The organism is Rhizobacter sp. Root1238 (assembly GCF_001425825.1).
Taxonomy (GTDB): domain Bacteria; phylum Pseudomonadota; class Gammaproteobacteria; order Burkholderiales; family Burkholderiaceae_C; genus Rhizobacter.
On sequence record NZ_LMDM01000002.1, the window covers coordinates 54471 to 164320 of the forward strand.

The following is a 109850-nucleotide window of genomic DNA, read 5'->3' on the forward strand; positions in this document are numbered from 1 at the left end:
CCAATCGCGCAATGCCTGCGCGAGCCGCGATGCCGTCTGCGGCGAGCCGAGGAGGAATACATGGCGAGGCCGCGGCACGCCGTCGGGCAGTGCGGCCAACGCATCGCGCAGCAGCACGCCACCCAGCGAATGGCCGATCACCACATAGCCTGGCGCCGCCCCCGACGACTGCGCCATCCCAACCAGCCGGCGCGTCAGCCTTGCGCTGATGGCATCTGCGTCCGCCCAAGTCGCCGAGTAGCCGAAGGCTTGGGCATGAACACCCGCACGCCGCAGGCGCGCCATCAGGGGGAGCCCCGACAAGGGCGTGCGTCCCAGGCCATGGACGAACAATGCTTGCATGGTGGATCCGGGCTTTCTCATCGTCGACGACCGCGAGCCTATCCGAAGCGGCCGGTCGCCTTTGGTGGATCATGGCTCGAGAGCGAGGGAAAAGAGGGCGACGAGAAGCGCCGCGGCAGCGTAGCCTTCCGGGGACTTGAGCATTGAATGAGTGACTCTTTCATCCGAGGATTGCAAACAGGATGCGGGGAACTACCGCATGGCGGACCATGGTAGCTGCGCCCGCCATGAACCCATCGAGCATGCCGAGCCAGAAGCGGACTCTCACGAACGCCCGCTCATGGCCGACAGTGCATCGTTCGCGAGCGACGGCTTTCGGGTAGGCTATGAGTCGCTGACAAAACGGTGCGAGGCTACGCGGGCAGATGTGGCCATGCACATCGAAATGATTTCACTCAAAACAAATCAGCTTATTCTTCGAACTCCGTCGTTGCAGGACTTGAGCGACTACCTAGCCTTCAGGAATGAAACAGCTCCAAATGAAGGTGAGCCGCAAACCGCTTCGGTACGGGAGTCCGACGCGAGGACTCTGCTGTCGGCTCAGCAGGACCGAAGTCTCACCGAGCCGGGCTGGCTCATGATGGTGCTGGAGCACCCGCAAACCGGTCGCGTGATCGGTGAGGTCGGAGGGTTCCGGTCGCCCCATGAAATGAGCCGAGCCAACATTGGATGGTGGTTGCACCACGCATACCGAGGCCAAGGGCTCGCCACGGAGGCTGTGGCAGCGTTCATTCAATGGGGGTTTGAAAACCTCGGGCTCGAGTTGGTAGATGCAAGCTGCCACGCCGACAATCACCGATCGCAAGCACTGATGGAGCGGCTCGGCATGCACCGCGAACCAGACACGAAGCGTGAGCTGAATGGCAGGTCCTTCGACGAGCGCACGTACAGCTTGCATCGCTTGGACTGGCTCACTCGCCCCAAGAGCGGCTGACAAAACGGTATCAACGCCTGGGATGCACCGCCTGCACAAGTTGCTGCTGGGCAAACTTCGCAGCGTGGGGTGTCTGGACTTCAGCCGTGTCAGCGTCGATGGGGCCAGTGTTCCCAGCCCCGGGGGGCTCGCACGCGGGGCCCCATCCCACCGACCACGGCAAGCTCGGCAGCAAACCCCACCTCGCCACAGATCGCACGGGGATCCCGCTGATGCATTCGGAGTCCCCGGCCGACCGGCAGCAACCGCTGCCTAGCGGTCGTCCGGGAGTCACCGACTGCGTCAGGCTGAACTGAGACGGTCGCGGTCGGCTCACGAACGACCGTTGACCTGCAGAGCAGTCATCGGCCTCATGGCGCATTTCGGGGCTCAACGGGGCTCCCTGAGCCGGCTGATGAAACGTCAGACCACAGCTCCCTCGGCGTAACGCTCGGCGATCGCCCGAAGGTCGTCCTGGCGCTGTTCGAATGCCGCCACGACATCGGGATCGAACTGCGTTCCGCTGGCGGCAAAGACGGAGGCAACCGCCTCTTCGTGCGTCAGGCTGGCCTTGTAGACCCTTGGCGTCACCATCGCGTCATACGCATCCGCCACTGCCATCAGCCGAGCCGCCAACGGGATTTCGACTCCGCGCAGTCCTTGCGGATACCCGTTGCCATCCCAGCGCTCATGGTGCGACAGGACGATCTCCTTCGCGCAACTGAGGAACTTCGCGTCGACACCCAGCCGCTGCTGCGAACGCACGATGGCCTCGCATCCAAGGATGGTGTGCTTCTTGACCTGCTCGTACTCGTCGGGGCTCAGCGGGCCGGGCTTCAGCCGGAGCGCCTCGGACACGGTCGTCATGCCGATGTCGTGCAAGGGGGTGGAGCGGACGATGACGCTGACGGTCGCGTCATCCAGGACCTTCTCCAGCCGCGGGTTGGCGCGCAACGCGATGCACAGCGACCGCACGTAGTGTTGGGTGCGCAGGATGTGTCCGCTGGTCTCGCCGTCCCGCGACTCGGCGAGCGATGCCAATGCGACCACCGTCACGTCCTGGATCGCGCGCAGGTCGCTCGTGCGGCGGACGATCTCCGATTCCAGGAATGCCGCCTTGTCGCGCAGCACGTCCGCGACGACCTTCAGGTGCAGATGGGTGGCAACGCGCGCCAGGGCAATGGCGGGGCTGATCGGCTTGGTGATGTAGTCGACCGCGCCGAGCAGCAGCCCGCGCTCTTCGTCCTCGGGCGCCGACAGCGCCGTCAGGAAGATCACCGGGATGGTCTGCGTGCGCGGGTCCGACTTCAGGCGCTCCAGCACTTCGTAGCCATCCATGCCCGGCATCATGATGTCGAGCAGCACCAGGTCGGGTGGCGCATCGAGCGCCAGCTGCAGCGCCTTGGTACCGCTGTTGGCCAGGCGCACGCGGTAGCTTTCGCGCAGCAGGTTGGCCAGCAGGTCGAGGTTCTCTGGCGTGTCGTCCACCACCAGCACGGTGGGCTTGGAGTTGACGGAATCCTGCATGGTGAGGCTCCTTGGTCGGTTGGGTCAGCTGTCCTGGAATTGTCCCGCGATGGCGCGGAACTGCGTCTCGATCGACAGGAACGCATCGAGCACGTCCGGGTCGAAATGGCTGCCTCTTCCCTTGCGCATGATGTCCATGGCCTCCTCGTGCGAAAACGCCGGCTTGTACACGCGCTTGGTGATCAACGCGTCGTAGACGTCGGCGACGGCCATCAGCCGCGCCGACACGGGGATCTCGTCGCCCGCCAGTCCTTCGGGGTAGCCGGAGCCGTCCCACTTCTCCTGGTGCGAGTAGGCGATCTCGCGTGCGAAGACCAGGAAGCTGTCGCTGCGCCCCAGATAGCGTTCCACCTCGCGGATCGCGTCGCGGCCGTAGACGGTGTGAAGCCGCATGATGTCCCACTCGTCCGGATCCAGCTTGCCCGGCTTGAGCAGGATCCGGTCCGGAACCCCGATCTTCCCGATGTCGTGCAGCGGCGCCGACTTGTAGAGCAACTCGATGTTGGCGTCGGTCAGCACATCGCTGAAACGAGCATGCGTCTTCAGCGCCTGCGCCAGCGCGGCCACGTAGCTCTGCGTGCGGCGGATGTGATTGCCGGTCTCGTTGTCGCGCGTCTCGGCCAGGCTCGCCATCGCGTGGATGGTGGCGTCGCGCATCTGCTCGAGCTCGAGCGTTCTTTCCTTCACCAGTGTTTCGAGGACGGCGTTGTGGTCGCTCAACAGGCGACGCGCCCGGCTGACGGTGAGCTGGGTCTTGACGCGCACCAGCACGATGGGCGGCGAGACGGGCTTGTGGATGTAGTCGACCGCGCCGAGCGAAAGGCCCTTCTGCTCGTCCTCGACCTCGGCCTTGGCGGTCAGGAAGATGACCGGGATGTCCGCGGTGAGCGGATCCGATTTCAGCCGCGTGATGACTTCGTAGCCATCCATCTCCGGCATCATCAGGTCCAGTAGGATCAGGTCGGGTCGAGGTTGTGCCGCAGCCAGCTTCAGCGCCTTGGCGCCACCGTTGGCCAGCTTGACCTTGTAGTCGTCCTTGAGCAGGTCGGACAGCACCGTCAGGTTGTCGGGCGTGTCGTCGACGACCAGGACGATGTGCCGGGATGGTCCGTTCGGACTCGTCATCTCCCTCTCCTTCAGTTCAACTGCACGGAGCGACTGTCGGCAGCCGCGCGCAAGGCCTGCAGCGCGAGGTCGAAGTCGTAGTCGTTCAGCGCCCGCTGCACGGCAGTGGCTGCACCGTCTCCGAACTCGCCCGCGAAATCGTATGCGAGTCCTTCGAACTTGGGGGCGGCATCGGCGCTGCAATCTTCCATCAGGCCGGCCAGCAGCCGCAGCTCGTCGAGCCAGGCCTGAAGCGGACGCAGCGGTTGATGTGCGGCCGTACCTTCCTGGGCAGGCAGGCGTTGGTCCAGCACCTTGGCCGCCGCGTCGAGCGCCAACTGCAGGCCTTGCAGCGCAGGTTCCAGATCGGTGATCGCCGAGCCGTGTCGAATGGCCGCTTCGAGCTCGGCCGCCAATTCCTGAACGCCGCGCAGTCCCAGGTTTCCCGCCAGGCTCTTGAGCGTGTGGGCCTGTCGCTCGGCGGTGGTCCGGTCGTCGGCCCGCAGTGCCAGCCGGATGCCCTGCGGGACCCGCGGCTGCTCTTCCCGAAAACGCCGCAGCAACTTCAACAGAAGCACTTCATTGCCGTTGACGCGGTGCCTCGCCGCATCGAGATCGAATCCGTCCAGCGCCGGCAGGCCGATCGAGGCGCCGGAACGGGTGGCGCCGGGCCGGATCGGCCACGGCTCTTCCGTCGCGAGCTTGTCATGCAGCCAACGGCGGAGCACGCCATACAAGGCCGGCGGCTCGATCGGCTTGGCCACGTGATCGTTCATGCCCGCGTCCATGCAGCGTTGCCGTTCCTCCTTCATCGCGTGCGCCGTCATCGCGATGATGGTCAGCCCGCGGAAGCGTTCGTCGTCGCGCAAGCGCCGGGTGGCTTCGTAGCCGTCCATGACCGGCATCTGCAGGTCCATGAAAACCAGGTCGTAGCGGCCCGGCCCGGCGGCCTGCATCCGTTCGATGGCCTGCTGCCCGTTGGATGCGATGTCTGCCGACACGCCGGCTGCCTCGAGCAATTCGGTCGCGATCTGCTGGTTCGTGTCGTTGTCCTCGACCAGCAGCACGTGTGCATCCTCGAAGCGGGGAACGCTGCCTCGCGCCGGGGCCTGGGCGGCCATGTGTTCAGGCGCGAACACCTCGACCAGGGCGTCGATCAGTGCCGAGCGGTCCAGCGGCTTCAGCAGGAAGGCGTCGATGCCGGCAGCCTCGGCCGCGGCACGCACCTCTTCGCGCCCGAACGCGGTAGCCAGGATGACGCGTGGCGGAGCCGGCAATTCCTCGCGCGCGCGCAGGGCGAGTTCGATGCCGTTCAGCCCAGGCATCTGCCAATCGGTGAGCAGCAACTGGAAGGGCTGCGGGGCCGTCGAGAGCATCTCCAGCGCCTCCTTGCCGCCGGATGCCGCCGTCACGTGCACCGGCAGTCCCTTGAAGGCGTCGACGAGGATGTAGCGGGCGACGGGGTTGTCATCGACCACCAGCACCCGCAGGTCGTTCAGCGCTTCAGGCACCACGCGGAGGGCGCGGGGAGGCGCATCGCTCTCGGCCAGCCAGCAGGTGAAGCTGAAGCGGCTTCCTTCGCCGACCTCGCTCTCGACCCAGATGCGGCCGTCCATCATCTCCACCAGGCGCTTGCAGATGCTCAGGCCCAGCCCGGTGCCGCCGAAGCGGCGCGTCGTGGAGCCGTCGGCCTGCGTGAAGGGCTGGAAGAGGCGTGCGGCCTGCTCCGGCGTCATGCCGATGCCGGTGTCTCGCACGCAAAACTGCAGTTGCACGCGCCCCTGCGACTCCGCGAGGGTGCGGGCCGACAGGTGGATCTCTCCGCGCTCGGTGAACTTGATGGCGTTGTTGACGAGGTTGATCAGGATCTGCCCGAGCCGCAGCGGGTCGCCCCTCAGCCCGCGCGGCACCTCGGCCGGCACGTCGAAGAGGTACTCGAGGTCCTGCTCCTGCGCCTTGGCCACCGTCACCGTCGCGAGATTGGAGAGCACGTCGTCGAGGTTGAAGTCGACCCGCTCGACGTCCAGCTTGCCGGCCTCGATTTTCGAGAAGTCGAGGATGTCGTTGATGATGCCGAGCAGCGCCGTCCCCGCGTTGTAGATCTTCTGCACGTAGTCGCGCTGCTTGGGGGCCAGCTCGGTGCGCAGCGCGAGGTGCGACATCCCGATGATGGCGTTCATCGGCGTGCGGATCTCGTGGCTCATGTTGGCAAGGAACATCGACTTGGCCTGGGTCGCGTCCTCGGCGGCGGCCTTGGCCTGCTCGAGCGCGCGCTCGTCCTCCTTGTGCGCGGTGATGTCGACGAGCCAGCCGAGGATGCCGGCCTTGCCCTCGTAGTCGGTGGGCAGGTAGGTTGCCAGGATGTCGCGCTCCAGCCCGTCGGGGCCGTTCATCCTCAGCTCGTAGTTCCGGACGATGCCGTCCTTTTCCAGCATCGCCATCATGCGGTCGCGGTCGGCCAGGTCGACGTAGGTGTCCGGCCTGTCCGATCCGGTCAGGCGGATGAGCTCGTGGGTGCGCGGGTTGGCAAACCGCACCGTTCCTTCCACGGAAATGGCCACGCCCACCGGGGCGGTCTCCAGGATGCGGCGCAGGCGCTCGCGCTCCTGGTGCAGCTCCGCGAGCGCGAGCTTGCGCGCCGTGACGTCGAGCGCAATCGCGATGATGGATTCAATCCGCCCGTTCTCGCCCCGCAGCGTCGACAGGCTGAGGTCGATCCACCCGATGTGTCCATCCCGATGCTGGTAGCGAAGCGACGACCGCAGATCGGGCTTGCCCGCGAAGGCATCCGCGACCATCGCGCGCAGCTCTTCGCGGTCCTCCGGCACGACGAGATCGCCGACGGGCACGGACGCGAGTTCGCGCTCGTCGTAGCCGAAAATCGCGGCCAGCGCGGCATTGGCCTGTTGCCGCGAGAGATCCGCGGCGATGTTGACGATGCCCACGGGGGCGTGATCGAAGATGGCGTGGAAGAAGCGCTCGCGATGCGCCAGCTCGGCGCGCTTGGCCTCCAGTTCCTCGGTGCGATGCACGACTTCGCTTTCCAGCGTGGCGTTCGCGCGGGCGAGATCGGCCGTGGCCGACTGCAGCCTCTGCCGCATCGACTCCTGCGCCTGGGCCAGCTGAGCGACCTCACGCCATCGCGTGGCAACCTGCACCGGTTGCTCCAGTTGCAGCTGGCCGATCCGGCTGCTCTCTTCCGACAGTTCCTCCAGCGGCCTGGCGAACTGGCGGGCGATGCGCGTGGCGAGTGCGGTTCCGCTGGCGACGGCCAGCGCGCCGAGCAGCAGCAGCATGGCGGCGCTGGCCCATCGGTTGGGGACAAAGTCGGCTTCAGGTGCCGCGACGGCCAGCAGCACCTGGTTCTGGCCGATGGCACTGCGCCGCACGAGCGCGAACCAGTGCGCGCCCTCGCTCTCGTACCGGAGGTCTTGCCGTTCGTTGGTGGTCCGCCACGCCTGGAGCGCGTCGGCGAGCGGGGCCACGCCCAGCTGCGCCACGTCCTGCAGCACGCTCGCCCGGATGCCGTCATCGGATGCGAACCGGCCGTCGCGTGGCAGCCCCATCACCCGGCCGTCGGGATGGAGGATGGCAGCCATGCCATTGCGCCCCGCGGCCACTCGCGTGGTGAAGCGCGACAGGTCGAGCAGCCGCACATCGTGGCTGATGACGAAGCGGTGGCCGTCGGCACCCGTCCAGCGCGCAGCGGCCGTGATGCCGGGCTCGCGGGTGGTGTAGAAAACGTAGGGTGCCGTCCACGCCACCTTGTCGTCACCGGGGAGCGCCATTGCGGCCGTGAACCACGGCCGTTTGCGGGCGTCATAGTCGAGTTCGCGCGCTTCGACCCGGGTCAGGCGCTGCTGCTGGTCCCAATGCAGCCAATAGGCGGTCTTGCCCCATTGGTCCGGATTGGTGAGGCGGTTGACCCAGGTGCCGTCGGCATTGCGCAGCAGCAGGATCTCGCGGCCGGTCTCGCTGGCCAGCAGCACCGAGCTGATCTCGCCATGGTTGTCGATCACCGAAAAGAAGAGTTCGTTGAAACGGAGCAGGTCGTTCAGGCCGGCACTGCCATGGCGCCCCCAGTCCCTGGAGGTGCGCAGGGTGGTCTCGACGGTCCCGAGGAGTTGCTGTGCGCTGCCGTCGAGTTCGGTCGCCGCTTGTTGCAGTTGAGCGTGAGCCAGCTGGCCCACGGCGGGCCTGACGATGACGTAGAAGGCGCTGAGTGCGAAGACGAGCAGGACCGCAACGGCCAATGCCGAAATGCGAAAGACGAGCGCACTTCGGATGGACCTTCTGTCGCGATTGACGGTCGCAGCGGCCATGCCTACTCCCCACTTTTGTGGCGAGTATGCGATACCAAAGTGAACTGCACCAGCTTGCCTTGCGGCAGCGCCAGCCCGCCTTCGACCTCGTGTCAGCCCGCGTGGGTCGGGCGATCCTCTGCCGTGTGGTCGCTACATCGTCGGCCACTGCGAACCGCGCTCACATTGCGCGGTCAGGACAGCAGCGGGCCCGGCCTTGCTCAAGAGTCGATAGCTCTCTATACTTCGCCGAATGGCAAACAATAGTTTGGCTCTGGATTCGGTCTTTCACGCGCTGGCCGATCCCACGCGTCGAGCGGTCCTTCAACGACTCGGCGCGGGGCCGGCGACTGTCAGCGACCTGGCGGAGCCATTCGACATTGGTTTGCCCACCTTCATGAAGCATGTGGGGGTGCTTGAGCGTACGGGACTGATTCGCACCCGAAAGAGCGGTCGAGTTCGGACCTGCGTACTCGAGAGAAGGAAGCTGGCGGCGGCCGAGCGCTGGTTTGACGAGCAGCGCGCGATCTGGGCAAGCAGATTCGAGAACCTGGACAACCTACTTGAACAACTGAGTGGAAATGATCATGAAACCTGACCTTCGATTCGATTTCGCCGTGGACAAGACCAAGCACTGCATCACCGTGAAACGAGAGTTCGCGGCGAAGCGTCAACTCGTTTGGGACTGCTACACGAAGCAGGAATTGCTTGACCAGTGGTTTGCCCCCAAGCCACTGACCACCAAGACCAAGCACATGGAGTTCAAGGAAGGTGGGTATTGGCACTACGCGATGGTCATGCCCGACGGGCAGGAGTTCTGGAGTCGCCAGGACTACCAGTCGATCAATCCGATTGACGGCTACGTGGCGCTTGACGCGTTCAGTGACGAGACCGGCGCTGTGAATCCCGACCTGCCACGCGCACGGTGGGATGTCGGTTTCACCGACCTCCAGACTCGCACGCTCGTGACGACCATCGTCTTCTACGAATCTGCCGAGGACGTCCAGAAGGTGATCGACATGGGACTGAAGGATGGTCTCGCATCGACGCTTGAGCGACTCGACGAACTCCTGCTCACCATGGCCGCGTGACAAGGCCGGAATCGCCCCCGCGCGTGCAGCGAGGCTGGCATCGGCTTTGACGGGGCCTGTTCGTGTGCTTGGCAATTGGGCTGGTGGACTGCAAGGCACCGAGCTAACCGTAAGTGCTCAGGCACAAGGAGTGTTGCAGATGAAGTACCGCAAGCGAACGTACTGCAACGCCACGCAGAAGTTCGTGCCGATGACGTTGAACCGGGTCTCGTTCAAACCTGAACGGTGACTTCGGCTTGCGAGTTGTTGCCGTTCACGTCCGTCACATCGACGATCAGGTGATGCGTGCCCGACGGCAACATGCGAGAGAAGGAGTAGTGCCTCTGGTCATCTGCGCGTCCACCCACGAACTCTCCATCGATGAAGAAGCTGACCAGCTTGATCTGCTTGTCCGATTGGATGTCCACGGTAAACGTGACGTTCCCGCCTTCGCTTGTACCGCTTGCGGTCAACTTGATGGGAGAGACAGGGGCCGTGCCTTGGCTGACTGAGAAGCCGACAGCCGCGGTATCGGTCACATTTCCGGCGGCATCGTGGGCTCGCGCCACCAGGTTGTGGTGGCCCGGGCCGAGTGTGGTGGCGGGGATGCTGGACGAGAACGCGGTGCGGCCTTGCAAGTCTGTGACCGTTGCTGTGGTGACGCCACCGTCGATGATGAACTCGACCTGCGTCACGGCCACGTTGTCGCTGACAGCAGCCGAGAGCACGACGGCTTCGGTTCCTGCCGTCACGCTTGCAGTGATTGTCGGCGCGGAAGTGTCGGGAGGCGATGGCGACGTTCCGCTACTGCCACCACCTCCGCAGGCACCGAGTGCCGATAGAAGGAGCGCGGCAAAGACGACGCGGGAAAATTTGAAATGAAGATGCATGATCGATTCTGAAATTCGATTCCGGAGGGTTGATTCTTCGCCACGGCCGAGAAGACTGGATTGACGCGGCGGTGGGAATCCTCGCGCGCGTTGGCAAAAGTCTGCGGCGCAAGGGCTCGTTGCCCAGCGAGACACCTCGCCTCAAGCTTCGTGAAGCAACTTCTCCATCAACAAGTCTTCCATGACGAAGCCCCCGCCAATGTCAAAGACCTGCTCTCCCTTCGAGGCGAACCCGGCTCGTTCATAAGTGGCAATGGGTACATCGTTTCGCCGATTGACATACAGGAAGATTGATTTGCAGCCGATGTCCTTGGCCAGAGATTCCGCCCTGGCAAGGAGCAGTCCGCCCAAACCGCGGCCCCGCTGGGCACGAGAGACGTAGACCTCCGACAACTTGAGTTGATGCGAACTCGTCTGGATGCAGCGAAGAAATCCGCAAATCGCGTTGTCCACCCGCAAAACATCAAACCATCGATCCGGGGCACCAATGAACGGCTGCAGATCCTCAAGCGTGTATTTGCCGGAGAGCATGTACTCAATTTGAGCGTCAGTAATGAACTTGGTGTGGTGTTCTCGCCAAATCGACTTGGCCAGCGACGCGATATCGTCGATTTCGGCGAGATGCAGGGGTCGAATGGAAGCGCGATTCAGCATGGTCGGATGTTGCACCAATTGTGAGCTCGTTGGGAATGGGGCCCCTGCATCAGGCAGATGAAGGGCTGATCGGCGCTGGGCTCATCGATGTGGTACTTGAACCCAAGACTCTGAAGAATGTCGAAGGTGTGAGGCGAATTGCGAAGGTAGTAGGCGTTCCAGCCGACCGGCGTCTGGCCAGTGGCCTTGTGGATGCTTTCGACGCCGCCCATGATGAAGCGCCGCTCGGCGTCAGCGTCGAGGAAATAGCTGTTCTTCCAAGTTCGCCCATGTCCCGCCGCCTCGTGTCCGCGCTTTACGATCTCGCGCGCGAGGTCAGGCGCCTTGTCGACGGCTTGTCCGATCATGAAGGACGAGGCCTTGACCTGATGCTTGTCCATCAGGATCGAGGATCCGTGGAATGCCTTCGTAGACGCCGTACTGGAATGCGCCATTGGTGGCGAGGTCGGGCAGGCCTTTTTGCGTCGGCTCGTCGAAGAAGCCTGGCGCGCCTGAGATTGGCTGGCCTCCCGCTTCGAACATGAGAGAGAAGCTGATGGCCAGGCGCGCATTGTTGGGCCAGAACTGGTGGCTCGAGGACATGTTGTTTTCATTTGCTTCGTCAACCGACGGGTTGGCGGCGGAGACCAGCGTCGAAGCCGGGCTCGGCGACGACGCGGCCGCTGCCATGTCGGCCGTAAGCAAGGTACGTCGCTTGATCAAAAGATCTTGGTATTCATGGGTTGGAATCGTTCAGTGGAGCGTGTGGCGATTTGCGGAAGATCGAAGATGCACCCTTGGGCTGTTCGGCCAACCCTCGCGACACGGCGAGCTGAGCCGTCTTCGTGACACCGTAGTCGATCATCTCCTTGGGACGGCAATCGCGGATTCGCTGCTGTGCAATGGCTCGGCCAATGCCAGCGGTGGATCCGGTGACGAGGGGCCTAACGCGAGTTGAGTTCGATCTTCATGGGTTGTCCTGAGACGCTGTGGCAACGATGGTCGAGTGTCCTGCGGTCCCGCACCCCTCTGGAAGCTAGGCCAAGGGCATATCGCCCATGCTTAGTTCGCATGTGGTTCGAGTTCCAGGCCACGATGACCTAACCTCATGTTGGTAGCTTGAGGAGCAGCTTGCTGGTGGGACGACAGAGCGGCCTTTCCGAGCGCGCTGTTTTCGCCAGCACCGAGTATCTCGGCCGCCATGGCGAGCCAACCCCGCCGCGAGACCTGTTTCGGCACGATTGCATACTCAACAGCCGATTGCGCCAGTGGCGGTCTCTGGCCCTTCATCGGGCGGAACACCACGGTGCTGGGCCGCTACTTTATGGATGCGCTTGATACGGCCTTCGCAGCCAAGGCCAGCCTGCACGCAGGCTACCTCGCCGGTCTCCGAAAGGCCGTGGCGCTGCACCGGGTCGGGCAGCGGGACATCTGAGCCCCGGAGCGTTCGAGGGCCGCTACCGTTCAGCACGCAGGGCCCTGACGGTCATGAATTGGCCGGTGGCGACCGGAACCGGCGCGGCCTTGCCTCGAGAGAGGCGATGTATCTGAAATGACGGGGCGAGGTGGAAGTCGGACTACGCTGCCCAATACGTCCGCATGTTGCCTTGGCCATCTCGAGCGGTAAGCGGGCCTTGGCAAACGCACTTGGCCGGAGCCGTATCAGGGGCCGGGCCCACGGGCTTGTCAGTTCGCGCCGTCAGCCCAGACGCCGCTTCTCTAGTGAGCTCTACGCGCCCAGCCCCTGATCAAGAAAGGGGGCACGGGTGGTCGCCTCTATCCGCCTCTACCTGCTGAGAGAATTCGACGCCACGCCTCAGACTTTAAGGGCACGGAACAAAGGGACCCGCGAAGCTCGAGAACTCACTCCACCGTCACGCTCTTCGCCAGGTTGCGCGGCTTGTCCACATCCGTCCCGCGCGCACACGCTGTGTGATACGCCAGCAGCTGCAGCGGCACCACGTGAAGAATGGGCGACAGCGCCCCGTAGTGCTCCGGCATCCGGATCACATGCAGCCCTTCGCTCGATTCGATGCGTGTGTCGGCGTCGGCGAACACGAACAGCTCGCCGCCGCGCGCCCGCACTTCCTGCAGGTTGCTCTTCAGCTTCTCGAGCAGCGCGTCGTTCGGCGCCACGGTGACCACCGGCATCTCGGCCGTCACCAGCGCCAGCGGCCCGTGCTTCAGCTCGCCGGCCGGGTAGGCCTCGGCATGGATGTAGCTGATCTCCTTCAGCTTCAGCGCGCCTTCGAGCGCGATCGGGTAGTGCAGCCCGCGGCCCAGGAACAGCGCGTTCTCCTTGCGCGCGAATTCTTCGCTCCAGGCGATCACCTGCGGCTCCAGCGCCAGCACCGCCTGCACCGCCACCGGCAGGTGGCGCAGCGCCTTCAGGTGCTCCTGCTCCTGCGCGTCGCTCAGGTGCCCGCGCACCTGTGCCAGCGCCAGCGTCAACAGGAACAGGCCGACCAGCTGGGTGCTGAACGCCTTCGTCGACGCCACGCCGATCTCGGCGCCGGCGCGCGTGATGTAGGCCAGCTCGCATTCGCGCACCATCGCGCTCGTCGCGACGTTGCACACCGTCAGCGTGTGCTTCATGCCCAGCGAGCGCGCGTGCTTCAGCGCCGCCAGCGTGTCGGCGGTCTCGCCGCTCTGCGTGATCGTCACGACCAGCGTGCGCGGGTTCGGAACGCTGTCGCGGTAGCGGTACTCGCTTGCGATCTCGACGCTGGTCGGGATCTTTGCGATGCTCTCCAGCCAGTACTTCGCGGTCGAGCCGCTGTAGTAGCTGGTGCCGCACGCGAGGATCAGCACCTGGTCCACGTCCTTGAAGATCTTGTACGCGCCGTCGCCGAACAGCTCGGGCGTGATGCTCTCGACCGCATCGAGCGTGTCGGCGATCGCGCGCGGCTGCTCGAAGATCTCCTTCTGCATGTAGTGCCGGTACGGGCCCAGCTCGGCTGCGCCGGTGTGCGCGTGCACGGTGCGCACCTCGCGCTGCACCACCTTGTAGGCAGCTTCGCCGGCGCGGCTGGTGATCCACACCTTGCCGAGCTGCAGGTCGACCACGTCGCCCTCTTCGAGGTAGACGATCTGGTCGGTCACGCCGGCCAGCGCCATCGCGTCCGACGCCAGGAAGTGTTCGCCGCTCTCCTTGCTGCCGATGCCGAGCACCAGCGGCGAGCCCTCGCGCGCACCGATCACGCGGTGCGGCTCGTCGCGGCAGAACACCGCGATCGCGAACGCGCCGCGCAGCTGCAGCGTCGCGCGCTGCACTGCGTCGAGCAGGTCGCCGTCGTACAGGTGGTCGACCAGGTGCGCGATGACCTCGGTGTCGGTCTGGCTGTCGAACACGTAGCCCTTGGCCTTCAGCTCGGCGCGCAATTCATCGTGGTTCTCGATGATGCCGTTGTGCACCAGCGCGATCCGCCCGGCAGACGCCGCCTTCGCGCCGGGGCCGGCCGAGAAGTGCGGGTGCGCGTTGTGCACCGCCGGCGCGCCGTGCGTCGCCCAGCGGGTGTGGGCGATGCCGGTGCCGGACTGGATTTCGTCGCTGCGGACGTTCGCCTCGAGCTCGGCCACGCGCGAGGTGCTGCGCGCCCGGCGCAGCTGGCCGTTCTGGTGAACGGCCACGCCGCAGGAGTCATACCCGCGGTACTCCAGGCGCTTCAGCCCTTCGATCAGGATCGGAACGATGTTGCGGGTGCTGACGGCGCCGACGATGCCACACATGGGGGACTCTCTTTAGTGAACTGGGATGGGCGGATCGTAGGGAGGTTGGCGTGGTGAATGCTTGCTCAAAAAACGCGTAAATGAAATAATCTACCGGCCATTGAAAAAGTGGAGTGAATATTTCAAAAGATGCGCGAATATGGCGGAAGTAGACAAAAAACTGAACCTGGACCCCACCGACTTGAGGGTGCTGGAGCTGCTGCAAAACGACGCTTCGCTGTCCAACCAGGACCTTGCCGCGGCTGCCCACACCTCGCCGGCCACCTGCCTGCGCCGCGTCAAGCGGCTGGTGGAAGCCGGGGTGATCGAGCGGCGCGTGGCCATCCTGTCGCCCGAAAAACTCGGCGCCGGTCTCACGGTGCTGGCCGAGATCACGCTGGATCGCCAGGGCGCCGAGCACCTCGCCGCCTTCGAGGCGCGCGCGGTGGCCGAGCCGGCGGTGCAGCAGTGCTACCGCGTCTCGCCCGGTCCGGATTTCATGCTGGTGATGCAGGCGCCCGACATGGCCGGCTACCACGCGCTGGTGCAGCGCCTGTTCACGCAGGACGCCAACGTGCGCAACGTGAAGGCCTTCTTCAACGTGCACCGCGCGAAGTTCGAACCGCGCATCGCGCTGCCGGTCATCGCGTGAGCGCGCGCGCCCAGTTCTGCGCCCAGCGGTCGAGCGGGCCCAGCTCGTCGAGCAGCCCGAGGCCGCGCGCGGTCAGCGCATAGCCCTCGGGCCGCAGCTCCAGCAACTGCGCCTCGCGCAGCTCTTTCGCACGGCTGTTCAGCAGCGTCGGTGAAGCGCCGCCCATGCTCTGCTGCAACGTGCGGAATTTCTGCGGCTGGCCGTCGCGCAGCTCCCACAGCAGGCGCAGCGTGCCGCGCCGGCCCAGCAGGTCCAGCAAGGCCATGATCGGCCGGCCGCTGGCCGAACCGCGCACGCGCGTGCCGGGCAGCGGGGCTTTCGGTCGGGATGAGGCGGTCGTCGTCACGTCGGCGACTATGCCATGCCGGCTGCGGTGCGAAGATCCATTTGCTACCATTTTTGTAGCAGACCAGGAGATCGCCATGACACCGACCGAAGCCTCTTCGCATGCCGTTCCTCGCATTCCTCCCGTCGCGCCGCCCTGCGAGCCCGAGCTCGATGCCCTGCTGCGCCGGATGACGCCGCCGGAGGCCGTCGACGTGCTGCAGCTGTTCCGCGTGTTCGCCCGCCACCCGCTGCTGGCCGAGCGGCTGCTGCCCTGGGGCGGCTTCATGCTCGGCCGCCACGCGATGCTGTCGCTGCGCGACCGCGAGGTGGTGATCGACCGCGTCTGCGCGCGCTGCGGCGCCGAGTACGAATGGGGCGTGCACGTCGCGGCGTTCGCGAAGGCGGCCGGGTTCACGCCGGCGCAGGTGGCGGCGATCGAGCGTGGCCGCGCCGACGACGCGGCGCTGACCGAGCGCGATGCGCTGCTGGTGCGCCTGGTCGATTCGCTGCACGAGACGGCCGATGTCGACGACGACCTGTGGACGCTGCTGGCCGCCGTGTGGAGCGAGCCGCAGCTGCTGGAGCTGCTGCTGCTCGCCGGCTGGTACCGCGCGATCTCGTACGTCTGCAATGCGGCGCGGGTGCCGTTGGAGAAGTGGCAGGCGCGCTTCGGCGAGCAGGCTTAGCGGGCCGAGCGCCGGGCCGTCATCACCTCTTGATGATCGCCAGCCCCTTCAGGTAGTCGCCCTCGGGGAAGTTGATCGTCATCGGGTGGTCAGGCGCCGCGCCGGTGCGCGCATAGACCAGCCCGTCGACCTGCGCATCGAGCCCCGCGCCGGCGACGATCTTGTGGAACAGGTCGGGGCTGATGCCGCCCGAGCACGAGAAGGTGAACAGCACGCCGCCCGGCTCCAGCAGCATCAGCGCGAGCCGGTTGATGTCCTTGTAGGCGCGCGCGGCGCGTTCGGCATGCGACACCGTCGGCGCGAACTTCGGCGGGTCCAGCACGATCGCGTCGAAGCGCCGGCCTTGCTGCAGCATCGCGCGCAGCGTCTGGTTGACGTCGGCGTCCAGCGTCTCGTGCGCCGCATCGTCGAAGCCGTTGCGCAGCACGTGCGCGCGCGCGCGCTCCAGCGCCGGGCCGGACGAATCGACGCTCGTCACCTGCGTCGCGCCGCCAGCGAACGCGGCCACGCTGAAGCCGCCGGTGTAGCTGTAGCAGTTCAGCACGCGCTGCAGCCCGAAGTGCCGCACGGTGTCGGCAAACAGCTTGCGGCTGTCGCGTTGGTCGAGGTAGTAGCCGGTCTTGTGGCCCTCGGCCACGTCGAGCGACAGCTGCCAGCCGTGCTCGCGGATCGTGATCTCGGTGGGGCCGTCGCCGCGCAGCCAGCCGGTCGCCGGTTGCAGGCCCTCGAGCTCGCGCGAGTTGGCATCGCTGCGCTCGTACAGCCGCGCCAGGCCGGTGGCTTTCAGCAGATGGTCGGCGATCGTCGCCTTCCAGCGCTCGGCGCCGGCCGACAGGAACTGCGCGCTCAGCGTGTCGCCGTAGCGGTCGACGATCAGCCCCGGCAGCCCGTCGGCCTCGCCGTGGACCAGCCGCACGCCGTCGCTCGCGATCGGCAGCCGAGCGCGGATCGCGATCGCCTGCTCGATGCGCCGCAGGAAGAACGCGCTGTCGATGCGCTCGGCCTCGTCGAAGCTCCAGGCGCGCAGCCGGATCTGCGAATGCGGGCTGCAGGCGGCCCAGGCCAGGAACTTGCCGTCGTGCGATTGCACGCGCACCGTCTCGCCGAGGTCGGCGCGGCCGCTGGCCACGCTGCCTTCGAACACCCAGGGATGGCGGCGCTGCAGCGAGCGCTCCTTGCCCTCACGCACTGTGATTGTCTTCATGGGCCCGATTGTCGGCGACGCGGTGACCACCCCCGGGATGAGGGTGGCATCGACAGGCTAGGGATGTCGACGGCCGCAGGCGCCGCCTAACTTGGTTCAGCGCGCCGACCGCGCACCGTTCCACCACCTGGCTGCCAAGGAGACTCCGCCATGCCCATGCTCAAGAACCTGGCCGTGCTCGACTCGTTCATCCTCAAATGGTTTCGCGAATGCACGCCGAAGATCCTGGTCGTCACCGACGGGCTGAACTTCAGCGCCGTCGACGATTTCGGGCTGACCCGCTTCGTGAACGCGCTGCGCACCAGCACGGTCCACGCGATGACGCCGATCGTGCGCACCGCGCTGTACACGCCGGGCTCCGGCACCGCGGCCTCGCTCGACGCCACGGCCCAGCACATCAGCAACTTCCAGTTCACCGACGCATCGCACGGGCTGCTGAAGTCGCGCTACGACGTGGTGTTCCTGCTCGCGATCACACGCGAAGGCGGGGCCGGGCTCGCACAGGAACCGGGCGCGCAGGCGGCGATCGTGAACTTCATGCAGCAGGGCGGCGGGCTGTTCGCCACCGGCGACCATGAGGACCTGGGAGCTGCCATGTGCATGACGATCCCGCGCGTGCAAGGCATGCGGCGCTGGGCGGCGGCCGACACGCCGAGCGGCGGCGGCATCGACCGGTTGACCACCACCGGCCCGGGCACCAACGACGTGTTCGAGTTCGCCGACCAGTCCGATGCGCTGCCGCAGCGGCTGTACGTCAACTTCCGCACCAGCTTCGGCGTCGGCGTCGCGCACCCGGTGCTGCAGGTACCGGGCGCGGCGCCGGCGCGTGCGATCGAGGTGTTTCCCGATCACCCGCACGAAGGCGAGTGCCGCGTGCCGGCGCTGCTCACCGGCAAGCTGCCCGACGGTGTCACCGACGAATGGCCGCTCGCCACCGGCAGCACGCAGCGCGTCGTGCCGGAGGCGATCGCGCTGACGGTATCCGAAGGCAATGCGTTCCCCGGCAAGGCGGCGGTCGCGCCGCGCTCGTTCATCCCGGTCTGCGCCTACGACGGGCAGCAGGCCGAGGTCGGGCGCGTCGTCACCGATTCGACCTGGCACCACTTCGTCAACATCAACCTGGTCGGGCTCGCCGGCCGCAACCTCAGCGACGTGCAGCAGTACTACCGCAACCTCGCGACCTGGCTGATGCCGAAGCACGTGCGGCGCTGCTGGCGCTACCCGGTGCTGATCCGCGAGCTGGTGCGCTACCCGCTGTTCGAGGAGATCCGGCTGGAGCCGGTCGAAAAGTTCGACGGCCCGGCGCTGCATGCGCTGGGCGAGAAGGTCGAAGACGCGCTGCAGCAGCGCTTCACGCGCGGCGAGGTGGCGGCGATGGTCGACGATGCGCTCGACGAGATGCTCGATGCGCGCACGCGCCAGCTGCTCGACGGCTTCCACGGTCGCTACGGCGAGGTGTCGTCGCGCGACACCGGCCTCGCGGCGCTCGGGGCACTGACGCTCGCGAGCGGCAACACCGCGCTGCAGCTGCAGGAAAAAGGCGACGACGTGAAGGACGCGATCGGCCTGTTCGACGAGGCCGCGGCGAAGGCACTGCGGCTGGGCATCCAGCGCTATCTCGGCGATGCGCGCGAGGGCCTGCGCAGGCTCGACGAGGTGATCGGCGCCGTGCTCCGCTGATCAGGGCTTGCGCTTCGCGCGCGGGTGTGCGGCGTCGTACACCTTCGCGAGATGCTGGAAATCCAGCTTGGTGTAGACCTGCGTCGTCGAGATGTTGGCGTGGCCGAGCAGTTCCTGCACCGCGCGCAGGTCGCCACTGGACTGCAGCAGGTGCGACGCGAACGAATGCCGCAGCATGTGCGGGTGCACGTGCGTCGGCAACCCGGCCTGCAGCGCGCGCCGCTTCAGGCGCGATCGCACCTGGCTGTCGGTGAGCCGCGTGCCGCGCCGGCTGACGAACAGCGCCGGCTCGCCCGGATCGGCCAGCGTGCCGCGCAGCGCCAGCCATTGCGCGAGCGCCTGCAGCGCCGGTCCGCCGACCGGCACGCTGCGGCGCTTGCGGCCCTTGCCGAGCACCTGCGCCTCGGCCTCGGCGGCGTCGATCCAGCCGGCCGCTTCGCCGCTGGCCCGCACGTCCAGCCCCACCAGCTCGCCGACACGCAGCCCGCAGCCGTACAGCAGTTCGACGATGCACTGGTCGCGGGCAGCGAGTGCCGGGTCGGTGTCGTCGTCCTCGCGCGGCTCGGCCAGCGCCACCGCCTGGTCGACCGGCAGCGCCTTCGGCAACGGCTTGGCGGCCTTCGGTGCGCGCACGCCGTCGACCGGGTTCAGCGCCACCACGCCTTCGTGGCCGAGCCAGCGGAAGAAGCCGCGCCAGGCCGACAGCACCAGCGCGATGCTGCGCGAGCCGAGGCCCTGCGAATGCAGCTGCGCCGCCCAGCGCCGCACGTGGTGCACCTGCGTCGCGCGCAGCGCCACCGGCTGCGCCTGCGCAAAGGCCTGCAAGCGCGCGAACGCATCGCGGTACAGCACCAGGCTGCGCGGTGCGAGCCGGCGCTCGGATTCGAGGTGGACCAGGTGACGCTGCAGGTCCGCGTCGAGGGCGGCGGACGGTGCGGCCATGGCGGCGGTCTTCAGGCGACCGGCAGCAGCCGCGACAGCCCGGCGCTCGCGATGTCGCCGATGCGCGACAGGAACTCGGTGCCCATGTCGGCGCTGTAGCGGGTCGGGTCCGGCGAGGCCAGCACCAGCATGCCGAAGGCCGGGTCGTCCTGGCGCACGCGCAGCGGGATCAGCGCGAGCGACATCACGGTCGCCACGTCGGCCAGCCACTGGGCGGCCTCGAAGCCGGAGTTGACGCCGCAGTACGGCTGCGTGAGGCTGGCCGCGAAGCTGCGCGCGTCTTCGGTGACGGACTTGGCGAACGGCAGCACGTTGAACACCTCGGCCGCGCCCCAGATGCGGATCGCCGCCTGCGGGATCATGAACTGGTGCTTCAGCTCGGCCACCAGCACGTCGGGCAGGTCGCCGGGGTTGTGCGTCAGCATGATCGCGCGCGTCCAGCGGTGCAGCTTGTCGGCGATCGAGACGTTCTCGGTGCCGTGGCGGATCATCTCGATGATGCGCAGCTCGAGGCCCTTGTGCTTCTCGCGCAGCATTTCCATCTGCCGCTCCTGCAGCGACACCGCGCGCTGCCCGTGCGGGCTGGTCAGCTGGATCGCCGCCAGCAGTTCGGCATGGCGCTCGAAGAAACCCGGCGTGTTGGCCAGGTAGTTGGCGATGTCCTGCTCGGTGATGCCTTGGATGCTCACGGGGGGCCCTTCTACGGCTTTTACAGATGGATCACGCCGTCGAAGACGGTCGTGGCGGGGCCGGTCATCAGCACGGGCGCTTGCAGCCTGCCCGCCATGCCTTGCCATTCGATGGTGAGCCGGCCGCCGCGCGCATCGACGTCGACGCGCTCGTCGAGCAGGCCCATGCGGATGCCCGCGACCACCGCGGCGCAGGCGCCGGTGCCGCAGGCGAGCGTCTCGCCGGCATCGCGCTCGTGCACCCGCAGCCGGATGTGCGTGCGCGACAGCACCTGCATGAAGCCGGCGTTCACCTTGCGCGGAAAGCGCGCGTGCTGCTCGATCAGCGGGCCCTGCGTCGCGACCGGCGCGGCGTCGACATCGGCCACCACCTGCACTGCATGCGGGTTGCCCATCGACAGCGCGGCCACCTCGACCGTGTCGGTGCCGACCGGCAGCGGCCACACCGCGAAGCCGTTGAGCTCGCGCGGCGCCAGGCCGCGGGCGTCGAAGGGCAGCGCGGGCAGGTCGAACACCGGGGCGCCCATGTCGACGGTGACGCGCCCGTCGTGCTGCAGCCGCAGTTCGAGCACCTGCCGGACCGTCTCGACGCGGATCGTCGTCTTGTCGCTCAGTTTCTTGTCGTGCACGAAGCGCACGAAACATCGCGCACCGTTACCGCACTGTTCGACTTCGTCACCGGTGGCGCCGTTGAAGATGCGGTAGCGGAAGTCGATGCCGGGCGTGTCGCTGGCTTCGACCACCAGGATCTGGTCGGCGCCGACCCCGAAGCGCCGGTCGCCCAGCGCGCGCAGCTGCGCGGCATCCAGCGCCAGCGGCGCGGTGGTCGCATCGAGCACGACGAAGTCGTTGCCGGCCCCCTGCATCTTCGTGAACTGCACTCTCATGGGCGGGGATTATCGCTGCCGCGCCGTGACAGCAGTCCGAACAGGGGCGTGGTTCCCTCGCGGCCATCTGCATCGCAGATCCCGGTTTCTTGAAAACATCTGGCCGCCTGCAAAAGGCCTGCACAAAGCCTGCACAGCATGCCGGACCATGCCGGGCGCGAATCGTCGCGCCGGCCCTTCCCATGGGAGAAACGATGGACCTGAACCCCCTCTTCGCTGTCAGTGCCGCGGCCGACGATGCCGGCACCTGTCGCCGGCCGCTGACGCGCGCCCCCGCCGTGCGGCTGAAACCCGCGCGGCGACGACCCCCGCGCGCCTGCACCTGCACCTGCGGCCGTGCCTGGGCGCATCCGTCTCGGGCCGACAAGCGCTGGCGCCTCGGTGGCGCCCCCTGCCTGATCCTTCGTCGGGAGCGCGTGCCATGCTGACTTTCCTGAAACGACTTCGCTCCCGCTTCGACGACCCGCAACCGCAGTGCGCGCAGGTCCCTGTCGAGACCGTGCACCCGCCAACCCCGGCCGAGCCGGCGGCGCAGCCGGACGGCGTGACGGTCGTCGACTGGCTGCGCCTCGTGCTCGGCCACCTGCGCACCGAGGAACGCCACCGGCTGCAGCAGCGCGTGCTGAACAACCTGCGCTTCGGCGACACCCTGCCGAAGGCGATGGTCCACGCGATGCTGAACGAAGGCGGCCAGCAGGACGGGCAGTGGGCGCTGCTGCTGCTGGGCGTCGACGCGGTCGACGACGTCGAGCGGCAAGGACGGGAACTGGCGCGGTCCGCCGCCATTGCGGCGATCTACGGCTGGGACTGGAACGAGGGCCGCGGGCGCTCCACGCGTGCCGCGCTGTTCGCGCTGCACGCCTGGCTGCTCGGCTTCGGCTACTCGCTGCTGCAGATGGACACCGGCGGCCAGGAGCATTGCATGCTGATGACGAACACGGCCGACGCCGAGGCCGCGATCCGGCTCGGTTCCGCGCTCGGCCTGCGGCTGACGCTGCCGCGCAGCGACTGACGGCGTGCCGGCGGGCGGGCTCGGACGCTGGTGCGGCTCAGTACAGCGACGGCTCGCCCGCCGGCCGTGTCTTGAAGCGCTTGTGAACCCACAGGTACTGCGCCGGGTTCTTGCGGATCTCGTCCTCGATCCAGCGGTTCATCGCCGCGGTGTCGGCGACGGGGTCCTCGCTCGGGAAGTGCGTGAACGGCTCGCCGAAGCGCACCCGGTAGCCCTGGCCGCCGGGCAGCATCTCGGCGATCACCGGCTGCACGACCATGCCGAGCGCGCGCGCCATGCGCGACGGCGCGAGCAGCGTCGCGGCCGGCACGCCGAAGAACGGCACGAACGCGGCGTCTCGTGCGCCGAAATCCATGTCGGGCAGGTTGAAGAAGGCGTGCCCCTTGCGGATCGCGCGGATCAGCGGCAGCGCCTTGTCGCTGCGCGGAAAGATCTCGGCATGGTCGCCGAAGCGCATGCGGCCCTTGCGGATCGCCGCATCCATCACCGGGTTGCTCTGCTGCTGGTACATCGAACAGGCCGGATGCTGCTGGAACAGCAGCGTCGCCACGCCCGCCACGTCCAGCCCCATGAAGTGCGGCACCAGCCACATCACCGGTCGCGGGCTGTGTTCGGCGAGCTTGACGTCGCCCTCGACGTGGATGATCCGCTTCAACTGCGCCATCGGTGCGTACCAGAGCAGGCTGCGCTCGAGGATGCTGCGCCCGAGCCAGCGGAAGTGCTCGCGGGCCAGCGCGAGCCGCTGCGCCGGGCTCCAGTCGGGGTAGCACAGCTCGAGGTTGCGCAGCGCGACGCGCCGCCGCGAACGCGCGAGCGCGAACAGCAGCCGCCCGAGGCCGCGCCCCAGCGCGGCGAGCACCGGCAGCGGCAGCCAATGCAGCAGCCACATCGTTCCCAGCAGGAGTCGGGTTCCCATCGTCAGTTCTTCTGAGCGGCATCCGCCGGATGTTCGCGCGGCGCCTTGTATCGGTTGTAGCCCCACAGGTACTGGCCGGGGCACTGCAGTATCAGCTGTTCCATCGCCCGGTTGACGGCGGTGGCCGCCTCGGTCGAGTCTTCGGGCAGCGTGCCGGGGAATTCGAAGAAGCGCTGCAGGTAGCCGGCACCGGCCGGCAGGCGTTCGCCCCAGGTCAGCAGCAGCACGGCGCCGGTCTGCTGCGCGAGCCGCGCGGCCAGCGTCATCGTGTAGGCCGGCCTGCCGAAGAAGGGCGCCCACACGCCCATGCCGTCGGGCGGCACCTGGTCGGGCAGCAGGCCGACGATCTCGCCGCGGCGCAGCGCCCGGATCATCTGGCGCACACCCGACAAGGTGGCCGGCACCGCCTGCAGGTGCGGGCGATCGCGCGCGGTCTCTTCGAGGCGACGCAGCCAGGCCTGGCGCGCCGGGCGGTACAGCACGGTGATCGGCTGCCGTGCGCCCCAACGCTCGGCGATGGCCTGCGCGGTGATCTCGAAGCAGCCCATGTGCGGCGTCAGCAGCAGCACGCCGCGGCCGGAGTCGAGCGCCTGTGCCAGCAGCGGCTCGCCCTCGAAGCGCATCAGGCCGAGCACCGACCGGTCGACGGGTCGCAGCCACAGCTTGGGCAGCTCCATCACCATGCGGCCGGCCGATGCGATCGCCGGCCGCCACGCGGGTGGGGCGAGCCCCGCCTGCGCGGCGTTTTCGGCCATGCGGCGCCGATAGCCGCTCGACAGCCAGTAGCCCAGCCAGCCGAGCACGCTGCCCAGATGATGCAAAAAGCCCAGCGAAAGCCCGGCAAACCAGCGCAGTAGGGTTGACATCTGTTCCTATAATCCCGCTATCGCCGAGTTATGAACTACTTGCGGGGCGATTCAAAAATCCTGCTAAAGCGTTCGCCGCTCGATGAAATTCAAGTCCGGCAACGCGTTCCGCAACCTTGCTGGAGTTTAAGAGTGTCGAACGACTTCCTTTTCACATCCGAATCCGTCTCCGAAGGTCACCCCGACAAGGTGGCTGACCAGATCTCCGACGCCATCCTCGATGCGATCTTCAAGCAGGACCCGCGTTCGCGCGTGGCCGCCGAGACGCTGACGAACACCGGGCTGGTCGTGCTGGCCGGCGAGATCACCACCAACGCGCACGTCGACTACATCCAGGTCGCGCGCGACACCATCAAGCGCATCGGCTACGACAACACCGAGTACGGCATCGACTACAAGGGCTGCGCGGTGATGGTCTGCTACGACAAGCAGTCCAACGACATCGCCCAGGGCGTCGACCAGGCGAGCGACGACCACCTGAACACCGGCGCCGGCGACCAGGGCCTGATGTTCGGCTATGCCTGCGACGAGACGCCGGAGCTGATGCCCGCGCCCATCTACTACGCGCACCGGCTGGTCGAGCGCCAGGCCCAGTTGCGCAAGGACGGCCGCCTGCCGTTCCTGCGCCCCGACGCAAAGAGCCAGGTGACGATGCGCTACGTCGACGGCAAGCCGCACAGCATCGACACCGTCGTGCTGTCGACGCAGCACAGCCCCGACCAGAGCGAGACGCCGAAGAAGATGAAGGCCTCGTTCAACGAAGCCATCATCGAGGAGATCATCAAGCCGGTGCTCCCGAAGGAATGGCTGAAGGACACCAAGTACCTGATCAACCCGACCGGCCGCTTCGTCATCGGCGGCCCGCAGGGCGACTGCGGCCTGACGGGCCGCAAGATCATCGTCGACACCTACGGCGGCGCCTGCCCGCACGGCGGTGGCGCGTTCTCGGGCAAGGACCCGAGCAAGGTCGACCGTTCGGCCGCCTATGCGGCACGCTATGTCGCGAAGAACGTGGTCGCGGCCGGCCTGGCGCGGCAGTGCCAGATCCAGGTGGCGTACGCGATCGGCGTGGCCCGTCCGATGAACGTGACGGTCTACACCGAAGGCACCGGCGTGATCTCCGACGACAAGATCGCCGCGCTGGTCAACGAGCATTTCGACCTGCGCCCGAAGGGCATCATCCAGATGCTCGACCTGCTGCGCCCGATCTACGAGAAGACGGCGGCCTACGGTCACTTCGGCCGCGAAGAGCCCGAGTTCAGCTGGGAAAAGACAGACAAGGCCCAGGCGCTGCGGGCAGCGGCGGGGCTGTAAGACGGGCGCGGCAGCGCGCCGCTTGCGTGCAGTAAGTCACCGCGGCCGCGACGGCAGCCGGCGGGCGGCGGGCCGGCGCTACAAAGCGGGGGCCGTCCGTCGATAAACCGGGCGAAGGCATCCCGATGGGTGCCGATGGCCCCGTCATGTCCAGCCTGCCCGCAGCACACCAGTCGTCCCTCACCATCCTCGTCGTCGACGACCAGCCCGCCGTGCGCGTCGCGCTCGTCGCGCAGCTCGATGCGCTGGGCCACCGCGTGCTCGAAGCCGGTGACGCGACCTGGGCGCTGGACCAGTTCCAGCGCCACAAGCCCGACCTGGTGCTGCTCGACGTGGTGATGCCCGGCCACGACGGCTACTGGCTGGCGCGCCAGATGCGCCAGGTGGAATCCGGCCGCTGGACGCCGATCATCTTCCTGTCCGCCCGCGACCAGGAGCAGGACCTGTGGAAGGGCATCGAGAGCGGCGGCGACGACTACCTGGTGAAGCCGGTGTCGACCGTGGTGCTCGCGGCAAAGCTGCGCGCGATGAGCCGCCTGCAGCAGATGCAGGCGCAGCTGATGCAGGTGTCGGCCGAGTTGCGCACCGCGAACCAGCGGCTGCAGCACCTGAGCGAACTCGACGAATTGACCGGCCTGATCAACCGCCGCGGCTTCGACCGCCTGTTGCATGCCGAGATCGGCGCGGCGCGCCGCGAGCAGCAGCCGCTGACGCTGGTGTTCTGCGACCTCGATGCGTTCAAGCCCTACAACGACACGCTCGGCCATGTGCAGGGCGACGACTGCCTGCGCCGCATCGGCGCGCTGCTGCGCGACGCCTGCCACCGGCCGCGCGACCGCGCGACGCGCTACGGCGGCGAGGAATTTGCGCTGATCCTGCCCAACACCCCGAAGTCCGGCGCGATGACCTTCGCGCGTGCGGTCCGCCGCATGCTGGCCGGCGTGGCACTGCCGCACCCGGCCTCGCCGGTCGGAGCGCTGGTCACGCTGACCGGCGGCATCACCACCTGCGTCCCCGACGCTGAGACCACCGCCGAAGGCATGGTGGTGCGCGCCGACCAGGCCTTGTACGCCGCGAAGGCGCAGGGGCGGGATCGCTTCTTCAGCTTCGAGATGCAGCTCGACACGGTGGAGCAACTGGAAAGGTAGAGCCCCCGGTCGCCTGGTGACATGAACCGGCACACGGATGCCGCATCATCGCTCCCATGCCGATCACCCTCGACCACCTGCGGCGCTACGCCGTCGCCCGCACGCTTTTCAAACCGACCACGCTGCTGCGCGCGATCCGCCGGCTGGGTTTCGTGCAGGCCGACCCGATCCGCTCGCCTGCGCGGGCGCAGGACCTGACGCTGCGCCACCGCGTCAAGGACTACCGTGCAGGCGATCTGGAGCGGCGCTATGCGACGCTGCCGGTCGAGGAGGACTGCCTCGTCAACTACGGCTTCCTGCCGCGCGAGCACCTGGCGCTGATGCACCCGCGCATCGCGAAGACCGAATGGGACCGCGCGACCCGGCGTCGCGCCGCCGATGTGCTGGCCTTCGTGCGCGAGCGCGGTCGCGTGCACCCGCGCGAGGTCGACGAGCACTTCGCGCACGGCAGCGTCACCAACTACTGGGGCGGCTCGTCGAGCGCGACCACGCACCTGCTGGACGGCATGCACTACCGCGGCATGCTGCGCGTCGTGCGGCGCGATGCGGGCATCCGCGTCTACGAGGCGGTCGAGCACGCGCCGGCCGACGAGAGCCCGGCCGAGCGGGCGCGCCGCGCCGCCGAGCTGCTGGCGCTGATCGTGCGCAAGTACGCGCCGCTGCCGGCGCGCAGCCTGACCCACCTGACCGCGCTGTTGAACTACGGCGCGCCGCACCTGAAGACGCAGACGCAGGCGGCGATGAAGCTGGCGCGCGAGCAGCTCGCGAGCCTGCAGCTGGACGGCGTCACCTGGTACTGGCCGGCCGACGAGAACCCGGCCTCGCGCCGTCACGCGCCCGACGACGCGGTGCGCCTGCTCGCGCCGTTCGACCCGGTCGTCTGGGACCGCATCCGCTTCGAGCTGCTGTGGGACTGGGCGTACCGGTTCGAGGCCTACACGCCGGCACCGAAGCGCAGGTTCGGCTACTACGCGCTGCCGCTGCTGTGGCACGACCGGGTGATCGGCTGGGGCAATCTGTCGATGGTGGGCGGGCAACTGAAGCAGCAGTTCGGCTACGTCGACGGCCGGGCGCCGCGCGATGCGGCGTTCAAGGCGGGGTTGGCCGACGAGATCGCGCGCATGCGCAGCTTCCTCGGGGCCGATTCAACCGGCCGGTAGCGGCCGCTGCCGCGCCGCGAGCGACGCTGCCAGCGCCAGCACGCCGGCCGATGCGGCCAGCCCGGCGCGCAGCCCGCCCGGCCCGTCGGCCAGCCAGCCGACCAGACTCGGGCCGACGATCTGCCCGGCCGCGAACACCGTCGTGAAGGCCGCGATGCCGGCCGGCCACGCGGCGGCCGGCAGGTTGTGCCGCACCAGCGCGGTGGTCGATGCGACAACCGACAGGAACACGCCGCCGAACAGCGCGCCCGAGGCGAAGCCGGCCAGCGGGTGTGCACTGACCACCGGCAGCAGGGTCGCCACCGCGAGCAGCGCGTTCAGCAGCGCCATCGGCTGCCCGCCGCGCCAGCGCTGCAGCAAGCCGGCCCACAGCCACGACGATGCGATCACGCCGACGCCGAGCAGCGCATAGAACACCGTGATCAGTCCGCTGCCGAGTTGCTGCTCGCGCAGCAGCGTCACCGAGAACGTCATGTAGCCGATGTAGCCGAGGCCGAACAGCGTGTACGACGCGAGGCCGAACACGAAGTCGCGCGGCCGGAAACCGGTGCGTGCCGACGCGGGGGCCGGCGCGGCGTCGAGACTGCGCGTGCCGCGCGCGGTGATGGCGGTGGCCAGCAGGGCGGCTGCGCCAAGCGCGATCCACGCCCACTGCCAGGCGTGCGGCTGCGCCAGCGCCACCAGCGGCGGCACCAGCAGCGCCGACGCGACGATGCCGATCCCGGTGCCGCCGTAGTACAGCCCGAGGATCAGCCCGGCGCGCGCGGCGCCGTCGCTGCCGACCAGGCGCGCCGCCATCAGCCCGCCGGAGATGAAGACGGCGGCGCTGGCGATGCCGGTCGCGAGCCGCAGCGCGTACAGCGCCGCATCCGAGCTGACGAGGCCGTGCGCCGCGAGCATCAGCGCGGCCGACGCGCTGCCCGCCAGCAGCACGCGGCGCACGCCGACGCGCGCCAGCGCCAGCGGCGTGGCCAGCGCGCCGAGCAGGTAGCCGGCCGCGTTGACGGTGTTCATCGCGCCGGCGGTCAGGTAGCTCCAGCCGAGGTCGGTGCGCATCGCCGGCAACAGCAGCGCATACGAGAAGCGCGCCAGCCCGAGCGACACCGCGGCCGCGAGGGCGAGCGCGGCCGCGGTGCGCAGCGTCGACGTTCTGGAGGTGCTCATCGCGGCGCATTGTGCCCATCCCCGCGATCGGTCGCGCTTGTCCTACAGCGTCGCGGGTGCCCGGCCGATGGGGGCCGCGCGCGCGTCGCGGTGCAATGGCTGCATGTCAAGACACTTCGACGTCGATTGCGAGCTGAGCTACCAACTGGCGGGGCCGGCGGATTTCCTGTTCCAGCTGCATGCGCTGGACGGCATGGACCAGCGCGTGCTGAGCGAATCGCTGGAGGTGGAACCGGCGGTGCGTGTGCACGTCTACGAGGACCCGGCGGTGGGCCACCGCTTCGCGCGGCTGTCGGCCGGGGAGGGCACGTTGCGGCTGCAGTACCGGGCGCGGGTGGAGCGCCGGCCGGTGCCGCTCGACCTGGCCGCCCCCGAGATGGCGATCACCGAGTTGCCCGACGAGGTGCTGCACAACCTGATGCCGACGCGCTACTGCGAATCCGACCTGCTGTCGCATGCGGCGATCAAGATCTTCGGCGACCTGCCGCGCGGTGCGGTGAGGGTGCAGGCGATCTGCGACTGGCTGCACGACAACGTCGACTACCAGCTCGGTTCCAGCACCGCGACGACGACCGCCTGCGACGTGTTCCGCAACCGGGCCGGCGTGTGCCGCGATTTCGCGCACCTCGGCGTCACCTTCTGCCGCGCGCTGAACATCCCGGCGCGGCTGGTGGTCGGTTATGCGGTGTTCGACGAGCCCCCGCCCGATTTCCACGCGGTGTTCGAGGCCTACCTCGGCGGGCGCTGGATGATGTTCGACCCGACCCGGATGTCGCCGGTCGACGACCTGGTTCGCATCGCGATGGGACGCGACGCGAAGGACGTGGCCTTCGCGACGATCTTCGGGCCGGCGACGATGACCGGGATGCGGCCGGATGTCGCACCGGTGGCAACCACCGGTGCGGAAGCCGGCACCCCGGGCGCTCCGTCTGCGTGACGGCGTGCCACGCGCCGGTTTCGATGCGATGATGGCCCGCCGGGCTCCCCGCCCGTCACCCCACAGGCTGCGCCATGTCCGTCTCGTCGATGAAATCGCTGTTCGGCTACAAGGCCTGGGCCAACGCCGAGTTGTTCGCACTGCTGCGGACCCTGCCGGCTGAGCAGGCCGATGCGCTGCACCTGTGCGTGCGGACGCTGAACCACATCTACGTGGTGGACCGGATCTTCCGTGCGCACCTCGGCGGCGAGGCCAGGACGTTCGACGCCACGAACACCAAGGAAACCCCGTCGCTGGTGCAACTGCAGGCCGACGTGGCGGCGACCGACGCGTGGTACGTCGACTACGCGTCGGGGCTGTCCGAGGCGGCGTTGTCCGAGACCCTGGTCTTCACCTTCACCGACGGCGATGCCGGGCGCATGTCCCGCGAGGAGATGCTGCTGCACGTCGTCACCCATGGCGGCTACCACCGGGGCAACGTCGGTCAGGTCCTGAAGTCGATCTCGGTCGCGCCGCCCCGCGACCTGTACACCAAGTACCTGCACACGAGCGAGCCGGCGCGCAGGGCCGGCTGAGCCGGCCGTCAGACGGTTTCGCCGACCTCGTTCTCGGCCAGCCAACGCCGCCGGTCGCGCGCCGGCGGGGCGCCGAACATCCGCCCGTATTCGCGCGCGAACTGCGAGGCGCTCTCGTAGCCGACCTGGTGCGCTGCCGTCGATGCGTCGGCACCGCCGGTCAGCAACAAGCGCCGCGCCTCCTGCAGCCGCAACTGCTTCTGGAACTGCAGCGGGCTCATCGCGGTGACGGCCTTGAAGTGATGGTGGAACGACGAGACGCTCATGTGCACGCCGCTGGCGATCTCGTCGATGCGCAGCGCCTGCGCGTAGTTCGTGCGCAGCAGCGCGATGGCTTTCGCGATGCGCTGCGTCTGGCTGTCCTGCAGCGCGAGCTGGCGCAGCCGCGCGCCTTCGCCGTTCATCAGCAGCCGGTACAGGATCTCGCGCTTGACCAGCGGCGCGACGATCGCGATGTCGGCCGGCGCATCGAGCAGCTTCAGCAGCCGCAGCACCGGCTCGAGCACCGGCAGCGCGATGCGGTTCACGTAGATGCCGCGCGCCGGACCGGCATGGGCGGCGGCCGGCAGGCGCTCGTCGCGGATCAGTTCGCCGATCTCGGCGATGTCCAGCGACAGCCGCAGGCCAGGTAGGGCAACGTGTCGCTCGCGACCCGCACCTGGCCGACCACCGGCAGGTCGACCGAGGTCACCAGGTAGTGCAGTGCGTCGTAGGTGTGGATGTCGTCGCCGACCATCACCTGCTTGGCGCCTTGTGCGATCAGTGCCAGCGCCGGCTCGTAGACGTGGTGCTTCGGCCCGCCCGGGTTCGCGATGCGGTAGACGACGAGACCGGGCACCGGCGTCTGCACGACGCCTTCGACGCCGACGGTGGCGCGGTTCAGCATGCCGACCAGCGAACGGCGGGCGTCGTCGAGTTCGAGGAGGTCGTCCATGGCGTCGGCGCGTGCGTGTGAGGAGGCGTGGAGGATCGGGTGCGTCACAGCTTAGCGCCGTCCACACGAGCGTGCGGCACCGCGCCGAGCGGTCTGGAGAAATGGGCAAGAACTCTGCAGGAACGTGCTGGCGTGGCCGCGGGCCGCGGCAGGACACTGCCGCCCTGGCCCCGCTTCCCCGGGGCGTCGTCACAAGGAGCTGGACATGCAATACCGCAAGCTGGGCCGCACCGGCCTGTTCGTCTCGGAACTGTGCCTCGGCACGATGACCTTCGGCGGCACCGGCGGCATCTGGAGCCAGATCGGCAAGCTGCAGCAGGAGGAGGCCGATGCGCTGGTCGGCCGCGCGCTCGACGCCGGCATCAACTTCATCGACACCGCCGACGTGTATTCGGAAGGCCTGTCGGAGCATATCACCGGCCAGGCGCTGCGCAACCTGAAGGTGCCGCGCGACAAGGTGGTCGTCGCGACCAAGGTGTTCGGCGAGACCGGCGCGAAGGGCGTCAACTCCTCCGGCATGTCGCGCTTTCACATCATGGACGGCGTGAAAGCGAGCCTGAAGCGCCTGCAGCTGGAGCACATCGACCTGTACCAGATCCACGGCTTCGACCCGTCGACGCCGATCGACGAAGCGGTGCATGCGATGGACACGCTGGTGCAGCAGGGGCACGTGCGCTACGTCGGCGTGTCGAACTGGGCCGCGTGGCAGATCGCGAAGGCGCTGGGCATTGCCGAGCGCGACGGCAAGGCAAGGGTCGAATCGCTGCAGGCCTACTACACCGTCGCCGGGCGCGACCTGGAGCGCGAGATCGTGCCGATGCTGCGCAGCGAGCAGGTCGGGCTGATGGTGTGGAGCCCGCTGGCCGGCGGGCTGCTGAGCGGCAAGTACGGGCGCGACGGGCAGGGTGCCGAGCAGGGCGCGCGGCGCAGCAGCTTCGACTTCCCGCCGGTGAACCGGGCGCGGGCCGACGACTGCATCGACGTGATGCGCGGCATCGCCGAGGCGCACGGCGTGTCGATCGCGCGGGTCGCGCTGGCCTGGGTGCTGCACCAGCCGGCGGTCAGCACGGTGATCATCGGCGCCAAGCGGGTCGAGCAACTGGACGACAACATCGCGGCGACGACGCTGAAGCTGAATGCCGACGAGCTGGCGGCACTCGACAAGGTCAGTGCGCTGCCGGCGGAGTACCCGGGCTGGATGCTGACGCGGCAGGCGGGGCAGCGGGCGGCGCGGCTCGGTTGACGGGTCAGGGGCGCTTGTCGGCGGCGCGAGCCGCGCACAGTGCCCCGGCCACATCGGCGAACCCTTGTCCGCGTTCGCCTGGAGCCAGGTACGCCGGCCAGGTGTGCAGCCGGTCCGCGAACTGCATCAGGTTCGCGACCCCCACGCTGACCGGGAAGTGCCCGAACATCGTCTGGTCGTTCGTCGAATCGCCGACGTAGGCCCAGGCGGGCGTCTCGCCATCGAGCACCCGGCCGAGCAGCCGCTGCACGATCCAGCGGGCGCCGCTCAGCTTGTCGTGCTCGCCGTACCAGCCGTTGATGTGGATCGAGCTGACGGTCGCGTTCATGCCCTCGGCGCGCATCACCTGCAGCACCGCGTCGATCTGCGGCTGCGACAAGTGGGCGAACTCGCTGTGGTCGATCGCGATGTCGGTGACGCGGCCGGCGCTGTCCTGCGCGAGCGTCGCGCCGGGCACCTCGGCCAGCACGCGCTGTGCGGTCCGACGCAATCGCATCGCGTTGTGGGTGCGCGTCGCTTCGTCCTGCGCGTACTCGATGCGCAGGCCCTGTGCATCGCGGAACAGCGCGACCGCGCCGTTCTCGGCGACGATCGCATCGATCGGCCAGTCGCGCGCGAACGGCTCGCTCCAGCCCATCGGCCGGCCGGTGATCGCGATCACCGGGATCGCGGCGTCGCGCAGCGCCTGCAGCGCGGCCAGCGCTTCGGGCTCGATCGCACCGTCGCGCGTCAGCGTGTCGTCGATGTCGGTCAGCACGCCGTGCACGCTGCGGGCGAGTCCGGGGCTCAATTCCGAGAGCGGGCGGGGGCGGGGGGCGATGACGGACATGGCCCGCAGTCTTGCACGAGCGCCCGGGCCGACCCGGCCATAACGCACGCAACGGACTGGAATCCGCCGATTCCGGCGTCTACAATCCCTGCACTTTCCGAGGAGCGTTGCAAGGCCGCCTGTCGCCACGACAGCCGCCCCAGGCTCGGAAATCCAATTGCAACCGCGCTCACCCGCACGATCGTCCTTCGTGGGTGAGTTTTCGAACCGCGTTCCTGAGCGGATCCGAACTTCCAACGTCGTTGCGCGTGCGGGGTCCTTATCAACGGAGCCCGACATGAACGCTGTTCTCAAGCCTTCCCAAGACCACGCCATCGCCGACATCTCGCTTGCCGCCTGGGGCCGCAAGGAGATCAAGATCGCCGAGACCGAGATGCCCGGCCTGATGGCCATCCGCGAAGAGTTCGCGAAGTCGCAGCCGCTGAAGGGCGCGCGCGTCACCGGCTCGCTGCACATGACGATCCAGACCGCCGTGCTGGTCGAGACGCTGCAGGCCCTCGGTGCCCAGGTGCGCTGGGCCTCGTGCAACATCTTCTCGACGCAGGACCACGCCGCTGCCGCGCTGGTCGAGAAGGGCACGCCGGTGTTCGCCTACAAGGGCGAGAACCTGACCGACTACTGGGATTACACCCACCGCATCTTCGACTTCGGCCCGAAGGGTTCCGAAGGCGAAGGCCCGAACATGATCCTCGACGACGGCGGCGACGCGACGCTGCTGATGCACCTGGGCCAGCGCGCCGAGAAGGACATCAGCGTGCTGAACAACCCCGGCAGCGAAGAAGAGACCTGCCTGTTCGCGAGCATCAAGGCCAAGCTGGCGCAGGACCCGACCTGGTACACCCGCAAGAGCGCGCAGATCCAGGGCGTGACCGAGGAAACCACCACCGGCGTGCACCGCCTGAAGGAAATGAGCGCGAAGGGAACGCTGCTGTTCCGCGCGATCAACGTGAACGACTCGGTCACGAAGAGCAAGTTCGACAACCTGTACGGCTGCCGCGAATCGCTGGTCGACGGCATCAAGCGCGCGACCGACGTGATGATCGCCGGCAAGGTGGCCTGCGTGGCCGGCTACGGCGACGTGGGCAAGGGCTCGGCCCAGGCCCTGCGCGCGCTGAGCGCCCAGGTGTGGGTGACCGAGATCGACCCGATCAACGCGCTGCAGGCCGCGATGGAAGGCTACAAGGTCGTGACGATGGAGTACGCCGCCGACAAGGCCGACATCTTCGTGACGACCACCGGCAACAAGGGCGTGATCCGCCACGAGCACATGCTCGCGATGAAGGACCAGGCGATCGTCTGCAACATCGGCCACTTCGACAACGAGATCGACATCGCGGCGATCGAGAAGTACGAATGGGAAGAGATCAAGCCGCAGGTCGACCACGTGATCTTCCCGGACGGCAAGCGCATCATCCTGCTGGCCAAGGGCCGCCTGGTGAACCTCGGCTGCGGCACCGGCCACCCGAGCTTCGTGATGAGCTCGAGCTTCGCGAACCAGACGATCGCGCAGATCGAGCTGTTCACGCGGCCCGAGAAGTACGAAGTCGGCCAGGTCTACGTGCTGCCGAAGCACCTCGACGAGAAGGTCGCCCGCCTGCACCTGAAGAAGGTGGGCGCGATGCTGACCGAGCTGACGGACGAGCAGGCCGCCTACATCGGCGTGCCCAAGCAAGGCCCGTACAAGCCCGACACCTACAGGTACTGAGCCCCCGATGCGCATCGACCAGCTGCTCGTCACCGAGGGGCTGGCGCCCACCCGATCGGCCGCGCAGCGGCTGATCGAGCGCGGCGCCGTCCGCTGGCTCGGCCCGAAGGGCTGGGCCGTTCCGAAGAAGGCGGGCGAAGACGTGCCCGAAGGCTGCGAACTCGAGATCACCGACGACGCCGAGCTGCGCTTCGTCTCGCGCGGCGGGCTGAAGCTCGAAGGCGCGCTGAAGCACTGCGCGATCGACGTCACCGGCCTCGCCTGCCTCGATGCCGGCCAGAGCACCGGCGGCTTCACCGATGCGCTGCTGCAAGGCGGCGCGTCGCGCGTCGTGGGCATCGACGTCGGCCACGGCCAGCTGCATCCGAAGCTGCAGGCCGATGCGCGGGTGCAGTGCTTCGAGGGCGTCAATGCCCGCGACGTGAGCGGCTCGGCCTTCGAGGCCGCATCGGCACCGCACAGCTTCGGCTTCGTCACCGGCGACCTGTCGTTCATCACGTCGACGCACGTGCTGCCGACGCTGGCGCACTACCTGGCGCCCGCGGGTCAGCTGTTGCTGCTGATCAAGCCGCAGTTCGAGCTGCAGCCGGCGCAGATCGGCAAGGGCGGCATCGTCAAGGACGAACGGCATTTCGCCGAGGTCGAGACACGCATCCGCAAGGCCTGCAGGGAACAGTTCCTCCAGGTGCGCGCCTATTTCCAAAGCCCGATCAAGGGCGGCAACGGCAACACCGAGTTCTTCGTGTGGGCCGTGCCGTCCGAGGATGTTGCATGAAACGAGTTCCCGTCAGCCTGGAGTTCTTCCCGCCGAAGACACCCGAGGGCGTCGTCAAGCTGGCCGCGGTGCGCCAGCAGCTGTATGCGCTGAAGCCGAGCTTCTGCTCCGTCACGTATGGGGCCGGCGGCTCGACGCAGGACGGCACGCTGGCGGCGGTGCAGGCGATCCTGGCCGAAGGCGTCGAGGCCGCGTCGCACTTCACCTGCGTCGGCGCCGATCGGGCATCGGTGCGGGCCAAGCTGGAGCAGTTCCAGGCCGCGGGCATCCGCCGGCTGGTCGCGCTGCGCGGCGACCTGCCGAGCGGCTACGGCGGCTTCGGCGAGTTCCGCTATGCGAGCGAGCTGATCGCGTTCATCCGCGAGGCCACCGGCCGGCAGTTCCACATCGAGGTGGCGGCCTACCCGGAGATGCATCCGCAGGCGAAGTCGCCGCAGGCCGACCTGCAGGCGTATGTCGAGAAGGTGAAGGCGGGCGCCGATGCGGCGATCACGCAGTTCTTCTTCAATGCCGATGCCTACGAGCGCTTCGTTGAAGATTCGCGCCGGCTGGGCGCGGACATCCCGGTGGTGCCCGGCATCATGCCGATCACGAACGCGAGCGGCATCATCCGCTTCGCCGATTCGTCGGGGGCCGAGATCCCGCGCTGGATCCGGCTGCGGCTGCAGAGCTTCGGCGACGACACCGCGTCGATCAAGGCCTTCGGGCTGGACGTCGTGACCGAGCTGTGCGAGCGGCTGCTGCGCATCGGCGTACCGGGGCTGCACATCTACACGATGAACGCCTCGACCGCGCCGATCGAGATCTGCCGGCGGCTCAAGCTCGACTGATCAGCTTTCGCGCTGCCACATCACCCCTTCTTCGGTGATGACGGCATCGAGCGGGTGGTCGCCTTCCTTCGGACGCAGCATCGGCAGGAAGCCGTGCGCATAGCAAAGGCCCACCGTGACCGGTCGCGGCGTCAGCGCGGCCACGGAACGGTCGTAAAACCCGCCGCCATAGCCCAACCGCGCGCCTTCGGTGCCATAGCCGACGCACGGCAGCAGCAGCAATTCGGGCTGGAACTGCTCGGTGCCCTTGGGCTTCGGGATGTCGTGCGCATCGAGTTCGGTCGGGCAGCCGGGGTACCAGACGTGGAAGCGCAAGGTGCCGTCGGTGCGGTCCATCACCGGCAGGCCGATGCGCCGCCCCGGACCGCCTTCGCTCCAGCGGAACAGCGCCGGCAGCGGATCGAACTCGCCCTTGATCGGCCAGTAGCCGCCGATCAGCGATTCGCGCCGGCTGACCAGCCAGATGCGCAGCATGCTCTGCAGCTGCACCGCGAGCTCCAGCCGGTCGGGCAGGGCCTGGCGGTCGGCGATCAGCTTCTTGCGCAGCACCGCAATCGTGGAGGACGTGTCGGGGGTGGCCATGCCGGCGATTGTGACCGAGCCGTGGCCGGGGTGGCCAGCGCGCCTACCATCGGCCCATGGCCACGATCAACTCACCGAAAGATGAATTCGCCCGCTACTGCGTCGAGCTGCTCGGCTCGCTCGGGCCGACGCGCTCGCGGCGCATGTTCGGCGGGCATGGCTTCTATGTCGACGATGTGTTCATCGCACTGATCTTCGAGGAGCGCCTGTACCTGAAGACCGATGACGCGACGCGGGCGCGCTTCGAGCAGGCCGGCGGCCAGCCCTTCGTCTACGAAGGCGGCGATGGCAAGTCGGTGTCGATCAGCTACTACACCGCGCCCGACGACGCGATGGAATCGCCGGCGCTGATGCGCCCGTGGGCGCGGCTTGCGATGGAAGCAGGCCTGCGCGCCGCCGCGGCCAAGGCCCGCAAGTCCACCAAGGCGTCGCAGGCGGCGAAACCGATCAAGCCGCGTGCAGCGCCGGCGAAGAAGCGCCCAGCCGCGAAGCGAGCTGCTCGCTGAGCCGCTGCGCCAGCGACTTGCCGCGCTGGCAGGCGTCGGGCGGCACCAGCAACTGGAACTGCGCGCTCGGCCAGGCTTCGAGCACCGCCTGGGCGCCGGCCGGCAGCGCGATGCTGTCGCCGCTTTCCAGCCACACATCCTGCGCCGGTTCGTCGGCCGTGCCGGGCACCGTCAGCCACAGCCGGCCCTCGGTGACGCGCAGCCAGCGCGAGCCCGGGCCGATCTCCAGCGGACGGGCCTCGCCGGGCGCCACGGTCCAGCTCGCGGCCTGGGATTGTTGAAAATTGCTCATCACCATCGGGTTTGCCATGTCGTTCTCCTTGCAGGGCATGGAGTGAACTTTAGGGGCCTGCAGGCCGATGGTCCAATGACTTACGCGCCGCGCATTGATACCATTCGTGCATGAATCAACTGCGTCATCGACCGCTCTCGGTCGGGCCCATCCGGGCCTTCGAAGCGGTGGCCCGCCACCTCAGTTTCAGCGCCGCCGCCGAAGAGCTGCACCTGACCCAGTCGGCCGTCAGCCGGCAGATCAAGGGGCTGGAAGACGAGCTCGGCGCACCGCTGTTCAACCGCGGTACCCGCTCGGTCGAACTCACCGGCGACGGCCAGGTGCTGCTGCGGGCGGTTGCGCCGTCGCTCGACCGGCTCGACACCGCGGTGCGCCAGATCCGCACCTCCCGCGGGCGGCGCCGCGTCACGGTCAACACCTTCGCGTCGTTCGTGTCGCTGTGGCTGCTGCCGCGGCTCGAGGCCTTCCAGCGCGCGAACCCCGACATCGACATCCGCGTCTCCGCCACCGACATGGTGGTCGACCTCGATGACCCCGAGATCGACATCGTGCTGCGCTACGGCGGCGACCACCTGGTGCCGGCCGGCACGCCACGGCTGTTCGGCGAGACGCTGACGCCGGCCATCAGCCCGTGGCTGGCCGAGCAGATCGCGCGCGGCCAGGCGCCGCCGTTGTCGACGCCGGCCGACCTGGCCGGCCACACGCTGGCCGAAGAGGACGACAACCGCCCGACCGCCGAGTTCCTCAGCTGGCGGCGCTGGCTGACGCAGCACGGGCAGGCCGGGCTGCAGCCGCGCCGGTGGATGTACCTGAACTTCACCTACCAGCAAGTGCAGACCGCGCTGGCCGGTCAGGCGATCGCGCTGGCCCGCATGGCCCTGGTGGCCGATTCGCTCGAGCGCGGTGACCTGGTCGAGCCGTTCGGGCCGGCCGGACGCATCGACGCGCCGCATGCCTACTGGATGGTGGTCTCGCCGCTGTCGGTCGCGCGGCCGGAGGTGCAGCGCTTCCGCGACTGGCTGATCGAGCAGGGCGAACGGACCAACGCGACGCTGACCGCGCAATCCGCCCGCAGCGTGCAGCAGCTGGCGCAGGCGCGGCCCGAACCGGTCAGTCCCGCGCCACCCCGTTCTCGGTCACGATGAGCGCGAGCGGCAGGTCGTGGGGTTGCGGGGCGAGTTCGGCCTCGCTGAGGCGCCCCACCTCCCACGCAACGCCGACGGCGGTGACGTGCGGATGCAGCGCCAGCCAGCGGTCGAAGAAGCCGCCCCCATAGCCGAGCCGCCAGCCGCTGCCGGTGAAGCCGACGCAGGGCACCAGCACCACGTCGGGCACCACCGCGGCGCCGTTCGCGACCGGAATGCCGCATTCGTCCTTCTGCGTCGGCGCGCTGCCATCCCACAGCCGGTAGTGCATCTGCGGCGGCACGCGCTGCGTGAATGGCAATGCGCGCGGCAAGGAAGCATGCGATCCGTCGCCATCCCACAGGCCCGCTGCGTTAAATTCGGAACGCATCGGCCAATAGACCCCGAGGCACTCGGGTTCGAGTTGATCGAGGACAAGGCCGAGGTGACGCGCCAGCGACGTGGCTGCAACTTTTCCGGTGGGCGAAGAGACAAACGCGGTGCGCGCGGCCAGCAGGCGCTGACGCAGGGGATGGCGGATGTCGGGATCTGATGGCAAGGTCGGCACCATGAAGGACAGCGTGAACAAAGACAAATCATATGGCTCGGTGATGGCGAGGTGGGTGCTGAAGGGCCTCGCGGCTGCCGTGCTGCTGAACGCGATGCCCGCCTGCGCGCAGACCGGCAACGACGCCGTGCTCGAAGCCCGCGAGGCGCTGCGCAAGAAAGACCGGGCCCGGCTCGCCGCGTTGCGCGACGGCGCGATCGCCGAGCGCAACCCGCTCGCGATGTGGATCGACTACTGGGAGATCGGCCAGCGCCTGCAGTTCGTGCAGGCCGACGAGATCGCGGCCTTCTACCAGCGCTGGCGCGGCACCTACGTCGAAGACCGGCTGCGCAACGACTGGCTGCTCGAGCTCGGCCGGCGGCGCGATTTCAAGGCGCTGGCCGCCGATTACCCGAGCTTCCGGATGAACGACGACCGCGAGGTCTCGTGCTACGCGCTGCTGGCCGACCACCTCGCCGGCAAGGACGTGCGCAGCGCGGCCCGCAGCGCCTGGTTCGCGCAGCGCGAGCCCGACGACGGCTGCGCGCTGCTGGCCGCGACGCTGTACGACGCGAAGCAGCTCACCGAAGCCGATGCCTGGCGCAAGGCGCGCCTCGCGATCGACGGCAACAAGCCGCGCGCGGCGCGCCAGGCAGCGCTGATGGTCAACACCCGGTCCGCCAGCGACGTGGACGAACTGGCCGACAACCCGGCGCGCTACCTGACCCGCGCGCTCGGCGGGCGCCAGGCCAACCAGCTGAACACGCTGGCGCTGATGCGGCTCGCGTCGACCGACCCCGAACTCGCCGCCAACCTGCTGAACGGCAAGTGGGAAGCCGCGCTGCCGCCCGAGCTGGCGGCCTGGGCCTGGGCGGCGGTCGGCAAGCAGGCGGCGCTGAAGCTGTTGCCGGAGGCCTCCGGCTACTTCACGCGGGCGGCGCTGCTGTCGGCGAAGTCGGGGGTGACGATCGACTGGGCCGACGAGACGCTCGCCTGGAAGGCGCGTGCCGCGCTGCGCGCCGGCGAGAATGCGCCGCGCTGGCAGCAGGTGGTGCAGGCGATCGATGCGATGAACCCGGTCGAGCAGCGCGATGCGACCTGGGTCTACTGGAAGGCGCGTGCGTTGCGGGCGCTGGCGAAGGATTCGACCGAGGGCGACGGGCTGCGCGCGCAGGCGACCGAGCTGTTCGAAGGCATCGCGCCGCAGTTCAGCTTCTACGGCATGCTCGCCGCCGAAGAACTCGGCCGGCCGATCACGCTGCCGGTCGCGCCGCAGCCGCTGACGCAGGACGAGCGCGACGCCGCCGCGCGCCAGCCGGGCCTCGCGCGGGCGCTGACGCTGGTGGCGATCGGGCTGCGCAGCGAAGGCGTGCGCGAATGGAACTTCACGCTGCGCGGCATGGACGAGCGCGAGCTGCTCGCGTCGGCGCAGCTGGCCTGCGACCGGCACGTCTGGGACCGCTGCGTCAACACCAGCGACCGCACGCGCAGCGAGATCGACATCGCGCAGCGCTACCCGACGCCGTTCCGCGCCGACGTGATGGCGGCGTCGAAGACGACCGCGGTCGACCCCGCGCTGATCTACGGCGTGATGCGCCAGGAGTCGCGCTTCCAGCCCGACATCCGCTCCAGCGCGAACGCCTATGGGCTGATGCAGGTGATCCAGCCGACCGCGAAGAACGTCGCGAAGCGCATCGGCATGGCCTACGACCCGGCGCAGATCATGGACGTGCCGACCAACGTGCAGCTCGGTTCGAGCTACCTGCGGCTGCTGCTCGACGACTTCGGCGGCTCGCAGGTGCTGAGCGCCACCGCGTACAACGCCGGCCCCGGGCGGCCGCGGCGCTGGCGCGAGGGCCCGAAGCTGGAGCCGGCGATCTGGATCGAGAACATCCCGTTCAACGAGACGCGCGACTACGTGAAGAAGGTGATGTCGAACACCTTGCTCTACGCGACGCTGCTGAACGACCCGACGGCGCTGCAGACCGCGTCGCTGAAGGCCCGGCTCGGCAAGCCGGTCGGCCCGCGCGAGGTCACCGCACCGCCGCCCGACACCAACCTGCCTTGACGCGATGAACCTGCTGATCGTCGGCGGCAGCGGCTTCCTCGGCCGCGCCGTGTGTGCCGAACTGGTCCAGCGCAGCGGCGCGGCCGGCGGGCGATTGACCGTCGCGAGCCGGCAGCCGCAGCGTGCGAAGGCGCTGCAGATGCTGCCGACCGTCGAGCTGCTCGGCGCCGACGTGCACGACGACGTGCAGCTCGCGCGCCTGGTCGCCGGGCGCGATGCGGTGGTCAACTTGGTCGGCATCCTGCACGGCCGCGAAGCGGCGTTCCAGCGCGCCCATGTCGAGCTGCCGAACCGCATCGCGCATGCCTGCCGGCAAGCCGGCGTGCGCCGGCTGGTGCACGTCGGCGCGCTCGGCGCGCAGGCCGGTGCGCCGAGCATGTACCTGCGCTCGAAGGCCGCCGGCGAGGCGGTGCTGCAGACCTCGGGGCTCGACGTGACGGTGCTGCGGCCGTCGGTGATGTTCGGCGCCGAAGACCGCTTCATGAACCTGTTCGCCGGGCTGCAGCGGGTGCTGCCGGTGCTGCCGCTGGCCGGTGCCGACGCACGCTTCCAGCCGGTGTGGGTGCAGGACGTCGCGGCGGCGGTGGCCCAGGCGCTGGCGCGCGGCGCCGCTGCGGCGCGTTCGTACGACTGCGCCGGGCCGACCGTGTACACGCTCGAACAGCTGGTGCGGATGGCCGGGCGCTGGTCGGGCCACCCGCGGCCGGTGGTCCCGCTGCCCGATGGCCTGGCACGGCTGCAGGCCGGGCTGATGGAGTGGCTGCCGGGCACGCCGCTGATGTCGCGCGACAACCTCGATTCGATGAAGGTGCCGAACGTCGCGAACGAGGCCTTGCCGGGGCTGGCCGCGCTCGGCGTGCGCCGCACCGGGCTGGAGGCGGTGGTGCCGGCCTGGCTGGGCGGCGGCGCCGGGCCGGCGCGGCTCGAAGGCTGGCGGCGGCAGGCCGGACGCGGCTGAGCCGGGGCCGGGCCGCGCCGATGCGCGCCGGTCATCGAAGTCATTCGCAACTCTCATCCGTCGGGGCGTCGAGCTCGCCTAGCATGGTCGGCTTTTCCACGACCGACTCGCCACCCCGAGGTCCCCATGCAGCTCTACATCGGCAACAAGAACTACTCCTCCTGGTCCATGCGCCCGTGGGTGCTGATGACGCAGGCCGGCATCCCGTTCGACGAGATGAAGATCCGCTTCGATTCGTTCGAACCCGACTCGAAGTTCAAGGGCGAGCTGGCGCGCCACTCGCCGACCGGCCGCGTGCCGCTGCTGGTCGACGACGGCTTCGCCGTCTGGGACACGCTGGCGATCGTCGAGTACCTGGCCGAGCGCTTCCCCGACAAGCAGCTGTGGCCGGCCGACGTGAAAGCGCGGGCCCGTGCGCGCAGCGTCTGCGCCGAGATGCATTCCGGCTTCAGCGCACTGCGCAGCCACTTCCCGATGAACATCGAGGCCGTGCTGCCGGAGGTCGGTGAGCGGCTGCTGCGCGAGCATCCGGCCGTGCGCGCCGACCTCGACCGCCTGGTGCAGATGTGGAGCGAGTTGCTGCAGCAGCACGGCGGCCCGCTGCTGTTCGGCGGCTTCACGATCGCCGATGCGTACTTCGCGCCGGTGGTGATGCGCCTGCTGACCTACCGGCCGCCGCTGCCGCCGCAGATCGCCGCCTATGCGCAGCGGGTGCGCGCGCTGCCGGGGGTCGATGCCTGGTGCCGCGATGCGCTGGCCGAGCAGGACTTCCTTCCATTCGAGGAGCCGTACCGCACGGCGCGCTGAGCCGTTGGGTCGCGTTCGCGCCCCTACACTGGCGCGATGAAGAAGTGGATGGTGGGCGGCGCGGTCCGCGATGCGTTGTTGGGGCGGCCGGTCAACGACCGCGACTGGGTGGTCGTCGGGGCCTCGCCGCTGCAGTTGCTCGAGGCCGGGTACCTGCCGGTCGGCAAGGACTTCCCGGTGTTCCTGCACCCGGAAACGAAGGACGAGGTGGCGCTCGCGCGCACCGAGCGCAAGACCGCGCCGGGCTACCACGGCTTCGCGTTCCATGCGGATCCGAGCGTCACGCTCGAAGAAGACCTGCAGCGCCGCGACCTGACGATCAACGCGATGGCGCAGGACGAAGACGGTCGCATCGTCGATCCGTGGGGTGGTCGGCGCGACCTGGCCGACAAGCTGCTGCGCCACGTGTCGCCGGCCTTCGCCGAAGACCCGGTGCGCATCCTGCGGCTCGCGCGCTTCGCGGCGCGCTTCGACGATTTCGGCGTCGCGCCGGAGACCCAGGCGCTGATGCGCCACATGGTCGAGATCGGCGAGGTCGATGCGCTGGTGCCCGAGCGGGTGTGGCAGGAGCTGTCGCGCGGGCTGATGGAGGCGCGGCCGTCGCGCATGTTCGAGGTGCTGCGCCGCTGCGGCGCGCTGGCGCGGTTGCTGCCCGAGGTCGACCGGCTGTGGGGTGTACCGCAGCCGCCGGCGCACCATCCCGAGGTCGACACCGGGTTGCACCTGATGCTGGTGCTCGACATGGCGGCGCGGCTCGACACCTCGCTCGAGGTGCGTTTCGCCTGCCTCGGGCACGACCTCGGCAAGGGCACGACGCCGGTCGACGAACTGCCGCGCCACATCGCGCACGAGGCGCGCAGCGTGCAGCTGGTGCAGGAACTCTCGCAGCGCCTGAAGGTGCCGACCGATTGCCGCGAGCTGGCCGAAGCGGTCGCGCGCGAACACGGCAACATCCACCGCAGCCTGCAGTTGGATGGGTCGGCGGTGATGCGCTTGTTCGACCGCTGCGATGTGTGGCGGCGGCCGGCGCGGTTTTCGGAACTGCTGCTGGCCTGCGAATGCGATGCGCGCGGGCGCACCGGCTTCGAGGAGCGGCCCTATCCGCAGCGGCCGCGGCTGCAGGGGGCGCTGGACGCGGCCTTGTCGGTCGACACCGCGAAGGTGTCGTCCGATGCGCTGGCCCGTGGCTGGAAAGGCACCGCGATCGGCGCGGCGATCCGGCATGCACGCTACACGGCGGTGTCGGAGTTCCTCGCGGCGCAGCCGCAGCCGCAATCCGATCCGTAGCGCCGCCGGCCCTTCAGCCTTCGACCGGCAGCTGGCGGTTCCGGGCGTGCAGCGCGATCCGGCGGCGCGCCCGGTCGTCGAGCATCAGCAGCCAGCGCACCGCGCGCAGCTCATGCGCGACGAACACCGGCACCGCCAGGCGCAGCACGCCGGGCAGGTTGTGCACGCCGGCGGGGCACCCTGTGCGACGCATCGCCTCAAGTGGCGAAGTAGCGCGATTCGAGCGCCCGGGCGTCGGTCAGGTGCAGCCGCAGCTTCAGCCGGTCGAGCCAGCTGAGCGGGTGCACGCGGCCATCGGGCATCGCGAGCACCGGGCCGAGGATCGGCTCTTCCTCGATGCGGGATTCCTGATAGTCCTGCTGCGTCGTCGGCGATTTCAGAGCTTCAGTCATGCGGGCCTCCTTGAACTCCCTTGAGGACGGGGAGCGAGGCCGTTGTAACCAGTTGTAGGAGGCGGCGCAAGTCTGGTTTGTCCGTGCCCCTGCCGCCGGCGCTGGCTTCAGATCAGCTTCGTGATCGCCAGCGCCACCAGGCTCAGCAGCACGCTGCTGGTGATCGGGATGAAGAACTCGCGGCCGAACAGCCGGAAGCGGAAGTCGCCCGGCAACCGTCCCAGGCCGATCTTCAGCAGCCAGCGCTGTAGCCCGCTGAACAGCAGCAGCGCGATCAGGATCACCAGCAGCCAGCGCAAGCCCATGGTCGGCCCGGATCAGAGCGTGTGGCTGCGGTCGCCGTGCACGAAGCCGAGCGGCGCGTCGGTGAACGACGCATCGCAGCCGCGTGCCAGTGCGATCACCTTGAACAACTCGCCCATCTCGTGCTCCAGCAACAGCTTCTGCGCATTCGCGCGGGTCTTCAGGTCGGCGTCGGCCAGCCGCTCGACGAGCCCGCAGTTGATCAGGAAATGGGCCTGCGTGGTGTAACCGACGACCTCCAGCCCGGCGTCCTGCGCGGCCAGCGCGATGCCGGTGAAATCGACATGGGCGGTGATGTCCTTGCGACCCACCTCGACCAGCGGATCGCCGTCGGCCTGGTGCCCCTGGTGGCACATCAGCGTGCCGCCATGGCGCTGCGGCAGGTAGTACTCGGCCTCGGGGAAGCCGTAGTCGATGAAGAAGGCGGCGCCGCGCTGCAGCCGGTCGGCCAGCGTCGCGATGAAGGCGCGCGCCTGCGGGTGGATCTCGGTGACGGTGCCGGGCACGAAGGGCGCGTCCAGCGGCGGCCGCAATGCGGTCGGCCGGTCGCTCCACGCGAAACCTTCACCGTTCACGACGACACCACGTTCCAGCCACTGCGTGCCGTCGAAGTGCAGCAGTTGCACCGGCATCGCATCGAGCACCTCGTTGCCGACGATCACGCCGTGCATCGTGTCGGGCAGCTCCGACACCCAGCGCACCTGCGCGCCGAAGCGTGCCAGCCGCGCCTGCTGGCGCTGCCGCAGCGCGCCCGACAGGTCGACGATGGTGTAGCGCTCGGGCGCGAGGCCGTCGGCGGCCAGCGCATCGAGCAGCTGCTCGGCCAGCGCGCCGGAGCCGGCGCCGAACTCCCAGACCTCGCGGCCGTCGCAGGCCCGCAGCGCCTGCGCGACCTGGCGCGCGAGCGCGGCGCCGAACAGCGGCGTCAGTTCGGGCGCGGTGACGAAATCGCTGCCGGACGACGGCAGCAGGCCGAACTGCCGATCGCCCGCCGCGTAGTAGCCGAGCCCGGGGGCGTACAACGCGAGCGCCATGAAGCGGTCGAAAGGCAGCCAGTCGCCGTGGCGGGCGATGGCCTGGCGGATCAGCGACGAAAGCGGCGCCGATACACTGCCGGCTGGTGGGGTTTGCATGCCCCGATTGTAGAAAGCCATGTCCGCACGTCCCGTCACCCTGGTCACCGGCGCGGCCCGCCGCCTGGGCCGGGCGATCGCGCTCGAACTCGCCGCGCACGGCCACGACCTCGCGGTCCACTGCCGCGGCTCGCGCGACGACGCACAGGCCACGGCCGACGAGGCCGTGCGGCTCGGCGCCCGCGCCGCGGTGTTCGCCGCCGACCTCGCCGACGAAGCCGCCTGCCGGGCGCTGGTGCCGGCCGTCTGCGAGCGGCTGGGCCGCCTCGACGCGGTGGTCAACAACGCCTCCACCTTCGCCTACGACAACGCCGAGAGCTTCAGCTACGCGTCGATGGAGACCCACTGGCGCGCCAACACCGGCCCGGCGGTGCTGCTGGCGCAGGCGCTGCACGCGCACCTGGCGGCCCGCGACGGCCGCGGTTGCGTCGTCAACCTGCTCGACCAGAAGCTGTGGAATCCGAACCCCGACTACCTGTCCTACACCTTGTCGAAGGCGGCGCTGCAGTCGGCCACCGTGCTGCTGGCGCAGGCGCTGGCGCCGCGGCTGCGGGTGTGCGGTGTCGCGCCGGGCGTCACGCTGCTGTCCGGGGCGATGACCGAGGCAGAATTCGCGCAGGCGCACGGCCTGACGCCGCTGCAGCGCTCGTCGACCCCCGCCGACATCGCGCATGCGGTGCGTTTCCTGATCGAGTCGCCGGCCGTCACCGGCAGCACGCTGCTGGTCGACGGTGGCCAGCACCTGGCGGGCCAGCCGCGCGACGTGATGTTCATCGCCAATCCCGAGAAGAAGACCTGACATGCACTCCCTGCTCATCCACCCCGCCCTGATGGACTGCCGCCGGCTGTTCCTGCGCGACTACGAGGTGTGGATCAACATCGGCGTGCACGACTTCGAGAAGAAGGGCGAGCAGCGGGTGCTGATCAACGTCGACCTCTACATTCCGCTGGCGATGTCGACGCCGAAGGCCGACGAGCTCGACGAGGTGGTCGACTACGATTTCATCCGCCGCACCATTGCCAGCCGCGTGAAGCAGGGCCACATCCACCTGCAGGAAACGCTGTGCGACGACGTGCTGGCGATGATGCTCGCGCACCCGCGCGTGCGGGCGGCGCGCGTGTCGACCGAGAAACCCGATGTGTACCCGGACTGCGAAGCCGTCGGCTGCGAAGTGTTCGGCATGAAGAAGGACCTGTGATGAGTGCGGTACTCGACAAGCAACAAGACACCAAGGACGACGCGAAGCAGGCCTTCGAGGTCAACAAGCTGAGCAAGCGCCTGCACCGGCAGGTGGGCCAGGCGATCGCCGACTTCAACATGATCGAGGACGGCGACAAGGTGATGGTCTGCGTGTCCGGCGGCAAGGACAGCTATGCGCTGCTCGACATCCTGCTGAACCTGCAGCAGCGTGCGCCGATCCGCTTCTCGCTGGTGGCGGTGAACCTCGACCAGAAGCAGCCGGGCTTCCCCGACCACGTGCTGCCCGACTACCTGAAGTCGCGTGGCGTGCCGTTCCACATCGAGACCCAGGACACCTACTCGATCGTCAAGCGCCTGATCCCCGAGGGCAAGACGATGTGCAGCCTGTGCTCGCGGCTGCGCCGCGGCATCCTGTACCGCGTGGCCGGCGAGCTCGGCGCGACCAAGGTGGCGCTCGGCCACCACCGCGACGACATGCTGCAGACGCTGTTCATGAACATGTTCTTCGGCAGCCGGCTGAAGGGCATGCCACCGAAGCTGATCAGCGACGACGGCAAGAACATCGTGATCCGCCCGCTCGCGTACGTGGCCGAGACCGACCTGGAGCGCTGGGCCGCGCACCGGCAGTTCCCGATCATCCCGTGCACGCTGTGCGGCAGCCAGGAGAACCTGCAGCGGGTGCAGACGAAGCAGATGCTGCGCGACTGGGACAAGCGCTTCCCCGGCCGCATCGAGAACATGTTCACCGCGATGGGCAACATCGTGCCGTCCCACATGATGGACCGGAACCTCTACCCGTTCACGACGCTCAAAACCACCGGGGTGCCCGATGCCGGTGGCGATCGGGCCTTCGATGACGACGAGAGCTGCGCCCCGGCCGGACCCGCCGGCGACGCGGTGCCGATCAAGCTGCACGTTTGACCTGACGGAGACCGACCATGTGGAAACCTGCCCTGACCACCACCTTGCTGGCCGGCGCGCTGCTGGGCCTCGGAGGGTGCGCCGCGATGAACGCGGTCGACAGCAACGTTTCCACGTACAGCCAATGGCCGGCCGGGCGCAGCGCATCGACCTACGCCTTCGAGCGCCTGCCGTCTCAGCAGGCGCGTGCGATGGAGCAGGAAAAGCTGGAGTCGATGGCGCGGCATTCGCTGCAGGTCGCCGGGTTCAGCGAAGCGGGCGATGCGAAGGCGGCCGAATTCACGGTGCAGGTCGGAGCGCGCATCAACCGCTACGACGTCTCGCCGTACGACGATCCGCTGTGGTGGCACGGCGGCCTGTTCCGTTCGCGCTACGGCTACGGCTATGGCCGGGGCCCGTTCTGGGGTCCGCCCGGCTACTTCGGCCCCCGCTACTACGACACGACCTACTATGACCGCGAGGTGGCGGTGCTGATCCGGGAACGGCAGTCCGGGCAGGTGGTGTACGAGGCGCGCGCGGCCAACGACGGCACGACGATGGGCAACGATGGCCTGATCGCCGCGATGTTCGATGCGGCGCTGAAGGACTTTCCGCAGACGGGGATCAACCCGCGCCGGGTGACGATCCAGTTGCCCCCAAGTTGACGGGGGTCAGCGGCCGGCGTCCGCCGCCAGCGCGCGGAAATCGCCGGCCCACCCCTTGAGCTTCTTCGCGGCGTACTGCCGCTGCTCGGCGTTCGTCGTGTTGTGCAGCTGCGCACCGAACTCGCAGTTGTAGCGCGTCAGTTTTTCCTGGTAGCTGCGGAAGTTCTCGCGCGGCGAATGCTGCACCCGCTCGGCGATGGCGCGCAACGCGGCCTGCGCCTGGGCCTGCGGCGGCCGCTCGGCCAGCAGTTTGCGCAGCGTCTGCAGCACGTCCTGCTGGCGCGCCTTGCGCTCGGCCAGCCACAGCTCGGGGTCGAACGGCGACGCCGCCATCGCCCGCTTCACCCGCTCGGTCTGCGCGTCGTCCAGGTCGCCGTACAGCATCTCGGCCCGTTCCATCGTGCGCTTCATCGTGGCCTTCAGGCGGTCCTGCGGATCGGGCTGCAGGTAGTCGTCGGCATAGTCGTCGTTGACCTTCGCATAGCGCTTCTCGATGTGCCTGAGCTGCTCCGGCTTCAGCGACAGCGCCGTCTCGGCCAGTGCCGGCAGCGCCTGGTCGAGGCCGGTGAACATGCGCGATTCGACCTCGTCGGTCCAGCGGCACACCTGGGCCGCGGCCACCGGCTGCTGGAGGTCGCCGGCCAGCTTGTCCAGCCACTGCGCGTAGTCGGGCAGCTGGGTGCGGCGGTTCCAGCGGAACCATGACGCGATCGCATCGCGCACCCGCGGCGTCTGCTCGTCGTTGAAGTCGATGTACTTGTCCAGCCACCAATACCCCAGGTCGGGGGCCTGGTTGTAGGCCAGCCGCATCGCGCCACACCCTGAAAGCAGGGTGGTCAACGCCAGCGCGACGCCGATAATCACCGACCTGAAAAAAGGACGTTGCATGGCTCTCGACATCGTGATCATGGCCGCGGGCAAAGGCACCCGCATGAAATCCGGCCTGCCCAAGGTCTTGCACAAGCTGGCCGGGCAAAGCCTATTGCAGCATGTTCTGGGTACCGCAGCATCCTTGGGGGCGACCCGCATCATCACGATCACCGGCCACGGCGCCGAGCAGGTCGAGGCGGCGGTGCAGGCACCCGGATTGCTCTTCGTGCGGCAGATGCCGCAGCTGGGCACCGGCCATGCCGTGCAGCAGGCGGTGCCGCAGCTGCATGACGAGGGCACCACGCTGATCCTGAACGGCGACACCCCGCTGATCGACGCGTCCACCGTGCGCGCGCTGGTCGACGCGTGCGGCGGCGAGCGCTTCGCGCTGCTGACCATCACGCTGCCCGACGCCACCGGCTACGGCCGCATCGTGCGCGACGGCGAGCAGGTGCGCGCGATCGTCGAGCACAAGGACGCGAGCCCGGCGCAGCGCGAGATCCGCGAGGTCAACACCGGCGTGATGGCGGTGCCGACGAAGCGGCTGAAGGGCTGGCTGGCGAAGCTGGACAACCAGAACGCCCAGGGCGAGTACTACCTGACCGACATCATCGCGATGGCGGTGGCCGACGGCGTGCCGGTCGTCACCGCGCAGCCGAAGAGCGAGACCGAGGTGCTGGGCGTCAACAGCCCGATGCAGCTGGCCGACCTGGAGCGCCGCTACCAGCGCGGTCGCGCCGAGGCGCTGATGGAAGCCGGCGTGCGGCTGGCCGACCCGGCGCGCTTCGACGTGCGGGGCACGCTGCAGTGCGGCAGCGACGTCGAGATCGACGTCAACTGCGTGTTCGACGGCGCGGTCGAACTCGGCGACGGCGTGCGCATCGGCGCGAACTGCGTGATCCGCAACGCCCGCATCGCGGCCGGCGCGGTGATCCACCCGTTCACCCACATCGACGGCGAGGCGCAGGGCGTGACGGTCGGCCGCGGTTCGCTGATCGGCCCGTTCGCGCGGCTGCGCCCCGGCGCGCAGCTGGGCGACGAGGTGCACATCGGCAATTTCGTCGAGGTGAAGAACTCGACGCTCGCGAAGGGTGCGAAGGCCAACCATCTGGCCTACCTGGGCGACGCGACGGTCGGCGAGCGCGTGAACTACGGCGCCGGCAGCATCACCGCGAACTACGACGGCGCGAACAAGCACCGCACCGTGATCGGCGACGACGTGCACGTCGGCAGCAACTGCGTGCTGATCGCGCCGGTGGTGATCGGCGCCGGCGCGACGATCGGCGGCGGCTCGACGATCTCGAAGGACGCGCCGGCCGGCCAGCTGACGGTGTCGCGCGCGAAGCAGGTGTCGCTCGAGGGATGGACGCGGCCGGTCAAGAAGAAGTAGCGAGGGAGGCGATCTGCTTCCCGTGCCACGCGTCGCCCGGCGCTGAGGGCGCCAGGTTCGTCACACCAGCGCCGGCCCCGCCAGCGCGATCGCCCAGGCCTCGAACGCCGCCGCCGGCAGCGGCGCGCTGACCAGCTCGCCTTGCAGCTCGTCGCAGCCGAGCCGCGTCAGGAACTCCTGCTGCGCGATCGTCTCGACGCCTTCGGCGATCACCGTGATGTCGAGGCTGCGCGCCAGCTGCACGATCGCGCGCGCGATCGCCGCCGAGTCGTGCTCGTCCGGCAGGTCCTTCACGAACGAGCGGTCGATCTTCATCTTGTCGATCGGCAGCTCCTTCAGGTGGCCGAGCGACGAGTAGCCGGTGCCGAAGTCGTCGACCGAGATCCGGATGCCCATCGCCTTCAGCTCGCCGAGCCGGGCCTTCACCTCGCCGAGGTCGTCCATCAGCATGCGCTCGGTCAGCTCCAGCTCGAGGAAGTCGCCCGGCACGCCTTCCTCGCGCAGCATGTCGGCGATCAGCTGGATGAAGCCCACGGTCTGGAACTGCACGCTCGACAGGTTCACCGCCACCGGCACGCTGCTGATGCCCGATTCGTGCCAGCGGCGCGCGCAGCGCAGCGCGTCGCGCAGCACCCACTGGCCGATCGGCAGCATCAACCGCTGCTGCTCGGCGAGCGGGATGAAGTGGTCGGGCATCAGCAGCCCGCGTTCCGGGTGGTTCCAGCGGATCAGCGCCTCGACGCCGACCAGCACGCCGTCGTGCGAGCGCACCTGCGGCTGGAAGTGCAGCACGAACTCGCTGCGCTCCAATGCCTGCGTCATCTGGCTTTCCATCACCAGCGCGGCATAGGCCGAGCGCGCCATCGCCGGCGTGAAGAACTGGTAGTTCGCGCGCCCGCGCGCCTTCGCGAGGTACATCGCGGTGTCGGCGTTCTTGATCAGCTCGTCGGCGGTCTGGCCGTCGTGCGGGAACATCGAGATGCCGACCGACGGCGTCACCGAGATCAGCCGCCCGTCGGCGTTCACCGGCACCTCGATCGCCGCCAGCAGCTTCTGCGTGGCCTCCTCGACATCGGCGCGCTGCAGCACGCCGGGCAGCAGCACGATGAACTCGTCGCCGCCGAAGCGCGCCACCAGGTCGGTCGAGCGCAGGCTCTGGATGATGCGCTGCGCGACCGTCTGCAGCAGCGTGTCGCCGATCAGGTGGCCGAGCGAGTCGTTGACCCGCTTGAAGTGGTCGAGGTCGATGAACAGCAGCGCGAGCTGCGAGTCGCTGCTGCGCGCGCCGGTGATGCGGTGCTCCAGCGTCTCCATGAAGCTCATCCGGTTCGGCAACTGCGTCAGCGCGTCGTGGTGGGCCAGGTGGTGGATGCGGTCCTGCGCCGCCAGCCGGTCGCGCAGGTCGCGCACCAGCGTCATGCGCATGCGCTCGCCGTTGCGCAGCATCGTGCGCACGGTGAACTCGACCGGGATGCGCCCGCCGTCCTTGTGCAGCGCGATGCTCTCGTAGGTGATCTCGGCGCCGGCCGACTGCGTCGCGGCGGCGCGGGCGAGCTGGTCGGGCGCGATGAAGTCCAGCGTCTTGCGGCCCTTCAGCTCGTCGAGCGTGTAGCCGATCAGCGCGAGCGCCGGCGGGTTGGCGTCGGTGATCACGCCATCCTTGTGGAACACGATGCCCTCGGCGCTGGCCTGCATGAACTTCGCGAGCCGCTCCTCCGATTCGCGCACCGACTGCTCGGCCAGCCGGTGCTTCGTGATGTCGGAGATCAGCACGAACGCGGCGGTCGCGTCGCCCTCGTTGACGACGTGCGGCAGCAGGTTCACCTCGATCCAGCGGCGCTCGCCGTCGGGGCCGACCAGCTCGCGCTCGTACGACGCGCCGCGCCGCTCGCGCAGCACCCGGTCGACCTGCGGCTGGATCAGCCGCGCGGCCGGCTCGCCGATGATCTCGGACACGGTGTGGCCGACGATCGACTGCTCGTCCCAGCCGAAGGTCTGCGCGTAGCGCTTGTTCGCGAACAGGCAGCGCAGCGTGCTGGCCTGGTAGTAGGCGATCAGCACCGGCACGTTGTCGGCCAGCAGCTGGAACTGGTCGGCGCGGGCGCGGGCCGACAGCTCGGCACGCCGGCTGTCGGTGACGTCGTGCAGCACGCACAGGTAGTGGCCGAGCGCCGGCAGCCAGCGCGCCTCCAGGTCGAGCCAGCAGGGGCCGCCGGTCGACTGCGGTGCGCACTGCATGCGCAGGTTCAGCGCGAAGTCCTCGCGGCCGATCAGCCGCGTCGCGAGCGTGGCGCGCGATTCAGGGCCGAGCAGCGCCTGCCACAGCAGCCCGGCGTCGCGCGCCGAGCCGGCGCCGCTGAAGTCGACGAAGGCGCGGTTGCCCTGCAGCACGACGCATTCGGGCGTCAGCCGCAGCACCATGCACGGCAGCTCCTCGAGATCGGGCCAGGCGTGCGCAGCGGTGTCCATCGTCAGGCGGCGGCCGTCTTCGTCCGCTCGAGCTGTTCGACCGCCAGGCACAGGTCGTCCCACGCCCGGGCCTTGTCCTCCGGGTTGCGCAGCAGGTAGGCCGGGTGGTAGGTCACGACCAGCGGCACGCCCTGGTACTGGTGCACGCGGCCGCGCAGCCGGCCGACCGGCTCGTTGCTGCGCAGCAGGCTCTGCACCGCGAAACGGCCCATCGCGAGGATCATGCGCGGCTTCACCAGCTCGATCTGGCGGATCAGGAAAGGCTCGCACTGCGCCAGTTCGTCGGGTTCGGGGTTGCGGTTGCCGGGCGGGCGGCACTTCAGCGTGTTGGCGATGAAGACCTGGCGCGCCGGCTCGGCCTCGCCGCGCGTCAGCCCGAGCGCGCGCAGCATGCTGTCGAGCAACTGGCCCGATTTGCCGACGAAGGGCTCGCCCTGCCGGTCTTCCTGTTCGCCGGGCGCTTCGCCGACGACCATCCAGTGCGCCTGCGGGTTGCCGACGCCGAACACCGTCTGCGTGCGGCCGCTGCACAGCTTGCAGGCCGTGCAGCCCGCGACGGCGTCGCGCAGCGCGGGCCAGTCCATCGCGTCGACGCCGGTCGCGCGCGGGCCGCGCACGGCGACGCCGGCGGGCTCGGCCAGTGCGGCGGGCGAGGGCGCGGCCGGTGCCGCCGCGGGCCGCGGCGTGCCGGTGTCGATCTCGGGCTGCGGTTCGGCGAGCGCCACCGCATCGCCCTGCGACGGCGTGTTCCACACGCGGATGCCCATTTCCTGCAGCATCGCGACCTGGCGTTCACTCCAGCGCATCGCCACCCCCTGCCAGGTCCACTTGCAGGCTCATCACTGCCGCATCCTCGCGCCCGCTCGGGTGCGTCGCGCGCGACGCCGGGTAGTAGTCGCGGCGCGTGCCGATCGACTTGAAGCCGTAGCGCAGGTACAGGGCCCGCGCGCGTTCGTTGCTCTGCCGCACCTCCAGCCACAGCTGCGCGGCGCGGCGCTCGCGGCACACCGCGACCAGCTCGTCGAGCAGGAAGCGCGCGTGGCCCTGGCGCTGGAAGGCCGGTGCGACGGTCAGGTTCAGCAGGTGCATCTCGTCGACGCCGGGCATCGCGATGAAGTAGCCCAGCATCTCGCCGCGCTCGCCGTAGATCACGCGGGCCACGTAGCCGGCGGCCAGCGAGTCGATGAAATTGCCATGGGTCCACGGGAATTCGTAGGCCTGGCGCTCGATCTCGAGCACCGCGTCGAGCTGCGTGACGCCGAGCGGCAGCAGCAGGCGCTTGTCCCTCAGCACGGCACTCATGCGGCAGCCTGCGCTTTCATCAGCTTGTCGTGCGCGCGCTCGACGGTCGTCTGCGCCACCTTGTCGCGCAGGTAGACGGGCAGCGCATGCGCCGCATCGACGCGAACGCCCTGCGACCACAGCTGCGCGGCGACACGTGCCAGCGCCTCGGCCCGCGAGCGCGGCTGCGGCACGCGCTGAACCGACGGCGCGAGCGCGAGCCGGTCGCCGAAGGCCTCGAGCGCCGAGCCGGCGACCACCGCGGCCGGGTGGGCTTGCCAGAGCGCGTTGAAGGCTTCGATGCGCAGCAACGCGGGCGCAGAGGTCACCGTCCAGTGGCCACCGTCCCAGCGGTACCAGCCGGCATAGATTTCGTCCATCCGCGCATCCATCGCGACGCAGACGTCGTCGGCACCGGTCTGCGCACGCGCGTCGTCGGCCACCAGCATCAGGCTGTCGACCGGGATCACCGGCCTGTTCGCGCCGAACGCCAGCCCCTGGGCCACCGAGCAGGCGGTGCGCAGGCCGGTGAAGGCGCCCGGGCCACAGCCGAAGGCGATGGCGTCGATGTCGGCGAGCGCGAGGCCGTGCGCGGCCAGCAAGGCCATCAGTTCAGGAATCAGCCTGGCCGAGGCCTGGGGTCCACCCGCGCGATCGTGCGCGAGCTGAACCCCGGGCGCGACCAGCCCGACGCTCATCGCGTCGGTGGAGGTGTCGAAAGCCAGCAGCGTGCCCATGCCGACAGTCTAAAGCCCGGGGTGCGTGCGATCATCACGCGATGGGGTATCTAGGGAGACGCATGCTGCTGGGCGCCGTCGGTCTGTGGGCCGGGGTGTCGGCATGGGCCGTCCCGCTGCCGATCGAGGCCGAGGTGGCGCTCGACGCCGCCCGGGTGCCGCGCGAGGCGATGGTCGCCTGGGTGCAGGAGGTCGGCGCGAGCGCGCCGCGGCTCGACTGGCAGGCGCGCCAGCCGGTCAACCCGGCCTCGCTGATGAAGCTGCTGACCACCTCGGCCGCGCTCGAACTGCTGGGCCCGGCCTGGAGCTGGTCGACACCGGTCTGGCTGCAGGGCACCGTGCGCCGGCCGGGGCCGCACGGCGTGCTCGACGGCGACCTGGTGATCCGCGGCACCGGCGACCCGAAGCTGGTGCCCGAGCGGCTGTGGATGATGCTGCGCCGCGTGCAGCAGCTCGGCGTGCGCGAGATCCGCGGCGACATCGTGCTCGACCGCAGCGCATTCCGCCCGTCGTTGCAGAACCCGGCCGACTTCGACGGCGATCCGCTGCGGCCGTACAACGTGCAGCCCGATGCGCTGATGCTGAACTTCAAGTCGCTGACGCTCAGCTTCGTGCCCGACGCGCCGGCCGGCGTCGCCCGCATCACCGCCGACGTGCCGTTGTCCGGGCTGCAGCTCGACGACAGCGTGCCGCTGATCGCCGGCCCCTGCGACGACTGGCGCGCCCCGCTGATGCTCGACGTCGCCGACCCGGCCCGGCTGAAGGTGGCCGGCGGCTTCCGCACGCTGTGCGGCGAGAAGACGTGGTCGATTGCCTGGCCCGAGCCGCAGCGCTACAGCGAGCGGCTGCTGCGCGGGCTGTGGAGCGAGATGGGCGGCAAGCTGACCGGCAAGGTGCGCGACGGCACGGCGCCGAGCACGCCGCCGAGCTTCGAGCTGGTGTCGCCGCCGCTGGCCGAGGTGATCCGCGACATCAACAAGTACAGCAACAACGTGATGGCGCAGCAGCTGTTCCTGACGCTCGGGCTGACGCAGCGCGGCCTGGGTTCGCCGGAGCTCGCGCGCGAGGTGCTGCGCCAGTGGGTGGCCGAGCGCTGGCCCGATGCGGCGCCGTCGGTCGCTGTCGACAACGGCTCGGGGCTGTCGCGCGATTCGCGCGTCACCGCCCAGTTGCTCGGCCGCGTGCTGCAGGCCGACTGGGCCGGGCCGGCGATGCCGGAGCTGATGAGCTCGCTGCCGGTCAGCGGGCTCGACGGCACGATGAAGCGCTCGCGCGCGACGCTCGGCCGCGCGCACCTGAAGACCGGCTCGCTGAAGGACGTGGCCGGCATCGCCGGCTACGTGCTGGGCCAGAGCGGCCGGCGCTACATCGTCGTGGCGATCGTCAACCACCCGAATGCGAATGCGGCCCGGCCGGCCCTCGACGCCCTCACCCAGTGGGTGATGAACGACGTCGTCAACTGACCTGGCCGGTCAGAACCGGTAGCCGACCGACAGGTTGGTCGAGATCGGGTCCAGCTTCGTGTCGATCGACTGTCCGGTCGACAGCTTGGTCGTCGTCTTCAGGTAGGTCTTGATGACCGAGCCGTCGACGAACCAGTGCTCGTTGAACTGGTAGCTCAGGCCGAGCTGGAACGACGGTCCGAAGGCCGAATCCACCGACATCGTGGTCGGCGCACCGCCCGGGTTGGTCAGCGCGGTCAGCGTGCCCGAGCCTTCCTCGCCGTAGAAGTGCGCATAGGTCAGGCCGGCGCCGACGTAAGGGCGAAACGGCGAGCTCGCTTCCAGGAAGCGGTACTGCGCGAACAGCGTCGGCGACACCTGCTTGATCGTGCCCAGCTTGCCGACGCCCGACAGTGAGCCGTCGCCGACCACCTCGTGCTTGTAGGGCAGGCCGGCGAAGAACTCCAGCGAGACGCTGTCGGTCAGCATGTAGCCGAGCGTGAAGATCGCCTGCGTGTCGCTCTTCACGTCGACCTTGCTGTTGGGCAGGCTGGAGGCGCTCAGGTCATCGCTCTTCACCTGCGGCGCGATCTGGTTGGCGCCGGCCTTCACCATCCAGGTGCCGGCCGATTGCGCGAGCGCCGCGGTGCTGCCGGACAGTGCCAGCGCCGCGATCGCAAGGGTCTTGATGCCATGGGTCATGGGATGTCCTTTGGGTGGGCAGATCGATGGGCGCGGGCTCAGAGCCAGCCGCTTTCGACCATGCGCTTGGCGACGAACCGCGCGAGCAACTGGTAGGCGAACGGCGTCGGGTGCACCGTGTCGGCGAATTCGTAGTGCGAGGTGTCGCCGGCGATCAGCGTGTTGGTGGAGCAGACCAGCGAGCTGGCGAACAGCGTCGCGGTCAGCTTGGCCAGGTCGCAGGCCGGCGTCGTCACGTTGGTCAGGCCGTAGAGCTGCGGCTGGGCGACCTGGTCGCGGCCTTGCGTGTAGGCATCGACCTCGAGCACGCCGCTGGTGCCGGCCAGCCCGGTGTGCAACTGGGCATTGAAGGTCGTGACCATCGTGCTGATCAGGCCCTGCGTCGCGGCCGGCAGCGCGTAGGCGAGGGGCGTCTGGCTGACGTCGGGCAGGTTGACGACCACCACGTGGGTCGCGCCATTGGCCAGGATCAGTGCCTTGATGTAGCCAGCCAGTTGCGCGCCGGCCACGCCCATGGCCGTGACGGCGGCCGTGCCACCGGCGACAGGGTCGGGGTTGGCGCCTGCCGTGGCGAGGTTGATGAACACATCGTTGCCGCCAGCCATCACGGTGACCAGTTCGGTACCGCTGAACTTGCCGCCGACAGCGGTCAGGTGGTTGCCGATCTGCGTGACGACCGGCACGGTGAGCTGGCCGACGGCACCGCTCGGGTCACCCGGAAGCAACGCCTTGTTGCCCGGGCCGATCGGGTTGGTGACGCGCGCGCCGCCCTGGGCATAGCCGTAACAGCCCGCATGGTTCGTGATGGCCTGCCCGAAACCGGCCGTCGCCAGCGCGCCGGACGGTTCCAACCCGGTCTGTGCCGCGCACGGTGCGCCGGTGCCGGCTTGTGCGGACAGCAGTTCCGTCCAGTTCTTGCCGGTCGGGCCGTTGACGGTGTACTTGCCGCCGCCCGAGGCGGCCACGAGCCCCGGTGTCGCATAGGAGCCGACGTCGCTCAGGCTGTCACCGAACGACACCATCGCGGTGTACTTCACGCGCGGCGACTGGTCGCCGTCGCCACCGCCGCCACACGCGGCGAGCAGCAGCGACGCCAGCGTCACCGCACCCCAGGAACGGATGTTCTTCATGCAGACCCCTTGTTGGATCGGCGGGCGCACCGAGGAGCCCGCCTGTCGTGATGCAACGTGCGCGTCGGCGCACAAAGCTGCCGCCGACTATAGAGAGGCACCGTCCCGGCGCCTCATCGGAGAAACCCGCTCGCCGTGTAAAGAAGCGTGGCCGAGTGCTTCAGAAGGGGTTGTTGACGGCGCGGCTGGCGGCCATCGAGCCGAGCTGGCTGTGCGCCGCCGGGCTGAAGTGCAGGTCGTCGGCCCACAGCCAGGAGTAGGCCGTCGCGTCGAGGGTGCCCGATTCGGGTACCTTCTTCAGCGTCGTGTCGGTGCAGGTCGGCAGCGCGGCCGTGGTGACGCAGGCGGCGGTGTTGAAGTTCGCCAGCGAGTAGTTCGGGTAGTTGCGCACCATGTCCTGCAGGCGCTCGTCGAACACCACCAGGCCGACCGACTTGCCGCCCTCCTTCACCTCTTCGAGCTTCAGCCGCAGCGCGGCATTGAACTGGAAGCTGAGCGCCGACAGGAAGGCCGCGCGGCCCGGGTTCGCCAGGTCTTCCTTGCCCGCATACGGCGTCAGGCCCTGGTCGGGCGCGGTCGACACGATCACCTTCGCGCCGAGATCGGACAGCCGGATGATCTGCGCGCCCAGCGCATCGCCGGCCGCGGCGGCGGCCGCCTGCAGCTCGTTCGTGCCTTGGCCGGGGTACTGCTGGTACAGCGCGATGATGTCGTTGGCGCCGGCCATCACCGTGACGAGATCGGTGTTCGACAGCGAGTCGCCGGAGGTGAACTGCGTGATCTGCGATGCGACGTCGTTGACTCCGGCGCCCACGGTCGCGAGCGTGCGAGCGGTGACCGCGGCGCTGTTCGGGTTGCATTCCGCGAAGACCAGGCCGAAGGTGCCGGCGACGTTCTGGATCCAGATCGGATTGACGCGGCAGTCCGTGCTCGGCGTGGGCGGGGTGGTGGTGGAGTCGTAGACGACCCCGTTGATGCTGTACTTGGCGCCGGTGATGGTCATCACGCTGGCCTCGTCGCCGAACGAGAGCAGCCGCCGCGGCACGAAGCGCTCGACCTGCGTGCCGCCGCCGCACGAGGCGAGCAGCGCGGTCGCCAGCAGTGCCGCGCCGAGGCGCACCCAGCCGTTTTGCTTCGGATCAGCCTTGAAAATCATGAACACTCCAGACGGGAAACGGTGAGGGTGGGTTGGGATGGGGCGCCGCCTCAGGCGGCGGCAGCCCGTTGCAGGCGGTCGCGCACGCCGTCCCATTCGGGTTCGGCGGGCGGCTCTTCCACCCAGATCAGATGCACGCCCTCGGCATCGAGTTCGCGCAGCGCGGAAAAAAGTTCGTGGGCTGCCTGCGTTGCCTGCGACGGCATCGCGCGGTGGCGCAGCCCGCGCACCGCCTTGGCGGGCACGGTGCGCGAATATACCGCCAGCTTCAATGTCGAGCCTTCGAGCATCTGCAACGCCGTGTTCAGCATCGGGCCGGGCATCAGCCGCAGCTTGGCGCGCGGCGCGTAGTGCGCCTCGAGCGTGCCCGAAGCGCGCGGCGCCGCGTCGTCGCGGTCGGCCAGCGGCTGGCCGGCCGCGGCTTCGAGCTGCTGGCGCGTCAGCACGCCGGGACGCAGCAGCACCGGCCGGCCGCGCGAGCAGTCGACGATGCTCGATTCGATGCCGACCTCGCAATCGCCGCCATCGAGCACCGGCAGCGCGTCGCCGAATTCCTCGACGACGTGCGCCGCGCGCGTCGGGCTGATGCGCCCGAAGCGGTTCGCACTCGGCGCCGCCAGGCCCGGCACGCCCAGCGCCTTGGCCTCGCGCAGCAGCGCCTGCGCGACCGGGTGCGACGGGCAGCGCAGGCCGATGCTGTCCTGCCCGCCAGCCGACGCGCTGGCGACGCCGGGCGCGCGCGGCACGATCAGCGTCAGCGGCCCGGGCCAGAAGCGGGCCGCCAGCCGCTGCGCGACGGCCGGCCAGTCGGCGGCGAACACCTGTGCCGACCCGACGTCGCCGACGTGCACGATCAGCGGGTGGTCGGCCGGCCGACCCTTGGCGGCGAAGATCTTCGCGACCGCGGCATCGTCGTCGGCACGCGCGGCCAGGCCGTAGACCGTCTCGGTCGGCATGCCGACCAGCTCGCCGTCGGCCAGCGCGCGGGCGGCCTGCCGCACCGCGTCCGCGGTGCGGGCGTCGGAAGGGTCGCGGGCATCGAGCAGCACGTCGGGTCCTCGGCTCAGTCGGTCGCGGCGATCACCAGGCCGCGAGGCCCAGGTGCTCGGCGGCCTGCAGCGCCACCGCGTTGGCGAACTCGGCCGTTGCGGCGGTGACGGTCAGGTGGCCCATCTTGCGGCCCGGGCGGGCGCTGGCCTTGCCGTACAGGTGCAGGTGCACGCCCGGCAGCGCAAGCACGGCGGCCCAGTCGGGTTCCGCTTCGGCGGCGCCGTCGCGGAACCACAGGTCGCCCAGCAGGTTCAGCATCACCGCCGGCGAATGCAGCCGCGGCGCGGCCAGCGGGGCGCCGGCCAGCGTGCGCACCTGCAGGTCGAACTGCGACTGGTCGCAGGCGTCCAGCGTGTAGTGGCCGGAGTTGTGCGGGCGCGGCGCCATTTCGTTGGCGACCAGCCGGCCGTCCTTCAGCACGAAGAACTCGACGCACAGCACGCCGACGTAGCCGAGCGTCGCGGCGATGCGGCCCGCATGCGCGATGGCCTGCTGCTGCACGTCGGGCGTCACGTCGGGCGAGGGCACGCGCGTCACCGCGAGGATGCCGTCGCGGTGCAGGTTCTGCTGCAGCGGGAAGTGCACGCTCGCGCCGTCGGCGCCGCGCGCGACGATGACGCTGACTTCATAGGCCAGCGGCAGCATCTGCTCGAGCACGCACGGCACCTGCTTCAGCGCGTCCCATGCGGCGGCCAGCGCCGCGCGGTCGGCCACCCGCACCTGGCCCTTGCCGTCGTAGCCGAGGCGCGCGGTCTTCAGGATGCCGGGCAGCAGCGCGGCGTCGACGGCCTCGAGCTGGTCGCGGGTCTCGATCAGCACGAACGGGGCGCACGGCACGTTGCAGCGGCCGAAGTGCGCCTTCTCGGCGGCCCGGTCCTGGCACACCGCGACCGCATCGCCCGACGGCGCCACCGGCCGCATCGCGGCCAGCGTGCGCAGCGCGGCGGCGGGCACGTTCTCGAATTCGGTGGTGACGGCCGCGCTGACGGCGCCCAGGTGCGCGAGACCGGTCGCGTCGAGGTAGTCGGCCTGCACATGGTGGTGCGCGACCAGGCCGGCCGGGCTCGCCGCATCGGGGTCCAGCACCGCGGTGGCGTAGCCCATCTGCTGCGCGGCATGCACGAACATGCGGCCGAGCTGGCCGCCGCCCATCACGCCGAGCGTCTGGCCGGGTGGAATGAAGCGCAGCGTCATTTCAACTCGGCACTCATGGCGCGCGCGACCTCGGTCTGGCGGGCGCGGTAGGCCTCGAGCTGGCTGCGCAGCGCGGGCTGGTCGCAGGCCAGCATCGCGACCGCGAACAGCGCGGCATTGGCTGCGCCGGCGCTGCCGATCGCGAAGGTCGCGACCGGGATGCCCTTGGGCATCTGCACGATGGAATGCAGCGAATCGACGCCCTGCAGGTGGCGGCTCGCGACCGGCACGCCGAGCACCGGCACCGTGGTCTTCGCGGCCAGCATGCCGGGCAGGTGGGCGGCGCCGCCGGCCCCGGCGATGATGGCCCGCAACCCGCGCGCGGCGGCCGTTTCGGCGTAGGCGAACATGTCGTCGGGCATGCGGTGGGCAGAGACCACACGCGCCTCGTAGGGCACGCCGAACTCGGCGAGAATCTCGGTCGCGAGGCGCAGGGTCTCCCAGTCGCTGCTGGAACCCATCACCACGCCAACCACGGGGGCGCTGCTCACGGCTCGCTCCAAGGGCTGAACAACCTTGAATTGTAGGCGGCGCGGCCCATCTGACTGATCGACACCAGAGCGCGACCTCCCAGCAGCCTCTCCTCCCTTTGCCGGAACACGATGGACATCACGATTCAGAACTTCGAAGCCGACCTGATCAACGCCTCGGTCGAGCAGCCGGTGCTGCTGGACATCTGGGCGCCGTGGTGCGGCCCCTGCAAGGCGCTGACGCCGGTGCTCGAGAAGATCGAGGTCGCCTATGCCGGGCGCTTCAAGCTGGCCAAGCTGAATGCCGACGAGCAGCCGGAGATCTCCAGCCAGCTGTCGCAGATGTTCGGCGTGCGCAGCATCCCGTTCTGCGTGCTGTTCAAGGGCGGCCAGCCGGTCGACGGCTTCGTCGGCGCGCTGCCCGAGGCGCAGGTGCGCGAATTCCTCGACCGGCACGTGCCGAGCGCCGAAGAGGCGGCCGCCGAGGAAGACCTGGCCGCGGCCGAGGAACTGCTCGCCGAGGGCGACGCCGACAGCGCGCTGGAGCGGCTGCAGGAGGCGGTGGCGATCGACCCGGCCAACGACGTCGCGCGCTACGACTACCTGCGCGCGCTGCTGACGATGGGGCGGGTCGACGATGCGCGTCGCGCGTTCGACCCGGTCGCGAGCAAGGTGATGCTGGATGCGCGGCTGGCCGCGGCCGGCCACTGGCTGGCGGCCTGCGAGAAGGCCGCATCGGCACGCAGCCCCGATCAGCTGGCGGCGGCGATCGCCGCCAGCAAGCGCGATTTCGACGCGCGTTTCGAGCTGGCGCAGACCCACTTCGCCGCGCAGCGCTTCACGCAGGCGATGGACGAGCTGCTCGAGATCGTGATGCGCGACAAGGCCTGGAACGGCGAGCTCGCGCGCAAGACCTACGTCGCGATCCTCGAGCTGATGAGCAAGCCGGCACCGGCCAAGGCCGAAGCGGCGGCCCCGAAGGGCGCGGTCGAGGTGGCGGGCAAGGTCAACACCGCACCGGCCGATCCGGTGGTCGACCAGTACCGGCGCAAGCTGAGCATGGCGCTGTTCTGAGCCAGCCGCCGGCCGGCCTGAACCTGCCAACGGAGCCGCTCAGCCCGACCCTTCGACAGGCTCAGGATGATCGGGCCCTTCGACGGGCTCAGGTCCTTCGACAGGCTCAGGATGATCGGGCCCTTCGACAGGCTCAGGGCGGACGGTGGCCGCGGAGCGCCGCGTCGATCAACCGCAGCACTTCGGCCTGCTCGCCGGCAAACGCGCGCCAGGCGGCCTCGGCCTGCTGCGAGTGTTTCCTGGCGGCTTCCGGCTGTCCGAGCGCCGCGTAGACCTGCGCGAGCCGGCTGTGCGTCGCGGCCCGGTCGTCGAGGTCGCAGTCGTCGCGGTTCGCGGCCTCGGCGGCCAGCGCCTCTTCGCGCGCCAGCTCGTGCTGCTTCAGCTGGACCCGGCACCACGCCAGGTCGGCCCGCAGCCAGTTCGCCATGTGGGCCGCGCCCTGCGTCAATGCGACGTCGAGGTGCTGCTCGTACAGCGGCAGCGCATCGGCATGCCGGCCCTGCAGCGACAGCAGCTGCGCCCGCAGGATCGGCGCCAGCGCCTCCAGCGCCGCGGTGCCGACCAGCGCATCGAAGTTCTGCGACGACTCGGCGCCGAGCATCGCCTGCCGCGTGGCCTGCGCTTCGCCGGGGCCGCTCAGCACGTTCTGGCGCGCCTGGCTGGTGTTCAGCCACGCCATGTTGGCCAGCAGCGCCGCGAGCGTCGCTTCGTCGCCCTCGGCGGTGCCGTGCTGGCGGGTCAGCGCGTACCAGGGCTGGGCGAGGTCGTAGCGGCCGGCGAAGTGGTAGGTCTGCGCGACCACCAGGCCGATGCGCGAACGGGCCGCATGGTGCTTCGCGTCCGCCAGCTCCAGCGTCTCGGCGACGCGGCGCGCCATCGACACGAAATCGTGCTTCACGTAGTCGAGGTGGGCCAGCCAGGCGCAGCACAGCGCATGCAGCGCCGGCTCGCGCGCGGCGCCGCTCATCGCGTAGGCACGGTGGATCTTGTCGATCGCCTCGGCCGCGCCGAGCTTGCCGTAGTGCGCGATCAGCCCTTCGGCCAGGCTGATCCACGCGCTCAGCACCATGTTCGGTTGCCGCGCGTACTGCTGTTGCAGGCCGGTCAGCGTCTTGCGCGCGTCGTCGAAGTGGCCATGGCGCGCCACCAGGCAGGCGCGTTCGGCACGCAGGCAATCGGCCTTGACCGGGTTGCTTGCGGCGTCGATGGCGGCGTCGAGCTGCTTCAGCAGGCGGGACTGCATGACGCTCAGGAGGTCAGGCGTTGCAGGGCTTCGCGGTACTTGGCGGCGGTCTTCTCGACCACCTCGGCGGGCAGCGCCGGGGCCGGTGCGCGCTTGCCCCACGGCTGGCCGTCGACGCGGGCCTGCTCCAGCCAGTCGCGCACGAACTGCTTGTCGTAGCTCGGCGGGTTGCGGCCCTCGCGGAAGGCGGCGTCGTAGCCTTCGACCGGCCAGAAGCGCGACGAATCGGGCGTCAGCACTTCGTCCATCAGCGTCAGCGTGCCGTCGCGGTCGAGGCCGAACTCGAACTTGGTGTCGGCGATGATGATGCCCTTCTTCAGCGCGATGCCGGCGGCGCGGGTGTAGAGCTGGATCGCGGTGTCGCGCACGCGGGCGGCGAGCTCGGCGCCGATGATCTGCACCATTCGTTCGAACGAGATGTTCTCGTCGTGGTCGCCCATCTCGGCCTTGGTGGCCGGCGTGAAGATCGGCGCGGGCAGCGGGCTCGCGTTCTTCAGGCCCGGCGGCAGCGCGACGCCGCACACCGACTGGCTCTGCTGGTACTCGGTCCAGCCGCTGCCGGCCAGGTAGCCGCGCACGACGGCCTCGACCGGCAGCGGCTTCAGGCGCTTGACGAGCATCGAGCGGCCGCGCACCTGCGGGCGTTCGGCGGCGGTGACGACGCTCTCGGGGTCGTCGCCGGTCAGGTGGTTCGGGACGATGCCTTCGAGGTGAGCGAACCAGAACAGCGCCATCTGCGTCAGCAGCTCGCCCTTGCCGGGGATCGGCTCGCCCATGATCACGTCGAACGCGCTGAGGCGGTCGCTCGCGAGCATCAGGATGCGGTCTTCGCCCACCGCGTAGTTGTCGCGGACCTTGCCGCGCGCGAGCAGGGGCAGGGAGGTGAGGGTGGAGTTCAGCACGGCATTCATGGGCTCTTTCGGCGCAGGGGCAGGACAGCGCCGGATTGTAGTGAGCCACGAACAACGAAGCCCGGCACGGCCGGGCTTCATCAACAGTGGGGATGCGGGTTTCAGACCACCATCTGCGCCAGCTCGCCCTTGGCGTAGCGTTGAGCGACCTGTTCCAGGCTCTGCGCCTTGATCTTGCCGGATTGCCCTTCGCAGCCGAACTCCAGGTAGCGCTGCCTGCAGATCGCCTTGGCGGCCTCGCGCGCCGGCTTCAGGTACTCGCGCGGGTCGAACTTCTCGGGGTTCTGCACGAAGAACTTGCGGATCGCCGCGGTCATCGCGAGGCGGATGTCGGTGTCGATGTTGATCTTGCGCACGCCGTGCTTGATGGCTTCCTGGATCTCGCTGACCGGCACGCCATAGGTTTCCTTCATGTCGCCGCCGAACTCGCGGATGGCCGCCAGCAGCTCCTGCGGCACGCTCGAGCTGCCGTGCATCACCAAGTGGGTGTTCGGAATGCGGGCGTGGATTTCCTTGATGCGCTGGATCGCGAGGATGTCGCCGGTGGGCTTGCGGGTGAATTTGTAGGCGCCGTGGCTGGTGCCGATCGCGATGGCCAGCGCGTCGAGCTGGGTGCGCTTGACGAAGTCGGCGGCCTGCTCCGGGTCGGTCAGCAGCTGGTCCAGCGTCATCGTCGCGTCGGTGCCGTGGCCGTCTTCCTTGTCGCCCTTCATCGTCTCGAGCGAACCGAGCACGCCGAGTTCACCCTCGACGGTGACGCCGACCCGGTGCGCGATGTCGACCACCTTGCGCGTCACGTCGACGTTGTAGTCGTAGCTGGCGATGGTCTTGCCGTCGGCCTGCAGCGAGCCGTCCATCATCACCGAGCTGAAGCCCAGGTTGATGGCGCCCTGGCAGACGTCCGGGTTCTGGCCGTGATCCTGGTGCATCACCAATGGAACGCGGGGGTAACTTTCGACCGCCGCGAGGATCAGGTGCTTGATGAACGGCTCGCCGGCGTACTTGCGGGCACCGGCGCTGGCCTGCAGGATGACCGGGGCGCCGACCTCGTCGGCCGCACTCATCACGGCCTGCACCTGCTCGAGGTTGTTGACGTTGAAGGCCGGAATTCCGTAACCGTTCTCGGCGGCATGGTCCAGCAGCTGACGCATCGAAACGAGTGGCATGGCGATCTACCTGGAAGTGAAGAAACCCTTCAGGCGGCATGAAACCGCGCTGTAACTCCGGGCGATTGTACTGACGGGACCTGCGGGAAAACCCCGCCGGCGTGATGACCTCCCGTGACCGCGGGGTGCCGCGGGGTGCCGCAGGGGCCGCGGGCTTTTGCAGGAAACGGGCCGGCCTGCCCGCTGCGGAACTGGGCCGGCTTTGCCCCGCTTTTCCGGCTCAAGCCGGCGCGAACGCGACAGACACTGGACGCCGACATCCGACCGCTCGTCCCGCTGGAGGGAATCCGCCATGGCCCGACTCGACCTGAATGCACTCACCCTGTGGATCACCGCTGCCGCGCAGCAGCAGCCGACCGAGCTCGCGTCGCAGCTGATGCAGCGCGCCGACGTGTCGCGCGCCACCGCGAACAAGGCCTTGCGCCGGCTGACCGAGACGGGCTGGCTGGTGCGCGAAGGCGCCGTCTCGCGTCCGAGCTACCGGCCGGGCGTGATGCGCCAGGTGGTGCAGCGCTACCCGCTGGACGGCCTGTCGGAAGACCTGCCGTGGTCGCGCGACTTCGCCCCGTTCTTCGCATTCCCCGATGCGGTGCGCCGCATGGTGCACCACGCGTTCACCGAACTGCTGAACAACGCGATCGACCACAGCGCCGGCCGCCAGGTCACGGTGTCGCTGCGCCAGACCGCGAGCCATGCGCAGCTGCTGGTGTCGGACGACGGCCGCGGCGTGTTCGACAAGATCAACGAGGCCTTCGCGCTCGACGAGCCGCACCTCGCGATGCTCGAGCTCAGCAAGGGCAAGCTGACCAGCGCCCCGGACCGCCACTGCGGTCGCGGGCTGTTCTTCACGTCGAAGCTGGCCGACGTGTTCGACCTGCATGCGAACGAATCGGCCTTCCAGCACCGCGGCTGGGAAGCCGGCCGCTGGCGCGAGGGCAAGCCGCTGAAGTGCCACGGCACCTCGGTCTATGCCGCGTTCGCGCTCGACAGCACGCGCTCGCTGGAAGCGGTGCTGCAGGCGCACAGTGCCGACGGCGCGGGCTACGACTTCGAGCGCACCGTGGTGCCGCTGCGCCTGTTGACGACGACGCAATCGGGGTTGGAGTCGCGTTCTCAGGCGCGCCGTGTCGGCGCCCGGCTGAACCAGTTCCGCCGCGCCGAGGTCGATTTCAGCGGTGTGACGAGCGTCGGGCACAGCTTTGCGGACGAGCTGTTCCGCGTGCTGGCCGGTGAGCAGGACGCGCTGGAACTGGTGCCGATCAACATGGCGCCGGCCGTGGCGGCCATGGTCGGCAGCATCCGCCGCTAGCCGATTCTCTCTGCGCGGTAGCCCTGGGCGCGCATCGCGGCCAGGATCTCCTCGATGTGGGCCACGCCTCGCGTGTGCACCACCACCTCGATCTCGGCGCGTTCGACCGACAGCGAGCTGAACGCCCGCTGGTGCTGCACCTCGTCGATGTTGGCGCCCAGCTTGCCGAGCAGCGTCGCGACGTCGGCCAGCGCGCCCGGCACGTCGCGCACGTCCATGCGCAGGCGTGCGAGCCGGCCCGACTTCACCATGCCGCGCTGGATGATCTCGCCCAGCACCAGCGGCTCGATGTTGCCGCCACACAGGATCAGGCCGACCTTGCGCCCGGCGAAGCGTGCCCGGTGCTTCATCAAGGCCGCGAGGCCGACGGCTCCGGCGCCTTCGACCACCGTCTTCTCGATCTCCAGCAGCATCAGGATCGCCTGCTCGATGTCGTCCTCGCCGACCAGCAGCACGTCGTCGACATGCTGCTTGATCAGCGGCACGGTGGCGGCACCAGGCACCTTGACGCCGATGCCGTCGGCGATGGTGGCCTGGGCGCTCTCGCGCTGTTCGCCGTGCACCGCGTTCCAGACGGCCGGGAAGCGCTCGGTCTGCACGCCGATCACCTGGATGCCGGGCTTCAGCGCCTTGGCCGCGGTGGCCACGCCGCCGATCAGCCCGCCGCCGCCGATCGCCACCACCAGCGTGTCGAGCGACGGCTGCTGCGCGAGCATCTCCAGGCCGAGCGTGCCCTGGCCGGCCGCCACCTGCAGGTCGTCGTAGGGGTGCACCAGCGTCAGGCCGCGCTCCTGCGCCAGCCGCAGCCCGTGCGCGCGCGCATCGTCGAAGGTGTCGCCTTCGAGCACCACGGTGGCGCCGAAGCCGCGCGTGCGTTCGACCTTCACCGCCGGCGCGAAGCGCGGCATCACGATGGTGGCGGGAATGCCCAGCCGCTGGGCGTGGTACGCAACGCCCTGGGCATGGTTGCCGGCCGACACGGCGAGCACGCCGCGCGCGCGCTCGATGTCGCTCAGCTGGGCGATCTTGTTGAGGGCGCCGCGCTCCTTGAAGGAGGCGGTGAACTGCAGGTTCTCGAACTTCAGGAACACCTCGCAGCCGGCGATGGCCGAGAGGGTCCGCGAAGGAACGCAGGGGGTGTCGAGCACCTGGCCGTGCAGGCGCTCGGCGGCGGCACGGATATCAGCAAGGGCGAGCGTCATGAGGCGCCCCCACGTCGCTTCGCTCCTGCCCCAGGGGGCGCCACCCAGCGGCCCGGCAAAGCCGGTTCCGCGGGTGTTGCTTGATGGGCTGCGGTCGCTCTAGCCAACGCGGCACACCTTCAGCATGTTGGTGCCGCCCGGGTAGCCCATCGGCTCGCCGCAGGTGATCGCGTAGGTGTCGCCCGGTTTCAGTACGCCCTTCTCGATCAGCAGCATCTCGGCGCGCTTCAGCGCCTCGTCGCGGTCGCTGAAGTTCGGCATCAGCAGCGGGCGAACGTTGCGGTACAGCATCATCTTGCGCTGCGTGACCACCTGCGAGGTCAGGCCGTAGATCGGCACGTGGATCTTGTGGCGGCTCATCCACAGCGAGGTCGAACCCGATTCGGTCAGCGCGAGGATCGCCTTGCAGCCCAGGTGGTACGCGGTGAACAGCGCGCCCATCGCGATCGACTGGTCGATGCGGCCGAACTTCTTGTTGGTGAAGCCGGCGTCCAGCGAGATCTCCTCGGCGCGCTCGGCCTCGATGCAGATGGTCGACATCATCTCGACCGTCTCGACCGGGTACCGGCCGGCGGCCGTCTCGGCGCTGAGCATCACCGCATCGGTGCCGTCGAGCACCGCATTGGCGACGTCGCTGACCTCGGCGCGCGTGGGCACCGGGTTGACGATCATCGATTCCATCATCTGCGTCGCGGTGATGACCACGCGGTCCATCTCGCGTGCCATCTTGATCATGCGTTTCTGCAGCGCCGGCACCGCGGCATTGCCGACCTCGACCGCCAAGTCGCCGCGCGCGACCATGATGCCGTCGCTCGCGCGCAGGATGCTCTCGAGCGCCGGAATCGCTTCGGTGCGCTCGATCTTCGCGATCAGCGCCGGCTTGTGGCGCCACGGCTCGCCAGCCACGTTGGCCAGCTGGCGCGCCATTTCCATGTCGGTCGCGTTCTTCGGGAAGCTCACCGCCAGGTACTCGCACTGGAAGCTCATCGCGGTCTTGATGTCCTCCATGTCCTTGGCGGTCAGCGCCGGGGCGGTCAGGCCGCCGCCGGCCTTGTTGATGCCCTTGTTGTTCGACAGTTCGCCGCCGATCACCACGGTGGTGTGCACCTGGTCGCCGCGCACCGCGTCGACCGTCAGCTTCAGCAGCCCGTCGTTCAGCAGCAGCGTGTCGCCTGGCTTCACGTCGCGCGGCAGCTCCTTGTAGTCGAGGCTCACCAGTTCGTTGGTGCCGAGCGCGGTGCTGCTGGCGTCGAGCACGAACTTCTGGCCCGGCTCGAGCATCGTCTTGCCGCCTTCGAACTTGCCGACGCGGATCTTCGGGCCCTGCAGGTCGGCCATGATGGCCACTTCCTTGCCGGCGGCGCGGGCGACCTCGCGCACGAGGTTTGCGCGGTCGATGTGGTCCTGCGCCTTGCCGTGCGAGAAGTTCAGCCGCACCACGTCGACGCCGGCGCGGATCATCTGCGCCAGCACCTCCGGCGAGCTCGAGGCGGGGCCGAGGGTGGCGACGATCTTGGTGGCGCGTGGCATGGTGAGGGTCTCCGGTCTTGTCGTTGTGGGTGCTGCAATCAAAGGTGCCGGCACGGGGTGGGCCGGCGCGCGGCCGGAGCGATCAGCCTTGGGCACGGCGCTGAAGAATTTCGAAGGCGGGCAGCGTCTTGCCTTCCAGCACTTCCAGGAACGCGCCGCCGCCGGTCGAGATGTAGCCGACGTCCTTCTCGATGCCGTACTTCGCGATCGCGGCCAGCGTGTCGCCGCCGCCGGCGATGCTGAACGCGTCCGACGCGGCGATCGCGCGCGCCAGCGTTTCGGTGCCGTGCGCGAACGCGTCGAACTCGAACACGCCCACCGGGCCGTTCCAGACGATGGTGCCGGCGGCCTTCAGCTGGGCGGCGAGCTTGGCCGACGTCTGCGGGCCGATGTCGAGGATCAGGTCGTCGGGTTCGACGGCCGACGCCGCCTTCACGGTGGCCGGCGCGTCGGCCGCGAAGGCCTTCGCGGTGACGACGTCGGTCGGGATCGGCACCGCGGCGCCGCGCGCCTTCATCGCGTCGATCACCGCCTTGGCCTCGCCGACCAGGTCGGCTTCGACCAGCGACTTGCCGATCGGCAGCCCGGCGGCCAGCAGGAAGGTGTTGGCGATGCCGCCGCCGACGATCAGCTGGTCGACGTTCTTCGCGAGCGACTGCAGGATCGTCAGCTTGGTGCTGACCTTGCTGCCGGCGACGATCGCCACCAGCGGCCGTTTCGGGTTGGCCAGCGCCTTCGTGATCGCGTCGATTTCGGCGGCCAGCAGCGGGCCGGCGCAGGCGATCTTCGCGAACTGCGCGATGCCGTAGGTCGAGGCCTCGGCGCGGTGCGCGGTGCCGAAGGCGTCGTGCACGAAGATGTCGCACAGCGCGGCCATCTTGCGCGAGAGTTCTTCGCTGTTCTTCTTCTCGCCCTTGTTGATGCGGCAGTTCTCGAGCAGCACCACCTGGCCGGGCGCGACCTGCACGCCATCGACCCAGTTCGCGATCACCGGCACCTCGCGGCCGAGCAGTTCGCCCAGGCGCTTCGCGACCGGGGCCAGCGAGTCCGCCGGCTTGAACTCGCCCTCGGTCGGGCGGCCCAGGTGCGAGGTCACCATCACCGCGGCACCGGCCTTCAGCGCCAGCTCGATGCAAGGCACCGAGGCGCGGATGCGGGTGTCTTCGGTGATGCGGCCGGTGTCGTCCAGCGGCACATTCAGGTCGGCGCGGATGAACACGCGCTGGCCTGCAGCTTTGCCTTGGGCTGCAAGGTCTTCAAAACGGAGAACGTTCATGGGCGGGCAAAGTTTAGAGGGGGAATTCTAGGGATGCCGCGGGCGTAAAAGTTACCAAGCGGTTTCGAGATCCAGCGGGCATTGGACACCAGCCGGGCCCTCTCGTGCCAACATCTCCGCGCCAGCGCATCTACCAGCCGGCCAGCAGTTTCAGCGGCACCAGCACGGCCATGCCGACGAGGATCGTGCCGAGGATGCCGCGGCGCCAGAAGAAATACACCGTCGCGGCCAGCACGGACCACAGCCGCGCGTCCTGCCAGGTGGCGATCAGCTGGCCCTGGCTCATCGCGACCTCGGGCACGACGACAGCGGCCAGCGCGGCCAGCGGCGCATAGCGCAGGCCGCGCTGCACCCAGCCGGGCAGGCGCAGCTCGCGGTCGGAGACCAGGAAGAAGCAGCGGGTGAGCACGGTGATCGCGGTCAGGCCGATGATGGTGATGAGCGATTCCAGTTCGCTCATGACGCGACCCCGTTGCGCGGCTTGCTGCGCATCAGGGACGCCAGCACGCGCCGCCCGGCATCGCCGCCACCGTCGATCATCAGCCCGATGCACACCGCCGCGGCGATCGCGACCACCATGTTCAGCCGGTACGGCAGCGCGAACGCGGCCACCGCGGCCGCGCCGGCCACCACGGCCGCAAAGCTGGTCGCCTTGTCGGACATCAGCGCGTAGCCCAGCCCGAGCAGCGCCAGCACGCCGGCGAAACCGAGCCCCCAATGGGTCGGCACCACGTCGGCCAGCACGATGCCGAGCACCGACGGCAGCTGCCAGGCCAGCCAGCTCATCGCACTGCTGCCGAGGAAATACTCGATCTGGCCTTCGTCGTCGCGCGGTTCCTTGAACTTCTTCATGAACAGCACGTAGTTCAGGTCCGCGGTCAGGTAGCCGAGCAGCATGCGCTGGCCGCGCGGGAAGCGCATGAAGAACGGCCGCCAGTGGGCGCTGAAGATCACGAAGCGCAGGTTGATGCACAGCGCGGTGGCCCAGACCACCCAGGCCGGCGAGCCGGCGCCCATCAACGGGATCGCGGCCAGCTGCGCGCTGCCGGCGAACACCGCGAAGGTCATCAGCAGCGACAGCGGGATCGACAGGCCGGCCTTCACCATCGCGACGCCGGTCACCAGGCCCCAGGCGGCGATGCCCAGGCTGACCCCGGACATCTCGCGCACACCGGCGGCGAACTGGGGGTGGCGGACGAGGGCGCGCAGCGATGAACTCATGCGGGCATTGTCACCGCATGCGGGTATTCCCGCTGTCAGGTGTCGCTGTGCCTGGCGGGCTTCGCGCCCGATGCCTTGGGACGCTTCTCGGGTGCCGGGGCGGCGGCTTCGGCCGGGGCCTCGCCGTCGACGGCCTTCTCGGGCTTCACGTCGGCGCGCATCTCGGCCTTGCCTTCCGATTTCGCTTCGGACTTGGCCTCGCCGCGCGATTCGGCCGACTTGGCGCCGCCGATCTGCGGCGCCACCGGCTCGATCTTGTTCTCGCGCATGTAGTCGTTCATGTCCCGCCAGCCGGCGAACACCGAGGCCTTGTCGGCCTTCTTGTTCAGTGCATAGCAATCCTCGATGGCCCGGTTGGCGTGGCGGCAGGCGCCGCCGATCGCGCGGCCATCGGCCTCGCGCGCCGCGGCCAGCTTCTCGGCCGAATCGACGCCCAGCATGTCGCAGCCGGCGACGGCGGCGGTGCAGAGCAGGAGCGCGGGGATCAGGTGGCGTGGCATGGCGGCGGTGGTCGGGGACGGGTCGGTTGTTGCAGTGTCCGCTGGTTCGCCGCCTGGCCAGAAGTGAAAAAGCCCCTCGAAGAGGGGCCAGTTCCAGGCTTTGGCGGTGCGGCTCAGGCGGTCTGCATCGCGAGCAGCCGCGCAACGCGTTCCTCGGTCGACGGGTGGGTCGAGAACAGGCCGCGCAGCCCGCCGCCGGACAGCGGGTTCATGATCATCATCTGCGCCGTCTCCGGGTGGCGCTCGGCGGCCTCGAGCGGCATGCCCTGCGCGTAGCGGTGGATCTTCTGCAGCGCGCTGGCCAGCGCCTTCGGGTCGCCGGAGATCTCGGCGCCGCCGCGGTCGGCCTCGAACTCGCGGGCGCGGCTGATCGCCATCTGGATCAGGCTGGCCGCCAGCGGCGCGAGCAGCATCACCAGCAGCCCGACGATCGGGTTCTGCGGCCGGCCTTCGTTGTCGCGGCCGCCGAAGAACATCGCGAAGTTCGCGAGCATCGAGATGGCACCGGCCATCGTCGCGCTGATCGTGCTGATCAGGATGTCGCGGTGGCGCACGTGGGCCAGTTCGTGGGCCATCACGCCGCGCAACTCGCTCTCGCTCAGCACGCGCAGGATGCCGGTGGTGGCGGCCACCGCCGCATGCTCCGGGTTGCGGCCGGTCGCGAACGCGTTCGGGGCGTCCTCGTTGATCAGGTAGACGCGCGGCATCGGCAGCTGGGCACGCTGCGCGAGGTCGCGCACCATCCGGTAGAACTGCGGCGCCGAGGTCTCGTCGACTTCCTGCGCGTTGTACATGCGCAGCACCATCTTGTCGGAGAACCAGTAGCTGAAGAAGTTCATGCCGACGGCCACGACCAGCGCGATCATCATGCCGGCGCGGCCGCCGATCAGCGCGCCGATGGCCATGAACAGCGCCGTGATGGCAGCCATCAGCACCGCGGTCTTCAACAGGTTGAACATGGGGAAACCCTTTCTCTTGCTACAGGGCCTCAGATGAGGTCCCGCCGCCCAAGTTCAATCGGCGTGGCTGAAGGCGCTGCCCGGGGCGACCGGCCGCGACTGCAGCCACGCCGCGGCCGGCAGCCGCTTGCCGCCGGGGCGCTGCAGCTCGGTCAGCAGCAGCGAGCCGGTGCCGCAGGCGACCTCCAGGCCGGCGGGGCCGCTCGACAGCACGGCGCCGGGTTGGCCGCTGCCGGTGCGCACGGTGCCGCGCCAGAGCTTCACGGTTTCGCCGTCGAGCAGGCCGGTCGCGCCGGGGAACGGGTCGAAGGCGCGCAGCCGGCGCTCGACCTGCTCGGCCGGCAGCGCCCAGTCGACCGCCGCCTCCGCCTTGTCGATCTTGTGCGCATAGGTGACGCCCTCGGCCGGCTGCGGCGTGCGGGGCATGCCGCCGCAGGCCGCCAGTTCGAGCGCCTCGACGATCAGGCGCCCGCCGAGCGGCGCCAGCCGGTCGTGCAGGCTGGCGGTGGTGTCGGTGGGCAGGATGGTCAGCGCCTCGACCAGCAGCATGTCGCCGGTGTCGAGCCCGGCATCCATCTGCATGATCGTGATGCCGGTCTGCGCGTCGCCGGCCTCGATCGCGCGGTGGATCGGCGCCGCGCCGCGCCAGCGCGGCAGCAGCGACGCGTGGATGTTCAGGCAGCCGCGCGCCGGCAGGTCGAGCACCCACTGCGGCAGGATCAACCCGTAGGCGGCCACGACCATCGCGTCCGGACGAGCCGCCTGCAACGCGGCCTGGGCGGCGGCCGCGTCGCCGGGGTACTTGCCGTCGAGGCGCAGGCTGCGCGGCTGGGCCACCGCGATGCCTTGGCTTTCGGCAAAGGCCTTCACCGGCGATGGCTGCAGCTTCATGCCGCGGCCGGCCGGGCGATCCGGCTGTGTCAGCACCAGCGGGATCTCGAAGCCGGCGGCCTGCAGCCGGGCCAGCGCGACCTGCGCGAACTCGGGGGTGCCGGCGAAGGCGACGCGCATCGCAGTCATCGGTTCATGCCACTCAGGGCCGCTGCTCGTCGCGGGTCCGCTTCAGCATCTTGGTCTTGATGCGGTCGCGCTTCATCGGGCTCAGGTATTCGACGAAGACCTTGCCGAGCAGGTGGTCCATCTCGTGCTGCACGCACACCGCCAGCAGCCCTTCGGCGTCGAACTCGTAGCTTTCGCCGGCGCGGTTCAGCGCGCGCACGCTGACGCGCGCGTGGCGCGGCACCTTGTCGTAGACCTGCGGCACCGACAGGCAGCCTTCGTCGCCGGTCAGCATCTCGTCGCTGCGGGCCGTCAGTTCGGGGTTGATCAGCACGTGCGGTTCGTCGCGGCGCTCCGACGTGTCGATCACGATCACGCGTTCGTGGACATCGACCTGCGTCGCGGCCAGGCCGACGCCATCGGCCTGGTACATGGTCTCCAGCATGTCGTCAACGAGCTGTCGGATGCGTGCGTCCACTTGCGTGACAGGCTTGGCAACGGTGTGCAGGCGCGGATCGGGGTAACGAAGGATCGAGAGCTTGGCCATGTGGGAAACGCGCAACGCCGGAGGGCGTGACAGGACTCACGCGAGGTGTGTCCGGAAGTCAATTTCGTTGCGATATCAAGGGTTTAGGGGCAGAATCTGTGAAACTGAATGAAGATTTTCGCCGAGTCGCAGGCGTCTTGCCGCGGCCCGGTTCAGTTAACCGCACAACGCAGCATTGTGCTGCCTGAGCGCCCGGAGACTTGACCGCATGAACCGAAGCCACCGTATCGCCCTGTCGTTCCCCCGGGCTGCTGCCATCACCGTTGCGCTGGGCGTTTGCTTCGGTTCCGCGACCGCGAACGCAGAAGCCGGCAACTACCCGATCACGCCCAAGCAGCGCAGCACCGCCAAGCAGGTGGCCGAGGCCGGCGTCGCACTGTCCGAGCTGTCGCCGAACGCCCCCGATTCCTACACCGTGAAGAGCGGCGACACGCTGTGGGGCATCTCCAGCATGTTCCTCGTCAGCCCGTGGCGCTGGCCCGAGCTGTGGGGCATGAACCTCGACCAGATCCGCAATCCCCACCTGATCTACCCGGGCCAGGTGCTGTTCCTCGACAAGGCCAACGGCCGTGCGCGCCTGCGCGTCGGCAGCGGCGAACAGGGCGGCGTCGTCAAGCTGTCGCCGCGCGTGCGTGAAGGCGACCTGTCGCGCGACGGCATCCCGGCGATCGCGCTGAACCTGATCGAGCCGTTCCTGAACGAGGCGATGATCCTCGACGAGAACGAACTCGCGAAGGCGCCGCGCGTCGTCGCGACGCCCGAGGGCCGCGTGCTGCTGGCCCGTGGCGACAAGGCCTATGTGCGGGGCGACCTGGGCGGCTTGCGCAACTTCCGCTTCTTCCGCGAGCCGCAGGCGCTGCGCGACCCGACCACCAACGAGGTGCTGGGCTACGAAGCGTTCTACCTCGGCACCGGCGAACTGATCCGCCAGGGCGACACCAGCGGTACCGCCCGGGCCGACGACATCGTCCCCGACACGTTCATGCTGAACAACATCCGCCAGGAAGTGCGCGTCGGCGACAAGCTGTCGCCGGTGCCTCCGCGCGAGTTCCAGAACTATGTGCCGCGCGCGCCGCAGTCGCCGATCGCCGGGCAGATCGTCTCGGTGTACGGCGAGGCGGTGGCCGCCGGCCAGAACCAGATCGTGTCGCTGAACAAGGGCGCACGCGACGGCCTCGAGAAGGGCAACGTGCTGGCGCTGTGGAAAGACGGCGCCCGCACCACCGACAAGACCGTGGCCGGTTCGCCGGCGATCAAGCTGCCGGACGAGCGTCATGGCTTCCTGTTCGTCTTCCGCGTGTTCGACCGCATGTCGTATGCGCTGATCCTGTCGGTGCAGGAACCGGTTCGCCGCGGCGACCGCTTCACGCAGCCCTGAACGCCCTGCGCCGACCGCGACTGCCTCGTTGTTCGTTGTCGGGCGGTCGCCGGTCGGACGACCGGCATGGGTGCCTCTTCCGCGTTCCCTGGTGCCGCCCCGATCGATGACTGGGCGGATTGGGTTCGGCTGACCGAGACGCCCGGCGTCGGGCGCGAAGCAGCACGCAGGCTGCTGGCCGCGTTCGGCTCGCCCCGCGCGGTGCTGCAGGCGGGCTCCGCCGCGCGCCGGCAGGTCGTCGCCCCGTCCATCGCGGAGGCGCTGGACGCGTTGTCGGACGAACTGGCCGCTCTGCTGGTCACCACGCGCCGCTGGCTGGCGGCGGCCTCGGCCGAGGCGCCGCGCCAGATCGTGACGCTGGGCGATCCCCACTATCCGGCGGCGTTGCTGCAGACCGCCGACCCGCCGCTGATGTTCTATGCCGAAGGGCGCATCGAGCTGCTCGCGGCGCCGTGCGTGGCCATCGTCGGCAGTCGGCAGGCAACGGCCCCGGGGCTGGCGAACGCCAGGGCCTTTGCGCGCGCGTTGAGCGAGGCCGGCATGACGGTGGTGTCCGGGCTCGCCCAGGGCATCGACGGCGCGGCGCACGAAGGTGCTCTGCAAGGGCCTGCCGGCACCATCGCGGTGGTCGGCACCGGGCTCGACCAGGTGTTCCCGAAGCGCCATGCCGCACTGGCGGCGCGCATCGGCGTCGAGGGGCTGATGCTCAGCGAATACGCGCTCGGCATGCCGCCGCTGCCGCACAACTTTCCGCAGCGCAATCGCATCATCGCCGGGCTGTCGCGCGGCACGCTGGTCGTCGAGGCGGCATTGCAATCGGGTTCGCTGATCAGCGCCCGGCTGGCCAGCGAGGCCGGGCGCGAGGTGTTCGCGATTCCCGGATCGATCCACTCGCCGCAGTCGCGCGGTTGCCATGGGCTCATCAAGCAGGGCGCGAAGCTGGTCGAGAGCGCGGCCGACGTGCTGGAAGAAATCCAGTTCCCGCAGCGGGCGGCCGCCGTCGCCGATACCGAGGTGGGTGCTCACGCGGACGATGCCGTCGAAGACGCGGTGCTGGCCGCCCTCGGCTTCGAACCCACCAACCTGGATGCGCTGGTCGCGCGCACCGGATGGTCGGCGCAGCAGCTCAACATCCGCCTGCTGGAGCTGGAACTGGAAGGGCGCGTCAACCGCCTCCCGGGCCAGCTGTTCCAGAGGGTTTCGACCAGCTGAGCCACCCCGAACGCAGGGCTTTTTGCCGCTCATCCGGCAGTGACCCTGCGGTATAGTCGGTTCATGTTCGACGTGCTTGTCTACCTGTACGAAAACTACTGGCGGCCGGACGCGTGTCCCGACCACGCCCAGTTGACGCGCAAGCTGTCGGCGATGGGCTTCGAGTCGGACGAGATCGAAGAAGCCCTGTCCTGGCTCGACGGTCTGGCCACCGCGGCGCAGTCGTATGCCGGCGAGCAAAGCGCCGACAGCCTGCGCGTCTATTCCCCGGCCGAGCAGGAGCACCTGGGCGAGGCATCGATCGGTTTCGTCAGCTTCCTCGAATCCGCCGGCGTGCTGCCGCCGCCGATGCGCGAAATGGTCATCGACCGCGCGACTGCCATTTCCGGCGGCCCGGTCGACCTCGAAGACCTGAAGATCATCGTGCTGATGGTGTTCTGGAGCCTGGGCGAAGAGCCCGACGCACTGATCCTCGATGAACTGTTCGTCGACGAAGCGGACCGCTTGATCCACTGAACACCGCTTTCGCATCCAGCAAAAAGGCCACCGCATGCGGTGGCCTTTTTGCTGGGTGCGACGCGTCGCCGGCTCAGTTCAGCAGGCGGGTCGGATCAACGTCGAGCTTCGCCAGTGCGCTGCGCGTGGCCCGCACGGTCAGCGATTCGTCCTGCGCCGGCACCAGCAACCCGGCCTGGAGGAAGGCGGCCAGGCGGTGCTGCTGGAACAGGATGCCCCGCCCATGCGGCGACACGAACAGCGCCAGCTGGCGCCGCAGCCCCTGCCACGCGAGCTGCACCGCTTCATTGCGGTTGCGGTAGTCGAGCATGTACCAGCCGCCGACCTGGAGTTCGCGCGCCCAGGTCAGCATCGCCGGCGTCGGCATCGAGCCGCCTTCGCCGACCACCTCGAGTTCGGCGCTCTCGTGACCCGACAGGTCGAGCACCATCGCTTCGTCGATGTCGACGTCGGCCGATTCGGGGAGCATCTCCTCGAGCGTCTCGAGCCGGACCATCAGTTCCTCGAGCCGCTCCTGCGGGATGGCGGCGGTCTTGGCGGTGAATGCCGCGGCGAGCGAGTTGTTCAGCCGCTGGATGTGTTCGTCCTGGCGCTCCGGCGACACGCCGGCATGGTCCATGCCTTCGCGCAGCGTCTTCAGCAGCGGCGGCAGGCGGCGGATCACCTCGGCTCGTTCCTCGCGCGACACCTTCGCGCTCGCCGACCAGATCAGGTCGGCCGCGGCGCGCTTCATCGTCTTCGTCTCCGGGCCCTGCGCACCGCTCTTGACGGCCGTCATCGCCATCACGTCGGCCCAGACCTGGAACAGGAAGTCGCGCACGCCTTCCTGCACCGGCACCTCGTTGAGCATCTTGCGCAGCTCGATCGTGTACTGGATCGCGAGCGTCTCGCGCTGCTCGACCTGCTGGGCCAGCGAGACGCCCTTGCGCGTCGCCTCGTTCTCGTTCTGGAAATAGTTCTCGAGGAACTTCTCGAACTCGGTCAGCACCGTCTGGAACACGCGGCGCCCGGTGTCGGGGTAGGCCTCGACGACCTGCACGACGCGCTTGATCTCGCGTTCGAGCGCATCGCCGACGGCGCGGCTGGTCGAGTCGAAGCCCATCACGCAGGCGCCCATGCGGTCGATCAGCCGGCGCGCCGGGTGGTCGACGGTCGCGAAGAAATCGGGCTCGCTGACGGCCACGCGCAGCACCGGCATCTGCAGCCGGGCGAACCAGACGCGCACGACGGCCGGGATGCGCTCTTCGGTCAGGATGCTCTGGAACAGCAAGGCGACGATCTCGATCGTCGCGCGCTCGACCGGCGTCGATGCGGCCTTCTTCAGCGCCTGCTTGCGCTGGTGCAGTTCTTCGAGCAGCGCCGGCGTGCTGACCTGGCCCGGCGCAGTGCGCGGGGAATCCTGCGCGCCCAGCCGGCGCTGGATGCCCTGCTGCGCATCCGAGATCGCGGCCTTCAGCTCGGGGGAGGTCGAATTCATCGGCGCCGTGCGGCTGAAATCCGGCAGCTGACGGCCGATCAGCCGGTTCAGCCGCCCGAGCACCGCCTCGGCGTGGTCGGACCCGCGGGCGAAGCCGCCGGCCCGGGTCATCATGCGGGTTTCTTCGCCGACCCCGGTGCGCCCGAAGCCGGTGGCTGGTGGCGCGGCAGTGGCCGGTGCGCCGCCCGCTCCGCCACCTGCAGCGCCCTGCGCATTGCGCGAACGGCGGATGAACGGGCGCAGGTCGACGTCGGGCAGCACGCCCTTCTGCACGAGCCAGCGGTTGGTCTCGTGGTAGGCCTCTTCGGCGAAATGGGCGAATTCTTCGTGGATCACGCCTTGCAGCGTGCGCCACAGGTCATGGTTCAGCGAGGCGCCGCGCCAGGCGGCGGTGACGATGCGCGCGAGCACATGCGGGCGCAGCACGTCGTTGGTGTCGAGCTCGTCGCGGCGCTCCATCGCCGACATGCGCGAGCGCAGGTCGGTGAACTCCCACGACGACTTGTCCATCATCGCCAGTGCCAGCCGCGAGCTGAGGATCTCGACCTCGATGGTGTCGTCGTCGACCAGTGTCATGCTGGCCGCACGTCCCGGCGGCGGCAGGTCGCCCGGGCGGGACGCCGACACCATGCCGCTGCCGAGCGATGCGCGCAGCGCCGTCGTCATGCCACTGACCCACAACGGCGCGGCGCGACGCAGGTCGGCCGCGGCGTCGCGGCGCTTGTACTGGATGCCGTGCTCGGCCGTCTGGGCGGCCAGCAAGCGCGCGCCTTCCTCGACGGCCTGGACGATGCCAGGCACGCCATAGAGCAGTCGCTCGACGTAGGAGCGGCGCGCCTGGGCGGCCAGGGCCAACGAATCGGCGGCGGTCGCCATGAAGGTGTCGGATAGCGCTCTGGTGGGGGAAGTCCTTACTCTACACCACCGCCCCGGCGTTCGGATCGTCCGGATCGGTCTCTTTGGCGGTCGCTTTCATCAGGTCTTCACGCTTCACGCCAAGCCACATCGCGATCGCGGCGGCGACGAAAACCGACGAGTAGATGCCGAACAGGATGCCGATCGTCAGCGCCACCGCGAAGTAGTGCAGCGTCTGGCCGCCGAAGATCAGCATCGACAGCACCATCATCTGCGTGCTGCCGTGCGTGATGATGGTGCGGCTCATCGTGCTGGTGATCGCGTGGTCGATGACTTCGTGCGTCGACATCTTGCGGTACTTGCGGAAGGCCTCGCGGATCCGGTCGAAGATCACGACCGATTCGTTGACCGAGTAGCCCAGCACCGCGAGCACGGCCGCGAGCACCGACAGGCTGAACTCCCATTGGAAGAACGCGAAGAAGCCCAGGATGATGATCACGTCGTGCAGGTTGGCGACGATCGCGGCGACCGAGAACTTCCACTCGAAGCGGAACGCGAGGTACAGCATGATCCCGGCGATCACGAAGACCAGCGCCTTGGCGCCGTCCTCGGCCAGTTCGCGGCCGACCTGCGGGCCGACGAATTCGTTGCGGCGCAGGGCCAACGGTTCGGCGTCGCCGGCCGTGCAGACCGGCCGCGAGACGGCCTCGCCCTTGTCGCTGACGAACTGCTTGACCGACACGGTGCCCTTCTCGGCCTGGCACAGCGCGCCGAACACCCGCTCGACGACCACGTCCTGCTTGACGTCCGGCCGCACCGGCAGGCGGATCAGCACGTCGCGCGCGCTGCCGAAGTTCTGCACCTGGGCCTCGCCCAGCTGCAGCGTCTCGACGATGCCGCGCACCCGGTTGATGTCGGCCGATTGCGAATACGCCGTCTCGATCAGCGTGCCGCCGGTGAACTCGACCGACAGGTGCAGGCCGCGGGTCACGAGGAAGAACACCGCAGCCAGGAAGGTCAGCAGCGACACGACGTTGAACACCAGCGCGTGCCGCATGAACGGGATGTCGCGCTTGATCCGGAAGAATTCCATGGAAATGCCTGCTTGTTCTGGTGTTGCGTGGATCAGCCTTGCGACGGCTGGTCGCCCGGCGTGGCCGGTGCGCCGGGCGCACCCTGCGGACGCCAGACCTGGCCGATCGACACGCCCTTGAGCTTCTTCTTGCCGCCGTACCAGAGGTTCACGAGACCGCGCGAGAACATCACCGCCGAGAACATCGAGGTCAGGATGCCCAGGCAGTGCACGACCGCGAAGCCCTTGATCGGGCCGGAGCCGAAGGCCAGCAGCGCGACGCCGGCGATCAGCGTCGTGACGTTCGAGTCGAGGATGGTCGCGAACGCCCGCTCGTAGCCGGCGTTGATCGCCGTCTGCGGTGCCGCGCCGTTGCGCAGCTCCTCGCGCACCCGCTCGTTGATCAGCACGTTGGCGTCGATCGCCATGCCCAGCGTCAGCGCGATGGCGGCAACGCCCGGCAGCGTCAGCGTGGCCTGCAGCATCGACAGCACCGCCACCAGCAGCAGCAGGTTGAACGCGAGCGCCAACGTCGAGAACACGCCGAACAGCATGTAGTAGCAGCACATGAACAGCGCGATCGCCGCGAAACCGCCCATCACGCTGTGGAAGCCCTTCGCGATGTTGTCGGCGCCGAGCGTCGGGCCGATCGTGCTCTCCTCGATGATGTCCATCGGCGCGGCCAGCGAGCCGGCGCGCAGCAGCAGCGCGGTGTCGGTGGCCTCGGACGGCGTCATCGAGCCGGAGATCTGGAAGCGGTTGCCGAGTTCGCCCTGGATCACCGGCGCGGTCACGACCTCGCCCTTGCCCTTCTCGAACAGGATGATCGCCATGCGCTTGCCGATGTTGTCGCGCGAGGTGTCGCGCATGATGCGCGCGCCCTTCGCATCGACGGTCAGGTCGACCTTCGGCTGCTGGGTCTGGCTGTCGAAGCCGGGCTGTGCGTCGGTGAGGCTGTCGCCGGTCAGCACGACGTTGCGCTTGACGATGATCGAGCGGCCGCCGCGTTCGACGAAGCGCTCGGTGCCGAACGGCACCGGCCCGCTGCCATTGGCCGCGGCGCTCGCTTCGGCGCTGTCGTCGACCATGCGCAGTTCGAGCGTCGCGGTGCGGCCGAGCGTCTGCTTGGCGCGCGCCGTGTCCTGCACGCCCGGCAGCTCGACGACGACGCGGTCGATGCCCTGCTGCTGGATCACCGGTTCGGCGACGCCCAGCTCGTTGACGCGGTTGTGCAGCGTCGTGATGTTCTGCTTGATCGCGGCGTCCTGCACGCGGCGGGCGGCCTCGGGCTTCAGTGCGCCGGACAGGCGGGTCTCGGTGCCGTCGGGCGTCTCGGTCCACTGCAGGTCCGGCAGCTGGTCGGTCAGCAGCGCGCGCGCTGCGTTCACCGTCTCCCGGTCGCGAAAGCGCACGTCGACGGTGTTGCCGTCGCGCGAGATGCCGGCGTGGCGCAGGTTCTTGTCGCGCAGCAGCGTGCGGATGTCGCCGGTCAGCGCCTCGGCCTTCTTGGTCAGCGCCGACTTCATGTCGACCTGCATCAGGAAGTGGACGCCGCCGCGCAGGTCCAGGCCGAGGTACATCGGCAGTGCATGGATCGCGCTCAGCCAGTGCGGCGAGCGCGACAGCAGGTTCAGCGCGACGATGTAGCTCGGGTCGTTCTCGTTCGGGTTCAGCGCGCGGTTGATCGCATCCTTGGCCTTGGCCTGGGTGTCGAGGTCGCTGAAGCGTGCGCGCACCGAGCTGCCGTCGAACTCGACGAAGTCGGGCTGGATGCCGGCGGTGGCCAGCACCTGCGACACGCGCTGCGTCATCGAGGAATCGAGCTTCAGCGTCGGCTTGCCGCTGCTGATCTGCACCGCCGGCGCTTCACCGAACACATTGGGCAGCGTGTACAGCAGGCCGACCACCAGGGCGATCGCGAGGATCGCGTATTTCCACCACGGATAGCGATTCATGGCACGCGGCTTACTTGACGGTGCCCTTGGGCAGCACCTGCACGATGGAACTGCGCTGCACCTGCACCTCGACGCCGTTGGCGATCTCGACGTGGATGAAGGTCTCGCCCAGCTTGGCGACCTTGCCGAGCAGCCCGCCGGCGATCACGACCTCGTCGCCCTTGACGACGGCCTCGATCATCGCCTTGTGCTCCTTCTGCCGCTTCATCTGCGGGCGGATCATCACGAAGTACATCACCACGAACAGCAGCACGAACGGCAGCATGCCGGTGATGCCGCCGCCAAACGGCGACTGGGCGCCTGCAGCGGGAGCGGCCTGGGCAAAAGCTTCGGAAATGAACACGTGAGAATCCTCAGTGGGCGCCCCGGCGCGCCGGACGGCGCGGGGCAGAAAAAATGAAAAGTCCGCGATTGTAGGTTCTGCCGCGCAGGCAAAGTTCTGGCGCTGCACCCGGTTTCTTTTGGCGGCCCGTGTTGACACGGCCTCTGGAACTCCTTCATAATCCGCAGCTTCGCCGAAACGCCCGTTCGGTTCAGCATCAAAACTTGATGCGCCGGATCGAAAGATGCCGAGATACCAGACGGGCAGCGGCTCCGCCCAAACCACGGGCCCAAGACTGACTGCGCTTGCGCAGTACAAGTTGGGGACTGAACATGATTCAAATGCAATCGCGGCTTGATGTCGCGGACAACACTGGCGCGAAATCCGTCATGTGCATCAAGGTGCTCGGCGGCTCGAAGCGTCGTTACGCCGGCATCGGTGACGTGATCAAGGTCAGCATCAAGGAGGCTGCGCCGCGTGGTCGCGTGAAGAAGGGCGAGGTCTACAGCGCCGTCGTCGTTCGCACCGCCAAGGGCGTTCGCCGCCAGGACGGCTCGCTGGTCAAGTTCGACGGCAATGCCGCCGTGCTGCTGAACGCCAAGCTCGAGCCCATCGGCACCCGCATCTTCGGCCCGGTCACGCGTGAACTGCGTACCGAGCGCTTCATGAAGATCGTTTCGCTCGCACCTGAAGTGCTCTGAGCTGAGACAAGTCAAAGGACGAGCCATGAACAAGATTCGTACAGGCGACGAGGTCATCGTGTTGACCGGTCGCGACAAGGGCAAGCGCGGCAAGGTTGTCGCGCGCATCGATGCTGACCACCTGACGGTCGACGGCGTGAACGTCGTCAAGAAGCATGTCAAGCCGAACCCGATGAAGGGCGCCACCGGCGGCATCGTCGACAAGGTCATGCCGATCCATCAGTCGAACATCGCCATCTTCAATGCGGCGACCGGCAAGGGTGATCGCGTGGGCATCAAGTTGCTGTCTGACGGCAAGAAGGTCCGCGTGTTCAAGTCCAGCGGCGAAGAAATCAAGGCATAAGAGGTTAGCCATGGCTCGTTTGCAACAGTTTTACCGCGAGAAGGTCGTTCCCGACCTCGTGACGAAGTTCGGCTATGTCTCGACGATGCAGGTTCCCCGCATCACGAAGATCACGCTCAACATGGGCGTGAGCGAGGCGGTGTCGGACAAGAAGGTCATGGAACACGCCGTCAGCGACCTGACCAAGATCGCCGGCCAGAAGCCCGTGGTCACCAAGTCGAAGAAGGCAATTGCCGGCTTCAAGATCCGTGACGGCGTGCCGATCGGCTGCATGGTCACGCTGCGCGGCGTCCAGATGTATGAATTCCTGGACCGCTTCGTGACGATCGCGCTGCCGCGCGTCCGTGACTTCCGCGGCATCTCGGGTCGTTCGTTCGATGGCCGTGGCAACTACAACATCGGCGTCAAGGAACAGATCATCTTCCCCGAGATCGAGTACGACAAGGTCGATGCGTTGCGTGGTCTGAACATCAGCATCACGACGACTGCCAAGAGCGACGATGAAGCCAAGGCGCTCCTCGCTTCGTTCAAATTCCCGTTCAAGAACTGAGGTGGCCTGTGGCTAAGACATCCCTCATCCAGCGCGAAATCAAGCGCGAGCAACTGGTCGCCAAGTTCGCCAAGAAGTACGCCGAGCTGAAGGCCACGGCGAACGACGCGAAGAAGTCCGACGAAGAGCGTTACGTCGCGCGCCTGGAGCTGCAGAAGCTGCCGCGCAACGCGTACCCGACCCGTCAGCGCAACCGTTGCGAGCTGACCGGCCGCCCGCGTGGCACCTTCCGCAAGTTCGGCCTGGGCCGCAACAAGATCCGCGAACTCGCGTTCAAGGGCGACATCCCCGGTGTCGTCAAGGCCAGCTGGTAATCGGCAGGACGATCAGGAGATATTCGAATGAGCATGAGTGATCCTATCGCCGATCTGCTGACGCGCATCCGCAACGCACAGATGGTCCAGAAGACCTCCGTGACGATGCCGGCGTCGAAGCTGAAAGTGGCGATCACGCAAGTCCTGAAGGACGAGGGCTACATCGAGAGCTTTGCAGTGGTGGGCGACAAGTCCAAGCTGCAGCTCGAGATCACGCTGAAGTACTACGCCGGCCGCCCGGTGATCGAGCACATCGAGCGCGTCAGCCGCCCAGGTCTTCGGATCTACAAGGGCCGCCACGACATTCCGAGCGTGATGAACGGCCTCGGTGTCGCCATCGTGACCACGCCGAAGGGCGTGATGACGGATCGCAAGGCTCGCCAGGCCGGTATCGGCGGCGAAGTGCTTTGCTACGTCGCCTAAGGAACGGAGAAGCGAATGTCCCGCGTAGGAAAAATGCCGATCGCCGTCCCGCAAGGCGTGGATGTGTCGATCACCGCTGAGAAGATCAGCGTCAAGGGTTCGCTCGGCACGCTGGTGCGTCCGGTGAACGGGCTGGTGGCTGTCAAGAACGAAGGCGGCAAGCTGATGTTCACGCCGGCCAACGACAGCGTCGAAGCCGATGCGATGTCGGGCACGATGCGCGCGCTGGTGGCCAACATGGTCAACGGCGTCAGCAAGGGCTTCGAGAAGAAGCTGACGCTGGTGGGCGTGGGCTTCCGTGCCCAGGCCGCCGGTGCCAAGCTGAACCTGCAGATCGGTTTCTCGCATCCGGTCGCCAAGGACATGCCGGCCGGCATCACGGTCACCTGCCCGACGCAGACCGAGATCTTGATCAAGGGATCCGACCGCCAGGTCGTCGGACAGATCGCCGCCGAAGTGCGCGCGATCCGGCCGCCCGAGCCCTACAAGGGCAAGGGCATCCGGTATGCCGACGAAAAGGTCACCCTCAAAGAGACCAAGAAGAAGTAAGGAGCGAACGACATGTTGAACAAAAAAGATCAGCGCATTCGTCGCTCCCGCCAGACCCGTGCACGCATTGCGGTGCAGCGCGTGGCGCGCCTGACGGTCTTCCGCACCAACCTGCACATCTACGCCAGCGTCATCTCCGACGACGGCCAGAAGGTGCTGGCCAGTGCCTCGACCGCCGAAGCCGACGTCCGCAAGGAACTGGGCGCTGCCGGCAAGGGTGGCAACGTGGCCGCGGCCACCGTCATCGGCAAGCGCATCGCCGAGAAGGCGAAGGCCGCCGGTGTCGAGAAGGTGGCGTTCGACCGCGCCGGTTTTGCATACCACGGCCGCATCAAGGCGCTGGCAGACGCGGCTCGTGAAGCCGGCCTGCAGTTCTGACGAGGAATTCGAAAATGGCAAAGTTTCAACCCCGCGCGCAAACTGAAGGCAACGACGACGGCCTGAAGGAAAAGATGATCGCGGTCAACCGCGTCACCAAGGTCGTCAAGGGTGGTCGCACGCTGAGCTTCGCGGCACTGACCGTGGTCGGTGATGGCGATGGCCGCATCGGCATGGGCAAGGGCAAGGCGAAGGAAGTTCCGGTCGCCGTGCAGAAGGCGATGGAATCCGCCCGCCGCAACATGGTCAAGGTCTCGCTGAAGAACGGCTCGATCCACCACAAGGTGATCGGCGAGCACGGTGCTTCGCGCGTCCTGATGGCGCCGGCGAAGCCGGGTGACGGCATCATCGCCGGCGGCCCGATGCGCGCGGTGTTCGAAGTGATGGGCGTGACCGACATCGTCTGCAAGAGCCTCGGTTCGACCAACCCGTACAACCTCGTTCGCGCCACGCTGAATGCCCTGAAGCATGTCAGCACGCCGGCTGAGATCGCCGCCAAGCGTGGCCTGTCCGTCGAGCAGATCCTCGGCTGAACGGCACGCGGAGAAACATCATGGCTGACAAGAAAACCGTCAAGATCAAGCTGGTCCGCAGCATCGCCGGCACGCGCGAGTCGCACCGCGCGACCGTGCGCGGCCTGGGCCTGCGCAAGCTGAACAGCGAATCGACGCTGGAAGACACGCCGGCAGTGCGCGGCATGATCACCAAGGTCCAGTACCTGGTCAAAGTGCTCTGAGCCGAGGAACCATCATGGAACTGAACAACATCAAGCCCGCCACGGGTGCCAAGCATGCCAAGCGCCGTGTCGGCCGTGGCATCGGCTCCGGCCTGGGCAAGACGGCCGGTCGCGGCCACAAGGGCCAGAAGTCGCGTTCGGGCGGCTACCACAAGGTCGGCTTCGAAGGCGGCCAGATGCCGCTGCAACGTCGCCTGCCGAAGCGCGGCTTCAAGTCGGCGCAGCTGAAGTACAACGCCGAGATCACGCTGGCTGACCTCGAAGTGCTGGCCGTCGGCGAAGTCGACATGCTGACGCTGAAGCAGGCTGGCCTCGTCGGCCAGCTGGCCAAGGTGGTCAAGGTCATCAAGACCGGCGAGCTGACCAAGAAGGTCGTGCTCAAGGGGATTGGCGCGACTGCCGGTGCGAAGGCCGTGATCGAAGCCGCTGGCGGCTCGGTGGCGTAAGCCTTTTCGAACAGACTCCACCCACTCACTCGGGACGCGCTTCAGTGGCAACCAACGCGAATCAGCTGGCCAAGAGCGGCAAGTTCGGCGACCTCCGTCGTCGGCTCGTCTTCCTGGTGTTGGCGCTCGTCGTGTACCGCATCGGCGCGCACATCCCGGTGCCGGGCATCGATCCGAACCAATTGCAGGCGCTGTTCAAGGGCCAGCAGGGCGGGATCCTGAGCCTGTTCAACATGTTCTCGGGCGGTGCGCTGTCGCGCTTCACCGTCTTCGCGCTCGGCATCATGCCGTACATCTCGGCGTCGATCATCATGCAACTGATGACCTACGTGGTGCCGAGCCTGGAAGCGCTGAAGAAGGAAGGCGAGTCGGGCCGTCGCAAGATCACGCAGTACACCCGCTATGGCACGCTGGGCCTCGCGATTTTCCAGTCGCTGAGCATCGCGCTCGCACTGGAAGGCTCGCCCGGTCTGGTGGTGTCGCCTGGCTTCGGCTTCCGCATGACGGCGGTCGTGAGCCTGGTGGCCGGCACGATGTTCCTGATGTGGCTGGGTGAGCAGATCACCGAGCGCGGTCTGGGCAACGGCATCTCGATCCTGATCTTCGGCGGCATCGCGGCGGGTCTGCCGAATGCGATCGGTGGCCTGCTCGAGCTGGTGCGCACCGGTGCGATGGGTGTTCCGGTGATGCTGTTCATCCTGGTCGTGATCGCCGCGGTGACCTACGCTGTCGTGTTCGTCGAGCGGGGCCAGCGCAAGATCCTCGTGAACTATGCGAAGCGCCAGGTCGGCAACAAGGTCTACGGCGGCCAGTCGTCGCACCTGCCGCTGAAGCTGAACATGTCGGGCGTGATCCCGCCGATCTTCGCGTCGTCGATCATCCTGCTGCCGGCCACCGTGGTGAGCTGGTTCGCAACGGGCGAAAGCCTGCGCTGGCTGAAGGACCTGGCCGGCCTGCTGTCCCCGGGCCAGCCGATCTACGTGATGCTGTATGCCGCGGCGATCGTGTTCTTCTGCTTCTTCTACACGGCGCTGGTGTTCAACAGCCGCGAGACGGCAGACAACCTGAAGAAGAGCGGCGCGTTCATTCCGGGCATCCGTCCGGGCGACCAGACGGCCAAGCACATCGACCGCATCCTGTCCCGCCTGACGCTGGCCGGTGCGATCTACATCACGCTGGTCTGCCTGCTCCCCGAATTCCTGGTGCTGAAGTACAACGTTCCGTTCTACTTCGGTGGAACCTCGCTGCTGATCATCGTGGTTGTCACGATGGACTTCTGGGCGCAGGTGCAGTCTTATGTGATGAGCCAGCAGTACGAGTCGCTGCTCAAGAAGGCGAATTTCAAGGCCAGCTGACGAGGCTGGTGATCGACGAAGACAGACACGAAACAGGCACGCATGGCGAAAGACGACGTCATTCAGATGCAAGGCGAGATTCTGGAGAATCTGCCGAATGCCACGTTTCGTGTGAAGTTGGAAAACGGGCACATCGTGCTGGGCCACATCTCCGGAAAAATGCGGATGCACTACATCCGCATCCTGCCCGGCGACAAGGTGACAGTCGAGTTGACGCCCTACGATTTGACGCGGGCCCGCATCGTGTTCCGGGCCAAGTGATAGTTCGGAACACGACGAGTTTGAATCAGGAAGCGCTCTGAAAGGGCCTAGGAGAAAGTATGAAAGTTGCAGCATCGGTCAAGAAGATGTGCCGGAATTGCAAGGTCATCCGTCGCAAGGGCGTTGTGCGCGTGATCTGCACTGATCCGCGCCACAAGCAGCGCCAAGGCTGAACCTGGCCTTCGACGACAAGCGAATAGAGGAAGCACATGGCACGTATTGCTGGTATCAACATTCCGCCGCAAAAACACGCGGAGATCGGCCTGACGGCGATTTACGGCATCGGTCGCAGCACCGCGCAGAAGATCTGCGCCGTCTGCAATGTTCCGTTCGATCGCAAGATCAAGGACCTGACCGACACCGACCTGGAGAAGATCCGGGAAGAAATCGGCCGCATGACGATCGAAGGCGACCTGCGCCGCGAGATGTCCATCAACATCAAGCGACTGATGGACCTCGGCTGCTACCGTGGCTTCCGTCATCGCCGTGGCCTGCCGGTTCGCGGCCAGCGCACCAAGACGAATGCGCGCACTCGCAAGGGCCCGCGCAAGTCCGGCGCCCTGGTCAAGAAGTGATTTGAGAGAAGGTCGATATGGCTAAAGCACCGAATACCGCTGCCCAGCGCGTGCGCAAGAAGGTCCGCAAGAATGTTGCGGACGGGATTGCCCACGTTCACGCATCGTTCAACAACACGATCATCACGATCACCGATCGTCAGGGCGGCGCGCTGTCCTGGGCTTCGAGCGGCGGCCAAGGCTTCAAGGGCTCGCGCAAGTCGACCCCCTTCGCAGCCCAGGTGGCAGCTGAAGTCGCCGGTCGTGCTGCCCAGGAACAGGGCATCAAGAACCTCGACGTGCGGATCAAGGGCCCGGGCCCCGGTCGTGAATCGTCGGTGCGCGCCCTGGCTTCGCTGGGCATCCGCATCAACTCGATTTCCGACGTGACGCCGGTGCCGCACAACGGCTGCCGTCCGCAGAAGCGTCGTCGCATCTGATCGTTGAAGTTTTTCTCGTCGCCGGCGGGTGCCCAGCACCGCGCCGGCGCATTCGTTAGGCCGCCAGGCCTGAAGCCCACCGTCCGAGCGCCCAGAACAACACTCGCCGGACTCGCATGAGCTTCCCGAGAAGCCCATGTCAGATTGACCAAAGGAAGCAACGTGGCACGTTATCTTGGCCCGAAGGGCAAACTTTCCCGCCGTGAAGGCACCGACCTGTTCCTGAAGAGCGCCCGCCGCGCCATCGGTGACAAGGTCAAGTTCGACAGCAAGCCTGGCCAGCATGGCCGCACCTCCGGCTCGCGCACTTCCGACTTCGGCCTGCAACTGCGCGAGAAGCAGAAGGTCAAGCGCATGTACGGCGTGCTGGAACGCCAGTTCCGCCGCTACTTCGCCGAAGCCGAGCGCCGCAAGGGCAACACCGGTGCCAACCTGCTGCTGCTGCTGGAATCGCGCCTGGACAACGTCGTCTACCGCATGGGCTTCGGCTCGACCCGCGCCGAAGCGCGCCAGCTGGTGTCGCACAAGGCGATCACGGTGAACGGCGCCACGGTCAACATCGCGTCGTACCTGGTCAAGGCCGGCGACACGGTGGCCGTGCGCGAGAAGTCGAAGAAGCAGCTGCGCATCACCGACTCGGTCAAGCTGGCCGAATCGCAAGGCATGCCGAACTGGGTGCAGGTCGATGCCAGCAAGCTGGAAGGCGTGTTCAAGAAGGCGCCGGACCGCGACGAATTCGGCGCGGACATCAAGGAAGCGCTGATCGTTGAGTTGTATTCGCGTTGATGCCCGTCCTGGCCACGCCGACGCCGCCTGTGCAGGCGGCGCGGGGTGGCCCGTCCGCGTTTCGCGCGTCCCTCGATTTCCCTGGTGCGGCCGTGGCACCCGCCGTGGCCGTTGGTCCCTCAGCCTTATCGGTGTAACGAACCGAGGGTATTGAAAGAAAGACCTCATGCAAACAAATCTGCTCAAACCCAAAGCCATCAATGTGGAGCCGCTGGGCGGCAACCGCGCCAAGGTCACGCTGGAACCGTTCGAGCGCGGCTACGGCCACACGCTGGGCAATGCGCTGCGTCGCGTGCTGCTGTCGTCGATGGTGGGGTATGCGCCGACCGAAGTGACGATCGCCGGCGTGCTCCACGAGTACTCGACGGTCGACGGCGTCCAGGAAGACGTGGTTCACATCATGCTGAACCTGAAGGGCGTCGTGTTCCGCCTGCACAACCGCGACGAAGTGACGCTGGTGCTGCGCAAGGAAGGTGAAGGCCCCGTCACCGCCGGCGACATCCAGACGCCGCACGACGTGGAAATCATCAACCCGGATCACGTCATCGCCCACCTGTCGCAAGGCGGCAAGCTGGACATGCAGATCAAGGTCGAGAAGGGCCGTGGCTACGTGCCGGGCACGCTGCGCCGCTACGGCGACGAGCCGACCAAGTCGATCGGCCGCATCGTGCTTGACGCTTCGTTCTCGCCGGTCGCCCGCGTCAGCTACACGGTCGAGAGCGCCCGCGTCGAGCAGCGCACCGACCTCGACAAGCTGGTGATGGAGATCATCACCAACGGCGCGATCACGCCCGAAGAAGCGATCCGCGCGTCGGCGAAGATCCTGGTGGAGCAGCTGGCGGTGTTCGCGCAGCTGGAAGGCAGCGAGATCGCCGCGTTCGACCAGCCGGCCCAGCGCAGCACGCAATTCGATCCGATCCTGCTGCGCCCGGTCGACGAGCTCGAGCTGACGGTGCGTTCGGCCAACTGCCTGAAGGCCGAAAACATCTACTACATCGGCGACCTGATCCAGCGCACCGAGACCGAGCTGCTGAAGACCCCGAACCTGGGTCGCAAGTCGCTGAACGAAATCAAGGAAGTGCTCGCCTCGCGTGGTCTCACGCTGGGTGCGCGCCTCGAGAACTGGCCCCCGCAGGGCCTCGACAAGCGCTGAGGCGTTTGATCGTGCACCCCCAGTACCTGATACGGCTGGGGTTTTATAAGTCAGTCAACAAAGGAAAGCACCATGCGCCACCGCAACGGCCTACGCAAACTCAACCGCACTTCGGAGCACCGCGCCGCGATGCTGCGCAACATGTGCAACTCGCTGCTGCAACACGAAGCGATCAAGACCACGGTCCCCAAGGCCAAGGAACTGCGCCGCGTCGTCGAGCCGCTGATCACGCTGGCCAAGGAGCCGACGCTGGCGAACCGCCGCCTCGCCTTCGACCGCACGCGCGACCGCGACATCGTCACGAAGCTCTTCAATGAACTGGGCCCGCGCTACAAGGCGCGTCCGGGCGGCTACACCCGCATCCTGAAGATGGGCTTCCGCATCGGCGACAACGCACCGATGGCCTTCGTCGAGCTGGTCGACCGCCCGGACGTGGCTGAAGAGACGACCGCCGAAGCCTGAGCTCCCGCGCGTTGAATCGAGAAGGGCTGGCGATGCGAATCGCCGGCCCTTTTTCATTGGGGCCACCAGTCGGCGCCCGCCCGCGAATGGCGGGGCTTTGGCACACTGCGGTCCATGCCCGAGCCGATATTCCGCATCTCCCACCTGTTCAAGAAGTTCGGCGACAACCAGGTCGTCGATGACCTGTCGCTGGAGATCCGCCCGGGCGAATGCCTCGGCGTGATCGGTCCCAACGGCGCCGGCAAGACCACCACGATCCGCATGTGCCTGGGCCTGGTGGGGCCCGATGCCGGCGAGGTCGAGGCCTTCGGTCTGCCGATCCCGCAGGCGGTGCGCGAAGCGAAGAAGCGCATCGGCGTCGTCACGCAGTTCGACAGCCTCGACCCCGACTTCAGCTGTGCCGAGAACCTGCGGGTGTACGGCCGCTACTTCGGGCTGCCGAAGGCGACCATCGAAGCGCGCATCCCGAAGCTGCTGGAGTTCTCGGCCTTGCAGGCCAAGGCCGATGCGAAGCCCGGCGAGCTGTCCGGCGGCATGCGGCGGCGCCTGAGCCTCGGCCGCGCGCTGATCAACGACCCCGACCTGCTGCTGCTCGACGAGCCGACCACCGGACTCGATCCGCAGGCGCGGCACCTGATGTGGGAGCGGCTGCAGAACCTGCTGCAGCAGGGCAAGGCCATCCTGCTGACGACGCACTTCATGGACGAGGCCGAGCGGCTGTGCGACCGGCTGCTGGTGCTCGACCACGGCCGGAAGATCGCCGAAGGCACGCCGCGCGGATTGATCGGCGAGCACCTGGAGAGCGATGTCGTCGAGGTCTTCGGCGATGGCGCGCTCGCGACGGCGCAGCAGCATGCAGCGCTGGCCGAGCGGGTCGAGACGAGCGGCGAGACGGTGTTCTTCTACCTGAGCCAGCCGCAGCCGCTGCTGCAGGCGCTGGCGCAGCACCACGACATCCGCACGCTGCACCGGCCGGCGAACCTCGAGGACCTGTTCCTGAAGCTCACCGGCCGGCAAATCCGCGATGAATAGCGACGGCCGACCCTGCCGCAACGGAGCCCTGACATGCTGATCTCGTTCTACGCTGCCCCGCGCATCACCGCCCGCTTCTGGCCGGTGGTGCTGCGCAACCTGCTGGTGTGGCGCAAGCTGGCGGTGCCGAGCGTGCTGGGCAACATCGCCGAGCCGCTGATCACGCTGGTGGCCTTCGGCTACGGGCTCGGCTCGATGATCGGCCAGGTGCAGGGCTTGCCGTACATCCAGTACCTCGCGTCGGGCAGCATTGCGGTCAGCGGCGCGCTGGCCGCGACCTTCGAGGCGCTGTACTCGGCGTACTCGCGCATGCAGGTGCAGCGCACCTGGGACAGCATCATGAACGCGCCGATCGCGCTCGACGACATCGTGTTCGCCGAGATGCTGTGGGCCGCGATGAAGTCGGTGTTCACGGTGGCGGCGATCATGGCGGTGATCTTCGTGCTGGGCATCAGCCGGGCGCCGACGATGCTGCTGGCGCTGCCGCTGCTGTGCTTCGTCGGCGTGACCTTCGCGTCGATCGCACTGGTGTTCAACGCGCTGGCCCAGGGCTACGACTTCTTCACCTATTACTTCACGCTGGTGATGACGCCGATGACCTTCCTGTCGGGCGTGTACTTCCCGATCGAGCAGATGCCCGGCTGGCTGCAGGTGATCGCGCACGTGCTGCCGTTGACCGCGGCGGTCGACCTGGTGCGGCCGCTGGTTCTCGGGCAATGGCCGCAGCAGGTGTGGGGGCCGGTGCTGGTGCTGGCCGCCTATGCACTCGGCGGCTATTACCTGGCACTGGTTCTCACCCGGCGCCGATTCTTCAAGTAGCGGCACGGAACCTGTCGCGCGCCTTCGACTCCCCACCCCATGCCCGCACTGAACCTCTTCACCTCCTGGCAACGACTCGCGGCCGCGCTGATGGTGGCCGCAGCGCTCTGGGCGGTGTCCGGCCCGGCTCGCGCCGCGGACGACTTTCTCGATCCGGAGGTGGCGTTCCGCTTCGATGCCAAGGCGCTCGATGCGAAGCGCGTCGAGGTCAGCTTCGCGATCGCGCCGGGCTACTACCTCTATCGCGAGCAGTTCAGGTTCGCGGCCGAAGGCGCGACGCTCGGCGAGCCGGTGATCCCGGCCGGCAAGGTGAAGTTCGACGAGACCTTCCAGAAGAACGTCGAGACCTACCGCGACGTGATCCGCATCGTCGTGCCGGTGCAGCAGGCGTCGCCGCGCTTCATGCTGGCGGTGACGAGCCAGGGCTGCGCCGACAAGGGGCTGTGCTACCCGCCGCGCGAGTCGCGTGCGGAGGTCGGGTTGAGCGGGTTCGGCGGCGATGGCTCGGTCCGCCTGGTGGCGGCCAGCGGTGGCGGCGCGCTGTCGTCCACCAGCACGGCGACAGCCGCTGTGGCATCGACGGGCGCGTCGACGGACACTGCGCCGACGGCATCGGCCGCATCGACCGGCACCGACAGCGCCGGCATCGATGCCGCCTTGCGCGGCGGTCGGTTCTGGACCATCGTCGGCGTTTTCTTCGTGGCGGGCGTGCTGTTGTCGCTGACGCCGTGCGTGCTGCCGATGCTGCCGATCCTGTCGTCGATCATCGTCGGGCAGGGGCACAGCGTGACGCGCTCGAGAGGCCTGGCACTGGCGGCGAGCTATTCGCTCGGCATGGCGCTGGTCTACACCGCGTTCGGCGTGGCGGCGGGGCTCGCCGGTGTCGGGCTTGCCGCGGCGCTGCAGAACCCGTGGGTGCTCGGCGTGTTCGCGCTCGGGTTGGTGGCGCTTGCGGTGTCGATGTTCGGTGTCTACGAACTGCAGTTGCCGGCGGCGTTGACCGGCCGCCTCACCGAGGCATCGCAGCAGTTGCCGGCCGGGCGCCTGCTCAGCGTGTTCGCGATGGGCGGCGTGTCGGCATTGATCGTCAGCCCCTGCGTCGCGGCGCCGCTGGCCGGTGCGCTGGTGTACCTGAGCCAGACGCGGGATGTGCTGCTGGGCGGCACCGCGCTGTTCTCGCTGGCGGCCGGCATGAGCATCCCGCTGCTGCTGGTGGGAGCGTCGGCCGGCACGCTGCTGCCGCGGGCCGGCGCGTGGATGGATGGCGTGAAGCGCCTGTTCGGGCTGATGCTGCTGGCGGTGGCGCTGTACACGGTGCAGCCGGTGCTGCCGTCGACGCTGGCACTCGCGTCGTGGGGTGCGTTGCTGATCGGCGCCGCGGTGGTGGCGCTGGCGGGCGGTGCACACGCGGCCCCGACGGCACCCGGCATGCTGCTGCGCAAATCGGGCGCGGCGGTGCTGGCGTTGCTGGGCACCTTGCAGCTGGTCGGCGCGGCCTCGGGTGGCACGGACCCGCTGCAGCCGCTCGGGCACCTGCGTGGCGGCGGCATGGTCGCCACGTCGCACGGACCGGTGTTCGGCGCGGTGCGCAGCGTCGTCGAACTCGATGCGGCGCTGCGCAGCGCGGGCCGGCCGGTGATGCTCGATTTCTATGCCGACTGGTGCGTGTCGTGCAAGGAGATGGAGCGGTTCACGTTCACCGATCCGGCGGTGCAGGCGAAGCTGTCGAACGCGTTGCTGCTGAAGGCCGACGTGACGAAGAACAACGACGACGATCGCGCACTGCTGAAGCGCTTCGGCCTGTTCGGCCCGCCCGGCACGATCTTCTTCGGCGCTGATGGGCGCGAGCTGCACGGCACTCGCGTGATCGGCTTCCAGAAGGCAGAAGAGTTTCTCGTGACATTGCAGCGGGCCGGCCTGTAAACCTCGCAATGCGCACATCTCTTGTGCTATAGTCACAGGCTCAGTCGCGGGGTGGAGCAGTCTGGTAGCTCGTTGGGCTCATAACCCAAAGGTCGTTGGTTCAAATCCAGCCCCCGCAACCAATCTCAGAGACTCGCCGACAGCTGCAACCAGCAGCCGCTCGGCGGGATCCTCAAGTTCGGCGAAGGTCTCGCCGGTCTCCAAATCTCTTCCAATTGTCACCTGGCCCAACATGTCGGTCAGGATTTGTCGCGTCCGTGTCCGGTCGGATTCGTCGCGCAGGACTTCCTGCAGCTGCGAGACCATGCGGCGATATCGCGCGGTCACGTCGTCGACCACCAGCTTCGGATCGGGCAGTGCAGATGCCTGCACCACGCTCGCGAGCTGGGCGCGTTCGGCCTCTGCGGACTTCAGCCTGGCTGCGATGGCGGGGCTGATGCCGACGGTCGCCAATGCGTTGACCAGGTTGCCAATCTCCTGCTCGAGCGCGTTCAGGCGGGCGAGGGCACCGGCGTTCTCGCGCGAGCTGTCGCGACTGCGCTGCTGCAACAAGGCCTGCACCGATGACTGCAGTTCGGCGAGCGCGGCGCTGTCGAGCAGCTCGTCGCGCAGCTCATCGACCAGGCGCTTGTCGAGCCGCGCGCGCGAGATCGTCAGCGAACTGCTGCAGACGGTGTTGCCGCGGTCGCGGTGGTTGTTGCAGCCGTAGCGCTGGCTGTTGACGGCAACGATCGCGCCGCCGCATGCGTGGCAGGTGAGCAGCCCGCCGAAGAGCGTCTTCGGCACGGCACCCTTGCCCGTGCGTGTGCCGCGCGCCGGCCCGCTGCGTGCGCGCGTCTGGACGCGCTGCCACAGCTCATCGGTGACGATCCGCAGCTCGGGCGCATCGCGTGTCTGCCACTCCTCGCGCGGCCGCTCGATGTAGCGCCTGCGGCCTGTGTCGGGATCCTTCAGCCATTGACGGCGGTTCCACACCACGCGGCCGATGTACAGCTCGTTGTTCAACATGCCGAGGCCCTTGCCGCTGCTGCCGTGCAGCGCGCTGATGGCCCAGGTGCCGCCGCGCGCGCTCGGCGTCCCCCGCGCGTTCAGCTCGTGCGCGATGGTGCGCGTGCTGTAGCCGTCGGCGAAGCGCTCGAAGATCCAGCGCACCGTGGTCGCCTCGGCCTCGTTGATCGCCATGCGGCGGCCGCCTGGTGCCTCGACGCTCCCGTATCCGTAGGTCCGGCCGCCCGCGCTCAGGCCGCGGTCGAATTGGCCGGCCAGGCCGCGGTGCGTCTTCTCGCGCAGGTCGTCGAGGTACAGCTCGTTGACCAGGCCGCGTGCGATGCGCATCACCTTGCGGCCACGCGCCAGCGTGTCGTAGCCGTCGGCGGTGCCGATGATCCGAAGGCCGCGATGCTCGAGGCGCTTCACGATGCCCTCGGCCTCGCTGATCTCGCGACTCAGCCGATCGAGGCCCTCCAACACCAGCACGTCAAAGCGCTTCGCGAGCGCATCGGCGAGCAGCGCCTTGCCGCCTGGTCGCAGCGCGACGGGCGTGCTGCCGCTGATGCCTTCGTCCGCGTGGATCGCGGTGATCGTCCATCCTTCGCGCGCGACACGCTCACGCGCCGCGCGCAGCTGGTCGTCGATGCTGTTCTCGGACTGCTTGTCCGTGCTGTACCGCGCGTACAGGCATGCCTTCAAAGTCATCGGTAGGGTTCTCAGTCGTCGAGTCGGTCAATGCGTCCCGCACGAGCCGCTCAGCCAGCAGGTGGATGAGCTGTCGGCGCGCTCGCGCGCGGGTGTCCGGGGCGCGCGTCGGCCCAATGCTAGGCGTCGTCTGCATGGTCGCCTCCGCGTTGAGCATCAGCGGCCGAGCAGCTGGGCGCGCTGCTGGCGTTGGAAGTCGAGCGCGTCGGCGCGATCGATGAAGGCGCCGCGCCAGCCCCACCAGTTCGTCGTGCAGCGGGAGGTGCACATCAGGTCAACCCACGGCGCCGGGCGCACGCCTGCCAGCGATGCCCACGGTGTGCCGCCGTTCGGCAGTAGCTGGGCACGCTCGGTCGCGAGGGCGATCAGGTCGGCCTGCTTCAGGTCGCGCGCATGCGCAGCCGATGCAACGTTGATGGCGAAGGCGTTGCGCACCAGGCGCTCGAAGCGATGCTCGAAGGCGGCCCAGGGTGCACCGAGTTCTTCTTTCGCGGGAGTGCTGATGTCGTTCGTGAATGCCTCGTGAGCGTCGTGCAGCAGCGCGGCGAGCAGACCGTGCGCGTCGAGCTGGAACTCGCGCTCAGCGATCTCGCAGACCAGCAGTGAGTGCTCGGCGACGCTGTAGGGCCTGCAGGTGGCGCCTGTGAAGCGGTTGATGAGGCTGAGGTGGTGCGCGATCGTGCGCAGTGTGATCGCACCGGGCTGCGGGTGCTGCAGCGAAACCTCGGCGCCGGTGGCGGTGGTGATCCAGGTCATGCGTGTCCTGTCAGGGCGTGTTGAAGCTCTCCGCCTGCGAGATCGCCGGCGGACGGTACGGGGATTGGAAGGGGAGGGACGCGGCTAGAGCGGGATGCCGCCGAGGCTCATGTGCTGTGCCTCAGGGCCGCAGCGCCCGTGCGGTGCGCGTACGAGCGTCACCGATTGCCAGCGCAGCGGAGAGACGGCGGAAGAGCAATGACAGTGCAGGCCGGCATCATCGTCCGCTCGACCGTGGTCGCAAAGTTCGCAGGCGCGGTAGCTCGTCGCATCCCAACGTGGGAGCGGCGGGACGTTGAGGTTGAGGGCGGTGTTCATCACGACACCGCCACCAGGTTGCCGAAGTCGTCGATCACCGACTCGAAGTGAATGCGGCGCCCGCACACCTCCATCGAGATGCGCCACGCGTTTGCCCGGCTGCCATAGGTCGCATCGCGGAGGCGATACCAGATGCTGCCGTTCAGCTCGCCGAAATCGCTCGTGGCGCCGAAGTAGATGCGCTCGTAGCGGTCTTCGTTGTTGAACCGGTGGCCCGCGACACGTGCGCCAACGGTCGGCGCGCGGCGCGGGGGATGAGCGCGCGTGCTGTATGCGCTCATGCCGCGGCCGCCTCGAGGCGCTCGACACTGCTGATCGAGCAGCCGGTGATCTGATGGGCAATTCGCTGAGCGCTCTCGGCGTCGCGGGCGCGGATCTGCACGAACGGCAGGACGCCGGAATCGCATGGCGTCGGGTAGCCGTCGCGGTCCTTCGGGTGGTAGTGACAGCGATAGCTTCGGGTCGACGGCATCTGCACGGTGACTCTCCAAGTCATGAATTTCGATACCGATGGAGTGTAGAAAATCTACCCGATGAAAGTCAAGAAAATGTTTACTGAATCGTCAGGAAAGGATCAGAGGAGATTGGGCGCTTCGAGGCGTAGCGCGTGACGCAGATGCTTCGGATGGCGACAGCCGGCTTCGCAAAGCCGCGCCGCACCGGTGAGCGGCGGTTGCGAAGATCGGCTGTCGATCCCGCATCCATGCCGCCATGACACCATCCATCAACAACCGCAGTCCTTCGCGAATCGGTGGGCTCGGTCGCTCCAACTCGCTGCCATCCACGACGAGGACCGATGCTTCGGGCCCGCGAGTGCCTCCGGAGAACCCGAACGGCCCGCCTCCCATGCGGCGTGCTTCGGTGGGCAACGTGAGCGCCCTAGCGGGCTCGCGGCCGGGAAGGGTGTCGATCGGGGAACATGTGGCGGCGCCAGCCAGGCCGGCCCCGCAAGTCGCGGCCGGCGTGAATCCGGCGGCCGCGCAAGAGGCCAAGGCCCAGGCTGCTGAACTGCAGTCGAGGGTGTCGCCCGAGGTCGATACCTTCATGAAGGACTGCGTCGCGAGCAACTTTGCGGGTGTGCCGGAACTTGGCGTGCCGATGATGCGCAGGAATGCGATCCAGATGGGCTACCTGGAGAAGCCGGCCGGCCTGCTCGCTGGATCGGTGAAGTTGGCGAGCGTGAAACCGGCGCTGGAGGGCAACACGGCCGAGATGAACCGGCTTGCCGGTTTATGCGCACAGAAACCGCCGCCTTTCGCCGCGCTGCTCAGCGGCATGAAGGCGCTGCAGGCGCAGGCCGAGGCGGTCGAGAAGCAGCTCGGCGGCGTTTCGCCGCAGGAGCTGAGCCGCAATGGCGCAACGATGAACCCGGCGCTGACGCGCTGGCGCGATGCCGGCGAGGCGCTGGTGGCCAGGATGAACGAGAACGGCCTGGGCGGTGGACATCCCCTGGGCATGCTGGCACAGGCGGCCTACACGGATGCCAACGGCGCATCGGCGCACGCGTGGGCCCAGATGGCTTCCCACAAGATGACACCGTCGGTGTTCGCGTCGGCGGTGTCTTCGATGTATGGCGGAGCTTCGGGCGTGTTGCAGAGCCTGCTGGGGGCGGTCCTTGGAAGGCCTGCGTAGGGCATCTGGCTCAGCCGATGCCGATGCGCCTCACTTCGGGAATCATCGCGGCTTGGCCCCGGTTCTTGCAACCTCGCGGGGGCCCTTCCTGAGCAAGTTCTCGCAGGCGCAAAGAAGGATCGCGACACCTACAAAAAGTAGTGCCGCACCGAGTACCTGGGTGCCTAGATGTGCTCGCTCTGCTTGTGCACCACTTCGCCAATGATGAGCACGCCGTCGTGGCAGCGCTTGCGAGGGTGCCGATTCTGGTCGGTGTTGTCGCTATGCAACCACCAAGAGCCTTCGTCGCGAATGAGTCGCTTCACAACGAGTTCGCCCTCGTAGTTGACGGCATACACAAGCCCATCCCTGGGCGTTGTACGGTCCGTCGTGATGACCACTGTGTCGCCGTCCCACATGCCGGGCTCCATGCTCGGACCTGTCACCACGATCGCGTAGCAGTTCTTCGGATTGAGGTTCCGCGAGCGAAACCACTCGCGGCGGAAAACGATGGGGTCTGCGTCTTCTTGAAGGTACTCCACACCAAAGCCGGACACGCCGGCCGACAGCTTGAACTTCACGCGAGGGATCGAAGGGTAATCAGGGTTGTCGTCGAGAGGAATCGGAGCTGAATCCAGCCCGTCCTGGCGTTCGTTCAACGTACTGCTGTCGTTCGAGCGCGCTTGCCAATCGTCGTTGGGTAGCGCCATGCCGCTGAGCGCGGCGATTTGTCGCAGCTGGGTATAGCTGGGTTCGTGCCGGCCGTTCTCCCACGCGGAGATGTTGCTCTTGGTCACCCCAAGGACATCACCAAGCTCCTCCTGCGTGAGCTTCTTGTTGTTCCGTGCGGTTCGCACCCAGGCCGGTAGATCCATTGGCGAAATGGTATAGAGGTTCTTTACTTGTTGGGATAGAAAGTGTTGACTCTCTTGTGTAGAAAATCTACACTCACCGCATGCACACCCATCCCCTTGCGAAAGCCGCCTCCATCGTTGGCAGCAAAGCGTCGCTGGCACACCTGCTGGGTGTGACGAAGGCGGCCGTAAGCCAATGGACCGAAATCGGGCGTCGCGTCCCCGCCGAACATTGCCCTCGAATCGAAGGGGCTACCCGAGGCGCGGTGCGCTGCGAGGAACTGCGGCCCGACGTTGAGTGGCACGTACTGCGCAATGACGGCGCCTGCAAGTCAAGCGCCGCAGTGTGCCCAGGCAGCGGAGGTCACGATGCAGTTTGACCCGCGCGTCCTTGTGCCGATGCCGCCGCTCGGACGCTCAACGCTACGTCGAGCGCTTCCCACAGTTGCCGTGCCGCCGGTACGCCGAGGCACAACGTGGCAGGGGCCTGTGCTCCTGGCGCCCGCAGCGTCACCTCCAACGCCCCCAGCGGCCCGATAGGCGAGGGGATGTCGACGAACTCGACGCTCGCCTGCGCGAACACGCTCCCCCATCGAAATTCTTCTCCCATGCCTCTGCCTCCGATCGTCGCTGCGCCACAGCGCGATCGGGTTCCATGCCCAAGCTGCGCTCACTGGTGCGCAGTATCTGGAAACCGGCAGGCGGCACCAATGAAAGGCTACCAATGAGAGCAGCCTCGTGGGAACGCACGCCTGGCGCATTGCCCGAGCTGCTGAACACCGAGCCCGAGTTGGGCTGCATCGACCTCTACACCTTTACGCTGCCGGGCGGCCAGGTGCTGCGCTGGACCGGCGGCGACCAAGCCATCGCCATCAATGGCACGACCTGGGCGCTCGGGCCGGGCCTGCGCCGCGGCCGGACGCGCCAATGCGTGGGGATCGAGGTCGACACCCTGGATGTGACCGTCTTCGATCTGCCGGCGGACCTCGATGCCGAAGAGCGTGCGATGCAGCTCAACGGCACGCCGCTGCTCGCCTACATCGCCCGCGGTGGCTTCGAGCACGCAAGGCTGGAGCTGCAGCGCGCCTTCCTGCGGGCGGCGGACATGGCGAGCCTGAACCCGCCGATCGCTGGCACGCTGGTGTCGTTCACCGGCCGTGTCGCGACGACGAAGGGCGACCGCACGCAGCAGCTGCTGGGCATCAAGAGCGATACCGAGCAGCTCGACGTGATGGTGCCGGCCGAGGTGTACCAGCCGGGCTGCTCGAACACGCTGTACGACGCAGGCTGCGGCGTGAACCGTGATGCGAAGAGCGTGAACAGCGTCGCCAACACTGCGAGCGATGCGACGCGCACGCGCTTCGGGCATGGCCTCACGCAGGCCGCCGGCCACTTCGATCTCGGCGTCGTGCGCTTCCTGACCGGGGCGAACGCAGGGGTCTCGCGGACAGTGAAGCGGCACACGGTCGGCGGTGCAGGCGGCACGGTCAATGAGATTGCCGTGCTGCAGCCGTTCCCGTTCCCGGTTGCGCCTGGCGACGGCTTCGTCGCCTATCCCGGTTGCGACAAGACCCAACCAACCTGCTCGAAGAAGTTCAACAACGTGATCCGCTTCCGCGGCAAGCCGTACGTGCCGGCCGCTGAAACGGTGATGTGAAACGGTGATGTGAGCTCCATGACGACCATCGAAACCGAACAACGCGAAGCCGTAATCACCGAGGCCCGAACCTGGCTCGGCACGCCGTACCACCACCACGGCCGCCTGAAGGGCGTCGGCGTCGACTGCGGGCAAAGCCTGTGCGCGATCTACGAGGCGGCCGGTGTGACGGCGCCGATCGACCCGGGCACCTACAGCATCGCGTGGCACCTGCACCGCGGCGAGGAGCTGTACATCGAGTGGCTGCAGCGGGTCGGCGCCACGCGCACCGAGGCGCCGTCGGCCGGTGACGTGGCGCTGTTCCGCTTCGGCCGCACGTTCAGCCATGGCGGCGTGCTGGTCGACAGTCGCACCGTGCTGCACGCCTACGTCCACCAGGCGGTGATCCTGACGCGGCTCGACGAAGCGCCGCTCGCCGGCCGACCGGTGCAGTTCTGGACGCTGTGGCCGGCGGCGCGAGATGCCGTCCAGGCGTCTGCACAAACCACCGCGGAGGCCTGACATGGGCGGCCGCACCACCATCTCCAGCAGCGAAACCCGCATCGAAGCCCTCAAGCTGCAGAGCAGTGCCCAGGGCGTGACGATCCCGGTCGTCTACGGCGTGAACCAGATCAGCGGCAACCTGATCTGGTACGGCGATTTCAAAGCCGTCCCCCACACGACGAGCCAATCCGCCGGCAAAGGCGGCGGCGGGGTCACGTCCGAGAGCACGACATACACCTACACAGCCTCGGTGATGATGGGCCTGTGCCACGGCCAGATGAACGGCGTGCCGCGGATCTGGCGCGGCAAGAAGCTCTACAACGGCGGGATCCGTGGCGATCAGTTCGCCTCGGTGCGCAAGGTATACGCGGTGCCGGCCGCCGGCGCGATGTCGACCACGCTCGATGCCGCGTTCGCATCGATCCAGGCGGTGTACGTCCCGCTTTTCTTCCTGAAGTCCCAGCTCGCCAACGGCGTGGACTACTCGGTCGACACCGATGGCGATGTCGCCATCGTCAAGATCCTGAACGACAAGTACCGCGGCATGGCGGTCACGATCGACTACCTGGTCGTCACCGCGGGCACGAAGCAGAGCGCGCTCGAGGAGCTGGGCCTGAGCTTCAAGACCGGCGCGCTCGGCCAGGCGCCGTGGTCATACCTGCAAGGCGCGAACCCGGCGCAGGCTCTCGGATACAGCGGCCTGGCGTACGTCTGCGCGAAGGACTACGACCTCGGCGGATCGGCGCAGGTCGAGAACCACACCTTCGAGATCCAGGGCGCTCTCGCGTACTCGCTCGGCAGCGCGGTGCCCGACGTGGACCCGAGCCGTGCGTTGCTGGACCTGCTGATGAACGGCCGCTACGGCGCCAACATCGCGAGCGACCGCCTCGACGGCATGCAGGACTGGTCGGACTACTGCGTCGCGGCCGGCCTCGTGATGTCTCCGGCGCTCACCGAACAGATCTCCGCGGCCGAGCTGGTGCAGTTGCTCGGGCGGCTCACGAACACCGCGCCGGTGTGGAGCGCCGGACGCCTCAAGATGATTCCCTACGGCGACAGCCTGGAGTCAGGCCTGGGCCGCACCTTCACGCCGAACGTCACGCCGGTCTACGACTTGACCGACGACCATTTCATCCCGAGCCCGGGCGAGCCGCCGGTGCAGCAGGAGCGCAAGAGCCCGGCCGACGCGAAGAACCATTTCCGGGTGCAGTACCGCAACCGGTCCAACAGCTACAACGTCGACGTGGCCGAGGCGAAAGACCAGGCGGACATTGATTCGCACGGGCTGCGCTCCGAGGCCATCGTGAAGGCGGACTGGATCACCGACGGCGCCGTCGCGCGCCTGGTCGCCCAGCTGTTGCTGCAGCGCTCGCTGTACATCCGCGCGACCTACACCTTCAAGCTGCCGGTGAACTTCAGCTTGCTGGAGCCGATGGACATCGTGACGCTGACCGACGAAGGCCTCGGGCTGGACCGGCATCCGGTGCGCATCATAGCGACCGACGAAGAGAACGACGACGGCGACCTGACCATCACGGCCGAGGACTTCCCGGCCGGTGTCGCCAGCGCGGCGATGTACCCGAGCGAAGTCAACGCCGGCTACCTGCACGACTACAACGCCGCACCGGGCAACGTGGATGCGCCGGTGCTGTTCGAGGCACCGGTGGGGCTCACGCAAACCGGGCTCGAGGTGTACGCCGCGGTGAAGGGCAGCAGCGCGGCCTGGGGCGGCTGCAACGTGTGGGTCAGCGTCGACGGGCTGAACTACCAGAAGGCCAGCACCCTGCACGGGCCGGCGCGCTACGGGCGGCTGGGCACCTTCATCAGCGGCGACAGTGTCACGGTGAACACCAGCGGCCAACTGATCAGCACCAGCGCGGCCGATGCTGCGGCGCTCGGCACGCTCTGCTACGTCGGCGGCACGGTGCCCGAGTACCTCGCCTTCCAGAACGCGGCGCTGCTCGCTCCCGGGACCTATGCGCTGTCCGGCCTGGTGCGCGGCGCGCACGGCACGCCCAGCACCGGCCACCAGGTGGGCGATGCCTTCGTGCGCGTGGACAGCGCGATCGGCAAGAGCGGGCCGTTGGAACTGTCGTTCATCGGCAAGACGATCCACTTCAAGTTCACGAGCTTCAACATCTTCGGCGCGGCCGAGCAGAGCCTGGCCGAAGTGCAGGCCTACGACTACCGCGTGACCGGTGCGATGGCTGCGCTGCCGCCGTCGGCGCCGACGGACGTGTCCGCATCCTTCGAGCCGTTCGGTGTGCGGCTGAAGTGCGCGAAGAACGCCGAGCCGGACGTAGTCGGCTACGAGTGGCGAGTGAGCACAGGTCAGGGCGCGACCTGGTCGACCGCCCAGGTGCTCGAGCAGCTCGGCGGCACCTCGCATCTCTGGGCGGTGCAGGCGAGCGGAGCCTTCACGGCCTGGGTGGCTGCGGTCGACGCGCTCGGCAACCGCAGCACGCCGACGAGCGTGGCGGGCACGGTGACGGCACCGGCGATCTCTGCGCTGAACGCGACAATCACCGGCACCGACCTGCAGCTCGACTATGCCGGTGTGCCGGGCGCCTTTGCGATCAGCGGCTACGAGCTGCGCTTCGGCGACAGCTTTGCCACGGCCACCGTGGTCGGGGTGTTCCAGATTACGCGGCACTTGCGCCGCATCGACTGGGGCGGCGCCAGGCGCTGGTGGGTCGCGGCGATCGACGTGAAGGGCAACCGCGGCGCGGCTTCGTCGGTCGACACCGTGGTCACCGCGCCAGGCGCGATCGTCGCGTCGCGCGCCGAGGTCGTCGACAACAACGCGCTGCTGTACTGGACCGCTCCGGGCAGCGGTAGCCTGCCCATCGACCGCTACGAGGTCCGCAAGGGCGCGAGCTGGGCAGTCGGTGCCATCGTTGGGTCGAAT

At 68.3% G+C, this 109850-nt stretch carries 118 protein-coding genes, 1 tRNA gene, 2 pseudogenes and 1 riboswitch (2 of these 122 cut by a window edge); of the genes and pseudogenes, 61 read left to right on the plus strand and 60 right to left on the minus strand.

The window, feature by feature from the left end; translation table 11 throughout:
• Window positions 1–342: the 5' portion of a triacylglycerol lipase gene (locus ASC98_RS02790; RefSeq protein ID WP_056805047.1), read on the minus strand. Its footprint begins 294 nt before the window's first position; only the first 342 of its 636 coding nucleotides appear in the window; its start codon is at window positions 340–342; its stop codon lies beyond the left edge, outside the window.
• A 151-nt stretch (window positions 343–493) separates the two neighbouring features.
• Between ASC98_RS02790 and ASC98_RS02795 the strand changes: the two genes are divergently transcribed.
• Window positions 494–1276 (plus strand): GNAT family N-acetyltransferase, encoded by a 783-nt coding sequence (locus tag ASC98_RS02795; RefSeq protein ID WP_157598180.1) that lies wholly within the window; start codon window positions 494–496, stop codon window positions 1274–1276.
• Between the two features lie 402 nt (window positions 1277–1678).
• Here the strand turns inward: ASC98_RS02795 and ASC98_RS02800 are convergent, their stop codons facing one another.
• Genes ASC98_RS02800 through ASC98_RS02810 form a run of 3 tightly spaced genes read right to left on the minus strand, consistent with a single transcriptional unit; the run spans window position 1679 to window position 8208 of the window.
• Window positions 1679–2782: an HD-GYP domain-containing protein gene (locus ASC98_RS02800; protein ID WP_056805053.1), complete on the minus strand. Its 1104-nt coding sequence runs from the start codon at window positions 2780–2782 to the stop codon at window positions 1679–1681.
• A gap of 24 nt (window positions 2783–2806) precedes the next feature.
• The gene (locus ASC98_RS02805) at window positions 2807–3907 is read right to left on the minus strand and encodes a two-component system response regulator (protein ID WP_056805056.1); all 1101 of its coding nucleotides are present in this window, start codon (window positions 3905–3907) and stop codon (window positions 2807–2809) included.
• An 11-nt stretch (window positions 3908–3918) separates the two neighbouring features.
• Window positions 3919–8208 carry a response regulator gene (locus ASC98_RS02810; RefSeq protein WP_157598178.1) on the minus strand — a complete coding sequence of 1430 codons (4290 nt, stop codon included), beginning with the start codon at window positions 8206–8208 and terminating at the stop codon, window positions 3919–3921.
• Between the two features lie 232 nt (window positions 8209–8440).
• On the opposite strand from ASC98_RS02810, the gene ASC98_RS29190 reads away from it, so the two are divergent.
• Window positions 8441–8785 (plus strand): helix-turn-helix transcriptional regulator, encoded by a 345-nt coding sequence (locus ASC98_RS29190; RefSeq protein WP_082542200.1) that lies wholly within the window; start codon window positions 8441–8443, stop codon window positions 8783–8785.
• Entirely contained in the window at window positions 8775–9278 is a 504-nt protein-coding gene (locus ASC98_RS02815) for an SRPBCC domain-containing protein (RefSeq protein ID WP_056805445.1), read from the plus strand. Before ASC98_RS29190 ends, ASC98_RS02815 begins: the two co-directional genes overlap by 11 nt.
• A gap of 212 nt (window positions 9279–9490) precedes the next feature.
• Here ASC98_RS02815 and ASC98_RS02820 read toward each other — a convergent pair whose 3' ends face one another.
• The 5 genes and pseudogenes from ASC98_RS02820 to ASC98_RS32235 form a co-directional block, all read right to left on the minus strand.
• Window positions 9491–10147, minus strand: coding sequence for an Ig-like domain-containing protein (locus ASC98_RS02820; protein ID WP_157598177.1), 657 nt, complete (start codon window positions 10145–10147; stop codon window positions 9491–9493).
• 141 nt (window positions 10148–10288) lie between these two features.
• The gene (locus ASC98_RS02825; RefSeq protein WP_157598175.1) at window positions 10289–10816 is read right to left on the minus strand and encodes a GNAT family N-acetyltransferase; all 528 of its coding nucleotides are present in this window, start codon (window positions 10814–10816) and stop codon (window positions 10289–10291) included.
• On the minus strand, window positions 10795–11148 hold the full coding sequence (locus tag ASC98_RS30980) for a polysaccharide deacetylase family protein (protein WP_162249337.1): 354 nt from the start codon (window positions 11146–11148) through the stop codon (window positions 10795–10797). Before ASC98_RS30980 ends, ASC98_RS02825 begins: the two co-directional genes overlap by 22 nt.
• Window positions 11117–11485 carry a hypothetical protein gene (locus tag ASC98_RS30985; protein WP_162252883.1) on the minus strand — a complete coding sequence of 123 codons (369 nt, stop codon included), beginning with the start codon at window positions 11483–11485 and terminating at the stop codon, window positions 11117–11119. Before ASC98_RS30985 ends, ASC98_RS30980 begins: the two co-directional genes overlap by 32 nt.
• A gap of 82 nt (window positions 11486–11567) precedes the next feature.
• Window positions 11568–11677 (minus strand): annotated as a pseudogene (locus ASC98_RS32235) (oxidoreductase); the annotation flags it as partial.
• Between the two features lie 304 nt (window positions 11678–11981).
• Here ASC98_RS32235 and ASC98_RS02835 point away from each other — a divergent pair.
• Window positions 11982–12215, plus strand: coding sequence for a hypothetical protein (locus ASC98_RS02835; RefSeq protein ID WP_056805069.1), 234 nt, complete (start codon window positions 11982–11984; stop codon window positions 12213–12215).
• A 428-nt stretch (window positions 12216–12643) separates the two neighbouring features.
• Here the strand turns inward: ASC98_RS02835 and glmS are convergent, their stop codons facing one another.
• On the minus strand, window positions 12644–14509 hold the full coding sequence (gene glmS, locus ASC98_RS02840; protein WP_056805072.1) for a glutamine--fructose-6-phosphate transaminase (isomerizing): 1866 nt from the start codon (window positions 14507–14509) through the stop codon (window positions 12644–12646).
• A gap of 139 nt (window positions 14510–14648) precedes the next feature.
• On the opposite strand from glmS, the gene ASC98_RS02845 reads away from it, so the two are divergent.
• Entirely contained in the window at window positions 14649–15140 is a 492-nt protein-coding gene (locus tag ASC98_RS02845; RefSeq protein WP_056805075.1) for an Lrp/AsnC family transcriptional regulator, read from the plus strand.
• Here the strand turns inward: ASC98_RS02845 and ASC98_RS02850 are convergent.
• A complete protein-coding gene (locus ASC98_RS02850) occupies window positions 15130–15486 on the minus strand; it encodes a helix-turn-helix domain-containing protein (protein WP_056805077.1) in 357 nt (118 codons plus the stop codon). The genes ASC98_RS02845 and ASC98_RS02850 overlap by 11 nt on opposite strands.
• A gap of 76 nt (window positions 15487–15562) precedes the next feature.
• Here ASC98_RS02850 and ASC98_RS02855 point away from each other — a divergent pair, with 76 nt between their 5' ends.
• Complete coding sequence (locus ASC98_RS02855) at window positions 15563–16153, plus strand: carboxymuconolactone decarboxylase family protein (RefSeq protein ID WP_056805080.1); 591 nt, start codon at window positions 15563–15565, stop codon at window positions 16151–16153.
• Window positions 16154–16175: 22 nt separating this feature from the next.
• Here the strand turns inward: ASC98_RS02855 and ASC98_RS02860 are convergent, their stop codons facing one another.
• The gene (locus ASC98_RS02860) at window positions 16176–17357 is read right to left on the minus strand and encodes a class I SAM-dependent rRNA methyltransferase (protein ID WP_056805082.1); all 1182 of its coding nucleotides are present in this window, start codon (window positions 17355–17357) and stop codon (window positions 16176–16178) included.
• A gap of 150 nt (window positions 17358–17507) precedes the next feature.
• Here ASC98_RS02860 and ASC98_RS02865 point away from each other — a divergent pair, with 150 nt between their 5' ends.
• Window positions 17508–19037, plus strand: coding sequence for a hypothetical protein (locus ASC98_RS02865; RefSeq protein ID WP_157598170.1), 1530 nt, complete (start codon window positions 17508–17510; stop codon window positions 19035–19037).
• On the opposite strand, the gene ASC98_RS02870 is transcribed toward ASC98_RS02865, so the two are convergent.
• From ASC98_RS02870 to dapF, 3 genes are read right to left on the minus strand one after another with little or no spacing between them, the layout of a single operon-like run.
• A complete protein-coding gene (locus ASC98_RS02870; protein ID WP_056805088.1) occupies window positions 19038–19979 on the minus strand; it encodes a tyrosine recombinase XerC in 942 nt (313 codons plus the stop codon).
• An 11-nt stretch (window positions 19980–19990) separates the two neighbouring features.
• Complete coding sequence (locus tag ASC98_RS02875; protein ID WP_056805091.1) at window positions 19991–20668, minus strand: DUF484 family protein; 678 nt, start codon at window positions 20666–20668, stop codon at window positions 19991–19993.
• 20 nt (window positions 20669–20688) lie between these two features.
• The gene (gene dapF / locus ASC98_RS02880; RefSeq protein ID WP_056805094.1) at window positions 20689–21555 is read right to left on the minus strand and encodes a diaminopimelate epimerase; all 867 of its coding nucleotides are present in this window, start codon (window positions 21553–21555) and stop codon (window positions 20689–20691) included.
• Window positions 21556–21976: 421 nt separating this feature from the next.
• Here dapF and ASC98_RS02885 point away from each other — a divergent pair, with 421 nt between their 5' ends.
• The gene (locus ASC98_RS02885) at window positions 21977–22567 is read left to right on the plus strand and encodes a hypothetical protein (RefSeq protein ID WP_056805096.1); all 591 of its coding nucleotides are present in this window, start codon (window positions 21977–21979) and stop codon (window positions 22565–22567) included.
• Window positions 22568–22604: 37 nt separating this feature from the next.
• Here the strand turns inward: ASC98_RS02885 and ASC98_RS02890 are convergent, their stop codons facing one another.
• Together ASC98_RS02890 and ASC98_RS02895 are read right to left on the minus strand one after the other, a co-directional pair.
• Window positions 22605–23483, minus strand: a complete 879-nt coding sequence (locus ASC98_RS02890; RefSeq protein WP_056805099.1) for a lysophospholipid acyltransferase family protein — start codon at window positions 23481–23483, stop codon at window positions 22605–22607.
• A gap of 2 nt (window positions 23484–23485) precedes the next feature.
• The gene (locus ASC98_RS02895; RefSeq protein WP_056805107.1) at window positions 23486–24349 is read right to left on the minus strand and encodes a lysophospholipid acyltransferase family protein; all 864 of its coding nucleotides are present in this window, start codon (window positions 24347–24349) and stop codon (window positions 23486–23488) included.
• Window positions 24350–24481: 132 nt separating this feature from the next.
• On the opposite strand from ASC98_RS02895, the gene metK reads away from it, so the two are divergent.
• The 3 genes from metK (at window position 24482) to ASC98_RS02910 (ending at window position 27971) form a co-directional block, all read left to right on the plus strand.
• A complete protein-coding gene (gene metK / locus ASC98_RS02900) occupies window positions 24482–25663 on the plus strand; it encodes a methionine adenosyltransferase (protein ID WP_056805114.1) in 1182 nt (393 codons plus the stop codon).
• 146 nt (window positions 25664–25809) lie between these two features.
• On the plus strand, window positions 25810–26811 hold the full coding sequence (locus ASC98_RS02905) for a diguanylate cyclase domain-containing protein (protein WP_056805448.1): 1002 nt from the start codon (window positions 25810–25812) through the stop codon (window positions 26809–26811).
• Between the two features lie 56 nt (window positions 26812–26867).
• Window positions 26868–27971 (plus strand): DNA glycosylase AlkZ-like family protein, encoded by a 1104-nt coding sequence (locus tag ASC98_RS02910; RefSeq protein WP_056805117.1) that lies wholly within the window; start codon window positions 26868–26870, stop codon window positions 27969–27971.
• Here ASC98_RS02910 and ASC98_RS02915 read toward each other — a convergent pair.
• Window positions 27957–29135 (minus strand): YbfB/YjiJ family MFS transporter, encoded by a 1179-nt coding sequence (locus tag ASC98_RS02915; RefSeq protein WP_056805120.1) that lies wholly within the window; start codon window positions 29133–29135, stop codon window positions 27957–27959. The genes ASC98_RS02910 and ASC98_RS02915 overlap by 15 nt on opposite strands.
• A 103-nt stretch (window positions 29136–29238) precedes the next feature.
• On the opposite strand from ASC98_RS02915, the gene ASC98_RS02920 reads away from it, so the two are divergent.
• Window positions 29239–30072 (plus strand): transglutaminase family protein, encoded by an 834-nt coding sequence (locus ASC98_RS02920; RefSeq protein ID WP_082542198.1) that lies wholly within the window; start codon window positions 29239–29241, stop codon window positions 30070–30072.
• 74 nt (window positions 30073–30146) lie between these two features.
• Entirely contained in the window at window positions 30147–30647 is a 501-nt protein-coding gene (locus ASC98_RS02925; protein ID WP_056805123.1) for a DinB family protein, read from the plus strand.
• A gap of 8 nt (window positions 30648–30655) precedes the next feature.
• On the opposite strand, the pseudogene ASC98_RS02930 reads toward ASC98_RS02925, so the two are convergent.
• Window positions 30656–31581: pseudogene (locus tag ASC98_RS02930) on the minus strand (AraC family transcriptional regulator N-terminal domain-containing protein).
• Window positions 31582–31786: 205 nt separating this feature from the next.
• On the opposite strand from ASC98_RS02930, the gene ASC98_RS02935 reads away from it, so the two are divergent.
• Entirely contained in the window at window positions 31787–32824 is a 1038-nt protein-coding gene (locus tag ASC98_RS02935) for an aldo/keto reductase (protein WP_056819573.1), read from the plus strand.
• 4 nt (window positions 32825–32828) lie between these two features.
• Here the strand turns inward: ASC98_RS02935 and ASC98_RS02940 are convergent, their stop codons facing one another.
• Entirely contained in the window at window positions 32829–33653 is an 825-nt protein-coding gene (locus tag ASC98_RS02940) for an HAD-IIB family hydrolase (RefSeq protein WP_056805129.1), read from the minus strand.
• A gap of 93 nt (window positions 33654–33746) precedes the next feature.
• Window positions 33747–33831: riboswitch (S-adenosyl-L-homocysteine riboswitch) on the plus strand.
• A gap of 99 nt (window positions 33832–33930) precedes the next feature.
• On the opposite strand from ASC98_RS02940, the gene ahcY reads away from it, so the two are divergent.
• Genes ahcY through metF form a run of 3 tightly spaced genes read left to right on the plus strand, consistent with a single transcriptional unit; the run spans window position 33931 to window position 36963 of the window.
• Window positions 33931–35358, plus strand: coding sequence for an adenosylhomocysteinase (gene ahcY, locus ASC98_RS02945; protein WP_056805132.1), 1428 nt, complete (start codon window positions 33931–33933; stop codon window positions 35356–35358).
• Window positions 35359–35365: 7 nt separating this feature from the next.
• Window positions 35366–36133 carry a TlyA family RNA methyltransferase gene (locus ASC98_RS02950; RefSeq protein WP_056805135.1) on the plus strand — a complete coding sequence of 256 codons (768 nt, stop codon included), beginning with the start codon at window positions 35366–35368 and terminating at the stop codon, window positions 36131–36133.
• Window positions 36130–36963, plus strand: a complete 834-nt coding sequence (metF, locus tag ASC98_RS02955) for a methylenetetrahydrofolate reductase [NAD(P)H] (protein ID WP_056805138.1) — start codon at window positions 36130–36132, stop codon at window positions 36961–36963. The genes ASC98_RS02950 and metF overlap by 4 nt, the downstream gene beginning before the upstream one ends.
• Here the strand turns inward: metF and ASC98_RS02960 are convergent, their stop codons facing one another.
• Window positions 36964–37545 (minus strand): 5-formyltetrahydrofolate cyclo-ligase, encoded by a 582-nt coding sequence (locus tag ASC98_RS02960; RefSeq protein ID WP_056805141.1) that lies wholly within the window; start codon window positions 37543–37545, stop codon window positions 36964–36966.
• Between the two features lie 56 nt (window positions 37546–37601).
• Here ASC98_RS02960 and ASC98_RS02965 point away from each other — a divergent pair, with 56 nt between their 5' ends.
• A complete protein-coding gene (locus ASC98_RS02965) occupies window positions 37602–38051 on the plus strand; it encodes a TfoX/Sxy family protein (protein WP_056805144.1) in 450 nt (149 codons plus the stop codon).
• Here the strand turns inward: ASC98_RS02965 and ASC98_RS02970 are convergent.
• Complete coding sequence (locus ASC98_RS02970; protein ID WP_235581150.1) at window positions 37993–38361, minus strand: DUF2917 domain-containing protein; 369 nt, start codon at window positions 38359–38361, stop codon at window positions 37993–37995. The genes ASC98_RS02965 and ASC98_RS02970 overlap by 59 nt on opposite strands.
• A 92-nt stretch (window positions 38362–38453) precedes the next feature.
• Between ASC98_RS02970 and ASC98_RS02975 the strand changes: the two genes are divergently transcribed.
• A complete protein-coding gene (locus tag ASC98_RS02975; RefSeq protein ID WP_056805151.1) occupies window positions 38454–39488 on the plus strand; it encodes a LysR family transcriptional regulator in 1035 nt (344 codons plus the stop codon).
• On the opposite strand, the gene ASC98_RS29200 is transcribed toward ASC98_RS02975, so the two are convergent.
• The gene (locus tag ASC98_RS29200; protein ID WP_082542197.1) at window positions 39454–40056 is read right to left on the minus strand and encodes a 5-formyltetrahydrofolate cyclo-ligase; all 603 of its coding nucleotides are present in this window, start codon (window positions 40054–40056) and stop codon (window positions 39454–39456) included. The two genes, ASC98_RS02975 and ASC98_RS29200, sit on opposite strands and share 35 nt — an antisense overlap.
• Here ASC98_RS29200 and ASC98_RS02985 point away from each other — a divergent pair.
• From ASC98_RS02985 to ASC98_RS03000, 4 genes are all read left to right on the plus strand, one after another.
• Window positions 40049–42082 carry a lytic transglycosylase domain-containing protein gene (locus ASC98_RS02985; protein ID WP_235581151.1) on the plus strand — a complete coding sequence of 678 codons (2034 nt, stop codon included), beginning with the start codon at window positions 40049–40051 and terminating at the stop codon, window positions 42080–42082. The two genes, ASC98_RS29200 and ASC98_RS02985, sit on opposite strands and share 8 nt — an antisense overlap.
• A 4-nt stretch (window positions 42083–42086) precedes the next feature.
• Window positions 42087–43040 carry a complex I NDUFA9 subunit family protein gene (locus ASC98_RS02990; RefSeq protein ID WP_056805156.1) on the plus strand — a complete coding sequence of 318 codons (954 nt, stop codon included), beginning with the start codon at window positions 42087–42089 and terminating at the stop codon, window positions 43038–43040.
• 126 nt (window positions 43041–43166) lie between these two features.
• Window positions 43167–43847, plus strand: a complete 681-nt coding sequence (locus ASC98_RS02995) for a glutathione S-transferase family protein (protein WP_056805159.1) — start codon at window positions 43167–43169, stop codon at window positions 43845–43847.
• 36 nt (window positions 43848–43883) lie between these two features.
• Window positions 43884–45134, plus strand: coding sequence for a multifunctional CCA addition/repair protein (locus ASC98_RS03000; RefSeq protein ID WP_056805162.1), 1251 nt, complete (start codon window positions 43884–43886; stop codon window positions 45132–45134).
• A gap of 13 nt (window positions 45135–45147) precedes the next feature.
• Here the strand turns inward: ASC98_RS03000 and ASC98_RS30035 are convergent, their stop codons facing one another.
• The 4 genes from ASC98_RS30035 to ASC98_RS03015 all read right to left on the minus strand — a co-directional run bounded on the left by ASC98_RS30035 (window position 45148) and on the right by ASC98_RS03015 (window position 46962).
• Entirely contained in the window at window positions 45148–45327 is a 180-nt protein-coding gene (locus ASC98_RS30035) for a hypothetical protein (protein ID WP_157598168.1), read from the minus strand.
• Window positions 45328–45331: 4 nt separating this feature from the next.
• Entirely contained in the window at window positions 45332–45526 is a 195-nt protein-coding gene (locus ASC98_RS03005; protein ID WP_056805164.1) for a hypothetical protein, read from the minus strand.
• A 107-nt stretch (window positions 45527–45633) separates the two neighbouring features.
• Entirely contained in the window at window positions 45634–45831 is a 198-nt protein-coding gene (locus ASC98_RS03010; protein ID WP_047507774.1) for a DUF2905 domain-containing protein, read from the minus strand.
• Window positions 45832–45843: 12 nt separating this feature from the next.
• Window positions 45844–46962 (minus strand): class I SAM-dependent methyltransferase, encoded by a 1119-nt coding sequence (locus ASC98_RS03015; protein WP_056805167.1) that lies wholly within the window; start codon window positions 46960–46962, stop codon window positions 45844–45846.
• A 19-nt stretch (window positions 46963–46981) separates the two neighbouring features.
• On the opposite strand from ASC98_RS03015, the gene ASC98_RS03020 reads away from it, so the two are divergent.
• From ASC98_RS03020 to ASC98_RS03035, 4 genes are read left to right on the plus strand one after another with little or no spacing between them, the layout of a single operon-like run.
• Window positions 46982–47761, plus strand: coding sequence for an SDR family oxidoreductase (locus tag ASC98_RS03020; RefSeq protein WP_056805169.1), 780 nt, complete (start codon window positions 46982–46984; stop codon window positions 47759–47761).
• A 1-nt stretch (window position 47762) separates the two neighbouring features.
• Window positions 47763–48161: a dihydroneopterin aldolase gene (locus ASC98_RS03025; RefSeq protein WP_056805171.1), complete on the plus strand. Its 399-nt coding sequence runs from the start codon at window positions 47763–47765 to the stop codon at window positions 48159–48161.
• A complete protein-coding gene (ttcA, locus tag ASC98_RS03030; RefSeq protein ID WP_056805173.1) occupies window positions 48161–49084 on the plus strand; it encodes a tRNA 2-thiocytidine(32) synthetase TtcA in 924 nt (307 codons plus the stop codon). Before ASC98_RS03025 ends, ttcA begins: the two co-directional genes overlap by 1 nt.
• 17 nt (window positions 49085–49101) lie before the next feature.
• Window positions 49102–49728 carry a DUF4136 domain-containing protein gene (locus ASC98_RS03035; RefSeq protein WP_056805176.1) on the plus strand — a complete coding sequence of 209 codons (627 nt, stop codon included), beginning with the start codon at window positions 49102–49104 and terminating at the stop codon, window positions 49726–49728.
• A gap of 6 nt (window positions 49729–49734) precedes the next feature.
• Here ASC98_RS03035 and ASC98_RS03040 read toward each other — a convergent pair whose 3' ends face one another.
• The gene (locus ASC98_RS03040; RefSeq protein WP_056805181.1) at window positions 49735–50616 is read right to left on the minus strand and encodes a DUF6279 family lipoprotein; all 882 of its coding nucleotides are present in this window, start codon (window positions 50614–50616) and stop codon (window positions 49735–49737) included.
• Here ASC98_RS03040 and glmU point away from each other — a divergent pair.
• A complete protein-coding gene (glmU, locus tag ASC98_RS03045) occupies window positions 50615–51988 on the plus strand; it encodes a bifunctional UDP-N-acetylglucosamine diphosphorylase/glucosamine-1-phosphate N-acetyltransferase GlmU (protein WP_056805184.1) in 1374 nt (457 codons plus the stop codon). The two genes, ASC98_RS03040 and glmU, sit on opposite strands and share 2 nt — an antisense overlap.
• Before the next feature lie 60 nt (window positions 51989–52048).
• Here the strand turns inward: glmU and ASC98_RS03050 are convergent, their stop codons facing one another.
• Genes ASC98_RS03050 through tsaB form a run of 4 tightly spaced genes read right to left on the minus strand, consistent with a single transcriptional unit; the run spans window position 52049 to window position 56475 of the window.
• Window positions 52049–54457, minus strand: coding sequence for a bifunctional diguanylate cyclase/phosphodiesterase (locus ASC98_RS03050; RefSeq protein ID WP_056805189.1), 2409 nt, complete (start codon window positions 54455–54457; stop codon window positions 52049–52051).
• A gap of 2 nt (window positions 54458–54459) precedes the next feature.
• Window positions 54460–55263, minus strand: coding sequence for a uracil-DNA glycosylase family protein (locus ASC98_RS03055; RefSeq protein WP_056805452.1), 804 nt, complete (start codon window positions 55261–55263; stop codon window positions 54460–54462).
• Window positions 55250–55759, minus strand: coding sequence for a ribosomal protein S18-alanine N-acetyltransferase (gene rimI / locus ASC98_RS03060; protein WP_056805190.1), 510 nt, complete (start codon window positions 55757–55759; stop codon window positions 55250–55252). Before rimI ends, ASC98_RS03055 begins: the two co-directional genes overlap by 14 nt.
• On the minus strand, window positions 55756–56475 hold the full coding sequence (gene tsaB, locus ASC98_RS03065) for a tRNA (adenosine(37)-N6)-threonylcarbamoyltransferase complex dimerization subunit type 1 TsaB (protein ID WP_056805191.1): 720 nt from the start codon (window positions 56473–56475) through the stop codon (window positions 55756–55758). The genes rimI and tsaB overlap by 4 nt, the downstream gene beginning before the upstream one ends.
• 62 nt (window positions 56476–56537) lie before the next feature.
• Between tsaB and dacB the strand changes: the two genes are divergently transcribed.
• Window positions 56538–57938 carry a D-alanyl-D-alanine carboxypeptidase/D-alanyl-D-alanine-endopeptidase gene (gene dacB / locus ASC98_RS03070; RefSeq protein WP_235581152.1) on the plus strand — a complete coding sequence of 467 codons (1401 nt, stop codon included), beginning with the start codon at window positions 56538–56540 and terminating at the stop codon, window positions 57936–57938.
• Window positions 57939–57947: 9 nt separating this feature from the next.
• On the opposite strand, the gene ASC98_RS03075 is transcribed toward dacB, so the two are convergent.
• From ASC98_RS03075 to purE, 6 genes are all read right to left on the minus strand, one after another.
• A complete protein-coding gene (locus ASC98_RS03075) occupies window positions 57948–58619 on the minus strand; it encodes an OmpW family protein (protein WP_056805193.1) in 672 nt (223 codons plus the stop codon).
• Between the two features lie 38 nt (window positions 58620–58657).
• Window positions 58658–59749 carry an SGNH/GDSL hydrolase family protein gene (locus ASC98_RS03080; RefSeq protein ID WP_056805194.1) on the minus strand — a complete coding sequence of 364 codons (1092 nt, stop codon included), beginning with the start codon at window positions 59747–59749 and terminating at the stop codon, window positions 58658–58660.
• A gap of 160 nt (window positions 59750–59909) precedes the next feature.
• A complete protein-coding gene (locus ASC98_RS03085) occupies window positions 59910–60905 on the minus strand; it encodes an SGNH/GDSL hydrolase family protein (protein ID WP_056819576.1) in 996 nt (331 codons plus the stop codon).
• Window positions 60906–60955: 50 nt separating this feature from the next.
• Window positions 60956–61954: an L-threonylcarbamoyladenylate synthase gene (locus ASC98_RS03090; RefSeq protein ID WP_056805201.1), complete on the minus strand. Its 999-nt coding sequence runs from the start codon at window positions 61952–61954 to the stop codon at window positions 60956–60958.
• A 31-nt stretch (window positions 61955–61985) separates the two neighbouring features.
• Complete coding sequence (locus ASC98_RS03095; protein WP_056805206.1) at window positions 61986–63149, minus strand: 5-(carboxyamino)imidazole ribonucleotide synthase; 1164 nt, start codon at window positions 63147–63149, stop codon at window positions 61986–61988.
• Window positions 63146–63610, minus strand: coding sequence for a 5-(carboxyamino)imidazole ribonucleotide mutase (gene purE, locus ASC98_RS03100; RefSeq protein WP_056805455.1), 465 nt, complete (start codon window positions 63608–63610; stop codon window positions 63146–63148). Before purE ends, ASC98_RS03095 begins: the two co-directional genes overlap by 4 nt.
• A gap of 141 nt (window positions 63611–63751) precedes the next feature.
• On the opposite strand from purE, the gene ASC98_RS03105 reads away from it, so the two are divergent.
• Window positions 63752–64693 (plus strand): tetratricopeptide repeat protein, encoded by a 942-nt coding sequence (locus tag ASC98_RS03105; RefSeq protein ID WP_056805209.1) that lies wholly within the window; start codon window positions 63752–63754, stop codon window positions 64691–64693.
• Window positions 64694–64826: 133 nt separating this feature from the next.
• Here ASC98_RS03105 and ASC98_RS03110 read toward each other — a convergent pair whose 3' ends face one another.
• The 3 genes from ASC98_RS03110 to fba form a co-directional block, all read right to left on the minus strand.
• Complete coding sequence (locus ASC98_RS03110; RefSeq protein WP_056805212.1) at window positions 64827–65936, minus strand: hypothetical protein; 1110 nt, start codon at window positions 65934–65936, stop codon at window positions 64827–64829.
• A gap of 5 nt (window positions 65937–65941) precedes the next feature.
• Window positions 65942–66847: a phosphoribosylaminoimidazolesuccinocarboxamide synthase gene (locus ASC98_RS03115; RefSeq protein WP_056805216.1), complete on the minus strand. Its 906-nt coding sequence runs from the start codon at window positions 66845–66847 to the stop codon at window positions 65942–65944.
• 101 nt (window positions 66848–66948) lie between these two features.
• On the minus strand, window positions 66949–68013 hold the full coding sequence (fba, locus tag ASC98_RS03120; protein WP_056805218.1) for a class II fructose-bisphosphate aldolase: 1065 nt from the start codon (window positions 68011–68013) through the stop codon (window positions 66949–66951).
• A 292-nt stretch (window positions 68014–68305) separates the two neighbouring features.
• Between fba and ASC98_RS03125 the strand changes: the two genes are divergently transcribed.
• On the plus strand, window positions 68306–69322 hold the full coding sequence (locus tag ASC98_RS03125; protein WP_056805223.1) for an STAS-like domain-containing protein: 1017 nt from the start codon (window positions 68306–68308) through the stop codon (window positions 69320–69322).
• Here the strand turns inward: ASC98_RS03125 and ASC98_RS03130 are convergent.
• From ASC98_RS03130 to def, 9 genes are all read right to left on the minus strand, one after another.
• Window positions 69319–70524, minus strand: coding sequence for a threonine ammonia-lyase (locus ASC98_RS03130; RefSeq protein ID WP_056805225.1), 1206 nt, complete (start codon window positions 70522–70524; stop codon window positions 69319–69321). The two genes, ASC98_RS03125 and ASC98_RS03130, sit on opposite strands and share 4 nt — an antisense overlap.
• Window positions 70525–70623: 99 nt before the next feature.
• A complete protein-coding gene (pyk, locus tag ASC98_RS03135; protein WP_056805227.1) occupies window positions 70624–72054 on the minus strand; it encodes a pyruvate kinase in 1431 nt (476 codons plus the stop codon).
• A gap of 82 nt (window positions 72055–72136) precedes the next feature.
• Entirely contained in the window at window positions 72137–73330 is a 1194-nt protein-coding gene (locus tag ASC98_RS03140) for a phosphoglycerate kinase (RefSeq protein ID WP_056805229.1), read from the minus strand.
• A 130-nt stretch (window positions 73331–73460) separates the two neighbouring features.
• Window positions 73461–73790 carry an AzlD domain-containing protein gene (locus tag ASC98_RS03145; RefSeq protein WP_056805232.1) on the minus strand — a complete coding sequence of 110 codons (330 nt, stop codon included), beginning with the start codon at window positions 73788–73790 and terminating at the stop codon, window positions 73461–73463.
• Window positions 73787–74551 carry an AzlC family ABC transporter permease gene (locus tag ASC98_RS03150; RefSeq protein ID WP_056805235.1) on the minus strand — a complete coding sequence of 255 codons (765 nt, stop codon included), beginning with the start codon at window positions 74549–74551 and terminating at the stop codon, window positions 73787–73789. Before ASC98_RS03150 ends, ASC98_RS03145 begins: the two co-directional genes overlap by 4 nt.
• 35 nt (window positions 74552–74586) lie before the next feature.
• Entirely contained in the window at window positions 74587–75051 is a 465-nt protein-coding gene (locus ASC98_RS32240; RefSeq protein ID WP_082542195.1) for a hypothetical protein, read from the minus strand.
• Window positions 75052–75164: 113 nt separating this feature from the next.
• The gene (gene htpX / locus ASC98_RS03160) at window positions 75165–76010 is read right to left on the minus strand and encodes a zinc metalloprotease HtpX (RefSeq protein ID WP_056805239.1); all 846 of its coding nucleotides are present in this window, start codon (window positions 76008–76010) and stop codon (window positions 75165–75167) included.
• 54 nt (window positions 76011–76064) lie between these two features.
• Entirely contained in the window at window positions 76065–77021 is a 957-nt protein-coding gene (fmt, locus tag ASC98_RS03165; RefSeq protein WP_056805457.1) for a methionyl-tRNA formyltransferase, read from the minus strand.
• A 22-nt stretch (window positions 77022–77043) separates the two neighbouring features.
• A complete protein-coding gene (def, locus tag ASC98_RS03170) occupies window positions 77044–77556 on the minus strand; it encodes a peptide deformylase (protein ID WP_056805243.1) in 513 nt (170 codons plus the stop codon).
• A gap of 208 nt (window positions 77557–77764) precedes the next feature.
• On the opposite strand from def, the gene ASC98_RS03175 reads away from it, so the two are divergent.
• The 3 genes from ASC98_RS03175 to ASC98_RS03185 all read left to right on the plus strand — a co-directional run bounded on the left by ASC98_RS03175 (window position 77765) and on the right by ASC98_RS03185 (window position 80662).
• Window positions 77765–78934, plus strand: coding sequence for a LysM peptidoglycan-binding domain-containing protein (locus ASC98_RS03175; protein ID WP_056805247.1), 1170 nt, complete (start codon window positions 77765–77767; stop codon window positions 78932–78934).
• 66 nt (window positions 78935–79000) lie between these two features.
• Window positions 79001–80146, plus strand: coding sequence for a DNA-processing protein DprA (dprA, locus tag ASC98_RS03180; RefSeq protein ID WP_056805250.1), 1146 nt, complete (start codon window positions 79001–79003; stop codon window positions 80144–80146).
• Between the two features lie 63 nt (window positions 80147–80209).
• Complete coding sequence (locus ASC98_RS03185; protein ID WP_056805253.1) at window positions 80210–80662, plus strand: DUF494 family protein; 453 nt, start codon at window positions 80210–80212, stop codon at window positions 80660–80662.
• 73 nt (window positions 80663–80735) lie between these two features.
• Here the strand turns inward: ASC98_RS03185 and ASC98_RS03190 are convergent, their stop codons facing one another.
• The 4 genes from ASC98_RS03190 to yajC are packed head-to-tail and all read right to left on the minus strand — an operon-like array spanning window position 80736 to window position 86364.
• Window positions 80736–83015, minus strand: a complete 2280-nt coding sequence (locus ASC98_RS03190; protein ID WP_056805256.1) for a DUF1631 family protein — start codon at window positions 83013–83015, stop codon at window positions 80736–80738.
• A 40-nt stretch (window positions 83016–83055) separates the two neighbouring features.
• Entirely contained in the window at window positions 83056–84087 is a 1032-nt protein-coding gene (gene secF / locus ASC98_RS03195; protein WP_056805258.1) for a protein translocase subunit SecF, read from the minus strand.
• Window positions 84088–84119: 32 nt separating this feature from the next.
• Complete coding sequence (gene secD / locus ASC98_RS03200; protein ID WP_056805261.1) at window positions 84120–86021, minus strand: protein translocase subunit SecD; 1902 nt, start codon at window positions 86019–86021, stop codon at window positions 84120–84122.
• 10 nt (window positions 86022–86031) lie between these two features.
• On the minus strand, window positions 86032–86364 hold the full coding sequence (gene yajC, locus ASC98_RS03205) for a preprotein translocase subunit YajC (RefSeq protein WP_056805266.1): 333 nt from the start codon (window positions 86362–86364) through the stop codon (window positions 86032–86034).
• Window positions 86365–86675: 311 nt separating this feature from the next.
• Here yajC and rplN point away from each other — a divergent pair, with 311 nt between their 5' ends.
• The 22 genes from rplN (at window position 86676) to ASC98_RS03310 (ending at window position 99690) form a co-directional block, all read left to right on the plus strand.
• Window positions 86676–87044 carry a 50S ribosomal protein L14 gene (gene rplN / locus ASC98_RS03210; protein ID WP_011831006.1) on the plus strand — a complete coding sequence of 123 codons (369 nt, stop codon included), beginning with the start codon at window positions 86676–86678 and terminating at the stop codon, window positions 87042–87044.
• 25 nt (window positions 87045–87069) lie between these two features.
• Entirely contained in the window at window positions 87070–87387 is a 318-nt protein-coding gene (rplX, locus tag ASC98_RS03215) for a 50S ribosomal protein L24 (protein WP_056805269.1), read from the plus strand.
• Between the two features lie 10 nt (window positions 87388–87397).
• Window positions 87398–87937: a 50S ribosomal protein L5 gene (gene rplE, locus ASC98_RS03220; protein WP_047507690.1), complete on the plus strand. Its 540-nt coding sequence runs from the start codon at window positions 87398–87400 to the stop codon at window positions 87935–87937.
• 8 nt (window positions 87938–87945) lie between these two features.
• Complete coding sequence (rpsN, locus tag ASC98_RS03225; protein WP_056805274.1) at window positions 87946–88251, plus strand: 30S ribosomal protein S14; 306 nt, start codon at window positions 87946–87948, stop codon at window positions 88249–88251.
• A 27-nt stretch (window positions 88252–88278) separates the two neighbouring features.
• Window positions 88279–88674 (plus strand): 30S ribosomal protein S8, encoded by a 396-nt coding sequence (rpsH, locus tag ASC98_RS03230; RefSeq protein ID WP_056805276.1) that lies wholly within the window; start codon window positions 88279–88281, stop codon window positions 88672–88674.
• Window positions 88675–88689: 15 nt separating this feature from the next.
• Entirely contained in the window at window positions 88690–89223 is a 534-nt protein-coding gene (gene rplF / locus ASC98_RS03235) for a 50S ribosomal protein L6 (protein WP_056805280.1), read from the plus strand.
• Window positions 89224–89235: 12 nt separating this feature from the next.
• Window positions 89236–89601, plus strand: a complete 366-nt coding sequence (gene rplR, locus ASC98_RS03240; protein ID WP_056805284.1) for a 50S ribosomal protein L18 — start codon at window positions 89236–89238, stop codon at window positions 89599–89601.
• A 14-nt stretch (window positions 89602–89615) separates the two neighbouring features.
• Window positions 89616–90134 (plus strand): 30S ribosomal protein S5, encoded by a 519-nt coding sequence (gene rpsE, locus ASC98_RS03245; RefSeq protein WP_056805286.1) that lies wholly within the window; start codon window positions 89616–89618, stop codon window positions 90132–90134.
• Between the two features lie 20 nt (window positions 90135–90154).
• Window positions 90155–90337, plus strand: a complete 183-nt coding sequence (gene rpmD / locus ASC98_RS03250) for a 50S ribosomal protein L30 (protein WP_047507678.1) — start codon at window positions 90155–90157, stop codon at window positions 90335–90337.
• 14 nt (window positions 90338–90351) lie between these two features.
• Window positions 90352–90783: a 50S ribosomal protein L15 gene (rplO, locus tag ASC98_RS03255; protein ID WP_056805290.1), complete on the plus strand. Its 432-nt coding sequence runs from the start codon at window positions 90352–90354 to the stop codon at window positions 90781–90783.
• 44 nt (window positions 90784–90827) lie between these two features.
• A complete protein-coding gene (gene secY / locus ASC98_RS03260; protein WP_056805293.1) occupies window positions 90828–92138 on the plus strand; it encodes a preprotein translocase subunit SecY in 1311 nt (436 codons plus the stop codon).
• A gap of 42 nt (window positions 92139–92180) precedes the next feature.
• Window positions 92181–92399 (plus strand): translation initiation factor IF-1, encoded by a 219-nt coding sequence (infA, locus tag ASC98_RS03265; protein WP_047489367.1) that lies wholly within the window; start codon window positions 92181–92183, stop codon window positions 92397–92399.
• A gap of 59 nt (window positions 92400–92458) precedes the next feature.
• Window positions 92459–92572 carry a 50S ribosomal protein L36 gene (gene rpmJ / locus ASC98_RS29205; protein WP_011830995.1) on the plus strand — a complete coding sequence of 38 codons (114 nt, stop codon included), beginning with the start codon at window positions 92459–92461 and terminating at the stop codon, window positions 92570–92572.
• 36 nt (window positions 92573–92608) lie between these two features.
• Complete coding sequence (rpsM, locus tag ASC98_RS03270; protein WP_056805297.1) at window positions 92609–92974, plus strand: 30S ribosomal protein S13; 366 nt, start codon at window positions 92609–92611, stop codon at window positions 92972–92974.
• A 17-nt stretch (window positions 92975–92991) separates the two neighbouring features.
• Window positions 92992–93393, plus strand: a complete 402-nt coding sequence (gene rpsK / locus ASC98_RS03275; RefSeq protein ID WP_025495798.1) for a 30S ribosomal protein S11 — start codon at window positions 92992–92994, stop codon at window positions 93391–93393.
• 162 nt (window positions 93394–93555) lie between these two features.
• Window positions 93556–94179 carry a 30S ribosomal protein S4 gene (gene rpsD, locus ASC98_RS03280; protein ID WP_056805461.1) on the plus strand — a complete coding sequence of 208 codons (624 nt, stop codon included), beginning with the start codon at window positions 93556–93558 and terminating at the stop codon, window positions 94177–94179.
• A 166-nt stretch (window positions 94180–94345) separates the two neighbouring features.
• Window positions 94346–95332, plus strand: coding sequence for a DNA-directed RNA polymerase subunit alpha (rpoA, locus tag ASC98_RS03285; RefSeq protein ID WP_056805299.1), 987 nt, complete (start codon window positions 94346–94348; stop codon window positions 95330–95332).
• A 72-nt stretch (window positions 95333–95404) separates the two neighbouring features.
• On the plus strand, window positions 95405–95794 hold the full coding sequence (rplQ, locus tag ASC98_RS03290; RefSeq protein WP_056805302.1) for a 50S ribosomal protein L17: 390 nt from the start codon (window positions 95405–95407) through the stop codon (window positions 95792–95794).
• Between the two features lie 114 nt (window positions 95795–95908).
• Window positions 95909–96826: an ATP-binding cassette domain-containing protein gene (locus ASC98_RS03295; protein WP_056805306.1), complete on the plus strand. Its 918-nt coding sequence runs from the start codon at window positions 95909–95911 to the stop codon at window positions 96824–96826.
• Between the two features lie 33 nt (window positions 96827–96859).
• A complete protein-coding gene (locus ASC98_RS03300) occupies window positions 96860–97645 on the plus strand; it encodes an ABC transporter permease (RefSeq protein ID WP_056805308.1) in 786 nt (261 codons plus the stop codon).
• Between the two features lie 39 nt (window positions 97646–97684).
• Window positions 97685–99568 (plus strand): protein-disulfide reductase DsbD, encoded by a 1884-nt coding sequence (gene dsbD / locus ASC98_RS03305; protein WP_056805310.1) that lies wholly within the window; start codon window positions 97685–97687, stop codon window positions 99566–99568.
• A gap of 45 nt (window positions 99569–99613) precedes the next feature.
• A tRNA-Met gene (locus ASC98_RS03310) sits at window positions 99614–99690 on the plus strand.
• Here the strand turns inward: ASC98_RS03310 and ASC98_RS29210 are convergent.
• The 5 genes from ASC98_RS29210 to ASC98_RS03340 all read right to left on the minus strand — a co-directional run bounded on the left by ASC98_RS29210 (window position 99647) and on the right by ASC98_RS03340 (window position 102815).
• A complete protein-coding gene (locus ASC98_RS29210; protein WP_235581158.1) occupies window positions 99647–101263 on the minus strand; it encodes a recombinase family protein in 1617 nt (538 codons plus the stop codon). The genes ASC98_RS03310 and ASC98_RS29210 overlap by 44 nt on opposite strands.
• Window positions 101264–101419: 156 nt before the next feature.
• Window positions 101420–102019: a YfbR-like 5'-deoxynucleotidase gene (locus ASC98_RS03330; protein WP_056819587.1), complete on the minus strand. Its 600-nt coding sequence runs from the start codon at window positions 102017–102019 to the stop codon at window positions 101420–101422.
• Window positions 102020–102103: 84 nt separating this feature from the next.
• Window positions 102104–102337 carry a hypothetical protein gene (locus ASC98_RS30040; RefSeq protein WP_157598166.1) on the minus strand — a complete coding sequence of 78 codons (234 nt, stop codon included), beginning with the start codon at window positions 102335–102337 and terminating at the stop codon, window positions 102104–102106.
• Window positions 102337–102618 carry a hypothetical protein gene (locus ASC98_RS03335; protein WP_056819590.1) on the minus strand — a complete coding sequence of 94 codons (282 nt, stop codon included), beginning with the start codon at window positions 102616–102618 and terminating at the stop codon, window positions 102337–102339. Before ASC98_RS03335 ends, ASC98_RS30040 begins: the two co-directional genes overlap by 1 nt.
• Window positions 102615–102815, minus strand: coding sequence for a hypothetical protein (locus ASC98_RS03340; RefSeq protein ID WP_157598165.1), 201 nt, complete (start codon window positions 102813–102815; stop codon window positions 102615–102617). Before ASC98_RS03340 ends, ASC98_RS03335 begins: the two co-directional genes overlap by 4 nt.
• A 368-nt stretch (window positions 102816–103183) precedes the next feature.
• Here ASC98_RS03340 and ASC98_RS03345 point away from each other — a divergent pair, with 368 nt between their 5' ends.
• Window positions 103184–103969 carry a hypothetical protein gene (locus ASC98_RS03345; RefSeq protein ID WP_157598163.1) on the plus strand — a complete coding sequence of 262 codons (786 nt, stop codon included), beginning with the start codon at window positions 103184–103186 and terminating at the stop codon, window positions 103967–103969.
• A gap of 164 nt (window positions 103970–104133) precedes the next feature.
• Here the strand turns inward: ASC98_RS03345 and ASC98_RS03350 are convergent, their stop codons facing one another.
• Entirely contained in the window at window positions 104134–104823 is a 690-nt protein-coding gene (locus tag ASC98_RS03350) for an XRE family transcriptional regulator (protein WP_056819599.1), read from the minus strand.
• A gap of 80 nt (window positions 104824–104903) precedes the next feature.
• On the opposite strand from ASC98_RS03350, the gene ASC98_RS29215 reads away from it, so the two are divergent.
• From ASC98_RS29215 to ASC98_RS03365, 4 genes are all read left to right on the plus strand, one after another.
• Window positions 104904–105182 (plus strand): helix-turn-helix domain-containing protein, encoded by a 279-nt coding sequence (locus tag ASC98_RS29215; RefSeq protein WP_082542194.1) that lies wholly within the window; start codon window positions 104904–104906, stop codon window positions 105180–105182.
• A gap of 275 nt (window positions 105183–105457) precedes the next feature.
• Window positions 105458–106459 (plus strand): DUF2163 domain-containing protein, encoded by a 1002-nt coding sequence (locus ASC98_RS03355; protein WP_082542193.1) that lies wholly within the window; start codon window positions 105458–105460, stop codon window positions 106457–106459.
• A gap of 18 nt (window positions 106460–106477) precedes the next feature.
• Window positions 106478–106960 (plus strand): NlpC/P60 family protein, encoded by a 483-nt coding sequence (locus ASC98_RS03360; RefSeq protein ID WP_056819605.1) that lies wholly within the window; start codon window positions 106478–106480, stop codon window positions 106958–106960.
• A gap of 1 nt (window position 106961) precedes the next feature.
• A protein-coding gene (locus ASC98_RS03365; protein WP_056819609.1) for a phage tail protein crosses the window boundary here: on the plus strand, window positions 106962–109850 show its 5' portion. It continues 843 nt past the right edge of the window; 2889 of the gene's 3732 nt are visible here — the first part of the coding sequence; its start codon is at window positions 106962–106964; its stop codon lies beyond the right edge, outside the window.

Coding starts and splice junctions, on each gene's coding strand:
- ahcY (WP_056805132.1), top strand. CDS start 33,931: ATGAACGCTGTTCTCAAGCCTTCCCAAGACCACGCCATCGCCGACATC.
- ASC98_RS03020 (WP_056805169.1), top strand. CDS start 46,982: ATGTCCGCACGTCCCGTCACCCTGGTCACCGGCGCGGCCCGCCGCCTG.
- ASC98_RS03360 (WP_056819605.1), top strand. CDS start 106,478: ATGACGACCATCGAAACCGAACAACGCGAAGCCGTAATCACCGAGGCC.
- ASC98_RS02965 (WP_056805144.1), top strand. CDS start 37,602: ATGGCCACGATCAACTCACCGAAAGATGAATTCGCCCGCTACTGCGTC.
- ASC98_RS03055 (WP_056805452.1), bottom strand. CDS start 55,263: ATGCGCTGGAGTGAACGCCAGGTCGCGATGCTGCAGGAAATGGGCATC.
- ASC98_RS32240 (WP_082542195.1), bottom strand. CDS start 75,051: ATGCCACGCCACCTGATCCCCGCGCTCCTGCTCTGCACCGCCGCCGTC.
- ASC98_RS03145 (WP_056805232.1), bottom strand. CDS start 73,790: ATGAGCGAACTGGAATCGCTCATCACCATCATCGGCCTGACCGCGATC.
- ASC98_RS02905 (WP_056805448.1), top strand. CDS start 25,810: ATGTCCAGCCTGCCCGCAGCACACCAGTCGTCCCTCACCATCCTCGTC.
- ASC98_RS02960 (WP_056805141.1), bottom strand. CDS start 37,545: ATGGCCACCCCCGACACGTCCTCCACGATTGCGGTGCTGCGCAAGAAG.
- ASC98_RS02910 (WP_056805117.1), top strand. CDS start 26,868: ATGCCGATCACCCTCGACCACCTGCGGCGCTACGCCGTCGCCCGCACG.
- ASC98_RS03175 (WP_056805247.1), top strand. CDS start 77,765: ATGAACCGAAGCCACCGTATCGCCCTGTCGTTCCCCCGGGCTGCTGCC.
- ASC98_RS03105 (WP_056805209.1), top strand. CDS start 63,752: ATGGACATCACGATTCAGAACTTCGAAGCCGACCTGATCAACGCCTCG.
- ASC98_RS30980 (WP_162249337.1), bottom strand. CDS start 11,148: ATGATCGGACAAGCCGTCGACAAGGCGCCTGACCTCGCGCGCGAGATC.
- ASC98_RS02995 (WP_056805159.1), top strand. CDS start 43,167: ATGCAGCTCTACATCGGCAACAAGAACTACTCCTCCTGGTCCATGCGC.
- ASC98_RS03140 (WP_056805229.1), bottom strand. CDS start 73,330: ATGAACGTTCTCCGTTTTGAAGACCTTGCAGCCCAAGGCAAAGCTGCA.
- ASC98_RS03015 (WP_056805167.1), bottom strand. CDS start 46,962: ATGCAAACCCCACCAGCCGGCAGTGTATCGGCGCCGCTTTCGTCGCTG.
- rpoA (WP_056805299.1), top strand. CDS start 94,346: ATGCAAACAAATCTGCTCAAACCCAAAGCCATCAATGTGGAGCCGCTG.
- ASC98_RS03190 (WP_056805256.1), bottom strand. CDS start 83,015: ATGGCGACCGCCGCCGATTCGTTGGCCCTGGCCGCCCAGGCGCGCCGC.
- rimI (WP_056805190.1), bottom strand. CDS start 55,759: ATGAGTGCCGTGCTGAGGGACAAGCGCCTGCTGCTGCCGCTCGGCGTC.
- ASC98_RS03035 (WP_056805176.1), top strand. CDS start 49,102: ATGTGGAAACCTGCCCTGACCACCACCTTGCTGGCCGGCGCGCTGCTG.
- ASC98_RS03295 (WP_056805306.1), top strand. CDS start 95,909: ATGCCCGAGCCGATATTCCGCATCTCCCACCTGTTCAAGAAGTTCGGC.
- ASC98_RS02975 (WP_056805151.1), top strand. CDS start 38,454: ATGAATCAACTGCGTCATCGACCGCTCTCGGTCGGGCCCATCCGGGCC.
- dsbD (WP_056805310.1), top strand. CDS start 97,685: ATGCCCGCACTGAACCTCTTCACCTCCTGGCAACGACTCGCGGCCGCG.
- secF (WP_056805258.1), bottom strand. CDS start 84,087: ATGGAATTCTTCCGGATCAAGCGCGACATCCCGTTCATGCGGCACGCG.
- ASC98_RS02915 (WP_056805120.1), bottom strand. CDS start 29,135: ATGAGCACCTCCAGAACGTCGACGCTGCGCACCGCGGCCGCGCTCGCC.
- ASC98_RS02935 (WP_056819573.1), top strand. CDS start 31,787: ATGCAATACCGCAAGCTGGGCCGCACCGGCCTGTTCGTCTCGGAACTG.
- ASC98_RS29215 (WP_082542194.1), top strand. CDS start 104,904: ATGCACACCCATCCCCTTGCGAAAGCCGCCTCCATCGTTGGCAGCAAA.
- rplQ (WP_056805302.1), top strand. CDS start 95,405: ATGCGCCACCGCAACGGCCTACGCAAACTCAACCGCACTTCGGAGCAC.
- ASC98_RS02925 (WP_056805123.1), top strand. CDS start 30,147: ATGTCCGTCTCGTCGATGAAATCGCTGTTCGGCTACAAGGCCTGGGCC.
- ASC98_RS03185 (WP_056805253.1), top strand. CDS start 80,210: ATGTTCGACGTGCTTGTCTACCTGTACGAAAACTACTGGCGGCCGGAC.
- rpmD (WP_047507678.1), top strand. CDS start 90,155: ATGGCTGACAAGAAAACCGTCAAGATCAAGCTGGTCCGCAGCATCGCC.
- ttcA (WP_056805173.1), top strand. CDS start 48,161: ATGAGTGCGGTACTCGACAAGCAACAAGACACCAAGGACGACGCGAAG.
- ASC98_RS29190 (WP_082542200.1), top strand. CDS start 8,441: ATGGCAAACAATAGTTTGGCTCTGGATTCGGTCTTTCACGCGCTGGCC.
- ASC98_RS03150 (WP_056805235.1), bottom strand. CDS start 74,551: ATGAGTTCATCGCTGCGCGCCCTCGTCCGCCACCCCCAGTTCGCCGCC.
- rpsK (WP_025495798.1), top strand. CDS start 92,992: ATGGCTAAAGCACCGAATACCGCTGCCCAGCGCGTGCGCAAGAAGGTC.
- ASC98_RS03005 (WP_056805164.1), bottom strand. CDS start 45,526: ATGACTGAAGCTCTGAAATCGCCGACGACGCAGCAGGACTATCAGGAA.
- rplN (WP_011831006.1), top strand. CDS start 86,676: ATGATTCAAATGCAATCGCGGCTTGATGTCGCGGACAACACTGGCGCG.
- rpsH (WP_056805276.1), top strand. CDS start 88,279: ATGAGCATGAGTGATCCTATCGCCGATCTGCTGACGCGCATCCGCAAC.
- ASC98_RS02815 (WP_056805445.1), top strand. CDS start 8,775: ATGAAACCTGACCTTCGATTCGATTTCGCCGTGGACAAGACCAAGCAC.
- ASC98_RS30040 (WP_157598166.1), bottom strand. CDS start 102,337: ATGAACACCGCCCTCAACCTCAACGTCCCGCCGCTCCCACGTTGGGAT.
- rplR (WP_056805284.1), top strand. CDS start 89,236: ATGTTGAACAAAAAAGATCAGCGCATTCGTCGCTCCCGCCAGACCCGT.
- glmS (WP_056805072.1), bottom strand. CDS start 14,509: ATGTGTGGCATCGTCGGCGCCGTCAGCACCCGCAACATCGTTCCGATC.
- ASC98_RS02890 (WP_056805099.1), bottom strand. CDS start 23,483: ATGGGAACCCGACTCCTGCTGGGAACGATGTGGCTGCTGCATTGGCTG.
- rpsE (WP_056805286.1), top strand. CDS start 89,616: ATGGCAAAGTTTCAACCCCGCGCGCAAACTGAAGGCAACGACGACGGC.
- rpsM (WP_056805297.1), top strand. CDS start 92,609: ATGGCACGTATTGCTGGTATCAACATTCCGCCGCAAAAACACGCGGAG.
- metF (WP_056805138.1), top strand. CDS start 36,130: ATGAAACGAGTTCCCGTCAGCCTGGAGTTCTTCCCGCCGAAGACACCC.
- ASC98_RS02870 (WP_056805088.1), bottom strand. CDS start 19,979: ATGGCCGCACCGTCCGCCGCCCTCGACGCGGACCTGCAGCGTCACCTG.
- ASC98_RS03110 (WP_056805212.1), bottom strand. CDS start 65,936: ATGCAGTCCCGCCTGCTGAAGCAGCTCGACGCCGCCATCGACGCCGCA.
- glmU (WP_056805184.1), top strand. CDS start 50,615: ATGGCTCTCGACATCGTGATCATGGCCGCGGGCAAAGGCACCCGCATG.
- rpmJ (WP_011830995.1), top strand. CDS start 92,459: ATGAAAGTTGCAGCATCGGTCAAGAAGATGTGCCGGAATTGCAAGGTC.
- ASC98_RS03130 (WP_056805225.1), bottom strand. CDS start 70,524: ATGACGCTCGCCCTTGCTGATATCCGTGCCGCCGCCGAGCGCCTGCAC.
- ASC98_RS02820 (WP_157598177.1), bottom strand. CDS start 10,147: ATGCATCTTCATTTCAAATTTTCCCGCGTCGTCTTTGCCGCGCTCCTT.
- ASC98_RS02855 (WP_056805080.1), top strand. CDS start 15,563: ATGACACCGACCGAAGCCTCTTCGCATGCCGTTCCTCGCATTCCTCCC.
- ASC98_RS03080 (WP_056805194.1), bottom strand. CDS start 59,749: ATGAAGAACATCCGTTCCTGGGGTGCGGTGACGCTGGCGTCGCTGCTG.
- ASC98_RS02885 (WP_056805096.1), top strand. CDS start 21,977: ATGCTGACTTTCCTGAAACGACTTCGCTCCCGCTTCGACGACCCGCAA.
- ASC98_RS03025 (WP_056805171.1), top strand. CDS start 47,763: ATGCACTCCCTGCTCATCCACCCCGCCCTGATGGACTGCCGCCGGCTG.
- ASC98_RS02940 (WP_056805129.1), bottom strand. CDS start 33,653: ATGTCCGTCATCGCCCCCCGCCCCCGCCCGCTCTCGGAATTGAGCCCC.
- secD (WP_056805261.1), bottom strand. CDS start 86,021: ATGAATCGCTATCCGTGGTGGAAATACGCGATCCTCGCGATCGCCCTG.
- ASC98_RS02860 (WP_056805082.1), bottom strand. CDS start 17,357: ATGAAGACAATCACAGTGCGTGAGGGCAAGGAGCGCTCGCTGCAGCGC.
- purE (WP_056805455.1), bottom strand. CDS start 63,610: ATGGGTTCCAGCAGCGACTGGGAGACCCTGCGCCTCGCGACCGAGATT.
- ASC98_RS02895 (WP_056805107.1), bottom strand. CDS start 24,349: ATGTCAACCCTACTGCGCTGGTTTGCCGGGCTTTCGCTGGGCTTTTTG.
- ASC98_RS03000 (WP_056805162.1), top strand. CDS start 43,884: ATGAAGAAGTGGATGGTGGGCGGCGCGGTCCGCGATGCGTTGTTGGGG.
- dapF (WP_056805094.1), bottom strand. CDS start 21,555: ATGAGAGTGCAGTTCACGAAGATGCAGGGGGCCGGCAACGACTTCGTC.
- dprA (WP_056805250.1), top strand. CDS start 79,001: ATGGGTGCCTCTTCCGCGTTCCCTGGTGCCGCCCCGATCGATGACTGG.
- ASC98_RS02865 (WP_157598170.1), top strand. CDS start 17,508: ATGCCCATGCTCAAGAACCTGGCCGTGCTCGACTCGTTCATCCTCAAA.
- ASC98_RS02810 (WP_157598178.1), bottom strand. CDS start 8,208: ATGGCCGCTGCGACCGTCAATCGCGACAGAAGGTCCATCCGAAGTGCG.
- ASC98_RS03040 (WP_056805181.1), bottom strand. CDS start 50,616: ATGCAACGTCCTTTTTTCAGGTCGGTGATTATCGGCGTCGCGCTGGCG.
- ASC98_RS03300 (WP_056805308.1), top strand. CDS start 96,860: ATGCTGATCTCGTTCTACGCTGCCCCGCGCATCACCGCCCGCTTCTGG.
- ASC98_RS03010 (WP_047507774.1), bottom strand. CDS start 45,831: ATGGGCTTGCGCTGGCTGCTGGTGATCCTGATCGCGCTGCTGCTGTTC.
- ASC98_RS03085 (WP_056819576.1), bottom strand. CDS start 60,905: ATGATTTTCAAGGCTGATCCGAAGCAAAACGGCTGGGTGCGCCTCGGC.
- ASC98_RS29210 (WP_235581158.1), bottom strand. CDS start 101,263: ATGACTTTGAAGGCATGCCTGTACGCGCGGTACAGCACGGACAAGCAG.
- ASC98_RS02805 (WP_056805056.1), bottom strand. CDS start 3,907: ATGACGAGTCCGAACGGACCATCCCGGCACATCGTCCTGGTCGTCGAC.
- ASC98_RS03350 (WP_056819599.1), bottom strand. CDS start 104,823: ATGGATCTACCGGCCTGGGTGCGAACCGCACGGAACAACAAGAAGCTC.
- rplE (WP_047507690.1), top strand. CDS start 87,398: ATGGCTCGTTTGCAACAGTTTTACCGCGAGAAGGTCGTTCCCGACCTC.
- rplF (WP_056805280.1), top strand. CDS start 88,690: ATGTCCCGCGTAGGAAAAATGCCGATCGCCGTCCCGCAAGGCGTGGAT.
- ASC98_RS02990 (WP_056805156.1), top strand. CDS start 42,087: ATGAACCTGCTGATCGTCGGCGGCAGCGGCTTCCTCGGCCGCGCCGTG.
- ASC98_RS03095 (WP_056805206.1), bottom strand. CDS start 63,149: ATGACGCTGCGCTTCATTCCACCCGGCCAGACGCTCGGCGTGATGGGC.
- ASC98_RS03330 (WP_056819587.1), bottom strand. CDS start 102,019: ATGACCTGGATCACCACCGCCACCGGCGCCGAGGTTTCGCTGCAGCAC.
- infA (WP_047489367.1), top strand. CDS start 92,181: ATGGCGAAAGACGACGTCATTCAGATGCAAGGCGAGATTCTGGAGAAT.
- fmt (WP_056805457.1), bottom strand. CDS start 77,021: ATGCGCGTCGCCTTCGCCGGCACCCCCGAGTTCGCGCAGGTCGCGCTG.
- ASC98_RS03345 (WP_157598163.1), top strand. CDS start 103,184: ATGCGGCGTGCTTCGGTGGGCAACGTGAGCGCCCTAGCGGGCTCGCGG.
- ASC98_RS03355 (WP_082542193.1), top strand. CDS start 105,458: ATGCCCAAGCTGCGCTCACTGGTGCGCAGTATCTGGAAACCGGCAGGC.
- fba (WP_056805218.1), bottom strand. CDS start 68,013: ATGCCACTCGTTTCGATGCGTCAGCTGCTGGACCATGCCGCCGAGAAC.
- ASC98_RS30035 (WP_157598168.1), bottom strand. CDS start 45,327: ATGCGTCGCACAGGGTGCCCCGCCGGCGTGCACAACCTGCCCGGCGTG.
- ASC98_RS03335 (WP_056819590.1), bottom strand. CDS start 102,618: ATGAGCGCATACAGCACGCGCGCTCATCCCCCGCGCCGCGCGCCGACC.
- ASC98_RS02920 (WP_082542198.1), top strand. CDS start 29,239: ATGTCAAGACACTTCGACGTCGATTGCGAGCTGAGCTACCAACTGGCG.
- ASC98_RS02835 (WP_056805069.1), top strand. CDS start 11,982: ATGGCGAGCCAACCCCGCCGCGAGACCTGTTTCGGCACGATTGCATAC.
- ASC98_RS03075 (WP_056805193.1), bottom strand. CDS start 58,619: ATGACCCATGGCATCAAGACCCTTGCGATCGCGGCGCTGGCACTGTCC.
- dacB (WP_235581152.1), top strand. CDS start 56,538: ATGCTGCTGGGCGCCGTCGGTCTGTGGGCCGGGGTGTCGGCATGGGCC.
- ASC98_RS03115 (WP_056805216.1), bottom strand. CDS start 66,847: ATGAATGCCGTGCTGAACTCCACCCTCACCTCCCTGCCCCTGCTCGCG.
- htpX (WP_056805239.1), bottom strand. CDS start 76,010: ATGTTCAACCTGTTGAAGACCGCGGTGCTGATGGCTGCCATCACGGCG.
- ASC98_RS03050 (WP_056805189.1), bottom strand. CDS start 54,457: ATGGACACCGCTGCGCACGCCTGGCCCGATCTCGAGGAGCTGCCGTGC.
- ASC98_RS03125 (WP_056805223.1), top strand. CDS start 68,306: ATGGCCCGACTCGACCTGAATGCACTCACCCTGTGGATCACCGCTGCC.
- ASC98_RS02845 (WP_056805075.1), top strand. CDS start 14,649: ATGGCGGAAGTAGACAAAAAACTGAACCTGGACCCCACCGACTTGAGG.
- tsaB (WP_056805191.1), bottom strand. CDS start 56,475: ATGGGCACGCTGCTGGCTTTCGACACCTCCACCGACGCGATGAGCGTC.
- rplX (WP_056805269.1), top strand. CDS start 87,070: ATGAACAAGATTCGTACAGGCGACGAGGTCATCGTGTTGACCGGTCGC.
- ASC98_RS02970 (WP_235581150.1), bottom strand. CDS start 38,361: ATGGCAAACCCGATGGTGATGAGCAATTTTCAACAATCCCAGGCCGCG.
- def (WP_056805243.1), bottom strand. CDS start 77,556: ATGGCCAAGCTCTCGATCCTTCGTTACCCCGATCCGCGCCTGCACACC.
- pyk (WP_056805227.1), bottom strand. CDS start 72,054: ATGCCACGCGCCACCAAGATCGTCGCCACCCTCGGCCCCGCCTCGAGC.
- rplO (WP_056805290.1), top strand. CDS start 90,352: ATGGAACTGAACAACATCAAGCCCGCCACGGGTGCCAAGCATGCCAAG.
- ASC98_RS02950 (WP_056805135.1), top strand. CDS start 35,366: ATGCGCATCGACCAGCTGCTCGTCACCGAGGGGCTGGCGCCCACCCGA.
- ASC98_RS02800 (WP_056805053.1), bottom strand. CDS start 2,782: ATGCAGGATTCCGTCAACTCCAAGCCCACCGTGCTGGTGGTGGACGAC.